The sequence below is a fragment of the Sinimarinibacterium flocculans genome, from assembly GCF_003201205.1.
In the GTDB taxonomy this organism is placed as follows: Bacteria; Pseudomonadota; Gammaproteobacteria; order Nevskiales; family Nevskiaceae; genus Solimonas; species Solimonas flocculans.
Window position 1 is genome coordinate 228607 of record NZ_QICN01000004.1, and the last position, 114984, is coordinate 343590.

At 68.2% G+C, this 114984-nt stretch carries 101 protein-coding genes and 2 tRNA genes (2 of these 103 cut by a window edge); 84 read left to right on the plus strand and 19 right to left on the minus strand.

Translation table 11 applies throughout. The annotated features are described in order from the left end of the window. The 8 genes from ribH to C8D93_RS09805 all read left to right on the plus strand — a co-directional run. On the plus strand, positions 1–54 hold the final stretch of the coding sequence (ribH, locus tag C8D93_RS09770) for a 6,7-dimethyl-8-ribityllumazine synthase (RefSeq protein WP_110264993.1). The gene continues 480 nt to the left of window position 1, outside the view; 54 of the gene's 534 nt are visible here — the last part of the coding sequence; its start codon lies off the left edge, out of view; the stop codon is at positions 52–54. After that, the gene (gene nusB / locus C8D93_RS09775; protein ID WP_110264994.1) at positions 51–533 is read left to right on the plus strand and encodes a transcription antitermination factor NusB; all 483 of its coding nucleotides are present in this window, start codon (positions 51–53) and stop codon (positions 531–533) included. The genes ribH and nusB overlap by 4 nt, the downstream gene beginning before the upstream one ends. Before the next feature lie 14 nt (positions 534–547). Then, on the plus strand, positions 548–1480 hold the full coding sequence (gene thiL, locus C8D93_RS09780) for a thiamine-phosphate kinase (protein ID WP_110264995.1): 933 nt from the start codon (positions 548–550) through the stop codon (positions 1478–1480). After that, the gene (locus C8D93_RS09785; RefSeq protein WP_110264996.1) at positions 1477–2007 is read left to right on the plus strand and encodes a phosphatidylglycerophosphatase A family protein; all 531 of its coding nucleotides are present in this window, start codon (positions 1477–1479) and stop codon (positions 2005–2007) included. The genes thiL and C8D93_RS09785 overlap by 4 nt, the downstream gene beginning before the upstream one ends. Further along, complete coding sequence (locus C8D93_RS09790) at positions 1968–3800, plus strand: acyclic terpene utilization AtuA family protein (protein WP_110264997.1); 1833 nt, start codon at positions 1968–1970, stop codon at positions 3798–3800. Before C8D93_RS09785 ends, C8D93_RS09790 begins: the two co-directional genes overlap by 40 nt. 138 nt (positions 3801–3938) lie before the next feature. Beyond that, the gene (locus C8D93_RS09795) at positions 3939–5600 is read left to right on the plus strand and encodes an electron transfer flavoprotein-ubiquinone oxidoreductase (RefSeq protein ID WP_211307286.1); all 1662 of its coding nucleotides are present in this window, start codon (positions 3939–3941) and stop codon (positions 5598–5600) included. A 47-nt stretch (positions 5601–5647) separates the two neighbouring features. After that, a complete protein-coding gene (locus C8D93_RS09800; protein ID WP_110264999.1) occupies positions 5648–6394 on the plus strand; it encodes an electron transfer flavoprotein subunit beta/FixA family protein in 747 nt (248 codons plus the stop codon). A 24-nt stretch (positions 6395–6418) separates the two neighbouring features. Further along, positions 6419–7354, plus strand: a complete 936-nt coding sequence (locus C8D93_RS09805; RefSeq protein ID WP_110265000.1) for an electron transfer flavoprotein subunit alpha/FixB family protein — start codon at positions 6419–6421, stop codon at positions 7352–7354. A gap of 36 nt (positions 7355–7390) precedes the next feature. On the opposite strand, the gene C8D93_RS09810 is transcribed toward C8D93_RS09805, so the two are convergent. Continuing rightward, positions 7391–9367, minus strand: coding sequence for an alpha/beta hydrolase family protein (locus C8D93_RS09810; RefSeq protein WP_110265001.1), 1977 nt, complete (start codon positions 9365–9367; stop codon positions 7391–7393). 141 nt (positions 9368–9508) lie between these two features. Here C8D93_RS09810 and C8D93_RS09815 point away from each other — a divergent pair, with 141 nt between their 5' ends. Together C8D93_RS09815 and C8D93_RS09820 are read left to right on the plus strand one after the other, a co-directional pair. Then, on the plus strand, positions 9509–9763 hold the full coding sequence (locus C8D93_RS09815) for a GlsB/YeaQ/YmgE family stress response membrane protein (RefSeq protein WP_110265002.1): 255 nt from the start codon (positions 9509–9511) through the stop codon (positions 9761–9763). A gap of 14 nt (positions 9764–9777) precedes the next feature. After that, positions 9778–10320, plus strand: coding sequence for a glutathione peroxidase (locus C8D93_RS09820; protein ID WP_110265003.1), 543 nt, complete (start codon positions 9778–9780; stop codon positions 10318–10320). A gap of 173 nt (positions 10321–10493) precedes the next feature. On the opposite strand, the gene C8D93_RS09825 is transcribed toward C8D93_RS09820, so the two are convergent. Next, positions 10494–11525: an AraC family transcriptional regulator gene (locus C8D93_RS09825; RefSeq protein ID WP_211307287.1), complete on the minus strand. Its 1032-nt coding sequence runs from the start codon at positions 11523–11525 to the stop codon at positions 10494–10496. Positions 11526–11656: 131 nt separating this feature from the next. Here C8D93_RS09825 and C8D93_RS09830 point away from each other — a divergent pair, with 131 nt between their 5' ends. Beyond that, on the plus strand, positions 11657–13156 hold the full coding sequence (locus tag C8D93_RS09830) for a flavin-containing monooxygenase (RefSeq protein WP_110265005.1): 1500 nt from the start codon (positions 11657–11659) through the stop codon (positions 13154–13156). Here the strand turns inward: C8D93_RS09830 and C8D93_RS09835 are convergent. After that, positions 13140–14441 carry a citrate synthase family protein gene (locus C8D93_RS09835; protein ID WP_110265006.1) on the minus strand — a complete coding sequence of 434 codons (1302 nt, stop codon included), beginning with the start codon at positions 14439–14441 and terminating at the stop codon, positions 13140–13142. The genes C8D93_RS09830 and C8D93_RS09835 overlap by 17 nt on opposite strands. Before the next feature lie 136 nt (positions 14442–14577). Between C8D93_RS09835 and prpB the strand changes: the two genes are divergently transcribed. The 10 genes from prpB to prpF all read left to right on the plus strand — a co-directional run bounded on the left by prpB (position 14578) and on the right by prpF (position 28120). After that, a complete protein-coding gene (gene prpB, locus C8D93_RS09840; RefSeq protein WP_110265007.1) occupies positions 14578–15468 on the plus strand; it encodes a methylisocitrate lyase in 891 nt (296 codons plus the stop codon). Between the two features lie 18 nt (positions 15469–15486). After that, positions 15487–16644 carry a bifunctional 2-methylcitrate synthase/citrate synthase gene (gene prpC / locus C8D93_RS09845; RefSeq protein WP_110265008.1) on the plus strand — a complete coding sequence of 386 codons (1158 nt, stop codon included), beginning with the start codon at positions 15487–15489 and terminating at the stop codon, positions 16642–16644. 100 nt (positions 16645–16744) lie between these two features. Beyond that, positions 16745–19354, plus strand: a complete 2610-nt coding sequence (acnD, locus tag C8D93_RS09850; protein ID WP_110265009.1) for a Fe/S-dependent 2-methylisocitrate dehydratase AcnD — start codon at positions 16745–16747, stop codon at positions 19352–19354. 299 nt (positions 19355–19653) lie between these two features. After that, positions 19654–19896 carry a type II toxin-antitoxin system ParD family antitoxin gene (locus C8D93_RS09855; protein ID WP_110265010.1) on the plus strand — a complete coding sequence of 81 codons (243 nt, stop codon included), beginning with the start codon at positions 19654–19656 and terminating at the stop codon, positions 19894–19896. Next, complete coding sequence (locus tag C8D93_RS09860; protein ID WP_110265011.1) at positions 19893–20210, plus strand: type II toxin-antitoxin system RelE/ParE family toxin; 318 nt, start codon at positions 19893–19895, stop codon at positions 20208–20210. The genes C8D93_RS09855 and C8D93_RS09860 overlap by 4 nt, the downstream gene beginning before the upstream one ends. Further along, positions 20207–23287 carry a type I restriction endonuclease subunit R gene (locus C8D93_RS09865; protein ID WP_211307288.1) on the plus strand — a complete coding sequence of 1027 codons (3081 nt, stop codon included), beginning with the start codon at positions 20207–20209 and terminating at the stop codon, positions 23285–23287. Before C8D93_RS09860 ends, C8D93_RS09865 begins: the two co-directional genes overlap by 4 nt. 160 nt (positions 23288–23447) lie before the next feature. Next, positions 23448–25094, plus strand: a complete 1647-nt coding sequence (locus tag C8D93_RS09880) for an HsdM family class I SAM-dependent methyltransferase (RefSeq protein ID WP_110265014.1) — start codon at positions 23448–23450, stop codon at positions 25092–25094. Then, positions 25087–26355 (plus strand): restriction endonuclease subunit S, encoded by a 1269-nt coding sequence (locus C8D93_RS09885; protein WP_110265015.1) that lies wholly within the window; start codon positions 25087–25089, stop codon positions 26353–26355. The genes C8D93_RS09880 and C8D93_RS09885 overlap by 8 nt, the downstream gene beginning before the upstream one ends. Next, positions 26352–26927, plus strand: a complete 576-nt coding sequence (locus tag C8D93_RS09890) for a DUF6933 domain-containing protein (RefSeq protein ID WP_110265016.1) — start codon at positions 26352–26354, stop codon at positions 26925–26927. The genes C8D93_RS09885 and C8D93_RS09890 overlap by 4 nt, the downstream gene beginning before the upstream one ends. A 5-nt stretch (positions 26928–26932) precedes the next feature. Next, a complete protein-coding gene (gene prpF, locus C8D93_RS09895) occupies positions 26933–28120 on the plus strand; it encodes a 2-methylaconitate cis-trans isomerase PrpF (RefSeq protein WP_110265017.1) in 1188 nt (395 codons plus the stop codon). A 10-nt stretch (positions 28121–28130) separates the two neighbouring features. Here prpF and stpA read toward each other — a convergent pair whose 3' ends face one another. Genes stpA through C8D93_RS09915 form a run of 4 tightly spaced genes read right to left on the minus strand, consistent with a single transcriptional unit; the run spans position 28131 to position 31911 of the window. Next, entirely contained in the window at positions 28131–29390 is a 1260-nt protein-coding gene (gene stpA, locus C8D93_RS09900) for a glucosylglycerol 3-phosphatase (RefSeq protein ID WP_110265018.1), read from the minus strand. Positions 29391–29410: 20 nt separating this feature from the next. After that, positions 29411–30217: a fructosamine kinase family protein gene (locus C8D93_RS09905; RefSeq protein WP_110265019.1), complete on the minus strand. Its 807-nt coding sequence runs from the start codon at positions 30215–30217 to the stop codon at positions 29411–29413. Beyond that, positions 30214–30678, minus strand: a complete 465-nt coding sequence (locus C8D93_RS09910; protein WP_110265020.1) for a low molecular weight protein-tyrosine-phosphatase — start codon at positions 30676–30678, stop codon at positions 30214–30216. The genes C8D93_RS09905 and C8D93_RS09910 overlap by 4 nt, the downstream gene beginning before the upstream one ends. A gap of 51 nt (positions 30679–30729) precedes the next feature. After that, positions 30730–31911 (minus strand): lipid-transfer protein, encoded by a 1182-nt coding sequence (locus tag C8D93_RS09915; RefSeq protein WP_110265021.1) that lies wholly within the window; start codon positions 31909–31911, stop codon positions 30730–30732. 128 nt (positions 31912–32039) lie between these two features. On the opposite strand from C8D93_RS09915, the gene C8D93_RS09920 reads away from it, so the two are divergent. The 8 genes from C8D93_RS09920 (at position 32040) to C8D93_RS09955 (ending at position 44686) form a co-directional block, all read left to right on the plus strand. Then, the gene (locus tag C8D93_RS09920; protein WP_110265022.1) at positions 32040–32807 is read left to right on the plus strand and encodes an SDR family NAD(P)-dependent oxidoreductase; all 768 of its coding nucleotides are present in this window, start codon (positions 32040–32042) and stop codon (positions 32805–32807) included. Positions 32808–32918: 111 nt separating this feature from the next. Continuing rightward, positions 32919–33938: an NADP-dependent oxidoreductase gene (locus tag C8D93_RS09925; RefSeq protein ID WP_110265023.1), complete on the plus strand. Its 1020-nt coding sequence runs from the start codon at positions 32919–32921 to the stop codon at positions 33936–33938. 52 nt (positions 33939–33990) lie between these two features. Then, a complete protein-coding gene (locus C8D93_RS09930) occupies positions 33991–36738 on the plus strand; it encodes a winged helix-turn-helix domain-containing protein (RefSeq protein ID WP_110265024.1) in 2748 nt (915 codons plus the stop codon). Between the two features lie 128 nt (positions 36739–36866). Continuing rightward, complete coding sequence (locus tag C8D93_RS09935) at positions 36867–37280, plus strand: acetone carboxylase subunit gamma (protein ID WP_110265025.1); 414 nt, start codon at positions 36867–36869, stop codon at positions 37278–37280. Further along, positions 37277–39406 (plus strand): hydantoinase/oxoprolinase family protein, encoded by a 2130-nt coding sequence (locus C8D93_RS09940; RefSeq protein WP_110265026.1) that lies wholly within the window; start codon positions 37277–37279, stop codon positions 39404–39406. Before C8D93_RS09935 ends, C8D93_RS09940 begins: the two co-directional genes overlap by 4 nt. Positions 39407–39417: 11 nt before the next feature. Beyond that, a complete protein-coding gene (locus C8D93_RS09945; protein ID WP_110265027.1) occupies positions 39418–41691 on the plus strand; it encodes a hydantoinase B/oxoprolinase family protein in 2274 nt (757 codons plus the stop codon). Positions 41692–41704: 13 nt separating this feature from the next. Then, the gene (locus C8D93_RS09950; RefSeq protein WP_110265028.1) at positions 41705–43711 is read left to right on the plus strand and encodes an acetoacetate--CoA ligase; all 2007 of its coding nucleotides are present in this window, start codon (positions 41705–41707) and stop codon (positions 43709–43711) included. Positions 43712–43822: 111 nt separating this feature from the next. Beyond that, complete coding sequence (locus tag C8D93_RS09955; protein ID WP_110265029.1) at positions 43823–44686, plus strand: SDR family oxidoreductase; 864 nt, start codon at positions 43823–43825, stop codon at positions 44684–44686. On the opposite strand, the gene C8D93_RS09960 is transcribed toward C8D93_RS09955, so the two are convergent. Then, on the minus strand, positions 44679–45092 hold the full coding sequence (locus C8D93_RS09960) for a YybH family protein (protein ID WP_110265030.1): 414 nt from the start codon (positions 45090–45092) through the stop codon (positions 44679–44681). The two genes, C8D93_RS09955 and C8D93_RS09960, sit on opposite strands and share 8 nt — an antisense overlap. 83 nt (positions 45093–45175) lie before the next feature. Further along, complete coding sequence (locus C8D93_RS09965) at positions 45176–45844, minus strand: TetR/AcrR family transcriptional regulator (RefSeq protein ID WP_110265031.1); 669 nt, start codon at positions 45842–45844, stop codon at positions 45176–45178. A 120-nt stretch (positions 45845–45964) separates the two neighbouring features. Here C8D93_RS09965 and C8D93_RS09970 point away from each other — a divergent pair, with 120 nt between their 5' ends. From C8D93_RS09970 to C8D93_RS09985, 4 genes are all read left to right on the plus strand, one after another. Then, on the plus strand, positions 45965–47590 hold the full coding sequence (locus C8D93_RS09970) for an acyl-CoA carboxylase subunit beta (RefSeq protein ID WP_110265032.1): 1626 nt from the start codon (positions 45965–45967) through the stop codon (positions 47588–47590). Positions 47591–47598: 8 nt separating this feature from the next. Then, positions 47599–48765, plus strand: coding sequence for an acyl-CoA dehydrogenase family protein (locus C8D93_RS09975; RefSeq protein WP_110265033.1), 1167 nt, complete (start codon positions 47599–47601; stop codon positions 48763–48765). A 4-nt stretch (positions 48766–48769) separates the two neighbouring features. Next, positions 48770–49579 (plus strand): enoyl-CoA hydratase/isomerase family protein, encoded by an 810-nt coding sequence (locus C8D93_RS09980; protein WP_110265034.1) that lies wholly within the window; start codon positions 48770–48772, stop codon positions 49577–49579. 103 nt (positions 49580–49682) lie between these two features. Then, a complete protein-coding gene (locus tag C8D93_RS09985) occupies positions 49683–51683 on the plus strand; it encodes an acetyl/propionyl/methylcrotonyl-CoA carboxylase subunit alpha (protein ID WP_110265035.1) in 2001 nt (666 codons plus the stop codon). Positions 51684–51759: 76 nt separating this feature from the next. On the opposite strand, the gene C8D93_RS09990 is transcribed toward C8D93_RS09985, so the two are convergent. Then, positions 51760–53184: an OmpA family protein gene (locus C8D93_RS09990; RefSeq protein WP_110265036.1), complete on the minus strand. Its 1425-nt coding sequence runs from the start codon at positions 53182–53184 to the stop codon at positions 51760–51762. Between the two features lie 212 nt (positions 53185–53396). Here C8D93_RS09990 and C8D93_RS09995 point away from each other — a divergent pair, with 212 nt between their 5' ends. Further along, a complete protein-coding gene (locus C8D93_RS09995; protein ID WP_146216562.1) occupies positions 53397–54689 on the plus strand; it encodes a hypothetical protein in 1293 nt (430 codons plus the stop codon). A gap of 179 nt (positions 54690–54868) precedes the next feature. Here the strand turns inward: C8D93_RS09995 and C8D93_RS10000 are convergent, their stop codons facing one another. Continuing rightward, positions 54869–56014, minus strand: a complete 1146-nt coding sequence (locus C8D93_RS10000) for an acyl-CoA dehydrogenase family protein (protein WP_110265038.1) — start codon at positions 56012–56014, stop codon at positions 54869–54871. A 93-nt stretch (positions 56015–56107) separates the two neighbouring features. Further along, positions 56108–56962 (minus strand): bifunctional methylenetetrahydrofolate dehydrogenase/methenyltetrahydrofolate cyclohydrolase FolD, encoded by an 855-nt coding sequence (gene folD / locus C8D93_RS10005; RefSeq protein ID WP_110265121.1) that lies wholly within the window; start codon positions 56960–56962, stop codon positions 56108–56110. Between the two features lie 125 nt (positions 56963–57087). On the opposite strand from folD, the gene ccmA reads away from it, so the two are divergent. The 33 genes from ccmA (at position 57088) to C8D93_RS10170 (ending at position 85082) form a co-directional block, all read left to right on the plus strand. Further along, positions 57088–57687 carry a heme ABC exporter ATP-binding protein CcmA gene (gene ccmA, locus C8D93_RS10010; protein WP_110265039.1) on the plus strand — a complete coding sequence of 200 codons (600 nt, stop codon included), beginning with the start codon at positions 57088–57090 and terminating at the stop codon, positions 57685–57687. Continuing rightward, positions 57684–58349: a heme exporter protein CcmB gene (gene ccmB / locus C8D93_RS10015; protein WP_110265040.1), complete on the plus strand. Its 666-nt coding sequence runs from the start codon at positions 57684–57686 to the stop codon at positions 58347–58349. The genes ccmA and ccmB overlap by 4 nt, the downstream gene beginning before the upstream one ends. A gap of 15 nt (positions 58350–58364) precedes the next feature. After that, on the plus strand, positions 58365–59093 hold the full coding sequence (gene ccmC, locus C8D93_RS10020) for a heme ABC transporter permease CcmC (RefSeq protein WP_110265041.1): 729 nt from the start codon (positions 58365–58367) through the stop codon (positions 59091–59093). 69 nt (positions 59094–59162) lie between these two features. Next, positions 59163–59297: a heme exporter protein CcmD gene (ccmD, locus tag C8D93_RS10025; protein ID WP_110265122.1), complete on the plus strand. Its 135-nt coding sequence runs from the start codon at positions 59163–59165 to the stop codon at positions 59295–59297. Further along, positions 59294–59755 (plus strand): cytochrome c maturation protein CcmE, encoded by a 462-nt coding sequence (gene ccmE, locus C8D93_RS10030; protein WP_110265042.1) that lies wholly within the window; start codon positions 59294–59296, stop codon positions 59753–59755. Before ccmD ends, ccmE begins: the two co-directional genes overlap by 4 nt. Further along, positions 59752–61719 (plus strand): heme lyase CcmF/NrfE family subunit, encoded by a 1968-nt coding sequence (locus tag C8D93_RS10035; protein WP_110265043.1) that lies wholly within the window; start codon positions 59752–59754, stop codon positions 61717–61719. Before ccmE ends, C8D93_RS10035 begins: the two co-directional genes overlap by 4 nt. After that, positions 61719–62261 carry a DsbE family thiol:disulfide interchange protein gene (locus C8D93_RS10040; protein ID WP_110265044.1) on the plus strand — a complete coding sequence of 181 codons (543 nt, stop codon included), beginning with the start codon at positions 61719–61721 and terminating at the stop codon, positions 62259–62261. Before C8D93_RS10035 ends, C8D93_RS10040 begins: the two co-directional genes overlap by 1 nt. A gap of 1 nt (position 62262) precedes the next feature. Then, the gene (locus C8D93_RS10045) at positions 62263–62727 is read left to right on the plus strand and encodes a cytochrome c-type biogenesis protein (RefSeq protein ID WP_110265045.1); all 465 of its coding nucleotides are present in this window, start codon (positions 62263–62265) and stop codon (positions 62725–62727) included. A gap of 10 nt (positions 62728–62737) precedes the next feature. Further along, positions 62738–64015 carry a c-type cytochrome biogenesis protein CcmI gene (ccmI, locus tag C8D93_RS10050; RefSeq protein WP_146216563.1) on the plus strand — a complete coding sequence of 426 codons (1278 nt, stop codon included), beginning with the start codon at positions 62738–62740 and terminating at the stop codon, positions 64013–64015. A 43-nt stretch (positions 64016–64058) separates the two neighbouring features. Further along, on the plus strand, positions 64059–64910 hold the full coding sequence (locus C8D93_RS10055) for a MaoC/PaaZ C-terminal domain-containing protein (protein WP_110265047.1): 852 nt from the start codon (positions 64059–64061) through the stop codon (positions 64908–64910). 36 nt (positions 64911–64946) lie between these two features. After that, complete coding sequence (gene galU / locus C8D93_RS10060) at positions 64947–65849, plus strand: UTP--glucose-1-phosphate uridylyltransferase GalU (RefSeq protein WP_110265048.1); 903 nt, start codon at positions 64947–64949, stop codon at positions 65847–65849. Positions 65850–65941: 92 nt separating this feature from the next. Beyond that, entirely contained in the window at positions 65942–68794 is a 2853-nt protein-coding gene (locus tag C8D93_RS10065; RefSeq protein ID WP_110265049.1) for a 2-oxoglutarate dehydrogenase E1 component, read from the plus strand. Between the two features lie 60 nt (positions 68795–68854). Further along, entirely contained in the window at positions 68855–70081 is a 1227-nt protein-coding gene (odhB, locus tag C8D93_RS10070) for a 2-oxoglutarate dehydrogenase complex dihydrolipoyllysine-residue succinyltransferase (RefSeq protein ID WP_110265050.1), read from the plus strand. Positions 70082–70086: 5 nt separating this feature from the next. Next, positions 70087–70725 (plus strand): class I SAM-dependent methyltransferase, encoded by a 639-nt coding sequence (locus C8D93_RS10075; protein WP_110265051.1) that lies wholly within the window; start codon positions 70087–70089, stop codon positions 70723–70725. A 30-nt stretch (positions 70726–70755) separates the two neighbouring features. Beyond that, positions 70756–71778 (plus strand): AraC family transcriptional regulator, encoded by a 1023-nt coding sequence (locus tag C8D93_RS10080; RefSeq protein ID WP_110265052.1) that lies wholly within the window; start codon positions 70756–70758, stop codon positions 71776–71778. Between the two features lie 170 nt (positions 71779–71948). Next, complete coding sequence (locus C8D93_RS10085; protein WP_110265053.1) at positions 71949–72824, plus strand: metal-dependent hydrolase; 876 nt, start codon at positions 71949–71951, stop codon at positions 72822–72824. A 113-nt stretch (positions 72825–72937) separates the two neighbouring features. Then, on the plus strand, positions 72938–74374 hold the full coding sequence (lpdA, locus tag C8D93_RS10090) for a dihydrolipoyl dehydrogenase (protein WP_110265054.1): 1437 nt from the start codon (positions 72938–72940) through the stop codon (positions 74372–74374). Between the two features lie 37 nt (positions 74375–74411). Continuing rightward, positions 74412–74993, plus strand: a complete 582-nt coding sequence (locus C8D93_RS10095; RefSeq protein WP_110265055.1) for a YfaZ family outer membrane protein — start codon at positions 74412–74414, stop codon at positions 74991–74993. A 19-nt stretch (positions 74994–75012) separates the two neighbouring features. Continuing rightward, positions 75013–75732 (plus strand): YebC/PmpR family DNA-binding transcriptional regulator, encoded by a 720-nt coding sequence (locus tag C8D93_RS10100; protein ID WP_110265056.1) that lies wholly within the window; start codon positions 75013–75015, stop codon positions 75730–75732. A 2-nt stretch (positions 75733–75734) separates the two neighbouring features. After that, positions 75735–76253: a crossover junction endodeoxyribonuclease RuvC gene (ruvC, locus tag C8D93_RS10105; RefSeq protein ID WP_110265057.1), complete on the plus strand. Its 519-nt coding sequence runs from the start codon at positions 75735–75737 to the stop codon at positions 76251–76253. Continuing rightward, positions 76250–76843 carry a Holliday junction branch migration protein RuvA gene (gene ruvA, locus C8D93_RS10110; protein WP_110265058.1) on the plus strand — a complete coding sequence of 198 codons (594 nt, stop codon included), beginning with the start codon at positions 76250–76252 and terminating at the stop codon, positions 76841–76843. The genes ruvC and ruvA overlap by 4 nt, the downstream gene beginning before the upstream one ends. A gap of 16 nt (positions 76844–76859) precedes the next feature. Then, positions 76860–77894 carry a Holliday junction branch migration DNA helicase RuvB gene (gene ruvB / locus C8D93_RS10115; RefSeq protein WP_110265059.1) on the plus strand — a complete coding sequence of 345 codons (1035 nt, stop codon included), beginning with the start codon at positions 76860–76862 and terminating at the stop codon, positions 77892–77894. A gap of 17 nt (positions 77895–77911) precedes the next feature. Further along, a complete protein-coding gene (gene ybgC, locus C8D93_RS10120; RefSeq protein WP_110265060.1) occupies positions 77912–78316 on the plus strand; it encodes a tol-pal system-associated acyl-CoA thioesterase in 405 nt (134 codons plus the stop codon). A gap of 193 nt (positions 78317–78509) precedes the next feature. Next, the gene (gene tolQ, locus C8D93_RS10125; RefSeq protein ID WP_110265061.1) at positions 78510–79196 is read left to right on the plus strand and encodes a protein TolQ; all 687 of its coding nucleotides are present in this window, start codon (positions 78510–78512) and stop codon (positions 79194–79196) included. 2 nt (positions 79197–79198) lie between these two features. Continuing rightward, positions 79199–79615: a protein TolR gene (gene tolR / locus C8D93_RS10130; protein ID WP_110265062.1), complete on the plus strand. Its 417-nt coding sequence runs from the start codon at positions 79199–79201 to the stop codon at positions 79613–79615. 6 nt (positions 79616–79621) lie between these two features. Further along, the gene (gene tolA, locus C8D93_RS10135) at positions 79622–80596 is read left to right on the plus strand and encodes a cell envelope integrity protein TolA (RefSeq protein ID WP_110265063.1); all 975 of its coding nucleotides are present in this window, start codon (positions 79622–79624) and stop codon (positions 80594–80596) included. A 72-nt stretch (positions 80597–80668) separates the two neighbouring features. Beyond that, entirely contained in the window at positions 80669–81952 is a 1284-nt protein-coding gene (gene tolB, locus C8D93_RS10140; protein WP_110265064.1) for a Tol-Pal system beta propeller repeat protein TolB, read from the plus strand. 53 nt (positions 81953–82005) lie between these two features. Next, positions 82006–82539 (plus strand): peptidoglycan-associated lipoprotein Pal, encoded by a 534-nt coding sequence (gene pal, locus C8D93_RS10145; RefSeq protein ID WP_110265065.1) that lies wholly within the window; start codon positions 82006–82008, stop codon positions 82537–82539. 40 nt (positions 82540–82579) lie between these two features. Continuing rightward, complete coding sequence (gene ybgF / locus C8D93_RS10150) at positions 82580–83470, plus strand: tol-pal system protein YbgF (protein WP_170123979.1); 891 nt, start codon at positions 82580–82582, stop codon at positions 83468–83470. Beyond that, on the plus strand, positions 83467–84159 hold the full coding sequence (gene queE / locus C8D93_RS10155; protein ID WP_245903876.1) for a 7-carboxy-7-deazaguanine synthase QueE: 693 nt from the start codon (positions 83467–83469) through the stop codon (positions 84157–84159). The genes ybgF and queE overlap by 4 nt, the downstream gene beginning before the upstream one ends. A 17-nt stretch (positions 84160–84176) precedes the next feature. After that, complete coding sequence (gene queC, locus C8D93_RS10160) at positions 84177–84866, plus strand: 7-cyano-7-deazaguanine synthase QueC (protein WP_110265067.1); 690 nt, start codon at positions 84177–84179, stop codon at positions 84864–84866. 47 nt (positions 84867–84913) lie between these two features. Beyond that, positions 84914–84989: transfer RNA gene (locus C8D93_RS10165), tRNA-Lys, on the plus strand. Positions 84990–85005: 16 nt separating this feature from the next. Then, positions 85006–85082, plus strand: a tRNA-Pro gene (locus C8D93_RS10170). A 119-nt stretch (positions 85083–85201) separates the two neighbouring features. Here C8D93_RS10170 and C8D93_RS10175 read toward each other — a convergent pair. Then, positions 85202–85936 (minus strand): TetR/AcrR family transcriptional regulator, encoded by a 735-nt coding sequence (locus C8D93_RS10175; protein WP_110265068.1) that lies wholly within the window; start codon positions 85934–85936, stop codon positions 85202–85204. A 153-nt stretch (positions 85937–86089) separates the two neighbouring features. Here C8D93_RS10175 and C8D93_RS10180 point away from each other — a divergent pair, with 153 nt between their 5' ends. Genes C8D93_RS10180 through C8D93_RS10205 form a run of 6 tightly spaced genes read left to right on the plus strand, consistent with a single transcriptional unit; the run spans position 86090 to position 95341 of the window. Beyond that, a complete protein-coding gene (locus C8D93_RS10180) occupies positions 86090–87463 on the plus strand; it encodes a hypothetical protein (RefSeq protein ID WP_110265069.1) in 1374 nt (457 codons plus the stop codon). A 17-nt stretch (positions 87464–87480) separates the two neighbouring features. Further along, complete coding sequence (locus C8D93_RS10185; RefSeq protein WP_110265070.1) at positions 87481–89325, plus strand: CocE/NonD family hydrolase; 1845 nt, start codon at positions 87481–87483, stop codon at positions 89323–89325. A gap of 38 nt (positions 89326–89363) precedes the next feature. Beyond that, the gene (locus C8D93_RS10190) at positions 89364–91460 is read left to right on the plus strand and encodes a CRTAC1 family protein (RefSeq protein WP_170123980.1); all 2097 of its coding nucleotides are present in this window, start codon (positions 89364–89366) and stop codon (positions 91458–91460) included. Further along, positions 91457–93508 (plus strand): DUF3604 domain-containing protein, encoded by a 2052-nt coding sequence (locus C8D93_RS10195; RefSeq protein WP_110265072.1) that lies wholly within the window; start codon positions 91457–91459, stop codon positions 93506–93508. The genes C8D93_RS10190 and C8D93_RS10195 overlap by 4 nt, the downstream gene beginning before the upstream one ends. Next, positions 93469–94362 (plus strand): peptidylprolyl isomerase, encoded by an 894-nt coding sequence (locus C8D93_RS10200; protein ID WP_211307289.1) that lies wholly within the window; start codon positions 93469–93471, stop codon positions 94360–94362. Before C8D93_RS10195 ends, C8D93_RS10200 begins: the two co-directional genes overlap by 40 nt. Further along, on the plus strand, positions 94343–95341 hold the full coding sequence (locus C8D93_RS10205; protein WP_170123981.1) for a HupE/UreJ family protein: 999 nt from the start codon (positions 94343–94345) through the stop codon (positions 95339–95341). Before C8D93_RS10200 ends, C8D93_RS10205 begins: the two co-directional genes overlap by 20 nt. A gap of 39 nt (positions 95342–95380) precedes the next feature. Here the strand turns inward: C8D93_RS10205 and C8D93_RS10210 are convergent, their stop codons facing one another. Then, entirely contained in the window at positions 95381–97255 is a 1875-nt protein-coding gene (locus C8D93_RS10210) for an ATP-binding cassette domain-containing protein (protein ID WP_110265075.1), read from the minus strand. 127 nt (positions 97256–97382) lie between these two features. Here C8D93_RS10210 and C8D93_RS10215 point away from each other — a divergent pair, with 127 nt between their 5' ends. Further along, complete coding sequence (locus C8D93_RS10215; RefSeq protein WP_110265076.1) at positions 97383–98666, plus strand: adenylate/guanylate cyclase domain-containing protein; 1284 nt, start codon at positions 97383–97385, stop codon at positions 98664–98666. 7 nt (positions 98667–98673) lie between these two features. On the opposite strand, the gene gtfA is transcribed toward C8D93_RS10215, so the two are convergent. The 3 genes from gtfA to C8D93_RS10230 all read right to left on the minus strand — a co-directional run bounded on the left by gtfA (position 98674) and on the right by C8D93_RS10230 (position 101995). Continuing rightward, positions 98674–100116, minus strand: coding sequence for a sucrose phosphorylase (gene gtfA / locus C8D93_RS10220; RefSeq protein ID WP_110265077.1), 1443 nt, complete (start codon positions 100114–100116; stop codon positions 98674–98676). A 62-nt stretch (positions 100117–100178) separates the two neighbouring features. Beyond that, positions 100179–100943 carry an SDR family oxidoreductase gene (locus tag C8D93_RS10225; RefSeq protein WP_110265078.1) on the minus strand — a complete coding sequence of 255 codons (765 nt, stop codon included), beginning with the start codon at positions 100941–100943 and terminating at the stop codon, positions 100179–100181. Positions 100944–101089: 146 nt separating this feature from the next. Beyond that, the gene (locus C8D93_RS10230) at positions 101090–101995 is read right to left on the minus strand and encodes a hypothetical protein (RefSeq protein ID WP_110265079.1); all 906 of its coding nucleotides are present in this window, start codon (positions 101993–101995) and stop codon (positions 101090–101092) included. Positions 101996–102280: 285 nt separating this feature from the next. Between C8D93_RS10230 and C8D93_RS10235 the strand changes: the two genes are divergently transcribed. The 7 genes from C8D93_RS10235 (at position 102281) to C8D93_RS20675 (ending at position 109531) form a co-directional block, all read left to right on the plus strand. Then, positions 102281–103690 carry a 3-oxoacyl-ACP reductase gene (locus C8D93_RS10235; protein ID WP_110265080.1) on the plus strand — a complete coding sequence of 470 codons (1410 nt, stop codon included), beginning with the start codon at positions 102281–102283 and terminating at the stop codon, positions 103688–103690. 92 nt (positions 103691–103782) lie between these two features. Then, a complete protein-coding gene (ribA, locus tag C8D93_RS10240; protein WP_245903877.1) occupies positions 103783–104385 on the plus strand; it encodes a GTP cyclohydrolase II in 603 nt (200 codons plus the stop codon). Next, a complete protein-coding gene (locus tag C8D93_RS10245; protein ID WP_110265081.1) occupies positions 104385–106361 on the plus strand; it encodes an ABC1 kinase family protein in 1977 nt (658 codons plus the stop codon). Before ribA ends, C8D93_RS10245 begins: the two co-directional genes overlap by 1 nt. Positions 106362–106369: 8 nt before the next feature. Continuing rightward, on the plus strand, positions 106370–107386 hold the full coding sequence (locus C8D93_RS10250) for a quinone-dependent dihydroorotate dehydrogenase (RefSeq protein ID WP_110265125.1): 1017 nt from the start codon (positions 106370–106372) through the stop codon (positions 107384–107386). 162 nt (positions 107387–107548) lie between these two features. Further along, positions 107549–108763, plus strand: coding sequence for an OmpA family protein (locus C8D93_RS20940; protein WP_110265082.1), 1215 nt, complete (start codon positions 107549–107551; stop codon positions 108761–108763). Positions 108764–108890: 127 nt separating this feature from the next. Next, positions 108891–109094, plus strand: coding sequence for a DUF1289 domain-containing protein (locus C8D93_RS21355; RefSeq protein ID WP_366515928.1), 204 nt, complete (start codon positions 108891–108893; stop codon positions 109092–109094). Next, the gene (locus C8D93_RS20675) at positions 109091–109531 is read left to right on the plus strand and encodes an acyl-CoA thioesterase (protein ID WP_170123983.1); all 441 of its coding nucleotides are present in this window, start codon (positions 109091–109093) and stop codon (positions 109529–109531) included. Before C8D93_RS21355 ends, C8D93_RS20675 begins: the two co-directional genes overlap by 4 nt. Before the next feature lie 30 nt (positions 109532–109561). On the opposite strand, the gene C8D93_RS10265 is transcribed toward C8D93_RS20675, so the two are convergent. Further along, positions 109562–110053: a DUF7931 domain-containing protein gene (locus C8D93_RS10265; protein WP_110265083.1), complete on the minus strand. Its 492-nt coding sequence runs from the start codon at positions 110051–110053 to the stop codon at positions 109562–109564. A gap of 3 nt (positions 110054–110056) precedes the next feature. Continuing rightward, positions 110057–111424, minus strand: a complete 1368-nt coding sequence (gene purB / locus C8D93_RS10270) for an adenylosuccinate lyase (protein WP_110265084.1) — start codon at positions 111422–111424, stop codon at positions 110057–110059. A 93-nt stretch (positions 111425–111517) separates the two neighbouring features. Here purB and C8D93_RS10275 point away from each other — a divergent pair, with 93 nt between their 5' ends. From C8D93_RS10275 to C8D93_RS10285, 3 genes are all read left to right on the plus strand, one after another. Then, on the plus strand, positions 111518–112936 hold the full coding sequence (locus C8D93_RS10275) for a class II fumarate hydratase (protein ID WP_110265085.1): 1419 nt from the start codon (positions 111518–111520) through the stop codon (positions 112934–112936). A 164-nt stretch (positions 112937–113100) separates the two neighbouring features. Then, on the plus strand, positions 113101–114396 hold the full coding sequence (locus C8D93_RS10280) for a sigma 54-interacting transcriptional regulator (RefSeq protein WP_110265127.1): 1296 nt from the start codon (positions 113101–113103) through the stop codon (positions 114394–114396). An 82-nt stretch (positions 114397–114478) separates the two neighbouring features. Further along, on the plus strand, positions 114479–114984 hold the 5' end (the start) of the coding sequence (locus tag C8D93_RS10285) for a fumarate hydratase (protein ID WP_110265086.1). The gene runs 1027 nt beyond the window's last position; only the first 506 of its 1533 coding nucleotides appear in the window; the start codon lies at positions 114479–114481; its stop codon lies off the right edge, out of view.

Below are 114984 nucleotides of genomic sequence, written 5' to 3' on the forward strand. Positions count from 1 at the left end.
GAGACCGCCGCCGCGACGCTGGAGATGATCCGGCTCGGCCGGAGCCTGCGATGACGAATTTCTCCGGAGCGGGCGCGAACGGCCGCAAGGGCGGCGTCACCGGGGCGGATGCGCCGCACCCAAGCCGTCGCGGCCTCGCGCGTCGCGTGACGGTGCAGGCGCTGTACCAGTGGCTGGTCAACGAGACGCCGCCGACGGCGTTGCTCAAACAGTTCCGCGAGCAGGATGAGGGCCTCGGACGCGCCGATCCGGCGTACTTCGAGGAACTGCTCGACGGCGTCGTGACCCACGCGGCCGAGCTGACCGTCGAGATCGTGCCGCACCTGGATCGCGCGCTGAACCAGCTCGATCCGGTCGAGCACGCGATCCTGCTGCTCGGTACCTACGAGCTGCGCCACAAGCCCGAGGTGCCGTGGCGCGTCGTGGTCAACGAGGCGGTGAATCTCGCCAAGACCTTCGGCGCCGAGGACGGCTACAAGTTCGTCAACGGCGTGCTCGACAAGCTGGCGCGGCAACTGCGGCCCGACGGCTGAGATCAGCTGGCGCGATGGACGAGTTCGCGCTGATCCGCCGCCACTTCGCCGGTCTCACGCCGCAGGGGGACGGCGTAGTGCTCGGTGTCGGCGACGATGCCGCGGTGCTGCAGCCTGCAAGCGGCTGCGAACTCGTCGTCACCAGCGACACCCTGGTCGCGGGCCGGCACTTCCCCGCGGAGACCGCGGCCGGCGACATCGGCTGGAAGTCGCTGGCGGTCAACCTGTCGGATCTCGCCGCGATGGGCGCGCGACCGCGCTGGTTCACGCTGGCGCTGACGCTGCCGGATGCCGACGACGCCTGGCTCGCGGCGTTCGCCGCGGGGCTGCGAACGCTCGCCGACGCGCACGGCGTGGCCCTGGTCGGCGGCGACACGACGCGCGGGCCGCTGTCGATCACGATCACGGCACTGGGCGAGGTGCCCGCCGGTCAGGTTCTGCGCCGCGACGGCGCCCGTCCCGGCGATGCGATCTGCGTGACGGGCACGCTCGGCGACGCGGCGCTGGCCCTGCAGCAGGGTTCTGCCGCCGACGCGACACTGCGGGCGCGGCTCGACCGGCCGGCGCCGCGGATCGATGCCGGGCTGTCGCTGCGCGGCCTCGCTCATGCGGCGCTCGACCTCTCCGACGGCCTGTTCGGCGATCTTCGGCACATCCTCGACGCCAGCCGTGTCGGCGCCGTGCTCGAGGTCGATGCGCTGCCGATGTCGCCCGCGTTTCGTGCCGCCGCCGCGGCATCGTCGCGGCGCGCGCTGCAGCTCACCGGCGGCGACGACTACGAACTGTGCGTCTGCCTGCCGGCCGACGCGGTCGATCGCGCGGCTGCGCGGCTCGACGTGCCGCTGACGCGCGTCGGCCGGATCACGGCCGAGCCGCAGCTGTGTCTGGTCGACGCTGCAGGGCATACCATCACGCCATCGTTCACTGCCTATCGTCACTTCCCATGACCGTCCGCAAGTCCCCGCGTCCGCCGCGCGCCCTGATCCTGAGTACGCCCGAGCACCTGATCGCCTTCGGTTTCGGCACCGGCCTGTCGCCGGTGGCGCCAGGAACGGTCGGCACGCTCGTCGGCGTCCTGCTGTTCCTGCCGCTGTCGCTGCTCGATGCACCGGTCTACGCCGCGGTGCTGGCCGTGCTGTTCGCGTCCGGCTGCTGGATCTGTGGCGAAAGTGCGCGCCTGCTGGGCGTGCACGATCACGGCGGCATCGTCTTCGACGAGATCGTCGGCTATCTGGTCGCGGCGGCGCCGCTGCTGTGCTTCGCACCGCAGCCGCCACTGGTGGTCGCGCTGTCGATGTTTGCCGCTTTCGGGCTGTTCCGGCTGTTCGACATCTGGAAGCCTTGGCCGATCCGCGCGCTCGATCGCAGCGTCCACGGCGGATTCGGCATCATGCTCGACGACCTGCTGGCCGGCGCGGCCGCAGCGCTGCCGCTATGGGGCGCGCTGTACGCCTGGACGGGCCGCCTGGCGTGAGCGCGATTCTGCGCATCGGCTGCGCGTCGGCCTTCTGGGGCGATACCGCGAGCGCCGCGGCCCAGCTCGTCGAGCGCGGCGGAATCGACTTTCTGGTCTTCGACTATCTGGCCGAGATCACGATGTCGATCCTCGCGGCGCGGCGCATGCGCAATGCCGACGAGGGGTATGCGACGGATTTCGTCGAGCACGTGATGGCGCCGCTGCTGCCGCAGCTTTGCGAGAAGAACATCCGCGTCGTCGCCAACGCCGGCGGCGTCAATCCGCTGGCCTGCAAGCGTGCGCTGGAGGCGGTCGCCGAAAAAGCCGGCATCGCACTCAAGGTGGCCGTCGTGCTCGGCGACGACCTGCTGCCGCGCAAGAAGGACTTCGCCGACTGCCGCGAGATCGACAGCGGCGCTTCGATGCCGCCGACACTGGTGTCGATGAACGCCTATCTCGGCGCATTCCCGATCGCGCGTGCGCTCGATGCCGGCGCGGACGTGGTCGTCACCGGCCGCTGCGTCGATTCGGCCGTCGCGCTCGGCCCGATGATCCATGCCTTCGGCTGGCGCCAGACCGACTACGACCGGCTGGCCGCCGGCTCGGTCGCCGGGCACATCATCGAGTGCGGCGCGCAGTGCACCGGCGGCAACTTCACCGACTGGGAGCAGGTGAGGGACGGCTACGCCGACATGGGCTTTCCGATCGTCGAGGTCGAGCCTACCGGCGCGTTCGTCGTCACCAAGCCCGAGGGTACGGGCGGTATGGTGTCGGTGCACACCGTACTGGAGCAGATGCTCTACGAGATCGGCGATCCGCGCGCCTACCTGCTGCCCGATGTCGCTGTCGATTTCACCGATGTGTGCCTCGAACAGGTCGGCGAGCAGCAGGTCCGCGTCACCGGCGCGCGCGGTCAGGCGCCGACGGATACCTACAAGGTCAGCGCGACGTATCCGGCGGGCATGCGCTGCGCGGCGCTGTTCATGATCGGCGGCATCGATGCGGCGAGGAAGGGGCGTGCGTCCGCCAACGGCGTCGTCGACAAGGTGCGGCGCCAGTTGCTGGCCGCGGGGCTCGGCGACTTCAGCGGCGTGGACATCCATTGCATCGGCGCCGAGGAAAGCTACGGTCCGCATGCGCGGCCCGGCGCGCAGGCGACACGCGAAGTGGTCGTCAAGATCGCGGTCCAGCACCCGAACCCGAAGGCACTGAAGCTGTTCGCGCGCGAGATCGCGCAAGCGGCGACCGGCATGGCGCCTGGGTTCACCGGTTATTTCGGCGGCGGCCGGCCGGAACCGCACATGATTCCGAAGCTGTTCTCGACACTGGTCCCCAAGTCGAAGGTGCCGGTCGAGGTAGCGATCGGCGAGACGCGCCTGGCCGTCGACGTGCCGGCCGCCGGCGGATTCGTGCCGCCGCCGGAGCCGGCCGGGGACGCCGCGCCGGCGGTGATCGGGGATCCGGTGACGGTTCCGCTGGTGCGGCTGGCGCTCGCGCGCTCGGGCGACAAGGGCGATCACGCCAACATCGGCGTGATCGCGCGCGATCCGCAGTACATGCCGTACATCCATGCAGCGCTGACGACGGACGCCGTGCGCGGCTGGTTCGCACACGTGCTGGCCGGCGGCGACCAGGGACGGGTACAGCGCTGGATGCTGCCGGGTACGCACAGCCTCAACTTCCTGCTGCATCACGCGCTCGGCGGCGGCGGCGCGGGCTCGCTGCGCACCGACCCGCAGGGCAAGGCGTTTGCGCAGATGTTGCTCGATTTTCCGGTACCGGTTCCCCGCGGTCTGTTGCCCGCGGAGTGAGGCCTGGATGACCGTGACGCCAGCGCCGACTGTTCGGCTGGCGCTGCGAGGCCGGGCGCGGTCGACTACAATTCCGCGCTTGTCACTTGAACTCACGAGTCCGAGCGCCCGCTCGCGGGCCCGCCAGGAAGCAGACGCATGTCCGTAGAACGCGATGTCATGGAATACGACGTGGTCGTCGTCGGTGCCGGTCCCTCCGGCCTGTCGACCGCGTGCCGCCTGAAGCAGCTCGCCGAGGCCGCCGGCAAGGAGCTGAGCGTCTGCGTCGTCGAGAAGGGCTCCGAGGTCGGCGCGCACATCCTCTCCGGCGCCGTGTTCGAGCCGCGGGCGCTCAACGAACTATTCCCGGACTGGAAGGAGCGCGGTGCGCCGCTCAATGTCCCGGTCAGCGGCGACGACATCTATTTCTTCCGCAGCGAGACGGCGGCATTCAAGATGCCGCACCTGTTCGTGCCGAAGACGATGCACAACGACGGCAACTACATCATCTCGCTCGCGAACCTGTGCCGCTGGCTGGGCCAGCAGGCCGAGGGGATGGGCGTCGAGATCTACCCGGGCTTCGCCGCGCAGACCGCGATCATCGAGGACGGCGTGGTCAAGGGCATCACCGTCGGCGACATGGGCGTCAACCGCGAGGGCGAGCACAAGCCGGACTTCACGCCGGGCATGGAGCTGCGCGCGAAGTACACGGTGTTCGCGGAAGGCTGCCGCGGTCACATCGGCAAGCAGCTGATCGCGCAGTACGCGCTGGCCCAGGACGCCGATCCGCAGCACTACGCGATCGGCATCAAGGAAATCTGGACGGTGCCCGAGTCGCAGCACAAGCCGGGCCTGGTCGTGCACGGTGCGGGCTGGCCGCTGGACCTCACCGGCACCAGTGCGCTCGGCGGCTCGTTCCTCTACCACTTCGAGAACAACCAGGTGCTGGTCGGCCTGATCGTCGACCTGTCGTACACCAATCCGCACCTGTCGCCGTTCGACGAATTCCAGCGCTTCAAGCATCACCCGGTCATCAAGCAATACCTCGACGGCGGCACGCGCACGTCCTACGGCGCCCGCGCGATCTGCAAGGGCGGCTTCAACTCGCTGCCCAAGTCGGTGTTCCCGGGCGGCATGCTCGTCGGCTGCGATCTGGGCACGATGAACTTCGCCAAGATCAAGGGCAATCACACGGCGATGAAGTCCGGCATGCTCGCCGCCGAGGCGATCGCCGAGGCGCTGCTCGCCGGCGGCGAGGGCGGTGACACGCTCGACAGCTACCCGGCGAAGTTCAAGGCCAGCTGGCTGTACGACGAGCTCTACCGCTCGCGCAACTTCGGTCCGCTGCTGCACAAGTTCGGCGCGCTGGTCGGCGGTGCGCTCAACTACATCGAGCAGAACTGGTTCGGCGGCAAGTTCCCGTTCACCGTGCACGACCTCAAGCCGGATCACGCGACGCTCAAGCTCGCGTCGGCGTCGTCGAAGATCACGTACCCGAAGCCGGACGGCAAGCTGAGCTTCGACAAGCTCTCGAGCGTGTTCCTGTCGAGCACCAATCACGAGGAAGACCAGCCGGTCCACCTCACGCTCAAGGACGCCGACATCCCGATCGCGAAGAACCTGCCGATGTACGACGAGCCGGCGCAGCGCTACTGCCCGGCCGGCGTCTACGAGGTCGTGGACGAAGGCAGCGGTCCGCGCTTCCAGATCAACGCGCAGAACTGCGTGCACTGCAAGACCTGCGACATCAAGGACCCCGCGCAGAACATCAACTGGGTGGCGCCGGAAGGTGGCGGCGGTCCGAACTACGCCAACATGTAGCCCCCCAGCGGTTTAATTCGACACGACTCCCGTAAAGAGAACAGCAGATGAAAGCACTCGTCAGCGTCAAGCGCGTCGTGGACTACAACGTCCGCATCCAGGTGAAGTCCGACGGCAGCGGTGTGGTCACCGATGGCGTCAAGCACTCGATGAATCCCTTCGACGAAATCGCGATGGAAGAAGCGGTGCGTCTGAAGGAGAAGGGCAAGGTGACGGAGATCGTCGCCGTGACCATCGGCGGCGCGAAGAACGAGGAGACGCTGCGCACCGCGCTGGCCTTCGGTGCCGACCGCGCCATCCACGTCAAGGAAGAGGGCGAGGTGCAGCCGCTCACGGCCGCCAAGGCCTTCGCCGCGGTGCTGAAGAAGGAAGAGGCCAAGCTGTTCCTGGCCGGCAAGCAGGCGATCGACGACGACGCCAACCAGACCGGCCAGATGGTCGCCGCGCTGCTGGACATCGCGCAGGCGACGTTCGCGTCCAAGGTCGAGATCGACGGTGACAAGGCGACGGTGACGCGCGAGATCGACGCCGGCCTGGAAACGCTCGAAGTCGACCTGCCGGCGGTGATCACCACCGACCTGCGCCTCAACGAGCCGCGCTATCTCAAGCTGCCGGACATCATGAAGGCGAAGAAGAAGCCGATCGAGGCGGTGAGCTTCGCCGATCTGGGCGTCACCCCGGCCGCGGGCCTGAAGACCACCAAGACCGTGCCGCCGCCGGCGCGCTCGAAGGGCATCATGGTCAAGACCACCGACGAACTCGTCGAAGCCCTCAAGAGCAAGGGCCTGCTCTAACCGCATATCGAGGACAGACCAGACATGAGCAAGATTCTGATTGTTGCCGAGCATGCCGAGGGCAAGCTCAATGGCGGTGTCGCCAAGACCGTGGCCGCGGCCAAGGGCGTGGGCGGCGAGATCCACGTCGCCGTGTTCGCGGCCGACGCCGCGGCCGTGGCCGAACAGGCGGCCAAGCTCGATGGCGTGACCAAGGTGCTGGCGGTGAACAACGCTGCCAATGCCAATCCGGTGGCCGCGGTGCTGGCGCCGCAGATCGTCGAGGTGGCGTCGGGCGGCTACACGCACGTGTTCGTGCCCGGCACGACCTTCGGCAAGGACCTGGCACCGCGGATCGCCGCCAAGCTCGACGTGCAGCAGGTCAGCGACGTCATGGCGGTGCACGGCCCGAACAGCTTCGATCGTCCGATCTATGCGGGCAACGCGATCACCACCGTCGAGACGCCGGCCGGCACGGTCGTCGCCACGGTGCGGCTGGCCTCGTTCCAGGCCGTGGGCGCCGGCGGTTCGGCGAGTGTCGAGACCGTCAGCGTGGGCGCGGCGGTGCCGACGCACACGCGCTACGTGAAGCTCGAAGCGCAGAAGTCGGAGCGCCCGGACCTGCAGTCGGCGGCCCGCGTGGTCTCCGGCGGTCGCGCGCTCGGCTCGTCCGAGAACTTCAAGGTGATCTTCGACTTCGCCGACAAGATCGGCGCCGGCGTCGGTGCCTCGCGTGCGGCGGTCGACTCGGGCTACGTGCCCAACGACATGCAGGTGGGCCAGACCGGCAAGATCATCGCGCCGGAGCTGTACTTTGCCGTCGGCATCTCGGGTGCGATCCAGCATCTGGCCGGCATCAAGGATGCCCGCACGATCGTCGCGATCAACAAGGACCCGGAAGCGCCGATCTTCGAGGTGGCCGACATCGGCCTCGTCGGCGATCTGTTCCAGGTCGTGCCGGAGCTGACCGGCAAGGTCTGATCGGCACCCGCCCGACGGGATCCCGGGGCGCGGACGTCAGTCCGCGCCCTTTTTCGTGGGCGGCTCGCGCAGATGCCGCTCGAAGAACGCGACGATCGCCGCGAACATGCGTTCGCGGGTGCGCACGTCGAAGATGAAGTGATCCTCGTCGTCGAGGATCTCCAGCGTGACCGGCATGTCGCGATCCCGCAGCGCCGCGTACAGCGCCCGGCTTTCCCGCGGATCGACGGTGCCGTCGCGTCCGCCGTGGAACAGCATCACCGGCAGGCGCAGCGCATCGATGGCGCGGATCGGCGATTGCGCATCGAGCAGTTCGGCGGACTCGCCGACGAAAGCATCGACGAAGCGTGCCTCGTCGGCGCCAGCCTGGCTGCGCACTGTGCGCGCATAGCGGCGCAGGTCGTAGATGCCGGCGATGCCGACCATGCAGCGGTACAGGGCCGGCTCGCGCACCGCGCTGGCCAGTGCCGCATAGCCACCGAAGCTGTGTCCCATCAGGCCGATGCGCGCGGGATCGGCGACGCCGCGTTCGATCAGTGCGCGCACGCCGTCGGTGATGTCGTCGATGACCCGCGTCCCGAGCTGCTGGCGCGCGGCATCGCGAAACGCGCGGCCGAAGCCTGCCGATCCACGGAACTGCGGCTGGAAGACGGCGTAGCCACGGCTGGCGAGCAGCGCAGGCTCGGCCTGCCAGTCCCAGGTGTCGCGGACGTCGAAGGGCCCGCCGTGCGGCATCACCACCAGCGGCAGCGCCGTCCCGTCGGCCGCGCGCGGCGCGGTCAGGTAGCCGCGCAGCGCGGTGCCGTCGCGTGCCTGCCAGTGCACCACGCGGCGGGGCGGCATCGCCTGCGGATCGATCCAGGTGCGACGCGCGAGCAGGAAGCGCAGGCTGTCGGTCGGGCGGTCGTAGAGGAAAAAGCGGCCCGGATCGGTGTCGCTCGATGCCTGGATCACGAAGCGGCTGGCGTCGCGCGAGCGCGAAGTCAGCTCGATCCGGTGGCCGGCGAGTTGTGCGGCGACGCGTCGCAGCAGGGCTTCGTCCGGATCGTCGGTGCCGAGCCAGCGGATCTCGGGGACGCCGGGATCGAACCGCGCCGCAACGGCGTGGCCGGTCGTCGGCGAGACGAGGATGTCGGCAAGGTCGGCCTGCGGGTGGCAGGCGAGACGTTCGCGCGACCGGTCGGCGAGCGACTGCCGCTCCAGGCAGTAGCGGTCGCCGTGCTCCCGCACCCGCAGATAGCCGGTCCCGCCGTCGTCGGAGACCGTCAGCGGATCGAAGTCCGCGAGCGGATCGTCGGAGTCCAGTTCGCGCCAGCGCATCGCCCGTGGATGGTGCAGGAAGGTGCGGAACACGCCCGGCGCGTCGCCGCGTCCCTGCGCATAGCGCACCTGGCCGGCGCGGTCGGCGACGAAGCGCACCGGGCCGCGCAACGGCGCCTGCGCCGCCCAGCGTGTCCGGCCGTTGCGGACGTCGAGGCGTTCGACGAACGCGAACTGCACACCCACCGGTTCGTAGTAGCTGTAGCTCTGGATCAGCGCGAAGTCCGCCGCATCCGGCCAGGCGGCGATCTGCCGCGCGTGGCGCATGCGCCGCGTCGGGTCCGGGTTGTGCTTGGTCTCGGCGCGCGCGCCGCGTACACCGTAGAGGTAGCGGCCGTTGCCGCCGTCGCGGTCGATCGCCATCAGCTCGCCGGTGGGTGCCGGACCATTGCCCCAGCCGCGGCTGCTGGCCAGGCTCACCAGCAGGCGCCGGTCGCTGACCCAGTTGAGTTCGAAGACATGCTCCTCGTCGCCGGGCGACACGCTGAAGGCCAGCCGCATGTCGTCGAGATCGATGACGCCGATACCGCGACTGCGCGCGTCGATGACGCTGACGGCAAGGCTGCGGCCGTCCGGCGAGATCGCGACTTCGCCGAACTCCGCATGCCGCGCGAAATCCATCACCGGCGGGAGCGCCGCCGCGGCGTGATGCGACAACCACAGGCCGAGCAAGGCGAACCCCATCTGCCGCATGCCGATCTCCGGGAGACTGCCGCTGCGATGGTACGTGCGTCTGTCGGGTGCGCAAGCAGGGCCGGATCGCGGACGCCGGGTCGGCTTTGCGCTATGGTCGGCGGGCCGCGCAGACGCGGCGCTCGACGACAAGGAGTGGCGATGGGCATCCTCTCGTGGATCGTGCTGGGCCTGGTGGCCGGCCTGCTGGCCAAGGCGCTGATGCCGGGCAAGGACCCGGGCGGGCTGATCATCACCATCCTGCTGGGCATCGCCGGCGCCTTCGTCGGCGGCTGGCTGGGGACGGAGCTGGGCATCGCCAGCTTCAACGGCTTCACGCTGCAGGGCATCGGTGTCGCGACCGCAGGTGCGGTGGTGCTGCTGGTGCTCTATCGCCTGATCAAGAAGAAAACCTGACGGAGCAAGACGACGTGGCAGACATCCAGGACATCCCGGTCCAGCGCATCGACGGCCAGCCGGCCACCCTCGGCGACTTCAAGGGCAAGGTGCTGCTGGTGGTGAACGTGGCCTCCAAGTGCGGCCTGACGCCGCAGTACGAGGGGCTGGAGGCACTGTATCGGAACAAGCGTGCAGCGGGCCTCGAAGTGCTGGGGTTCCCGGCGAACGATTTCAAAGGGCAGGAGCCGGGCAGCGACGCCGAGATCGCCAGCTTCTGCTCGACGAAGTACGACGTGAGTTTCCCGATGTTCTCGAAGATCGTCGTCACCGGCGCCGACAAGCATCCGCTCTACGCGGCGCTGACGCAGGCGCAGCCGGAGGCGCGCAACAGCGAGGGCATGCGCAAGAACCTGCAGGGCTATGGCATCACGCCGAACCCGGCGCCCGAAGTCTTGTGGAACTTCGAGAAGTTCGTGCTCGCCCGCGACGGCAGCGTCGCCGCGCGCTTCTCGCCGGACACCAAGCCCGACGATCCCGCACTGCTGGCCGTGCTCGACGCGGAGTTGTCGCGCTAGGAGCCTGGACGGCAGGAACCGCGCAGGCGAGGCAACGCCATTTCGAGACAGGTTTCGCGTTGATTCGAGGCCAATAGCAGGGACTATTGGCCGAGAAGCAGCGCGGAAGATGGCCGAAATGGCGAAGTCGCAGCCGCGCGCGTTTCTGCCGCCCAGGCTCCTGGTGGCCGGGTTCAGGGGTGTAGCGGCACCGAAGGGGACGCCGCTGCACGCCGTCGCAGTGCGGACGGCGTGGTGCCGAACCAGCGGCGGCAGCAGCGCGTCAGCGCCGACTGCTCCGACAGGCCGAGCAGGCCGGCGAGCTGGCTGAGCGGGATGCGGGTCTCGCACAGGTTGCGCAGCGCGGTTTCGCGGCGCACCTCCTCGCGCAGCGCGTCGAAGCTGGTGTGTTCCGCGTCCAGCCGTCGCTGCAGGGTGCGCGGGTGCAGCCCCAGCAGCTGCGCGATGCCGGCGCGGCTGTTCTCCGGGGTGCCCAGCGTGCGGCGCAACGCCTGGCGCACGCGCCCCGTGACGGTCTGCCCGGGATCGTTGAAGTTCAAGGCGAGATAGTTCTCGGCGAGCTGTCGCAGCGCCGCGTTCACGTCCTGCAGCCCGGCATCGAAGGTGGCATGGGCAATGTGCAGGCCGCCGTGCGGCTGTGCCGGGAGCACGGGGGCGCCGTAGAAGCGGGCATAGGTCGACAGCGGCGCGATCGGCGCGTGCGGCAGCGCGACGCTGCGCAGCTCGTAGTGCGGTCCCGCGAGCAGCGCGATCATGCGATGCACGTCGCCCAGGCAGACGTCGAAGGTCTGCCGCAGCGACGCGAGGCCGGAAACGGACAGCTCGAAACGCACCTCGACGGCGTCCGGCACCAGGGCGCTGCGGGCGTGCACGGACAGCGCCATACCGGGGCTGTGGACGAACAGGTAGCGCGAGGCGATGTCGATCGCGCCGGCGACTGTCGGAGCGTTCTGCATCGCGATGGCCACCGGGCCGAGCACGGAGATGTCCTGGATCTGCGCCAGGCGCAGGCCGAAGTCCGCGCAGCCGGTCGTGGCCGCACTGGATTCGAGCAGCAGGGCCGCCGAGCGCAGCGGCAGCAGCGCGTCGTCGTCGTCGTCGAGCAGTTCCGCGGCGATGCGATAGCGTCGCAGCATGGCGTCCGCATCGGCGCCGAGCGCATGCATCAGCGTGCGGTAACCGCGCAGGCCACTGGCTCGAACCATCGCCGTCATGTCCCGCAAAGTCCAGACTTTGTCCCGTCGAGTCAAGCCACCCGAACGGGTATTGTCCAGACTGCGGCGATCATCGACCGTAGTCGTGTACGACAGCGGCCATAGTTCGCGAGGAGAAACGCATGACGCAGCATTACGACGTCCTGATCATCGGCGCCGGCCTGTCCGGCATCGGTGCCGCCTGCCATTTGGCACGCGAGTGCCCGACCAAGAAGGTCGGCATTCTCGAGCGTCGCAACGCCATCGGCGGCACCTGGGACCTGTTCCGCTATCCCGGCATCCGCTCCGATACGGACATGTTCTGCTTCGGCTTCGAGTTCCGGCCGTGGCAGCAGCTCAAGGTCATGGGCGACGGTCCGGTGATCCGCCAGTACATCGCCGACACCGCGCGCGAGTACGGCGTCGACAAGAAGATCGAGTTCGGTCTGAAGATGACGCATGCCGAGTGGTCGAGCAGCGAGCAGCGCTGGACCGTGCGCACGCTGCACGAGGCCAGCGGCGAGACCCGGGTGTTCCATACCAGGGTCCTGCTCGGCGCCACCGGCTACTACAACTACGACAAAGGCTATCTGCCGAGCTTCCCGGGCGAGGATCGTTTCAAGGGGCAGCGGATTCATCCGCAGCACTGGCCGGAGGAACTCGACTATCGCGGCAAGAAGGTCGTCGTCATCGGCAGCGGCGCCACCGCAGTGACGCTGGTGCCGTCGATGGCCATCGGCGGTGCGGGTCACGTGACGATGCTGCAGCGCTCGCCGAGCTACATCTTCTCGATCCCCAACTGGGACAAGCTCTCGGAAGTGCTCAAGAAGGTGCTGCCGGCCCGATGGGTGTTCGGGCTGGCACGCAAGCGCAACATCCTGATCCAGCGCGCGCTGTACCTGGCGTCGATGCGCTGGCCGCAGGCGATGCGCAAATTCCTGATCAACGGCGTGAAGAAGCAGCTCGGCGACGGCTACGACATGTCGCACTTCACGCCGCGCTACATGCCGTGGGAGGAGCGCCTGTGCGCCGTCCCCGATGCCGACCTGTTCGCCGAGATCCGCAAGGGTCGTGTCGACGTGGTGACCGACCATATCGAGACCTTCACCGAGACCGGCATCCAGCTCAAGTCCGGCAAGCACCTGGATGCCGACATCATCGTCACCGCCACCGGGCTGCAGGTGCAGCTGTTCGGCGGCGCCGAGGTGAGCGTCGACGGTCATGTCGCACCGCCCAGCAGCGTCATGACCTACAAGGCCGTGCTGCTGCAGAACGTGCCGAACATGGCGTTCATCGTCGGCTACACCAACGCGCCGTGGACGCTGAAGGCGGACATTGCCTGCAAGTACGTCTGCCGCCTGCTGAACCACATGGACCGCAAGGGCTATGCCGTGGTCACGCCGCGGGCACCCGACGACATGGTCGAGGCCGACCAGACGATCCTCGGTTCGCTGAGCTCGGGCTATGTGCGCCGCGCCGCCGACCAGCTGCCGCGTCAGGGCGGCGACCTGCCGTGGCGGGTCCTGCACCACTACGGTCGCGACAAGCGCATGCTGCTCGACGGCCCGATCGAGGACGAGTTCCTCGAGTTCGCACCGGCGCAGGTGTCGGCCGGCGCAGACCCGCTCAAGGCTGCGGCGTGAAGCCTCTGCGGCGGCGGGGACGGCCTGCCGCCGCGTCCGCCGTATCGGGCGGCGTCGGCGGCGCCACGCCGACATAGCTGGCACGCGGCCGGATCAGGGCGCCGCCGGCCTGTTGCTCGAGGGCATGCGCGAGCCAGCCGGCGACGCGGCCGGCGGCGAACAGGATCAGCCCGCCTTCGGTGCCCAGCTCGTAGACGTCCGCGAGCGCGGCCAGCGCGAAGTCGGTACTCGGCGCCTGGCCCGTGGCCTCCTCGGCCGCCGCCAGCAACCGGTGGATGCGGGCGAGCCGGGGCGGGCGAGGGCGCACGGCGTCGAGCCTGTCCAGCAGCAGCCGCGCGCGCGGATCGCCCGACGGGTACAGCGGGTGGCCGAAGGTCGGCAGGCTCTCGCCGCGCTGCAGGCAGGCGATCACGTGTCGCTGCGGCGATTCCGCGCGCAGTGCATCCTGGATGAAGTCGTAGGCACGCGCGGTCGCGCCGCCGTGCGCAGGGCCGAGCAGCGCGGCCAGTCCAGCGGCCACCGCGCCATTGAGGCTCGCGCCGGTCGAAGCGACCACGCGGGCGGCGAAGGCCGAGGCGTTGAGTTCGTGATCCGCGCACAGCACCAGGGCGGTACGGATCAGTTCGGCGAGATCGGCGTCGCCCGGCCGCCAGAGCCGCGTCAGCAGTTCGTGCGCGGGGCGCGGATCGGGCGTGACGCCGGCGAGCAGCGCGGTGGTCTGCCGCAGCAGCCTGGCCGCGCTTTCGCGACGGCGGCGCGGGTCCGGCGACAGGTCGCCGACCGAACCGAGCGCCAGCAGCGGCAATGCGGCGGCGGTGCGCTCCAGCGCACGCAGATCGCCGTCGCGCAGCAGCGCGCGCACCGGCGCCGGCCACGCTGCCGGTGGCGGTACCGCGAACGGATCGTGCTCGCCGCAATCCCAAAGCAGGCGGGCCACGTCTTCGAGTGTCAGTCCTTCGGCGACCAGATCGGCGACGGCGCGGCCGCGGTAGTAGTGGCCTTCGGCGCGGATCAGCGAAACCCGCGTCTCCAGCACGGGAAGACCCCAGGCCAGGCTGTGTGCGGCGCCCTGCGCCGCGCTGTGCCCGGACTCGCGGCGCGCCATCAGGCGTTCGATGTCCTGCGCGCGGTACAGGCGTTTACGCGCTTCGTCGCCCGGTCGCGAGTGGATCTGCCCGCGGCTTACATAGGCGTAGAGGGTGGCCAGGCTGACGCCGAGCCGGCTGGCGGCCTCTCGGGCGCTCACATAGTCGCCGGCGCGGGTGGGGGAGTTCGGAGCATCCATGCCGATATATTGATCCAGGTAATCAAGATTGATCAATAGATCGCGGGGTGACACCATTGCGGCCCATCATGGCGGGTCGGGACCCCATCCAGGCGCCGCCGGGCCCCGAGGCCAAGAACCCAGGAGGTTTCCCAAGATGAGCTCGCTTTCTTCCGCCGGATCCAGGTTTCGCGCAGCCGTCGCCGCCGAGAAGCCGCTGCAGGTCGTCGGCGCGATCACTGCCTATGCCGCGAAGATGGCTGAGGCCGTCGGCTACAAGGCGGTGTATCTGTCCGGAGGTGGCGTCGCCGCCAACTCGCTCGGCATTCCGGACCTGGGTATCAGCACGATGGAAGATGTGCTGACCGATGCCAATCGCATCACCAACGCCTGCTCGCTGCCGCTGATGATCGATATCGATACCGGCTGGGGCGGTGCGTTCAACATCGCGCGCACGATCAAGAGCTGCATCAAGGCCGGCGTCGCGGCAGTGCACATCGAGGATCAGGTCGGCCAGAAGCGCTGCGGCCACCGTCCCGGCAAGGAAGTGGTGTCGAAGGAAGAGATGGTCGATCGCGTCAAAGCCGCCGTCGACGCCAAGACCGATGCACAGTTCGTCATCATGGCGCGCACCGACGCCGCCGCCGTCGAAGGCATCGACTCGGCGATCGAGCGCGGGATCTCCTACGTCGAGGCCGGCGCTGACATGATCTTCCCCGAGGCGATGAACACGCTGGATGACTACCGCAAGTTCAAGGCGGCCGTGAAGGTGCCGATTCTCGCCAACCTCACCGAGTTCGGTTCGACGCCGTTCTTCCATGTGGATGAGCTGCGCGACGCGGGCGTCGACATCGCGCTGTACTGCTGCGGCGCGTATCGTGCGATGAATGCCGCGGCGCTGAATTTCTACGAGACCACGCGTCGCGAAGGTACGCAGAAGAATGTCGTGCCGACGATGCAGTCGCGTGCCGATCTCTACAAGTATCTTGGCTACCACGCCTATGAAGACAAGCTGGACTCGCTGTTTGCCCAGGGCAAGAACAAGTGAACTGAAGGAGAAGATCCTATGAGCGAAACCCCGACCACCCCGACCTTCAAGCCGAAGAAGTCCGTTGCCCTGTCCGGCACCGCCGCCGGTAACACCGCGCTGTGCACCGTGGGTCGCAGCGGCAATGACCTGCACTACCGCGGCTACGACATTCTCGATCTCGCGACGACGAGCGAATTCGAGGAGATCGCGCACCTGCTGGTGCACGGCAAGCTGCCGACCACGGCGGAGCTTGCCGCCTACAAGGCCAAGCTCAAGGCGCTGCGCGGCCTGCCGGCCGCGGTGAAGACCGCGCTGGAACAGTTGCCGCCGTCGGCGCATCCGATGGACGTCATGCGCACGGGTGTCTCGGTGCTCGGCTGCGTCAAGCCGGAGAAGGACGACCACAACCATCCGGGCGCGCGCGACATCGCCGACAAACTGATGGCTTCGCTCGGCTCGATGCTGCTGTACTGGTACCACTACGCCTACAACGGCAACATCATCGACGTCGAGACGGATGACGACTCGATCGGCGGGCACTTCCTGCACCTGCTGCACGGCGAGAAGCCGCGCGAGAGCTGGGTGCGGGCGATGCACACCTCGCTGATCCTCTACGCGGAGCACGAGTTCAACGCCTCCACGTTCACGTCGCGCGTCGTCGCCGGTACCGGCTCGGACATGTACTCGGCGATCTGCGGCGGCATCGGCGCCCTGCGCGGCCCCAAGCACGGCGGCGCCAACGAGGTCGCCTTCGAGATCCAGAAGCGCTACGACAACCCGGACGAGGCGGAAGCCGACATCAAGGCGCGTGTCGAGAAGAAGGAAGTCGTCATCGGCTTCGGCCACCCGGTCTACACCGTCAGCGATCCGCGCAACAAGGTGATCAAGCAGGTGGCCAAGGAGCTGTCGGCCGAGCAGAACAACATGAAGATGTACGACATCGCCGAGCGCCTCGAGACGGTGATGTGGGACATCAAGAAGATGTTCCCGAACCTCGACTGGTTCAGCGCGGTGAGCTACCACATGATGGGCGTGCCGACCGACATGTTCACGCCGCTGTTCGTGATCGCGCGCACCGCCGGCTGGAGCGCGCACGTCATCGAGCAGCGCATCGACGGCAAGATCATCCGTCCGAGTGCGAACTACACCGGTCCGGAGGACCAGAAGTTCGTGCCGATCAAGGATCGCAAGTAAGGCAGTGAGTCGCTTGGAGGAGCCCCGTGCCAGGGCGCGGGGCTCCCAGCGTCACGAAGTGCCCGCCGCAGCGCCGAACACAGCCATCTGAGTCACCGCCATGAACACCGCACACCGCAAGAATCTGCCCGGCACGCCGCTCGACTACTTCGACGCCCGCGAGGCGGTCGAGGCACTGTCTCCCGGCGCCTGGGACCGGCTGCCGTACACGGCCCGCGTGCACGCCGAGAACATCGTGCGCAAGGCCGATCCGGCGAAGATCGACGCCTATCTCGGACAGCTGATCGAGCGCAAGCGCGACCTCGACTTTCCCTGGTTCCCGGCGCGCGTGGTGTGCCACGACATCCTCGGGCAGACCGCGCTGGTCGATCTGGCGGGCCTGCGCGACGCCATCGCCGACAAGGGTGGCGATCCGGCGGCGGTCAATCCGGTGGTGCCGGTGCAGCTCATCGTCGACCATTCGCTGGCGGTCGAGCACGCCGGATTCGAGAAGGATGCCTTCGAGAAGAACCGCGCCGTCGAGGACCGCCGCAATGACGATCGCTTCCATTTCATCAACTGGACCAAGAAGGCGTTCAAGAACGTCGACGTGATCCCGCCGGGCAACGGCATCATGCACCAGATCAACCTGGAGCGGATGAGCCCGGTGATCTACGTGCGCGACGGCGTCGCGTTTCCCGACACCTGCGTCGGCACCGACAGTCATACCCCGCACGTGGACGCGCTCGGCGTGATCGCCGTGGGCGTCGGCGGGCTGGAGGCTGAGAACGTGATGCTCGGCCGCGCCTCGTGGATGCGTCTGCCGGACATCGTCGGCGTCGAGCTGAGCGGCCGTCCGCAGCCGGGGATCACCGCGACCGACGTGGTGCTGGCGCTGACCGAGTTCCTGCGCAAGGAGCGCGTCGTCGGCGCGTACCTGGAGTTCCGCGGCGAGGGGGCGAGCGCGCTGACGCTCGGCGATCGCGCCACCATCTCGAACATGGCGCCCGAGTACGGCGCGACCGCGGCGATGTTCTTCATCGACGAGCAGACGATCGACTACCTCAAGCTCACCGGGCGCGACGATCAGCAGGTCCGTCTGGTCGAGACCTACGCCCGGCACACCGGCCTGTGGGCCGATGCGCTGAAGACCGCCGAGTACGAGCGCGTGCTCCGGTTCGACCTGTCGTCGGTGGTGCGCAATCTCGCCGGGCCGTCGAATCCGCACAAGCGCCTGCCGACGAGCGCGCTGGCCGAGCGCGGTATCGCCGCCGCCTGGGAGCTGCCCGACCTGAACGACTGGCAGGGGCGGATGCCGGATGGCGCGGTGATCATCGCGGCAATCACCTCGTGCACCAACACCTCGAACCCGCGCAACGTCATCGCCGCCGGCCTGCTGGCCAAGAAGGCCAACGCGCTGGGTCTTGTGCGCAAGCCCTGGGTGAAGACCTCGCTGGCCCCCGGTTCCAAGGCGGTTCAGCTGTATCTGGAGGACGCGGGGCTGCTGTCGGAACTCGAGCAGCTCGGCTTCGGCGTCGTCGCCTTCGCCTGCACGACCTGCAACGGCATGTCCGGCGCGCTCGACCCGAAGATCCAGCAGGAAATCATCGACCGCGACCTGTACTCGGTCGCCGTGCTTTCGGGCAACCGCAACTTCGACGGCCGCATCCATCCCTATGCCAAGCAGGCGTTCCTGGCCTCGCCGCCGCTGGTCGTGGCCTACGCGATCGCCGGTTCGATCCGCTTCGACATCGAGAAGGATGCGCTCGGCGTCGATGCCGACGGCAAGCCGGTGACGCTCAAGGACCTGTGGCCGAGCGACGAGGAGATCGACGCGATCGTCCGCGCCAACGTCAAGCCCGAGCATTTCCGCCAGGTCTACGAGCCGATGTTCAACTTCAAGGTCGTCGAGGACCGGACGATCAGCCCGCTGTACGACTGGCGCCCGCAGAGCACCTACATCCGCCGTCCGCCGTACTGGGAAGGCGCGCTCGCCGGCGAACGGACGCTCAAGGGGCTGCGGCCGCTGGCGCTGCTGCCGGACAACATCACCACCGACCACCTGTCGCCGTCGAACGCGATCCTGCTCGACAGCGCGGCTGGCGAGTATCTGCACAAGATGGGCCTGCCGGAAGAGGACTTCAACTCCTATGCGACCCATCGCGGCGACCACCTGACGGCGCAGCGTGCGACCTTCGCCAACCCCAAGCTGGTCAACGAGATGGCCGTCGTCGACGGCAAGGTCAAGCAGGGGTCGCTCGCACGCGTGGAGCCGGACGGCCAGGTGATGCGCATGTGGGAGGCGATCGAAACCTACATGGAGCGCAAGCAGCCGCTGATCATCATCGCCGGCGCCGACTACGGTCAGGGCTCGTCGCGCGATTGGGCCGCCAAGGGCGTGCGCCTGGCCGGCGTCGAGGCGATCGTCGCCGAGGGCTTCGAGCGCATCCATCGCACCAATCTCATCGGCATGGGCGTGCTGCCGCTGGAGTTCAAGCCGGGCACGACGCGGCTCACGCTGCAGCTCGACGGCACCGAGACCTACGATGTGATCGGCGCGCGCCGGCCGCGCGCCGATCTCACCCTGGTCGTCCATCGCCGCAACGGCGACACGGTCGAGGTGCCGGTGACCTGCCGCCTCGACTCGGACGAGGAAGTCTCGATCTACGAGGCCGGCGGCGTGCTGCAGCGCTTCGCCCAGGACTTCCTCGAGTCGTCGAAGGCGGCCTGAGCGGCTGAATCAGGCAGCGCAGCCGCTCGCGCACGGTATTGATCCATGCCGTCAGCCTGCGCGCGCTGGGCTGCGGTGCGGGGGCAGAGAGCGTTCAGGCCGGTATTGCGGACGCGATACCGGCCGAGCGCCGCTGCCCCTGGGTGGGCAGACGTCGCTGATGCGGCTGGCGCAGCTCGCCGAGCCGGGCATTCCGGACGGCGTCTGAGCCTCGATGGAGAGAAGGCCGCGGTCGCTTGCGGCCTGTGGAGCGCGGCAGTACGCTTCATTGGCAATCTTTGCCATAAGGTGTTGCGATCATGGCCACGATGAACATTTCCCTCACCGATGACCTCAAGGCCTTCGTCGACCAGCAGGTGGCCGAGCACGCCTACGCCTCCACCAGCGAGTACCTGCGCGACCTGATCCGCAAGCAGCGCGACATCGAAAAGCTCCGCGGCTTGCTGCTGGAGGGCTTCAACTCCGGCCCAGCCGAGCCGATGGAGCCTGACTTCTTCGACCAGATGCGCCAACGCGCACGGGATCGGGCCGCCAGCAAGTGAAGCCGCTGCGCTGGCATCCGCAGGCTAGACGCGACGTGGACGATGCGGCGGCTTGGTATGCCGGGCAGGGCGGCCTTGCATTGGAACTCGCATTCGCCGACGCACTGGAAGGCGCAATCAAGCAGATCGCGCGGCATCCCGGGACAGGGTCCAGCCGATATGCCGACGTGTTGAAGGCCCACGCGTTGCGCTTCTGGCCCTTGAAGAAGTTTCCGTACCTGATCTTCTACGTCGAACGCGAGCAGTACATCGACATCAGTCGCGTGCTGCACGCACAGCGCGACATTCCGGCATGGATGGCGCCATCCGGATGAGCGCCTTCAACGAAGATTCCCGCGTCAAGATCCCGGCCCTGCTGCACCTGACCCGGCTGGGCTACCACTACCTGTCGCTGAAAGGGGCTGAGTGGGATCGGCGCAACAATATCTTCACCGGGATCTTCGAGTCCGCCATCACCCGCATCAATCCGGGCATCGAGCGCGGCGACGTTCAGCGGCTGCTGGACGACATCCATCTCGACCTGCAGAACGAAGACCTCGGCAAGGCCTTCCACACGCGCCTGACCGCCCGTTCCGGTTTGCGCCTGGTCGACTTCGACATTCTCGACAACAACAGCTTCCACGTCGTTACAGAACTTCCGTTCGAGAGCGGCGAAGACCAGTTCCGGCCCGACATCGTGCTGCTCGTCAACGGCCTGCCGCTGGCGATGATCGAAGTCAAGAAGCGCATGAACGCAGGTGGCATCCTCGAAGAGCGCCGCCGCATGGATCGCCGTCACGCCAATCCGAAGTTCAGGCATTTCTTCAATCTCACCCAGCTCCTCGTCTTTTCCAACAACATGGAATATGACGATGGCGTAGCCGAGCCGGTTCAAGGTGCGTTCTACGCCACATCCACGTACGGAGCCGCGCATTTCAATCACTTTCGCGAAGAGCAAACAGCCGCAGTGGCCGTTGCCGCCGGCCCCCTCGACGAAGCTTTCGAGGATCTCATCCTCCGCGACAACAATCTGGTCAGCATCAAGGGGACGCCGGAGTTCGAGCGCAACAAGCGGCCCGACACCCCCACCCATCGCATCTGCACGTCACTATTCAGCCGCGAGCGGTTGGCCTTTCTGCTGCAGTACGCGTTCGCCTGGCTGGACCATGAGGAGGGCATCGAACGGCATGTCATGCGCTACCCGCAGATGTTCGCCACGCTGGCCATCGCGCGGAGGCTGGACGAGGGCGCGCGCAAGGGGATCGTCTGGCACACACAGGGCAGCGGCAAGACCGCGCTCGCGTACTACAACGTCGCCTTTCTGACCGACTGGTTCCAGCGTCGCGGCCAGGTGGCGCGGTTCTATTTCATCGTGGACCGGCTGGATCTGCTCAAGCAGGCGCGCGACGAGTTTCGCCTGCGCGGCTTGACCGTCAACGTCATCGACAGCCGTGATGCATTCGCACGCGATATCAAGAAAAGCGTCGCAGCCCTCAACGACCGGGGTGTGCCGGAAATCACCGTGGTCAACATCCAGAAGTTCAAGGACGACCCGGAGGTCGCTGCCGCGCAGGACTACAACCTCAACGTCCAGCGCGTGTACTTTCTTGACGAGGTGCACCGCAGTTACAACCCCAGGGGCAGCTTTCTCGCCAACCTGGAGCAATCAGACCGCAACGCCATCAAGATCGGCCTCACCGGCACGCCGCTGATCGGCGAAACCCTGCAGTCGAAGGCATTGTTCGGCGACTACCTGCACAAGTACTACTACAACGCCTCGATCGCCGACGGTTACACCCTGCGCCTGATCCGCGAGGAGATCGCCACGCGCTATCGCATGCAGATGCAGCAGGCACTGGAAAGCGTACGTGTGCAGCAGGGCGACATCGAGAAGAAGGCGCTGTTTGCGCATCCGAAGTTCGTGGCGGCGATGCTCGACTACATCCTGAGCGACTTCGACCAGGCGCGAATCACCCACGGCGACACCAGCATCGGCGGCATGGTCATTAGTGACAGCGCCGAACAGGCGCGCGAGCTGTACCAGCAGTTCCAATTGCGTGCGCAGGCCAGGATCGATCCCGCGACCGATGCCGCCAACGACCCCGAGGCGCGGACGGTGCGGGCGGCCTCTTCCGGCCCGGCCTACGGCAAGGCGCCGCTCACCGCTGCGTTGATCCTGCACGACGAGGGCGACAAGCAATTCCGCGAAGACCAGATCAAGGACTTCAAGCGCGGCCGGGTCGATCTGCTGTTTGTCTACAACATGCTGCTGACCGGCTTTGACGCCCCGCGCCTGAAGAAGCTGTACTTCGGCCGCGTCATCAAGGACCACAACCTGCTGCAGGCCCTGACCCGCGTCAACCGCCGCTACAAGGGCCTCCGCTACGGCTACGTCGTGGACTTCGCCGACATCCAGGCCGAGTTCGACAAGGCCAACAAGAGCTACTACGACGAACTCAGCGCCGAGCTTGGCGACGAGATGCAGCATTACAGCCAACTGTTCAAGACCGCGGACGAAATCCGCAGCGACATCGAAGCCATCAAGGAGGCGCTGTTTGCCTTCTCGCTGGATGATGCCGAACTGTTCTCGCAGCAGGTCGGCGCCATCGAGGACCGGCAGCAGTTGCTGGCCATCGTCAAGGCCCTGGCCAGCGCACGCGAGCTGTACAACCTGATCCGTCTGAGCGGGCAGGACGAACTCAAGGCGCTGCTGGATTTCAACATGCTGCGCAGGCTGCACATCGAGGCGCAGAACGCGCTCGCGGCGCTCAACCTCAAGCAGCAGATCGAACAGGCCCACGACAGCACCAGCCTGCTCAATCAGGCGCTGGAAGACGTGATCTTCCGCTTCGAGAAGATCGGCGAGGCAGAACTCAAGCTCGCCGACGAACTGAAGGACACCCTGCGCCGCACCCGCGAGGCCCTCGGCGGCACGCTGGACCCGGCCGACCCCAAATGGATCGCGCTGAAGCAGGAACTCGAACGCCTGTTCAAGAAGAAAAAGCTCAGCGAAGTCGGCCAGGCAGAAATGCAGGGCAACCTCACCGCGCTGAAGAGCATCGAGGCCCGCGCCCGCCGGCTCAACAATGACAACGCCAACCTCCAGGCCAGGTACGCGGGCGACGCCAAGCTGATGCGTGTGCACAAGCGCCTGCGCGAATCCGGCCAGCTCGGCGGAGACACGCGCCTGCACGCGGCCCTGTCGGGCATCAAGCAGGCGACCGACCAGATCGTGCTCGGCAACCGGCAGTTGCTCGGCAACATGGCCTACTTCGAGCGCCAGCTCATGCCCATCGTGGTCGAGCACTTCAAGGCGGCGCCGCCGCCGCCCGATGCCAACACCTGCAAGCTGATCCAGCAATTGCTGGCCCGTGAGTACCTGAGCGAGTCGCAAGGGACGCTGCCGTTCTGATGACCAAGCCACCAGTACAGAACACAACCGGCAGCGCGAAGAGTCGCGCACGGAGGATCAAGCGCTTGCAGGATGCTCTGAGGGCCGGCGAGCGTTCAGGCCAACCGCGCCCCTTCGATAGCAAGGCCTTTCTCAAGCGTATGCACGACACACTCAAGGCATGAACCCGCCCAGCTACCAGCAGCAGACCCGCGACCTGATCGATGGCCTCAAGGCCGTCTGCGCCCATCATGGTCTGGGGAATGACGGCAACGAATACAAGATCATCGTCCAGACCTTCCTCTACAAGCTGCTGTGCGACAAGTTCGCCTGGGAGATGAAGCGGCTGGAGCCGAAGCTGGCGAACGCCGACGACTGGATCAAGGCCTGGCAGGCTCTGCCCGTCAGCGAACGCGACATGCTGGAACTGCAGCTCGGCCCCGATGTACCGCGCCTCACCGCCGAGCAGCTCATTCCCAGCCTGTTCAACCGGCTCCATGAGCCGGGTTTCGCGAAGCGCTACGACGACACCCTCGTCGCCATCGCGGCGGCCAACCACGAGATCTTCGCGGTGCGCACCGAGGACGGCGAGAAGGTGCCGCTGTTCGACCGCCTGAGCGAATACGTCACCGGCAGCGCCGACAAGCGCGATGCCTTCTGCCGCGCCATCTTCAACAAGCTGGTCGCCTTCAGCTTCGAGCGCCTGTTCGAGCAGAAGTACGACTTCTACGCCGCGTTGTTCGAGTACCTGATCAAGGACTACAACAAGGACAACGGCGGCAAGTACGCCGAGTACTACACGCCGCACGCCGTCGCCACCATCATGGCCGAGATCCTCGTGCCGCAGGACCGGCGCGGCGCGGTGCGTGATGTCACCTGCTACGACCCGGCGAGCGGCTCCGGCACCCTGCTGATGGCGCTGGCCCACGCGATCGGCGAAGACAAGTGCAGCATCTGGGCGCAGGACGTCTCGCAGAAGTCCTCCAGCCTGTTGCGCCTGAACCTCGTGCTCAACAAGCTGGTCCACAGCATCCCGAACGTCGTGCAGGGCAACACCATCCTGCATCCCGTGCACCGGGACAAGGACGCGCCCAGCCGCCTGCGCCGCTTCGACTACATCGTCTCCAATCCGCCGTTCAAGATGGACTTCGCGGAGTTTCGCGACGATCTCGACACCGACGCCAACGCCCCACGCTTCTTCGCCGGCATTCCCAGGGTGCCGAACAAGGCCAAGGACAAGATGGCGATCTATCTCTTGTTCATCCAGCACATCCTGTTTTCGCTCAAGGACAGCGGCAAGGCGGCCGTCGTCGTGCCCACCGGCTTCATCACCGCCGCCAGCGGCATCGAGCGGGCCATCCGCCAGAAGCTGGTGGAGGAAAAATGGATCGCCGGCGTCGTCTCCATGCCGAGCAACATCTTCGCCACCACCGGCACCAACGTCTCGATCCTGTTCATCGACAAGGGCGCACACGACAAGGTGGTGCTGATCGATGCCTCGAACCTCGGCACCAAGGTCAAGGAAGGCAAGAACCAGAAAACCCTGCTCAGTGCGGAGGAAGAGCAGCGCATCATCAAGACCTTCAACGCCCGCGAGGCGGTGGAGGACTTCTCGGTGGTCGTCAGCTACGACGAGATCGCCGCCAGGAACTGCTCGCTGAGTGCGGGACAGTATTTCGATGTGAAGATTGAGTACAGCGATCTGACACCGGAACAGTTCGCTGAAATGCTCGGCGCCTATCGATCGAATCTCGTACAGATGTTCCAGCAGTCACGCGAACTCGAAGCCAAGATCATCGAGGCTGTTGGGGTCTTGAGGCATGAGTGAGATCAAGGCGTGGCGCAGCAGTGCGTTGAAGGGACTTATTCACGTCAAGCATGGGTTTCCGTTCAAGAGCGAATACTTTGCGGATGCCGGAAAGCATGTCGTCCTGACGCCGGGGAACTTTTGGGAGTCGGGCGGCTTCAAGTACCAACCTGGAAAGGAAAAGTTCTACGACGCTCAGTTCCCGGCCGATTATCTGCACAAGCGCGGTGACCTGATTGTCGCCATGACCGAGCAGGCCGAAGGTCTCCTCGGAAGCATGGCCTTCGTGCCTGAAGACGGCCGCTATCTACACAACCAGCGAATCGGCAAGGTTACGGCGACGAGCGGCGACATTGATCTTGGCTTCCTCTACTACGCGTTCAGGACGCAATCCGTCAGGACACAACTCAGCAACACGGCAAGCGGAAGCAAAGTAAGGCACACCTCGCCCGAGCGGATCTATGAGGTATCGCTTCCCTTACCTCCCGTCGAAACTCAGAAGGGAATCGCGGCAGCCCTGTCAGTTCTCGACGCCAAGATCGACCTCAACAACCGCATCAACGCCGAGCTGGAGGCGCTGGCGAAGACGATTTACGACTACTGGTTCGTGCAGTTCGACTTCCCCGACGACAACGGCCGCCCCTACAAGACCAGCGGCGGCCGGATGGTCTGGAACGACACCCTCAAGCGCGAGATTCCGGCCGGGTGGGCGGGTGACAACATTGGTTCAGTGGCGGATGTCTTGGGCGGCGGCACGCCCACCAAGGCGAACAACAGCTATTGGAATGGCGATATTCCGTTCTTCACACCAACCGACGCCACGGGCGACACTTTCCAGCTCGTGACAGAGGAAACGATCACGGAGTCGGGTCTGGCGAACTGCAGCAGTCAGACTTTCGATCGTGGAGTGGTGTTCATCACCGCAAGAGGCTCGGTCGGAAAGGTGGTGATTGCAGGGCGCGCAATGGCAATGAACCAGTCTTGCTACGCGCTTCGGCCGAAGACCCCGGAAAGCTATCCCTATGTGTTCCTGCACGCCAAGAGGCTGGTGCATCACCTGAAGGTCAAGGCGTCCGGCTCCACGTTTAACTCCATCGTCACCAACGACATTGATTGGACACAGCTTGTCAGACCCCCGACCGAGAAGATTCTGGCGTTCTGTGCTGTTACCCGACCGATGTTCGAACGTATCGAGAGAGGTTTGCGGGAAAACCGCGAACTCACCCAGCTCCGCGACTGGCTCCTCCCGCTGCTGATGAATGGTCAGGTGCGGGTGGCATGATCGTCCTGCGCTGCACCGCCAAACTGCTCAGGCGCCTGCGCCAGCCGGCGAAGCTGCCGGAGCCGCCGCCGTCAACCAACCCGCTGGGCGAGTGGTATGCGGACGTGGACTTTCTGGATCGCGAGCCCTTCGTGACACTGCTCAACGCGGCCACCGGTGCGGGGCTGGTGCTGCCGGGGCGGGCCGAGAGCCTTCGCCAGCTGAACCACTACGCCGGTGAGCAATTGTTCAAGCTGTTCATGCACTACGGCTTCGATCTGAACGAGCATCCGCTGGCCGGCGACGAGATCCGGGCCTGGGAAGCGCCACCGGTCTTTGCCAATACGCGCGACCGCAGCCTGCTCGGTTCGCTCAACCGCTTCAAGGATGAGGCCTGGATACACTTTGCCCACCGCAATCGCTCGCTGCCCGAGGCAGCGGCGGGGCAGTGGGAAGGACTCTTTCGTCACCCCTCGTTTGCCCGGCCCGGGCGCCGCTACGGTTACCAGGACTGGCAGAAGCCGCTGGACCTCGTCCGTGCGCGTCTGCTCTCGGCCGATCTTTCCTCCATCACAACCCAGACACGGCACTGACCCCCATGACGCACATTCCCCAGACCAAGATTCCCGCCACCTACATGCGCGGCGGCACCAGCAAGGGTGTGTTCTTCCGGCTCGGCGATCTGCCGGAGCGTTGCCGGCAGCCGGGGCCGGCGCGCGACAAGCTGCTGATGCGCGTGATCGGCAGCCCCGATCCGTATGCCGCGCACATCGACGGCATGGGTGGGGCAACCTCGTCGACCAGCAAGTGCGTGATGCTGTCGAAGAGCACGCAGCCGGATCACGACGTCGACTATCTCTACGGCCAGGTGTCGATCGACAAGGCCTTCGTCGACTGGAGCGGCAACTGCGGCAACCTGTCGACGGCGGCCGGCGCGTTCGCGATCCATGCCGGGCTGATGGACCCGGCGCGCGTGCCGCGCGACGGCATCTGCACGGTGCGAATCTGGCAGGCCAACATCAAGAAGACGATCATCGCCCACGTGCCGGTCACGAACGGACAGGTGCAGGAGACCGGCGACTTCGAACTCGACGGCGTGACCTTCCCGGCCGCCGAGATCGTGCTGGAGTTCCTCGATCCGTCGGACGACGGCGACGAGGGCGGGTCCATGTTCCCGACCGGCGCGCTCGTCGACGATCTCGATGTCCCGGGCATCGGCACGCTCAAGGCGACGATGATCACGGCCGGCATTCCCACCGTGTTCGTCAACGCGGACGAGATCGGCTTCACCGGCACGGAGCTGCGCGAGGCGATCAACACGAAACCGGAGCTGCTGGCCCGATGCGAGGCGATCCGCGTCGCCGGCGCGCTGCGCATGGGGCTGATCAAGACGCCCGAGGAGGCCGCGCAGCGCCAGCACACGCCCAAGATCGCCTTCGTGTCACCGCCGAAGGACTACGTCGCCTCCAGCGGCAAGGCCATCCATGCCGGAGACATCGACCTCAACGTGCGCGCGCTGTCCATGGGCAAGCTGCACCACGCGATGATGGGCACCTGTGCGGTGGCCATCGCCACCGCGGCAGCCGTCCCGGGCACGCTGGTCAATCTCGCCGCCGGCGGCGGCGCGCGCGAGGCGGTGCGCTTCGGACACCCGTCCGGCACGCTGCGTGTCGGCGCGGCGGCCGAGCAGGTCGACGGCCAGTGGATCGTGAAGAAGGCCATCATGTCGCGCTCGGCGCGGGTGCTGATGGAAGGCTGGGTGCGCGTGCCGGGCGACGCGTTCTGAGACGCAGCGGCTAGCGCTGGCCGCGCCGGGCTGCGAGCCGGCAGAAGAAGTCGACGTACTGGCCGTGTCCGAGCGGGAAGATCAGGTTCAGGCGCAGCGGGTCATCGGCATCGCTGATGCCGCTGAGCGCCTGCCACAGGCGTGGGTCTTGCGCGTCGTGGGCCTGTGCGAGCAGGGCGGCGTCGATGCCCGCGCGCCGCACCTCGCCGCCACTGCTGTCGACGTAGCAGACGAGGTTGTCGCGGCCGAAGCGCCGGCCCAGGTTCTGCACCAGCGTGAGGAAGCCGCGGTCGCTGCCGCCGCGCCGGCGAGTGCCGTCGGCATCCTCGACCGAGGTCACCGTGTCGCCGACGCCGATGAGACGCGGCATCAGGGCCTTGTCGAGGCTGCGCTCGGCGAGATCGAGCAAGGCATCGAGCGTGTGCGGCGCCTCGCGCGCATTGAAGCGCTCGCCGAGCGGATGGCTGCCGGTCCTGCGCGCGTAGTAGTGGTTGAGCGCGACGAGCACGCCGACCTCCTTGACGGCGCCACGCAGCATCAGCTGGAAATCGGTCGTGCCGGCGTGTTCGGCATCGGCAGGCTTGATGCGCTCGCGGCCATCCGCCTCGTGGCCGAGATTCGGCGCGTAATGCACGAAGAAGGCGGCGCCGAGGCCCTGCGCCTCCGCCTGCCGCAGCTGCTCGGCCATGAACGCCGCCGCCGCCTGTTGCAGGCGCGCATAGAGCCCGGGCCGATCGGCATATCGGTGATGCAGGGCGTTGAGGTTGAGGGTGGGGGACGCAGGGTTGTCGAGCACGGTCGTCTCGACCAGCCTCTCCAGTTCGTCGGACGGGATGTCGAACGGCGGCGACGCCAGCATCGTGCGCAGGGCCTGCCGGGCGCGTTGCGGAACGCCGGCGAGGAAGGCCAGTTCGGCCTCGCTGACGCCGGGATGCGACACCGCGCCGAAGCGGTCCTGCAACTGGATGCCGCCGGCGCCCAGGCCCGGCAGATAGAGCCCGTGCGAACGCGCCAGCGCAGCGTCGCCCAGTGCGCGCTCGACGATGCCGTTCACGCCGCGGCGACCGATGTGCTCGCCGTTGGTGAGCACCTGGAAATGTCCGTCGAGTTCGCGTGCCGCCTCGATGTAGTGGCGCGCCAGGGTCCGCGTCAGCGGGTCCCGGGCCAGGGGCATGCAGACGCCGTCGAGGTCCTGGATGAGCAGCAGGTCCGGCGTGGCGGCCAGAGCACTCAGTGCGGCGTCGTGGTCGAGCGAGTAGAGCGGGTGCATGCCGTCATGTTAGCCCCGCGTCACACGCCGGCGTCGCGCAACTGGCGCTCGACCAGCGCCCGGTAGCCCTGGCCGAACAGCGTCAGGTGTACCAGCGCCGGCCACAGGCGGTAGATGGGCAGGCGCTCGGCGTGACCGGGCCGCCGCGGACCGTATCCGGCATGAAAGTCGGCATCCGGCCGGTCGAACAGCTGCAGCATGGCCAGATCGACCTCGGCATCTCCGTAGTAGCAGGCAGGATCGATCAGCGCGGCGACGCGATGGCCTGCGCACAGCACGTTGCCGTGCCAGAGATCGCCGTGCAGCAGCGAGGCCGGCGGTGTCGCAGGCAGCCGCGCGTCGAGCGTGCCGGCGAGGCGTTCGATGCGCCGCGCCAGCGCGGAGGGCAGCGACGGCACGAGGGGCAGCAGGCGTCGCTGCGCCCAGAACGTCGGCCAGTGCGCATGAGTACGGTTGTCGATCGGCAGCGGGCCGAAGGCGTAGTCCTGCGCCCAGCCGTAGCCGGGTCCGGTACGGGCGTGCAGGCGTGCGAGGACGCAACCGAGGTCGTGCCAGGCCGGGGCGACCGCTCCGTCCGCATCGACCCAGGACAGCACCAGCACCTGCCCGTCGCAGGCCAGCACCTCCGGTGTCGGGGCGCCGGCCGCACGCAGCGCCTGCAGCATCGCGGCCTCCACCGGCGCGGCGCCGCCGGCCTTGACGACGGCGTGCAGGCCATCGTCGAACACGAGTCGTTGCACCGTCGACAGGTCGCCGCCGGCAAGGGGCTCGGCGCGCTGCAGGCGGCGTCCGAGCAGGTCGGCCGCGTGCCGGGCCGCGTCGGTCATGCACGCAGCGTGTGGACGAGCGCCGCGGCGCCGGCGCTCACGTCCGCCCAGGTCAGGTCGAAACCTTCGGCGTCGCCGTAGTAGGGATCGGCCACCGATTCGCCGGCGCGACCGGCCACGTGATCCAGCAGCAGGCTCAGTTCGGCGCGCGCGTCGGCGGGCCGGAGTCGCCGCAGCAGGCGCAGATTCTCGCCGTCCATGGCCACGACATGGGTGAAGCGATGGAAATCCGCCGCGCAGACCTGGCGCGCGCGGTAGTGCGCGATGTCGATGCCATGACGACGCGCCACCGCCTGCGCGCGACGGTCGGGCGCATGCCCGACATGCCAGTCGCCGGTGCCGGCGGAGTCGATCTCGACCTCCAGGCCCACGCGCGAGGCCTCGGCACGGAACGCCGCTTCCGCCAGCGGCGAGCGGCAGATGTTGCCCAGACAGACGAACAGCACCGCAGGTTCGCGCATGCGGGACTCCGGTGATCCATCGAAACGAGGATCAGAGGATACCGCTCGGCGTCAGCAGCGCTCGTAGAGCGTGACCACGCAGGCGCCGCCGAGGCCGAGGTTGTGCTGCAGCGCGAGACGTGCGCCGTCGACCTGGCGCTCTCCGGCGCTGCCGCGCAGCTGATGGACCAGCTCGGTGCACTGCGCCAGTCCGGTCGCACCCAGCGGATGGCCCTTGGACAGCAGGCCGCCGGACGGGTTGGTGACCACGCGTCCGCCATAGGTGTTGTCGCCGTCGCAGACGAAGCGTTCGGCCTCGCCCTCGGCGCACAGGCCCAGACCTTCGTAGGTGATCAGCTCGTTCTGCGCGAAGCAGTCGTGCAGCTCGACGACGTCCACGTCCTGCGGGCCGATGCCGGCGGCGGTGTAGACCGACTGCGCCGCGCGGCGGGTCATGCCGTAGCCGACCAGTTCACGCATGTCGCGCGACTCAAAGGTCGCGGGGGTGTCGGTGGTCATCGCCTGTGCGCGGATGCGCACGTCGCTGCGCAGGCCGTGGCGGCGCGCGAAGCCTTCGCTGCACAGCACCGCGGCGGCGGCGCCGCAGGTGGGCGGACAGGCCATCAGGCGCGTCATGACACCGGGCCAGATCGCCGGCGAGGCCATGACTTCGTCCTCGTCGACCACCTTGCGGAACAGCGCGAGCGGGTTGTTCGCGGCGTGCCGGCTGGCCTTCGCGCGGATCTTGGCGAAGGTCGACAGCTGCGTGCCGTACTGCTTCATGTGCGCCAGCCCGGCGCCGCCGAAGTAGCGGATCGCCAGCGGAATCTGCGGTTCGCCGACGAGTTCGTCGGCCAGTGCATCGAAGCGCTCGAAGGGGCTGGGCCGGTCATCGAACTGCGTGCCGAGGGCGCCCGGCTTCATCTGCTCGAAGCCCAGCGCGAGCACGCAGTCGGCGGCGCCCGAGGCGATGGCCTGGCGCGCAAGGAACAGCGCGCTGGAACCGGTCGAGCAGTTGTTGTTGACGTTGAGCACCGGCACACCGCTCATGCCGACCTCGTAGAGCGCGCGCTGTCCGCAGGTCGAGTCGCCGTAGACGTAGCCGGCGTAGGCCTGCTCGATCCAGGCATGGTCGACAGCGGCGTCCTCGAGCGCCAGGCGCGCGGCGCTTGCGCCCATCTGCGGGTACGGCGCCGAGGCGCCCGGTTTTGCAAACGGAATCATGCCGACGCCGGCGACGATGACGGGCTGCATGGGGTGCTCCTCGACGCATGCTGGACCCCGACCGTAAGGCGCAGAGGCCGCGGACACACCGCCCATTGAGGTAGGGCGCACTGCAGGCGCGGGTCCCAGACTGCGGCCGCGACCACGAGGAGAACAACATGCCCTTCGACTTTCACGACAAGACCGTGCTGGTCACTGGCGCGGCGTCCGGTATCGGGCTGGCGATCGCGCGGGCGTTTCTCGATGCGGGCGCTCGCGTGCTGGCGACCGACATCGACGAGGTGGCGCTCGCAGCGGTGCCGGTGCCGGAAGCGTCGGATCGGCGCTGGTTCGCCCGGCGGCTCGATGCGGCATCCGCTACGGAGATCGCGGTGTTCATGAAGGCCGTCGAGCAGGAGTTCGGCGCGCTGGACGCACTGATCAACAACGCCGGACTGGCACGGCTCGAGCCGATCGCCGACCTCAGCGAAGCGGCGATCGACCTGCAGTTCGCCGTCCTGCTCAAGGGGCCGATGCTGGCCGCGCGCCACGCCTTGCCGCTGCTCGCGCGCAGCGGCGGCAGCATCGTCAACATCGCGTCGATCGCGGCCATCATCCAGGCCGGCGGCCATGCCTGCTACAGCGCCTGCAAGGCCGGCCTGGTCAAGTTCACCCGCGATCTGGTGAAGGAACAGCCGAACATCCGGAGCAACGTGATTCTGCCGGGCTTCATCGATACGCCGATCCTGCGGGCCTACGGCGAGGGCGAGGCATTGGCGCGGATCAAGCGCGACGTCGCGCAGCGGGTGCCGCTCGGCAGGCTGGGGTCTGCGCAGGACATCGCCGACGCGGCGCTGTTTCTGTGTTCCGACCGCGCCCGCTACGTGTCGGGCGCCGCACTGGTCGTCGACGGCGGCGTGACCTGTACCAGCCTGGAGAACATGTAGGCGGACGCGCGCACCGGGCGTGCCCCTCTTTCGGGTGGGGCGGGGGTGGCCCTGCCACCCTAAGCTCGGGCAAAACGGGGCATTGCCCATCACATCAGCGAGGAGAACCGAATGCCGACCACGGCGCGCCACTGGTATTACAACCAGCCTCCCAAGGGCGACATCGATGCGCAGACGCTGGTCCTGCGGTCGGAGCCGGTGCCGGCGCTCGAGGACGGCGAGTTCCTGATCCGCGCGGTCTACATGTCGCTGGATGCGACCCATCGCCTGTGGATCGGCGAGTGGGACATCTACATGGATCGCATCCCGCTGGGCGAGCGCATGCGCGGCTTTCTCGTCGGCGAAGTCGTCGAATCGCGCCACGCCGGCTACCAGGCGGGCGACCGGGTTGTCGGTCTGGGCACCTGGTCGGAGTATCTCGTCGACGACGGTTCCGCCTTCCAGAAGCTGCCGCCGCTGCCGGGCCTGCCGCTGGCCGATGCCTTCGGCGTGCTCACCGTGGCCGGTCCGACGGCGCTGGTCGGCCTGATGGAGATCGGCAAGCCCAAGCCGGGCGACACCGTGGTCGTCACCGCCGCGGCCGGTGCGGTGGGCATGCTCGTCGGTCAGATCGCCAAGATCCACGGCTGCCGCACGATCGGCGTCGCCGGCGGCCGCGAGAAGTGCGACTGGCTCAAGCGCGAGATGGGCTATGACGAGGTCGTCGACTACAAGAACGAGAACGTCGTCGAGCGGCTGAAGGCGCTGGCGCCCGGCGGCGTCGATGTGCATTTCGAGAACGTCGGCGGCGACGTGCTCGATGCCGGCCTCACGGTGATGAAGGACTTCGGCCGGGTGGTGATCTGCGGACTGATCTCCACCTACAACGCCTCGGGGCCGGTGCCGGGACCGTACATGTTCCGCAATCTGATCATGCGGCGGCTGACGGTGCAGGGCTTCGTGATTCTGGATTATCTGGACCGCTATCCGGAGTTCCAGCAGAAGCTCGCCGGCTGGATGCTCGAAGGCCGGCTCAAGTATCGTCTGCACGTGGTCGACGGCATCGAGAATGCCGTCGATGCGCTCAAGCTGCTGTACAGCGGCGGCAACAACGGCAAGGTGATGGTCCGCATCGGACCGGATCCCGGCTGACGCGAACGACGCAGACGGCGCGCCACGGCAGGCAGCCGAGGAGGTGGCGGACATGCAGGGCAGCCCCAGGCGCCGCAATGCGGCGATCGACTCGGTGGCGGCGGGCATCGCCAACGATCCGCAGTACGGCGGCGCGGAAGGCGCGCTGCGCACGCACGTGCTCCGTCACGAGCCGCTGGAACGGCTCAAGCAGCATCAGCGGGTCCCTCTGGTCATCGTCCGCGGCCCCGCCGGTTTCGGCAAGACCACGCTGCTGCGCCAGTACTCGCAGTTCCGCGCCGACCAGGGCGACCGCATCGCCTGGGCGCGCATGGACGCGCAGGCCACCGACACCACGCAGTTTCTGCGCCTGCTCTGCGATGCGGTCGACGGCTTCGACGAACACCAGCGCCAGCGTCGCGTGCGCAGCGACCCGCGTCCGCCGACCCTGCAGAACCTGGCGCGCACCCTGCAGCGCATCGACGGCGCCGGCCTGGTCGTCGTCGACAACTTCGAGCAGGCCTTCACCGACGGCCTCGAGGGTGTGCTGGCGCAGATCGTGCGGCTGCTGCCGTCCGGGGTGCAGCTGTGCCTGGGCACGCGCGTGCTGCCCGGCGGCCGTCTGGCCGGACTGCAGCTGCGCGAGCAGGTGGTGATCGTCGACGAGGACGAGCTGCGCTTCCGTCCCGCGGAAAGCCACGAGTTCTTCCGCGAGTTCGCCGACCTGTCGCCGCGCGAGATCGACGACATCCACGCCAGTACCGACGGCTGGCCGGCTGCATTGCAGTGCTACCGCCTGTGCCTGCGGCGCGGTCGTCGCCATCGCAGTCTGGCGCGTGCCGGCAAGGGCGTGACCAGCGACCTGATCGACTTTCTGGCGACCGAGGTCTTCGAGCATCTGGCGACGGACCTTCAGGCCGCACTGTTCGATCTGAGCGTGCCGGAGAAGATCAGCAGCTCGCTGGTCGAACATCTCACCGGCGTCGAGGACGGCGAGCAGCTGATCCGCCGCATCGAACGTGCCGGCCTGTTCCTCGCCAATACCGATCTCGAAGGCCGCTGGTACCGCTTCCACAACCTGTTCCGGCGCTTTTTGCTCGCGCGCATGCGCCGCGAGGTGTCGGAAGCCGAGCTGCGACAGCGCCATCGCTGCGTCGCCGACTGGTACGCCGAGCACGGCTACCGCGAGGAGGCGATCCAGCACGCCATCGAGGCCGGCGACCATCCGCGCGCGCTGGACCTGCTGACCGGTGTCATCGATCACCTGCTGGCACAGGAACGCCTCGCGCTGATCGAGCGTTACGTCGACGCGCTGCCCGTCGAGCTGATGCTCGACTGCGAGAACGTTGCCTCGGCGGCAATCATCGCCTACGGCTACCGGCGCGCCTTCGACAAGGCCAACCGGCTGATCGAGGCGCGCGCGCAGCGTCTGGGCGCCAACGGCGACGCCCATGCCCGCGCCGTGCACGACTACGCGCAGCTGTTCGTACTCGCGGCGCAGGACCGCATCCAGGAGCTCGGCGAGCGCGCGCTCGACGCCAGCACGCGACTGGACGAGCGCGACGGCTTCCAGTACGCGGTGACGCTGAACGCGCGGGCGATGCAGCTGTGCGCGCAGTCGGATTTCGAGCAGGCGCGCGGCCTGCTGTTGCGTGCGCGTCCGCTGCACGACCGCGACGGCTTCCTGTTCGGGCAGGCCTATCAGGAGGCCATCTACAGCATGACCCTGAGCGCCGAGGCGCACATCGCCGAGGCGGTGCGGGGCCTGGGGGCGGCACTGCGGCGCACCGAGGAGGAAGCCCATGGTTCGGTGACTGCCGGCTCGGTGCTGGCGATGTACCTGGCCGATGGTTACTACGAACAGAACCGCATTCCGGAAGCCGAAACCCTGCTCAACGAGTACGGGCCGCTGGCGGAGAAGCAGGTCATCGTCGACTCGCTCGGCGTGATGTACCTGGTGCAGGCGCGCATCGCGATGAACCGCGGCGATGCCGCCGCGGCCGAACACGTGCTCGAGCGTGCGCTCTACGCGGGATACCAGCACGGCTTCCAGCGACTGGTCGGCTATGCCCAGGCCGAACGGGTGCGCCTGTCCACGCTCGGCGGCGATCTGGACCTCGCCGAGCGGCGGCTGCGCGAGTTCGATGTCGCGCGCTTCTCCGCGGACGCCGCACTGATGTTCCATGCCGGCGAGACGGAGGCGCATACCGTCACCTGGGCGCGGCTGATGATCCGGCTCGGGCGGCTGTCCGAGGCGCGCACCGAGCTGCAGTGGGCCCTGCGCATCGCGCGCAGCCGCCGGCGCCGGCGCCGCGAGCTCAAGCTGCTGGTCATGCTGGCGCTGGCGCACCAGGCGGAAGGCCACGCAAACCTGGCGCGACGCGCGCTGCTCGATGCACTGGAAATCGGCCTGCCGCGGCAGTTCGTCCGTGCGCTGCTCGACGAGGGGCCACCGGCGCTGGCGCTGCTGCGCGATCTCCGGCGCTGTTTCGACACGCTGCCCGACATCGCACGCCAGGAGGCCGTGCTGGCCGACCTCGATCATCTGCTCGCCGAAGCCGGCGAGCCCGGGCCCAGCCTGCTGCGGCCGGTGGCGCCGCCGCTGGATGCGCAGGGCGGGCTGCTGGAGTCGCTGACCAACAAGGAACGCCGCTTGCTCACCTATGTCGCCATGGGCCTGTCCAACAAGGATCTGGCCGAGCGCCTGTCGGTGTCGACCAATACCGTGAAGTGGCATCTGCGCAACATCTTCGAAAAGCTGCAGATCAACAACCGCATGCAGGCGGTGGCGGTGGCCCGACAGCTCGGGCTGGTCGAGTAGGGGGACCGGCGAAGGGGTCTGCGCGCGGGACGGGGTGCAGATCAATTCTTTCGGGTGGGGTGCCGCGGGTGGCTTTGGCCGAGTCTTCTCCCAGCAATGCGCACGACAGCGCAACGGAGGAGACGCACTTGAAAGTCCTGATCACGGAAAACCTGCGCATCGACCTGGACAGCGAGCAGTGGGAGTGCCGCCACTGCGGCGGCGTGCTGCACCCGGCGCGCGACAACTACAAGCGCGGTCTGCTGGTCTACAACCGCGATCCGCGCGAGATCCACAAGCCGCTGCTCGATCCGTCGAAGTACACGCTCACCTACTCGCCGAACCCCGAGTGGTGCCGGATCCTGGAGTACTACTGCCGGCACTGCGGCGCGATGATCGAGACCGAGTACCTGCCGCCGGGCCACCCGCCGGTGCGCGACATCGAGCTGGACATCGATGCCCTCAAGGCCCAGTGGAAGGACCGCCCGGAGGTTGCCGAGGCCCCCATCGGCAGCGATCCGCCGCGCAAGGTGCACAGCCACGACCACGGAGCGCACCGGTGAAGCGCGTCTCGGTGGATATCGGTGGCACCTTCACCGACTGCTTCGTCGCCTGGGAAAACCGCTACGTCGAGAGCAAGGCGCTGACGACGCATCACAACCTCGCGCTAGGTTTCAACGAGGCGCTGAAGAACGCCTGCGCCGAGCTGCAGCTCGACGAGCGTCAGCTGCTGTCACAGGTCGATTCGGTGCGCTACGCGACGACGCTCGGCACCAACGCGCTGATCGAGCGCAAGGGTCCGCGCCTGGGCCTGCTGACGACGGCGGGCTTCCGCAGCTCGGTGCCGCTGGCGCGCGCCAAGGGTTACGGCGTCGGCCTGCCGCACAAGCAGCAGATGGACGTGCCGAACGCCCAGCGTCCCGATCCCATCGTGCCGATTCCGATGATTCTCGACGTGCGCGAACGCGTCGACTACGACGGTGACGTCGTGCTCGGTCTCGACGAGGACGATCTGCGCGACAAGATGCGCCAGCTCGTCGACAAGGGCGCCGAGGTCATCTGCGTCGTGTTCGCCAACTCGGTCGTCAATCCGGTGCACGAGCTGCGCGTGCGCGAGATCTTCCTCGAGGAGTATCCGGGGCATCTGCTCGGGGCGGTGCCGATCCTGCTGTCGCACCAGGTGGCCGGACGCAAGGGCGAGTACGTGCGCGCGATGTCGACGATCATGGACGGCTTCCTGCACCAGGTGATGTATCACGGCCTCGGCACGCTGGAGCTGAACCTGCGCGGCGCCGGCTACGACAAGCCGATGCTGGTCAACCACAACTCCGGCGGCATGGCGCAGCTCAACTCGACCGATGCCCTGCAGACGGTGCATTCCGGTCCGGTGTCGGGCATCGCCGCGAGCGAGCACCTCGCGCTGCAGGCGGAGCTCGGCAACATCGTCGCCACCGACATGGGCGGCACCAGCTTCGACATCGGCATCGTCGTCGAGGGCGGCGTCAAGCACTACGACTTCAACCCGGTGATCGAGCGCTGGATGGTCAGCGTGCCGATGGTGCACCTGGTGACGCTGGGGGCGGGTGGCGGATCGATCTGCCGCTACGACCGCATGTTCAAGACCATCCAGGTCGGTCCCGAGAGTGCGGGGTCCGATCCCGGACCCGCATGCTACGACCGCGGCGGCATGAACCCGACGGTCACCGACGCCGATCTGCTGCTCGGCTATCTCGACCCGAAGAACTACGCCAACGGCTACATCCCGCTCAATCCGCGTCGCGCCAAGCAGGCCTACGAGGACCTGTGCGACGAGCTGGACATGGAGCTGGTCGAGGTCGCCAAGCTGGTCAAGCAGACGGTCGACACCAACATGGCCAACGGCATCGCCCGCGAACTGCGCACGCGTGGCTACGAGCCGCACAACTTCACGACGCTGGCCTATGGCGGCAACGGCCCGCTGCATGCCTGCGGCATCGCGCGGGCGCTGGGCGTGAAGACGATCCTCGCGCCGCCGTTCGCGTCGGTGTTCTCCGCCTGCGGTGCGGGCAACATGAGCCAGTTGCACATCCACGAGATGAGCACCTGGACGACGCTGTTCGACGCCAACCAGCGCAGGTTCTTCACCGACTATCCGCGCTTCAACCGCATCGTCGAGGAGCTGGAGCGGCGTGGGCGCGAGGACCTGGTCCGCCAGGGCTTCGCCGACGACGAGATCGGCTATCGCCTGGAACTGGACATGCGCTACGGCAACCAGCGCGTCGAGACCGCGGTCGTCACCGACCTGAACCGGGTCAGCTCGCCGGAGGACGTGCTCAAGCTGATCGAGCAGTTCCACACGCGCTACGGCGAGCGCTTCGGCAAGGGCAGCCAGACGCCCGAAGCAGGCGTGCGCATCAACACCATCCGCGTGTGCTCGTTCGTGCAGCACCCGGGCATCACCTTCAAGGGCATCAAGCCGAACGGACATGCGCTGCCGGCGCCGGCGCCAGTCGGCGAGCGCGTGTGCCACTTCGTCGGCCACGACCAGGGCATCACGACGCCGATCTACGACGAGGCCGCGCTGGCGGCCGGCACCACGATCGACGGCCCCGCCATCGTCGTCACCCGCGCGACGACCTACCTGATCGAGCCGGGCTGGCGCTACCAGGCGGCGGCGCAGAACGCGGTGTGGTTCACGCAGATCAATTAGAGGAGAACGACATGGATGACATCCGCCCGAGCGCCGCCCAGCAGGCCTTGATCGACGAATTCCTCGATCAGAACAAGCTGTTCCTCGCCCCCGATCCGGCGATCATGGAGAACCACCGCATCGAGCCGCGGTCGGCGATCGAGGACGAGCTGCTGAACAGCGGCCGCATCGACGCGCACAAGATCAACGAGGTGCGCGGTCTGGTCGTCGCGGCACTCGACGAAAGCCACACGATGATCGAGCAGATGGGTGTGGCCCCCGGTGCGAAGTGGGGCGACATGACCACCGCGATCTTCACCGCGAGCGGCGACCTGTCGATGATCGCGCCGCATGGCGTCGGCGGCTTCGCCGCCGCGGTGTTCTACCCGATCAAGTTCATCAACAAGTACTGGGCGAACGAGCCCACGGTCGGCGTGCGCGACGGCGATGGCTTCATTCACAACGACGCCCGCTACGGCGGCATCCACAACACCGACCAGTCGATGATGATGCCGGTGTTCTGGAAGGGGAAGCTGGTCTGCTGGCTGTCCGCGACCATCCACGAAGGGGAGAACGGCTCCTGCGAGCCGGGCGGCATGCCGGCGGCCGCCGAGAGCAAGTATGACGAAGGCCTGAAGATGCCGCCGTTCCGCGTCGCCGAGAACGGCGAGCTCAAGCGCGACCTGGTGACCTTCCTGCAGAACTCGGTGCGCGATCCCAAGCTGCAGCTCGAGGACATGAAGGTGCGCCTGCACTCGGTGCTGCGCCTGCGCGAGCGCATCCTCAAGGTGCTGGAGGAGCATGGCGAGGAGGCGCTGATCGCCACGCTGCGCCAGCACATCGAGGACGTCGTCGAGGAGGTGAAGCGCCGCATCCGCGAGCTGCCGGACGGCACGACGCGCACGGTCTCCTTCGCCGACTCGACGCTGCGCGAGAACGCGATGCTCAAGCTGAACATGGCGATCACCGTGAAGGGTGACCGCATGATCGTCGACATGCGCGGGTCCTCGCCGGAGCTGCTGAACCGCTCGATCAATGCCTGCCAGGCCTCGTTCAAGACGATGCTGTTCACCGGCTACATGCAGAACATCTGGCCGGACCTGCCGTTCACGATGGCGGTGTTCACGCCGTTCGACTTCATCTTCGACGACAAGTCGCTGATCAACGGCTCCTTCGAGACGCCGCAGGCGATGAGCCTGATCCCGCTGTTCAAGACCATGACCATCGCCTGCATCCCGATGGCCAAGCTCGGCTACAGCCTGCCGCACCGCTATACCGCGACGGTCGCGCCGCAGTACGACCAGCCGGCGACGCTGATCTACGGCGGCCTGACCCAGCACGGCGAGTACGTCGGCAACTTCTGCGCCGACATCAACGGCATGGGGCAGGGCGGACGCGCGCACCGTGACGGCGAGCATTCGGTGTCGCCGCCGTTCGCCGCGCACTGCGACCTCGGCGAGATCGAGCTGCAGGAGGAAGACCTGCCGATGATCCGCCTCGGCGCCTTCACGCTGGCCAAGGATCGCGTCGGCTTCGGCAAGTACCGCAGCGGCCTCGGCTACGAGCAGATCCACACCTACCGCAAGTCCGGCCTGTGGGGTTTCATGACCGGCTGCTCGGGCTCGCTGTTCTCGTCGGCGCAGCCGCTGTTCGGCGGCTATGCCTCGCCGACCTATCCGCTGTGCAAGGTCAAGGGCATCAACATCTTCGAGGTGCTCAAGGACAAGCCGGAGCTGTTCAGCTTCGACATCATCGACATCATGAACACGCAGCCGTTCGAGGGCGCGAGCTACTCGACGCACGACATGGGCATGACCTTCGAGCTGGCCGCGCCTGGCGAGCTGTACATGATGTGCCAGGGCTCCGGCGGCGGTTACGGCGACGTGCTGCAGCGCGATCCGGCGCTGGTGATGAAGGACATCGAGGAAGACCTGATCTCGCACGACACCGCGCGCGAAATCTTCAAGGTGGCCTTCGATCCCCAGACCCTGATGCTGGACGAAGCGGCGACACAGGCCGCGCGCGACGCCGAGCGCAAGGCGCGCCTCGCGCGCGGCGTGCCCTACGACGCGTTCGTGCAGACCTGGACCACCCCGGAGCCGCCGGCGCACCTGCCGTTCATGGGCTGCTGGGACGATCCGGACGAGGTCTACGGCGTGATGATGGGCCAGCGCGTGAAGATGGAAGGCAAGGCCCTGCAGAGTCAGTTCATGCTCAATCCCAAGGACGTGCAGATCGCCGGCCTGCAGGCCGAACTGAAGGCGGCCAAGGACGAGCTGGAGCAGTGCCGGCAGCAGTCGCGCTGAAGGGGCATCGGCGATGACGGTCGAAGGGGAGCTGCTGTGGACGCCGCGGCCCGAGTTCGCCGAGGCGAGCAACGTCGCGCGCTTCCAGCGCTGGCTGCGACGCGAGCGCGGGCTGGATCTCCCTGACTACGACGCGCTGTGGCGCTGGTCGGTGAACGAGATCGAAGCCTTCTGGGGCGCAGTGTGGGACTACTTCGACGTGCAGTCGTCGACGCCGTATCACGCGGTGCTCAGCGAGCGGCGCATGCGCGGCGCGAAGTGGTTCGAAGGCTCGCAGCTCAACTACGCCGAGCACCTGCTGCGCCACGAGGCCGAGGCGCCGGAGCGGATCGCGCTGCATCACCTGTCGGAGCTGCGGCCGCTCGCACGCATGAGCGTGGCCGAGCTGGGAGGGCAGGTGCGGCGGCTGGCGACGGCCTTGCGCGAGCTGGGTATCGGCCCCGGCGACCGTGTGGTCTCGTACCTGCCGAACATCGCCGAAACCGCGGTCGCGATGATGGCGACGATGGCCGTCGGCGCGGTGTGGTCGTCGGCCGCGCCGGAGTTCGGCGTGCAGACCGTGGTCGACCGCTTCGCGCAGATCGAGCCGAAGCTGCTGTTCGCGGCCGACGGCTACCGCTTCGGCGGCAAGGACTTCTCGCGCACGGCCGAGGTCCGGCGCATCGCCGAGGCCTTGCCATCGCTGCAGACCGTCGTCTGGCTGCCGTACCTGGATGCGGGTGCCGCGGCGCCGGTGGCGCAGGCGCGAAGCTGGGCGTCACTGCTCGACCGCCCTGCGGTCGCGCGCGAGGCGTTCCGTTACGAGCGCGTGCCTTACGATCATCCGCTGTGGGTGCTGTTCTCCTCGGGCACGACCGGCCTGCCGAAGGCGATCGTCCACAGCCACGTCGGCGCGCTGCTCGAACACCTCAAGCTCACGCATTTCCACTTCGGGCTCGGTCCCGATTCGGCGATGTTCTTCTACAGCACGACCGGCTGGGTGATGTGGAACCTGGTGCTGTCGTCGCTGCTGACCGGCGGTGCGGCGGTGCTCTACGACGGCAGCCCCGCGCATCCGCAGCCCGACCTGCTGTGGAAGCTCGCGGCGGATACCGGCACGACCTTCTTCGGCGCCAGCCCGACCTTCATCCAGATGATGGAGAAGGCGGGTCTCAGGCCCGGCGAGCGTTTCGACCTGTCGAAGCTCGACGCGATCATGGTCGGCGGCTCGCCGTCGACGCCGGAGACCTTTGCCTGGCTGTACGACTGCGTGAAGCGCGATCTGTGGGTCACCTCGCAGTCGGGCGGCACCGAGATCGCCAGCGGCTTCGTCGGCGCCTCGCCGACGCTGCCGGTCTACGCCGGCGAAATCCAGCGGCGCATGCTGGGCATGGACGTGCATGCCTGGAGCGACGATGGCGAGGAGCTGGTCGACGAGGTCGGCGAGCTTGTCGTCACCCGTCCGTTTCCGTCGGCGCCGCTGTACTTCTGGAACGACACCGATGGTCGCCGCTACCAGGAGGCCTACTTCGACGTGTTCCACGGTCCCGACGGCGAGGACGTCTGGCGGCACGGCGACTTCATCAAGATCAACGCGCGCGGCGGCTGCTACATCTACGGGCGCAGCGACTCGACGCTGAACCGCTACGGCGTGCGCATCGGCACCGCCGAGATCTACCGCGCCGTGGAGCAGATCGAAGGCATCGCCGACAGCCTGATCGTCTGCTGCGAGCAGTCCGGTGGGCGCTTCTACATGCCGCTGTTCGTGCGACTCAAGGACGGGGCGGTGCTCGACGAGACGATGATCCGCGCGATCAACGCGCGCCTGCGCCAGGACTGCAGCCCGCGCCATGTGCCGGACGAGATTCTCGTCGTGCCGCAGATTCCGTACACGCTCACCGGCAAGAAGATGGAGGTGCCGGTGCGCAAGCTGCTGATGGGCTGGCCGCTGGAGAAGGCGGCGAGCCGCGACGCGATGATGAACCCGGCGGCGATCGAGCCCTTCGTCGCGCTCGCCGGGCGTCTCGCCGCAGCGCGGTAAGGGCGGTTTCCGCAACTCGCCGCCGGTGATGGCGGTGCGTGCCTATAATCGGGCGGTCCCTGCGCGACATCGGCGGGATCGTTCCGTAACCATCCTTTCCTGGAGCCCCGCATGCCGTACCGCTCGGCCTTCCGCCCGGACCTATTCGCCGGCCAGACCCTCGTCGTTACCGGTGGCGGCTCCGGCATCGGGCGCTGCACTGCGCACGAGCTGGCGGCCCTCGGCGCCCACGTCGTCATCACCGGCCGCAAGCAGGAGAAGCTGGATGCGGTGCTCGCCGAAATCCGCGAGGACGGCGGCGAGGCGTCGAGCTATGCCTTCGACATCCGCGACGAAGAGGCGGTGAGCGCGAACATCGCGCAGATCGTCAAGGACCGCGGCCGCATCCACGGCCTGGTCAACAACGCCGGCGGCCAGTACCCGATGCCGCTGGCGATGATCAGCAAGAAGGGCTGGGACGCCGTCGTCGCCAACAATCTCACCGGCGGCTTTCTCGTCGCGCGCGAGACCTACAAGCAGTGCATGAAGCAGCACGGCGGCGCGATCGTGAACATGATCGCGGACATGTGGGGCGGCATGCCCGGCATGGGCCACAGCGGCGCCGCGCGCGCCGGCATGCTCAACTTCACCGAGACCGCGGCGATCGAATGGGGCGTGTCCGGCGTGCGCGTGAACGCGGTCGCGCCCGGCTTCGTCGCCTCCAGCGGCATGGATCACTACGACCCGGCATTCGCCAAGGAAGTGATTCCCAAGCTCTCGGGCCTCGCGCCGCTCAAGCGCATGGCCGAGGAGGCCGAGGTCAGCAGCGCCATCGTGTTCCTGCTGTGCGAGGCGGCGGCCTTCGTGACCGGTACCTGCATCAAGATCGACGGTGGCGCGAGCCTGGGCATGGGGCCGTTTCCGCTGCTCGATCACGATCGCTCGAAGCCATACGACGGCTTCCATCGAGCGGTCCGGCCCAAGGCTGTCAACTAGCCTTTGAGGCTCGCGCGGCGGCGATCGCGGACATTAGCGGCGTGCGGTCGAAGTACACCTCGTTGCGGCGGATGCGGCCCTCGGCGTCCAGCTGCACCAGGCAGACGCCGACCACCTCGAGCACGTGCGCGCCGACCGGAATCGACGCCCGCCACTTGTTGAGGAAGCCATCCTCCATCGGGATGCCTTCGATCTGCTTCCAGACCCACGCCGGGTTGTAGGCGAGCAGCTTGCGGAAATAGGCGAGCAGTGCCGGCTTGCCGCGGACACCGTCCGGTGCGCCGGGGTCGAGATAGAACGCATCGTCGGCGTAGAACGCGGCAAGACGCTCAGGATCGTTGCCGGTCCACGCGGGTAGCCAGCGTTCGGCGAAGGACCGCGCCTCGGCGGCAGTCAGGGCTTTCATGGTGGGTAGTCTCCGTCGTCTGGGAGAGGGCGAAATCCGGTGTGCGGGCAAGAAGAAGCGGTGTGACGCTTGCGCCGCCCCCCTCAGCGAACGCGCCGCGTGCGAGCGGGCGCGGGGGCGGGCGTGGATGCTGCCGATGCCGCGCCGCCGGCGCTGACGGCGCGCACGCAGAACTCGCAGATCGCCTGTGTCAGTCGGTCGCGATCCTTGACGCGCTCGGCGCGTGGCGCGATCGGTCCGACCAGGGCTTCGGTATAGGCGCCGACGATGCACGCGGCGCTGGCGTCGAGATCCTGCGGCGGAAACTCGCCGGCCTCGATCCCTTGCCTGAGGATGGTCTTGAACACGTCGCCGAGCCGCTGGCGCACGCGGATGCGCGCGGTGTCGACCTCCGGCTCGGCCGGTTCGGCAATGAATGCGTAGGCGAGTCCCGGCCCGGTGAGCGCACGGCGGGTGAAGCATTCGACGGCCGCGTACAGGCGCTGCCGGGCCGTTCCGCTTCCCTCGGCGATGGCGTTGAGCAGTTCGATCTCGTGGCCGACCGCGGCTTCGAGCACCTCGATGAACAATTCGGCCTTCGAGCGGAAGTAGCGGTAGATCATGCCGGTCGACATACCGGCTTCTGCGGCCACGGCAGCGATCTGCGCCTCGCGGTAGCCGCCGGCCGCGACCAGGCGTCGCGCGGCCGCGAGGATGCGCTCGCGGTTGCTCGCGAGCCGCTCTTCCATCAGCGGGGAACGGCGGTAGGCCATGGCGGGAGTCTGTAATGAAGTGAGCCGATATTCAAGAAATGAATTGAGCTTCACGTATTGCGAGGCCTTGAGTAGGATGGCCGCTCCCTTCCAGAGCGGCCGGCACGCCGGCAACACGACATGCCCATCATCGAATCGAAGGTCGACACCGGCAGCGCGCAGTTCAAGCAGAACCGCGAGGGCATGCTCCGGCAGATCGACGAGTGGCGCGCCATCGAGGCCAAGGGTCGCAAGGAAGAAGAATCCAAGCGCGACCGCTATCACCAGCGCGGCCAGATCCTGCCGCGCGAGCGTGTGCACCTGATGCTCGATCGCGGCTCGCCGTGGCTGGAACTGTCGACGCTCGCCGGCTACAAGATGCACGACGACAAGGACGGTTCGCTGGCCGGCGGCAACAACATCATCGGCATCGGTTACGTCTCCGGCGTGCGCTGCATGGTCTCGGCGTCGAATTCGGCGATCAAGGGCGGCACGATGACGCCGTGGGGCGTGCAGAAGGGCCTGCGCATCCAGGACATCGCGCTGCAGCAGAAGCTGCCGGTGATCTCGATGATCGAGTCGGGTGGCGCCAATCTGCTGTACCAGGCCGAGGTGTTCATCCCGGGCGGCAAGACCTTCGCCAACCAGTGCCGCCTGTCGGCCGCGGGCATCCCGCAGGTCACCGTCGTGCATGGGTCGAGCACGGCCGGCGGCGCCTACATGCCCGGCCTGTCGGACTACGTGGTGATGGTGCGCAAACGCGCCAAGGTGTTCCTCGCCGGGCCGCCGCTGCTCAAGGCCGCCACCGGCGAGATCGCCGACGACGAGGACCTGGGTGGTGCCGAGATGCACTGCCAGGTGGCCGGCACCTCGGAGTTCATCGCCGAGAACGACGCCGACGGCATCCGCATTGCCCGCGAGATCGTCGCCAACCTGAACTGGAACGCGCAGCGACCGAAGCTCGAGCTGCGCAAGGTCGCAGCGCCGCTGTACGACATCGACGAGCTTTGCGGCGTGGTGTCGCCGGACTACCGCAAGCCCTTCGATTGCCGGGAGGTCATCGCGCGCATCGTCGACGGCTCGGAGTTCCTCGAGTTCAAGAACGAGTACGACCAGCAGACCATCTGCGGCCGCGCGGTCCTGCACGGGCACCAGATCGGCATCATCTCGAACAACGGACCGATCACGACCAAGGGCGCGACCAAGGCCGGCCAGTTCATCCAGCTGTGCTGCCAGGCGAACATCCCGATCGTGTACCTGATGAACACGACCGGCTACATGGTCGGCACGGAGTCCGAGCAGGGCGGCATCGTCAAGCACGGCAGCAAGATGATCCAGGCCGTCGCCAACGCCACCGTGCCGCAGCTCACGATCGTCATGGGCGGGTCCTTCGGCGCCGGCAACTACGGCATGTGCGGCCGCGGTTTCGGTCCGCACTTCATCTTCGCGTGGCCGAACTCGCGTACCTCGGTGATGGGCGGCGAGCAGGCGGCCGGCGTGATGGAGATCATCACGCGCGAGAAGTGGTCCAAGTCCGGCAAGCAGATGTCCGAGGCCGACGAGAAGATGCTGGCATCGATCCGCCAGAACATCGTCGACCAGTTCGACCGCGAGTCCCACGCCTTCGCCGCGACCGCGCGCCTGTTCGACGACGGCCTGATCGATCCGCGCGACACCCGCAAGGTGCTCGGCCTGTGCTTGTCGGTGTGCCGCGAGGCGCAGGCGCGCCAGACCTTCCCCAACAGTTTCGGCGTCGCACGCCTGTAGGAGCGACCATGCAGTACACCCACGAACACCAGCAGCTGTTCGACACGACCAAGGCTTTCGTCGACAACGAGATCAATCCGCACGCCGCCGAGTGGGAGAAGGCCGGGCTGTGGCCGGCGCGCGAAGTGCTCAGGAAGATGGGTGCGCTCGGGCTGCTCGGCATCAGCAAGCCGGAAGAGGTCGGCGGCCTGGGGCTCGACTACAGCTACCAGGTCGCGTTCGCAGAAGCGCTCGGCCACTGCAAGGTCGGTGGCCTGCCGATGGCGATCGGCGTGCAGACGGACATGGCGACGCCGGCGCTGGCGCGTTACGGCAACGACTATCTCAAGCAGAACTTCCTGAAGCCGGCCGTCGCCGGCGAGATGGTCGCCTGCATCGGCGTCAGCGAGCCGGGCGCGGGCTCGGATGTCGCCGGCATCAAGACCACGGCCGTGCGCGAAGGCGACGAGTACGTCATCAACGGCCAGAAGATGTGGATCACCAACGGTACCCAGGGCGACTGGGTGTGCCTGCTGGTCAACACCGACGAGTCGAAGGACGGCAGCCGTCACGGCAACAAGTCGCTGATCGTCGTTCCGCTCGACGCCAAGGGCATCGACCGCCGGACCAAGCTCGACAAGCTGGGCCAGCGTTCGAGCGATACCGCGATCATCTTCTTCGACAACGTGCGCGTGCCGGCGCGTCACCTGATCGGCGAACCGGGCAAGGGCTTCGTCTACCAGATGCAGCAGTTCCAGGAGGAGCGCCTGTTCCTGTCGGCGAGCATCCTCGCATCGATGCAGCAGTGCATCGACACGACCGCGGACTACACGCGCCAGCGCGCCGCCTTCGGCCAGACCGTTCTCGACAACCAGTACGTGCAGTTCCGGCTTGCCGAGCTGTCGACGGAAGTCGAGGCCTGCCGGGCACTGGTGTACCGCGCGACCGAGGACCTGATCGCCGGTCGCGACGTCACCCTCACGGCGTCGATGGCCAAGCTGAAGACGGCGCGTGTCGCGCGCGAGGTGGCGGACGGCTGCCTGCAGTTCTGGGGCGGCCAGGGCTACATGTGGGACAACCCGGTCAGCCAGTTCTACCGTGACCTGCGCCTGCACTCGATCGGCGGCGGCGCCGACGAGATCATGCTCGGCATCATCAGCAAGCGCCTGGGTTACGGCGGCAAGCGCAAGGCCTGAGCCGATGGATCTTCCCGAAACGACGACGCTGCTGCTGCGCCGCGAGAGCGGCGTGCTGCACCTGACGCTCAACCGTCCGGACGCGCGCAACGCGCTCAACGCGACCATGGTCGCCGAGCTCAATGCCGTCTTCGACGCGATTGCCGCGGATGCGACGATCCGCGTGGTCGTGCTGCGCGGTGCCGACGGCCACTTCTGCGCCGGCGCCGATCTCAAGGAGATGATGGCCGGCGGCCTGAAGGCGCCGACGGCCGGCGAAGCCGATCCGGTCGAACGCTGGTCGCGCAGCTTCGGCGCCATGCTGCGCAAGGCCGGCAGCCTGCCGGCGGTGCTGATCGCGGTCTGCGAGGGTGCGGTGCTCGGCGGCGGCTTCGGCTTCGCCTGCGTCTCCGACATTGCCCTGGCGCATCGCGAGGCGAAATTCGGCATGCCGGAAACCACGCGCGGCCTGCCGCCGGCACAGATCGCGCCGTTCGTCGTCGAGCGCATCGGCCTGACGCAGGCGCGACGCCTGTGCCTGACCGGTGCGCAGTTCCGCGGCAGCGAGGCGCTGGCGCTCGGACTCGTGCACGCGTGCTTCGATGACGAAGCCGGGCTGCAGGCGCAACTCGCGGACACCCTGCAGCAGGTGCTGCGCTGCGCGCCGCAGGCCAACGCGGTCACCAAGGACATCATCCTCAAGGTCGCGCGCATGGACATGGATGCCGTGCTCGACGATGCGGCGGCGAAGTTCGCGGTCTGCGTGCGCGGCGCGGAGGCCCCGGAGGGCATCGCGGCGTTCATGCAGAAGCGTCAGCCGCGCTGGGCATCATGATCCTTCGTCACTGCGGTCGCGGCGGCGCGCGCACACGTCGAGTCCGCCGGACCTTTCCTTTCTCGTGCCGTGCCAAGACCATTGCGTTAACCGTTCTCAAGCCATGACAAAGACCCGATTCGACAAGGTGCTGGTGGCCAACCGCGGCGAGATCGCGGTGCGCGTGATCCGCGGGGCCAGGCGCCTCGGCTACCGCACGGTTGCGGTCTACAGCGAGGCGGATGCCGATGCGCTGCACGTGCTCGAGGCCGACGAGGCGGTGTGCATCGGCCCGGCGCCGGCAGCGGAATCGTACCTGCGGATCGATCGCATCATCGACGCCGCCCGGACCGCGGGTGCGCAGGCGATTCACCCGGGCTATGGCTTTCTGTCCGAGCGCGAGGCCTTCGCCCAGGCAGTGCAGGATGCGGGACTGGTCTTCGTCGGCCCGGACCCGGCCTCGATCGAGGCGATGGGCAACAAGTCGGCCTCGAAGATCCGCATGATCGCGGCCGGCGTGCCCTGCGTACCGGGCTACCAGGGCGACGACCAGTCGGACGACACGCTGGTGGCCGAGGCCGTGAGGGCCGGCCTGCCGGTGATGATCAAGGCGGCGGCGGGCGGTGGCGGCCGCGGCATGCGCCTCGTGCACGAGGAGGGGGCGCTGCTCGAGAACATCCGCTCCGCGCGCAGCGAGGCTGAGAATGCCTTCGGCTCCGGGCAGCTGCTGGTCGAGAAAGCGGTGATGGACGCGCGGCACGTCGAGATCCAGGTCTTCGGCGATCGTCACGGCAATGTCGTCCATCTCGGCGAACGCGACTGCTCGGTGCAGCGCCGCAACCAGAAGGTCGTCGAGGAAGCGCCGAGCCCGGCCGTGGACGAGGCGCTGCGCGCGAAGATGGGCGCGGCGGCGGTCGCGGCGGCCAAGGCGGTGAACTACGTCGGCGCCGGCACCGTGGAGTTCATGCTGGCGCGCGACGGCGCGTTCTACTTCCTCGAGATGAACACGCGCCTGCAGGTCGAGCATCCGGTGACGGAGCTGGTCTACGACGTCGACCTGGTCGAATGGCAGTTGCGCGTCGCCCAGGGCGAGCCGCTGCCGATGACGCAGGACGAGGTGCTCGCGCGCCGTCGCGGCTGGGCTATCGAGGTCCGGCTGTGCGCGGAAGACCCGCTGCAGAACTACCTGCCGCAGACCGGCACCGTGCTCGGCTGGCGGGCGCCCTCCGGCGCCGGCATCCGCGTCGACAGCTATCTGCAGGAAGCCCAGCGCATCAGCCCGTACTACGACTCGATGCAGGCGAAACTGATCGCCTGGGGCGAGGACCGGGAAACGGCGCGCAGCCGCCTGATCCATGCGCTGGACGAAACGAAGCTGCTCGGCGTGGTCAGCAACAAGGAATACCTGCGTCGCATCGTCGCGCACGCGGCATTCGCCGGCGGCGACTTCTCGACCGGATTCATCGGCCAGCATTTCCCGGCCGAAGCCGTGGCACAGATGCAGCCCGACCTGCGGCATTTCGCCCTGGCCGCCGTGGCGCTGTACATGGACGATGCGTTCGCGCTCGCCGAGGCGCACGGGCTGGCGCCGGAGTTCATCGGCTGGCACAGCTCGCACGAGTCGCCGGCGGACTATCGCCTGAAGTGGCGCGAGCAGACGCGCGACCTCGACGTCCTCGTCCACGACGGGCATGTCTTCACGATCGTGACCGACGGGCAGACCATCGTCGTCGACGTGGTCCGCAATCTCGCGCACGAGTTCCACTACGTCTGCGACGGTGTGCAGGGCAAGGCCCGCACCGCGCGCGACGGCGGATCGATGTGGCTCGATGCCGAAGGTGCGGTCTACTGCTACGAGGATGTCACGCTCGCGCCGGTGGCCGCCGCCGCCGCGGGGTCGGACGGCCGTCTGCTCGCGCATTCGGACGGCAAGGTCGTCGCCGTCCACGTCCAGGTCGGCGATGTCGTCGCCAAGGGGCAGACGCTCGCGGTGCTGGAGGCGATGAAGATGGAGTTCCAGCTCGCGCTGCCGGTGTCCGGCAAGGTCACGGCCGTGAGCGTCGAGGCCGGCCAGCAGGTGAAGAACCGCCAGCTGCTGGTCGAGGTCCAGCCGCAGGACGACTGAAACGTCCGGCGTGTCCGCCCCCTGAGAACGAAGAACCCCGCGCAAGGCGGGGTTCTTCGTTTGCGGCAGCCGCGGGCTACTCGATGACCGTCAGCTCCACGCGACGGTTCTCTTCGCGGCCGTCCTCGGTGTCGTTGCTGGCGATCGGCTGGCTCTCACCGTAGCCGACCGGGCGCATGCGCCGTCCGGTGATGCCGCGGCCTTCGAGGTAGGCCTTGACCGCGACGGCGCGGCGCTCGGACAGGCCGAGGTTGTAGTTGTCGGTGCCGACGGCGTCGGTATGTCCTTCGAGCTCGACGTCGAGGTTGGGGTAGGCCTGCAGCGTCGCCGCGACCTCGTTGAGGATCTCGCGGGCCGCCGGCGTCAGGCGGTCGGAGTCGAACTCGAACTTGACGCCGCGCAGGATGAAGCTGCGATCGATTGCGCAGCCGTTGGCGTCGACCTGTTCGCCCGGGCGCGGCTTGCGGCAGTCGCCTTCGAGCGCGCAGCCGTTCGGCAGCACCTTGGCACCCGGCGGCGAGTTCGGGCACTCGTCGAGGTAATCCGGGATGCCGTCGCCGTCGGAGTCGAGCGGGCAGCCGTCGGGACCGACCGGCAGACCCGGCGGCGAATCGGGGCAGCGGTCGAGGCCGTCGGGCACGCCGTCGCCGTCCGCATCGAGCGGGCAGCCTTCCGCGTTGACCTGCGCGCCGGGCGGCGTGTTCGGGCAGCGGTCGAGGCTGTCGGGCACGCCGTCGCCGTCGCTGTCGAGTTCGCAGCCGTCCTGGCCGACGAGTACGCCCTTGGGCGTGTTCGGGCAGCGGTCGAGGTAGTCGGGCACGCCGTCCTGGTCGAGGTCGGTCGGGCAGCCGTCCGAATAGACGGCCACACCCGGCGGCGTGTCCGGGCACTTGTCGAGCGCGTCCGGCACGCCGTCGCCATCGGCGTCGTAGGGGTCGGCGCCGAACTTGTAGCTGACGCCGAGCCCGGTGGTCCAGATGTAGAAGGTGTCGTCCGGAACGGTGACGTTGTTCTCGGTCTTCTCGCTGATGAAATCGAGGTTGTAGCGCACGTCCAGGCGCGCATCCCAGCGCGGCGCCAGCTTGAACAGGGCACCGCCGCCAACGGCGACGCCGGCACCGTCCAGTCCCACGCCGAGAAAGTCGACGCTGTGCAGGTTGCCGTTGGCAAGCAGGAACGGACGGATATTCGCGGTGTCGCGCGCGAAGTAGCCCAGCAGGTTCACGCCGAGCGCCAGGCGCTCGTACTTGTTCTCCGCTGGCAGGTCACTGACATCGAGCGCGCTGTAGTTCAGATCGAGCTCGAGTCCGAAGAACGGCGAGACGTTCTTGCCGAAGACGAGTCCGCCGAGCGGTCCGGCGTCCAGCCCTTCGGAATCGGCGAAGACGCCACCGATCATCGGCGCGATGTAGAAGCGGTCATCGAACTCCTTGGCGTGAGCGCCGGTGGCCGCGGTACCCATGAGGACTGCTGCGGCGGCGAGCCAGGCATGCTTCGACATCTGACGATCTCCCGATCCCTGAAGAGGCGCCGGCTGCCATTCGCCAGAAGGTGCGATGGCCTGTCCGATGCCGCGATGTGACGGCTGCAAGTGTGGTCCTGAACCGCGCTTTTGCGCAGGCGGATGCATTATGATGATCCGCACGAAGGCCGTAAATAAGCAGGCATACGGCAGACACCTCGACATCAACGGTTAGGCGCGGGAGTCGGCAGATGAAAGCGTTGCGTTCTTGGATACCGGCGGCGTTGGCGGCCGTCCTGGCAGCTTGCGGAGACGGCGGCATCCAGAGCCCGGACTTCACGCCGGTGGTGTCCATCACCAACCTGCGCATCCAGCCGCTGGACCCGCAGCAGGGCACGCAGATTCCTGTCGGCACGACGCTGCCGTTCCAGGCCATCGCCACGTTCGAGCAGACCGTGCCGCCCGGAACCGAGGGCGCACAGAACGGCGTCGTCGTCCGCGACGAGGACGTGACCGGCATCGCGGACTGGCAGTCGCAGAACAGCGGGTTCGCGACCGTGGACAGCGGCATCGTCCGGGGCGTGTCGCCCAGCGGTGGTCAGGTACGGATCACCGCGGCCTACGAAGGGCTCGTGGCGCAGACGTTCGTGACTGTCACCGAAGCCGTGCTCGTCGGGGTCGATCACGTGCGCCCGCGGGCTGCGACGGCCCGCGACCCGGCGGACCGCTACACCGCGGCAGCCGGCAGCGCCGTGCCCTTCGAGATCTTCGGCGAGTTCAGCGACGGCGCGATCCGGCAGCTGGACGAAGGCAGTTTCGACGTGAGCTGGACCAGCAGCGACACGACGGTCGCGGACAATCCGGCCGACGACGAGACCTTCAACACCCTGACCGTCGGCACGACGCAGATCCGCGGCACGGTGACGAACGCGCAGGGCATCGACCCGGCCTTCGCAACGGCGCAACTGGTCGTGGAGCCGCTCAATGCGTTCTGCGAGTCGGAGTTCGTGGCGCCGCCGTCGGTGTTTTCCGACGCCGCGTCGGACCTGTGCCTCGCCTGCGATGTCGAACAGCCCGCGGCGATCTTCGACGCCAACATCGAAACCTTCGGCACGATGAGCATTCCGCTCGGCCTGCTGCTGCAGTCCAGCGTTTCGGTGACGGTGTCGCAGACGCCGACGAACCCGCTCAGCGTCGGTCGCCCGGCGGGCTTTCTCGTCAGCCGCAGCGATTCGCTGCTCAGCGCCGAGCTGCTGTCCGACGTGACCATCGAGACCGTGGCCTGCGATGTCGGCGGTGGCAACTGTGCCGTGCGCGAAACCTTCGGCGTCGGCTCCACGCCGCTGTATCTCGCGCTGCTCGGCCTCATCGGCGGCGAGGACGTGAGCCTGCTGTCGACCGGGCCGCTGGGCGACGCCAGCGCCGACGCCAACGGCCTGCGCCTGACGTTCTCGGGCGGGCTGGTATCCGCCCTGGCGACGCTGAACGTGCATTCGAGCTGCGCAGTGGCGCGCGATGCGGAAGAGGAAGCGCCGGCGCCCTGAGGCGCCGGTCGCTCTGCCGCGTCGGTAACCCATCTGCCTCGCGGCAAGGTCCTTCATGACTTCCGGGGAACCGCCGCCGATGGTCAGGACCTTGGTTTCGCGGTGCGGCGGCGACACGGTGCCGTCAGCCCGCCGGGCAGGCGGGCGAGCGTGGGTGCGGGAGCCGCCGCTCTACCGCGTCAGTAGCCCATCTGTCTCGCGGCGAGGTCTTTCATGATTTCCAGGGAACCGCCGCCGATGGTCAGGACCTTGGTTTCGCGGTAGATGCGCTCGACCTTCGCGCCCTGCAGGTAGCCGGCCCCGCCGAAGATCTGCATCGCCTCGTTGGCGACCCACTCGAGCGTCGTCGTCGCCAGGTTCTTCAGCAGGCAGACTTCGGCCACGGGCATCTGCTTGCGCGCGACCCGCCAGGCGAGGACGTCGAGGTTCGCGCGCACGGCCTCGATGCGCATGCGCATGTCCGCCAGCTTGTGGCGGATCACTTGGCTCCTGATCAGCGGCCGGCCGAAGGTCTCCCGGCTGCGGGCGTAGGCCAGCGATTCGTCGTAGCAGACTTGAGCGAAGGCCAGCGCCTGCGCGGCGAGCATGATCCGCTCCTGGTTGAAGTTCATCATGATTGCCATGAAGCCGGCGTTCTCCGGGCCGATGCGGTTCGCGACCGGGACCCGGCAGTCTTCGAAGTAGAGCGTCGCAGTGTCGGAACACCACCAGCCCATCTTCTGCAGCGGCGAGCGCGTCAGGCCCTTCGTCGTGCCCTCGATCACCAGCAGCGAGATGCCGCCCATGCCGTCGCCGCCAGTGCGCACGGCGGTGGTGATGTAATCGGCACGCAGCCCGGAGGTGATGAAGGTCTTGGAGCCGTTGACGACGTAGTGTTCGCCGTCTCGCACGGCACGCGTCTTCAGGTTGGCGACGTCGGAGCCGCCGCCCGGTTCGGTGATCGCCAGCGCCGCGATCTTGTCGCCGGCCAGCACCGGCGCGACGAACTGCTGCTTCTGCTCGTGGGTGCCGGCATGCACGATCGGCGGCGTGCCGATGCCATGCGACATCAGGCTGGCGATCACCCCACCGCTGCCGGCGCGCGCGAGTTCCTCGGTCAGCACGATCAGATAGTGCAGGTCCGGCACTTCGACGCCGCCGTAGGCTTCGGGAAAGCCGATCTGCAGCAGGCCGGCGTCGGCGGCCTTGCGGTGCAGTTCGCGCGGCAGCGACTGCTCGGCCTCCCAGCGGTCGACATGCGGCGCGATCTCGCGCTCGACGAAACGGCGGACCTGCTGGCGGAACGACTCGTGGTCGGCCGTGAGAAACGGATGAGAGTTGGTCACGGAGATTACCCTGAAGGACGAACGATGCCCGATCGCCTCACGATAAACCGTTGCTGCGCAGGCATCCAGCGCGAAGGCGCGCCGTAACGGCGCTTACCGTCCGCTGTCGTCGGCTGCCTGCAAGGTGTTCTGCATCAGCATCGCGACGGTCATCGGACCGACGCCGCCCGGCACCGGCGTGATGGCGCGCGCACGCTGGCGGGCGGCCTCGAACTCGACGTCGCCGACCAGACGCCCGTCGTCCAGGCGGTTGATGCCGACGTCGATGACGATCGCGCCGGGCTTGATCCAGTCGCCCCTGACCATCGCCGGCCGGCCGACGGCGACGACGAGGATGTCGGCGCGCGCCACTTCGGCGGCGACGTCCGCGGTGAAGCGATGGCAGCAGGCGGCGGTGGCGCCGGCGAGCATCAGTTCCAGCATCATCGGGCGGCCGACGTGATTGCTGGCGCCGACGACGACGGCGGTGCGCCCCTTGAAGGTTTCGCCGGCGCTGCGCAGCAGCTCCATGACGCCGTACGGCGTGCACGGCCGCAGGGCCGGACGGCGTTGTGCGAGCCGGCCGATGTTGTACGGATGGAAGCCGTCGACGTCCTTGTCCGGGCGGATGCGTTCGGTGACCGCGGTGGCGTCGAGATGTGCCGGCAGCGGGAGCTGCACGAGGATGCCGTCGATCAGCGGGTCGGCGTTGAGCGCATCGACCGCGGCGAGCAGCTCGTCCTGACCGACGCCGGCATCGAAATGCATCGGCACCGAGCGGATGCCGACCTTCTCGCAGGTCAGGCGCTTGTTGCGGACGTAGACCTCGGACGCCGGATCGTTGCCGACCAGCACCGTGGCCAGTGCCGGCGCGCGCAGGCCGCGGGACTTGCGGGCCTCGACGCCGGCGCGGACGCGCTCGTGGACGCGGGCGGCAACGGCCTTGCCATCGATCAGTTGGGCGCTCACGGCGTGGGTCGGGTCGGCGTGCGGACGGTCGCGCATTGTAAGGGGGGACGACGCCGTGTCGTGCGTGGTGTCGTGACTGCGATCCCTTAAACTGCGCGCCTCGTGACGCCGCCCAAGCCCAGACCTTGCTGCAAATCGACCGCCTTTCGATAGGTCGCGGCGACCGCGTGCTGTTCGCGGGCCTGAGCGTCGCGTTGCAGCCGGGCGAACTGCTGCACGTGCGCGGCGCCAACGGCTGCGGCAAGACCAGCCTGCTGGAGGCCATCGCCGGACTGCGGCGCTGCGCGCAGGGCGGGATTCGCAGCACGCCCGACGAGCTGGCGCGGCACTGGATCGGGCATCGCAATGCACTGTCCCCGTCGCTGACGCCGCGCGAGAACCTGCAGTTCTGGGCCGGCCTCAACGGCGCCGACACCGGCGCTGCGGACGAGGTGCTGGCGGCCGTGGGCCTGGGCGCCGGCGTGCGCCGGCGCGCGGTGCGCTCGCTGTCGGCAGGACAGAAGCGGCGCAGTGCGCTGGCGCGGTTGCTGCTGCAGCCGCGGCCGCTGTGGCTGCTCGACGAGCCTCTGGACGGGCTCGATGCCGACGGCATCGCGCTGATTGCGGGACTGCTGCGCGATCACCTGCATGGCGGCGGCGGCGTCATCATGACCAGTCACCAGCCGCTGCCCGCCGGGCTGCCGGCGGTGCGCGAGCTGGCACTGGACCGGGCGGGACAGCCATGAGTGCGGTGGCGGCCCTGTTGCGGCGGGAGGCATGGCTCGCCGCACGATCGCGCAGCGACTGGCTGATGCCGCCGTTCTTCCTGGTCGTCGTCGTCACCCTGTTCGGCCTCGGCGCGGAACCGAACGATCCGCGCCTCGCGCGCTTCGCGCCCGCGATCCTGTGGGTGGCGAACCTGCTCGCGGCGCTGCTGACGCTCGAGCGGCTGTTCCGCGCCGACCACGAGGACGGCACGCTCGAGCAGATGGTGCTCTCGCCGCTGCCGCTCTATCTCGTGGCGGCCTGCAAGCTGTTGTCGCACTGGCTGCTCACGGGCCTGCCGCTGGTGCTCCTGTCGGCGCCGCTGGGGGCGATGCTCGGCCTCGATACCGCTGCGGTGGTGGCGCTGGTCGCCGGTCTGGTGCTGGGCACGCCGTGCATCAGTGCGGTCGGCGGCTTCGTCGCCGCGCTCACGGTCGGCTTGCCCCGTGCCGGTCTGCTGCTGCCGGTGCTGGTGTTGCCGCTGATCGTGCCGGTGGTGATCTTCGGTGCTGGTGCCGTCCGCAGCGCGCAGCAGGGTCTGCCGGTGGACGCTCCGTTATACTTTCTCGCCGCGATTCTCGCCGTGTGCGTGACCCTGGTGCCCTGGGTCTGCAGCGCAGCCTTACGCAACGCCGTCGACTGACCCGCGAACGACCCCATGTGGACCTGGTTCCATCGTCTTGCCTCGCCGCCGCATTTCTACCGGCTGGCCGAACGCTGGCTGCCGTGGGTCGGCGTCGCCGCGGCCGGCCTGCTGGCCTGGGGCTGGATCGGCGGGCTGGTGTTCGCGCCGCCGGACTATCAGCAGAAGGACGCCTTTCGCATCATCTACGTCCACGTGCCGACGGCCGCGGCGTCGCTGTCGCTGTACACGATGATGGCGGTGGCCGGTGCGGTGGCCCTGATCTGGCGCATGAAGCTCGCCGAGTGCGTGCTGGTCGCGACGGCGCCGGTCGGCGCCGGCATGACCGTCGTGGCGTTGATCACCGGCATGCTCTGGGGCAAGCCGATGTGGGGCACCTACTGGGTCTGGGATGCGCGGCTGACCTCCGAGCTGGTGCTGCTGTTCCTCTACCTCGGCGTGATCGGTCTGCAACAGGCCTTCGAGGACGCGCGGGCGGCGGCGCGTGCCTGCGCGCTGCTGGCGATCGTCGGCGTGGTCAACGTGCCGATCGTGAAGTACTCGGTGGAATGGTGGAATTCGCTGCATCAGACTTCGACGATTCTCAAGCTGGGCAAGCCGACGATCACCGCCGACATGGCCGTGCCGCTGTACGCGGCGCTCGCCGGCACTTTCCTGTTGTGCGCCTACGCGATCCTGCGCCGCGTGCAGAACGAGCTGCTGTGGCGCGAGCGCCGCACCGGCTGGGTGGCGGAACTGCTGTGATGGACAAGGGTCTTGGCTTGGGTCGCACGCAGCCGGTGGCGTGATCGGATGGACGCGAATTTCTGGCACATGAGCGGGTATGCGGCCTACGTCTGGGGCAGCTTCGGCGTGGCCGCGCTCGTGTTCGTCTGGGCAGGGCTGGCGCCGCGGCGACGCCGGCGCGAACTGCTCGACTCGATCCGCGGGAGCGCGGAGGACGTATGACCAAGCGACAGCAACGCATGGCCGCTATCGGCGCGCTCGTGGTGGGTCTCGGCCTGGCCGCGACACTCGGCTTCACGGCGATCCGCAAGAACATGATGTATTTCTACACGCCGAGCGACGTCGCGGCCCAAGCGCCGTCCGCAGATGCGACGATCCGGCTCGGCGGCCTGGTGGTGGCCGGCAGCGTCCGGCGCGGCGAGGGGCTCAGGGTCGCGTTCACCGTCGCCGACTGCGAATCCGAGGTGCCGGTGCACTACGAGGGCATCCTTCCCGACTTGTTCCGCGAAGGTCAGGGCATCGTCGCCACCGGTCGCGTCGGCACCGATGGCGTGTTCACCGCACAGGAAGTCCTCGCCAAGCACGACGAGGAATACATGCCGCCGGAGCTCGCCGAGAAACTGACGGACGAGAACGGCAAGCACTCCTGCGCCGAATTCAAGAGGGTGGTGCAGTCATGATCCCGGAACTCGGCCACTTCGCGATGCTGGCGGCCTTCGCGGTCGCGGTGATCCAGTTCGTCGTGCCGTTCGCCGGGACCTGGAAGCGCGAACCGCGCTGGATGGCGGTGGGTGCATCGGCGGCGCAGGCGCAATTCGCCCTGATCCTCATCGCCTATGCCTGCCTGACCTGGGCCTTCGTCGAACGCGACTGGTCGGTGGCGTACGTCGCCGCCAACGCGCATTCGCAGCTGCCGCTGATGTATCGCATCAGCGCCGTCTGGGGGGCGCACGAGGGCTCGATGCTGCTGTGGATGCTGATGCTGACCGGTTGGGGCGCCGCGGTGTCGGTGTTCAGCCGCAGCCTGCCGCGCGACGTGCAGGCGCAGGTGCTCGCCGTGCTGGGAGCGCTGTGCATCGGCTTTCTGCTGTTCATGCTGCTGACCTCGAACCCTTTCGAGCGGCACTTCCCGGTGCCGGAAGACGGCCGCGATCTCAATCCGCTGCTGCAGGACCCCGGGCTGGTCGTGCATCCGCCGCTGCTCTACATGGGCTACGTCGGCTTCTCGGTGGCGTTCGCGTTCGCCATCGCCGCGCTCATCGGCGGACGCATGGATGCGGCCTGGGCGCGCTGGACGCGACCGTGGACGACATCGGCCTGGCTGTTCCTGACGCTGGGCATCACGCTCGGTTCGTGGTGGGCGTATCACGAGCTCGGTTGGGGCGGGTGGTGGTTCTGGGACCCGGTCGAGAACGCATCCTTCCTGCCGTGGCTGGTCGGCACGGCGCTGATCCACTCGCTGGCAGTGAGCGAGAAGCGCGGCCTGCTCAAGTCATGGACGGTGCTGCTGGCGATCCTGGCCTTCGCGCTGTCGCTGCTGGGGACCTTCCTGGTGCGCTCCGGCATCCTCGTGTCGGTACATGCCTTCGCCACCGATCCGGCACGCGGCGTCTTCATTCTCGCGTTCCTCGGCATCGTCCTCGGCATCGCGTTCTCGTTATACGCGTGGCGGGCGCACCGCTTCGTCGCCGACGGCGAGTTCGCACTGCTGTCGCGCGAGGGACTGCTGCTGCTGAACAACGTCTTCCTGGTCATCGCCGCCGCCGCGGTGCTGATCGGCACCCTGTATCCGCTGATCGTCGATGCCCTCGGACTCGGCAAGATCTCGGTGGGCCCCCCGTACTTCAATGCCGTGTTCCTGCCGTTGACGGCGCCGCTGGCGGTACTCATCGGACTGGCGTCGGTCATCGGCTGGAAGCGCGCCGGGCGCAGCGAGGTGCTGCGCCGGCTGCGCTGGCCGGCGGTGCTGGCGGTCGTCGGCGGCCTCGCGCTGCCGTGGCTGGTCGAGCAGAAGCTGCTGCTGGTCGCCGCCGCCGGCGGCATGCTCGCGTTGTGGGCGATGCTGATGGCGCTGGAGGAACCGTGGCGGCGCTGGCGTGCCCGCGGTGCCGCCGGGCTGACGCAGATGCCGCGCGGCATCTGGGGCATGACGCTGGCCCATTTCGGCATCGGCCTGTGGGTGCTGGGCGTGACCTTCGTCAGCCTGTACAGCATCGAGCGCGATGTGCGCCTCGGGCCCGGGCAGAGCACGGATCTGGCCGACTACCGCTTCGAGCTGCTGCGCGTCGAGCCGTTCTCCGGGCCGAACTACGACGCCGATCGCGCCGTCGTCGAGATCACGCGGGACGGCCGGCACATCGCCGAGCTGTATCCGGAGAAGCGCCTGTACCGCGCGCAGGGCAGCGTGATGACCGATGCGGCAGTCGAACACAGTCCGCTGCGGGATCTGTATGTCGCGCTGGCCGAACCGCTGGACAACGGCGAGTGGGCGATGCGCGTGTACGTCAAGCCGATGATGCGTCTGGTCTGGCTGGGCGGCGTGCTGATGGCGCTCGGCGGCGTGCTCGCGGCGAGCGACCGCCGCTATCGGCTGGCACGGATGCTGCGGGAGTCCGCGACGGTTCCCGGCGGAGCGACAGCCTGATGCGTTTGCGGTTCCTTCTGCCGGCCGCGGTGCTGGTCGTCCTGATCGTCCTGTTCGCGTTCGGCCTGCAGCACGACCCGCGCGAGGTGCCGTCGCCGCTGATCGGCAAGCCGGCACCGGATTTCGCGCTGCGCGTCGTCGGCGAGGACACGCCGTTCTCCCGCGACGACCTGCTCGGGCGCCCGCTGCTGGTGAACTTCTGGGCGAGCTGGTGCCTGGCCTGCAGGGTCGAGCATCCGCTGCTGATGGAGCTGGCGCGCCAGGGCGTCGAGATCGTCGGCATCGACTACAAGGACACCGACGCCGACGGCCTGCGCTGGCTCGAGCGTCACGGCAACCCGTATCGCCACATCGTCGCCGACGAGCGCGGCAGCGCCGGACTCGACTGGGGGGTCTACGGCGTACCCGAGACCTTCGTGCTCGATGCCAACGGCACCATCGTCCACAAGCACATCGGCCCGATCGACGAGCAAGCCTGGCGCCGGACGATCCAGCCCCTGCTGACGACGGCGCCGGCACGCGCCGCCACGGAGACCCGCTGAAATGCGTCACCCGACCGTGAAGGCCGCCGTCCTGAGCGCCGCACTGCTGGCGGCCGGCGCCCTGGTACCGTTGCATGCGCAGTCCGACGGACTGAGCGCCGCGCAGGCCGAGCGCTACCAGGCGCTGGTGACCGAGCTGCGCTGCCTGGTCTGTCAGAACCAGTCGATCGCCGATTCCAATGCGCCGCTGGCGGCCGATCTGCGCGAGCAGGTGCGCAACCAGATTCTCGCCGGGCGCAGCGACACGCAGATCCATGACTACGTGACCGAGCGCTACGGCGATTTCGTGCTGTACCGTCCGCCGTTCAAGCCGTCGACGTGGCTGCTGTGGTTCGGGCCGTTCCTGTTGCTTGCGGCCGCACTGGCGGTCGCGCTGCGTTTCGCGAAACGGCGGGCGACGCCGCAGACGCCGCCGCCGGTCGACCGCGAGCGCCTGCAGCGCCTGCTCGAAGACACTCGCCAGTGAGGCTGTGACGATGACGTGGATGTGGATGGGTGCGATCGCGCTGCTGGCCGTCGGCCTGGCCCTGTGGCCGTTGTGGGCGGGGCGACCTGCAAGCGGACCCCAGCGGCGCGCGCTCAATGTCGTGGGCTACCGCGGGCGGATGGCGGAGATCGACGCGGAGCTCGCGGCCGGAACGATCACCGAGGAGACCGCCACGGCGCTGCGCGACGAGGCCGGTTCGCGTCTGCTCGTCGACGCCGGGGAGGCCGGCGACAGCGCAGCCGTCGCGTCGCGGCACGGACGGTCCTGGGGCGTGTTCGCGGCGGCGAGCGCGCTGATCGTGCTGGTCAGCGGCATCGGCTACTGGTCCGGTGACAGTCGCGAACAGGCGCACTGGATCGCGCAGGCGCGCAACGACCCGGCGGGCGCCCAGCGGCTGTCGATCGACAGCATGGTCACGCGGCTGGAGAAGCGGCTCGCGGACGACGATCAGGACGCCGAGGGCTGGGCGATGCTCGGACGCTCCTACTTCGTGCTCGGTCGTCACGCCGACGCGGCCGGCGCCTACGAGCGGGCGAACCGTCTGAGTGCGTCGGCGCCGCGCGCGGACTGGCTCGCCGACGAGGCCGAGGCCCGGGTGCTGTTGCAGGGACACGACTTCCGCGGACTGCCGCGCCAGCTCTTCGAACGTGCGCTCGCCGTCGAGCCCGGCAATCCGAAGGCGCTGTGGTACGCGGGCCTGGCCGCGGCGCAGGCCGGCGAGTTCGCGCTGGCCGTCGAGCGCTGGCAGGTGCTGCGGCGCGGCGAGCTGCCCGACGACTTTCGCGCCGTGCTCGACGAGCGCCTGCGCGAACTGGCCGAGCTGGCGGGGCAGCCGGCGCCGGAGCCGGCGGCGGAGGTCGCCGCGTCGGAGCCGGCGCCGCAGCAGGCCATGTCACAGGAAGCCGCGACGCCGGACGCAGCGCCGCAACTGCTGCTCGACGTCTCGCTGGCACCGGAATTCGCCGACGCCGTCGGCGCCGGCGACGTGCTGTTCGTGATCGCCCGGCGCCCGGGCGTGCCGGGGCCGCCGCTGGCAGTGCGGCGTCTGGCCGCCGGCATGCTGCCGGTGCAGATCCGGCTCGACGACAGCCACGCGATGGCGCCCGGCATGACCCTGTCGCTGGCCGACGAGTGGGAGGTCGTGGCCCGCGTCAGCCGCAGCGGGACACCGCAGGCGCAGCCGGGGGATTTCGAGGGCCGCCTGCGCATCGGCAGGTCCGCCGCCGGCCAGCCGATCGCCTTGCGCATCGACCGTCGACTGCCCTGAGTCTGCGCCGACGTCCACCTTTCGAACGATCAGGATTGCGAAGATGACCGAAGTACTGCCGCGGATTCCCGACGCCGGCCGCCTCTACCTGAAGGCTGCGGGCACGCTGACCAAGAAGCCCAGGGGCGAGCCGGCACTGCCGCCGCTGGAGGTGCGTGTCGAGGATGTCGGCGTCGACGCCGGGCATCTGGCCGACTACGCCGCCATCTGCGGCTTCGACGAGATCGAACACCTGCCGATCACCTTTCCGCACGTGATGGCCGGTGCGCTGCATCTGCACCTGCTGACGCAGAAGCGCTTTCCGTTCCCGCTGCTGGGGCTCGTGCACATCCGCAACGACATCCGCCAGCACAGGCCGCTGACGGCCGACACGCGTTTTTCGCTCGGCGCACGCATCGGCGAGGCGAGGGCGGTGCGGCAGGGCATCGAGTTCGACGTGATGACCGAGGCGACCGCCGACGGCGAGACGGTGTGGAGCGAGACCAGCACCATGCTGCACCGCCGTCCGGCGCCGAAGACGGCGGCAGGGCCGCGGCCGCAGGCGCCGGCGACGCCGCTGGCGGAGTACCGCAGCTTCGCCGCACCGGACGACATCGGCCGCCGCTATGCGAAGGTCGGTCGCGACTACAACCCGATCCATCTTGCGCCGTGGACGGCGAAGCTGTTCGGCTTCAAGCGCCACATCGCGCACGGCATGTGGTCCGCGGCGCGCTGCGCCGCCGCGCTCGAGCGCGAGCTGGGACGGCCGCCGGAGGCGCTATCGGTGCAGTTCAGGCAGCCGCTGTTCCTGCCGGGCAAGGTCGCCCTCAAGTTGCTGCGCGGCGACGGCGGTATCGACTTCTCGCTGTTGTCCGCACGCTCGGACAAGACGCATCTGACAGGGGTGCTGCGTTAGACTACGCGCCCGCTGAAGAACGAAAAGGAACGCCTCATGCGCATCCGCAAAGCGGTATTTCCGGTGGCCGGTCTGGGAACGCGGTTTCTGCCCGCGACCAAGGCCAGCGCCAAGGAGATGCTGCCGATCGTCGACAAGCCGCTGATCCAGTACGCCGTGCAGGAGGCGATCAGCGCCGGCGCCCAGGAACTGATCTTCATCACCGGCCGTTCGAAGAACTCCATCATGGATCACTTCGACAAGGCCTACGAACTCGAAGCCGAGCTCGAAGGGCGCGGCAAGGAAAAGCTGCTGGCGGCCGTGCAGGATATCGTGCCGCCGGGCGTCACCTGCATCTTCATCCGCCAGGCCGAAGCACTGGGGCTGGGACATGCCGTGCTCTGCGCCTGGCCGGCAGTGGGCGACGAGGACTTCTACGTGATCCTCGCCGACGACCTGATCGACGGCCGGCTGCAGCCGGCGCTGGCGCAGATGCATCGCGTCTACCAGCAGTACGGCACCAGCGTGCTCGCGGTGCAGCGTGTGCCGCAGGAAGACGTGCGCAGCTACGGCATCGTCGACACCCAGCCCGTCGGCCCCGGGCTGTCGGAGATCCGGCGGATGGTGGAGAAGCCCAAGCCGGAGGAAGCGCCGAGCAACCTCGCCGTTGTCGGCCGCTACATCCTGACGCCGCGCATCTTCAAGCTGCTGGAGCGCACGCAGCGCGGCGCCGGCGGCGAAATCCAGCTCACCGATGCGATCAGCGCGATGCTGCAGGAGCAGACCGTGCTGGCCTACGAGTTCGAGGGCACGCGCTATGACTGCGGCTCCAAGCTCGGCTACCTGCGCGCGAACGTCGAGTACGCGCTGCAGCACCCGGAGCTGGCGGACGAGTTCCGCGCCTACCTGACGGCGCTCACGGCGGACCTCAAGGCGCCGCCGAAGAAGGCCAAGGCCTGACGGACGATGCGCCGAGCCATGGTGGAGCGACACAGCGGTTGTTTCGATCGTCGGCGCCATGGATCGCGTCGGCTGGGACAGGACGCAGCCTGATGACCACGAGCAAGTACAAGAGCTTTCTCGAATCCTCCTCGATCCAGGGCGCCAACGCGCCCTACATCGAAGCCTTCTACGAGCAGTTCCTCGACGATCCCGAGTCGGTGGACCCGGCCTGGCGGGCCTACTTCCGCTCGGTGCAGGATCAGAACGCGCCGCGCGAGACCGCGCACAGCGACGTCGTCGCGCGCTTCGAGCGTCTGGCGCGGGAACCGCGCCGGGTGGTCGCGGCCGAGGCCGGCTTCGACGCGCGCGCCGCGGAGAAGCAGGCCGGCGTGCTGCGCCTGATCAACTACTACCGGGTGCGCGGCCACCAGGCGGCGCGCCTCGATCCGCTGGGGCTGGCCCCGATCGCCCGCGTGCCGGATCTCGATCCGGCCTTCCATGGCCTCGGCCCCGAGGACATGGATACGGTGTTCAACACCGGTTCGCTCGCTGCAGGACAGGATCGTCTGCCGCTCAAGGACATCATCCGCCTGCTGCGCAGCGTGTACACCGACACGATTGGCGCGGAGTACATGTATCTCACCGAGACCGACGAGAAGCGCTGGATCCAGCGCCGGCTCGAAGGTGTCGCCTTCCAGCCGAAGCTCTCGGCGGACCGCAAGCTCGAGGTGGTGCGCCAGCTGGTCGCCGCCGAGGGACTCGAGCGCTACCTGCACAAGAAGTACGTCGGCCAGAAGCGCTTCTCGCTGGAAGGCGGCGACGCGCTGATTCCGGCGCTCGACGAGGTGCTGCAGGGCTGCGCGGCGCGCGATGTCGACGAGATCGTCATCGGCATGGCTCACCGCGGACGCCTCAACGTCCTGGTGAACATCCTCGGCAAGTCGCCCAAGGAGCTGTTCGCCGAGTTCGAGGGCAAGTACAGCGCCGAGGACCTGAAGAAGGCCGGCGACGTGAAGTACCACATGGGCTTCTCGACCGACGTCGAAGTCAGCGGCAAGCGCCTGCATCTGGTGCTGGCGTTCAATCCCTCGCACCTGGAGATCGTCAATCCGGTGGTCGAGGGATCGGTCAAGGCACGGCAGGTGCTGCGCGACGATCACCGCGGCGAGAAGATCGTGCCGGTGCTGATCCACGGCGACGCGGCGTTCGCTGGCCAGGGTGTGGTCATGGAGACGCTGCAGCTCTCCGAGGCGGCGGGCTACAGCACCGGCGGCACGGTGCACATGATCGTCAACAACCAGATCGGCTTCACGACGCCGAATCCGATCGAGGCCGAGGCCGGCCGCGAGGCGCGCACTTCGCGCTACTGCACTGACCTCGCCAAGATGCTCGAGGCGCCGGTGTTCCACGTCAACGGCGACGATCCGGAGGCCGTGGTCTTCGTCACGCGGCTGGCGATGGATTTCCGCAACGAGTTCCACAAGGACGTCATCGTCGACATCTGCTGCTACCGCCGCTGGGGGCACAACGAGGCCGACGAGCCATCGGTGACCTCGCCGCTGATGTACGAGGCGATCAAGCGGCAGCCGTCCACGCTGACGCTCTACACGCGCAAGCTCGAAGAGGAGGGCGTGCTGCCGGGTGGTGAGGCGGAAAGCCTGTCGCAGCAGTACCGCGACGGTCTCGACCAGGGCGAGAACATCACGCGCACGACGCTGGGTCTGGTCGGCAACAAGCACACCGTCGACTGGCGCAAGTACACACAGGGCGAGTGGGACAGCGTCGTCGACACGACGATCACCGCCGAGGCCGTGCGCAAGCTCAGCAGCCGGCTGCTGGCCGTGCCCGAGGGCTTCACGCTGCATCCGCGCGTGCAGAAGATCTACGACGACCGCACCCGGATGGCGGCCGGCGAGCAGCCCATGGACTGGGGCTTTGCCGAGACCATGGCCTACGCCGCGCTGATCGGCGACGGCTTCTCGGTGCGCCTGTCGGGGCAGGACTCGCGCCGCGGCACCTTCTTCCATCGCCACGCCACGGTCCACGACCACAAGACCGGCGCACGGCATACGCCGCTCGAGGCCATGGGGCGCGAGCGCGCCCGCTTCACCGTCAACGACACCCTGCTCTCCGAGGTCGGCGTGCTCGGCTTCGAGTACGGCTACTCGACGACCGACCCCGAGACGCTGGTGATCTGGGAGGCCCAGTTCGGCGATTTCGCCAACGGCGCCCAGGTGCTGTTCGACCAGTTCATCTCGTCCGGCCAGGCCAAGTGGGGGCGGCTGTGCGGCCTGACCATGTTCCTGCCGCATGGCTACGAAGGGCAGGGGCCGGAGCATTCCTCGGCGCGTCTGGAGCGTTACCTGCAGCTGTGCGCGGAGAACAACCAGCAGGTCTGCGTGCCGTCGACGCCGGCGCAGATGTTCCACATGCTGCGGCGGCAGATGAAGCGCGCCAAGCGCCTGCCGCTGGTGGTGCTGACGCCCAAGTCGCTGCTGCGCCACCCGCTGTCCGTCTCGGACGTCAGCGAACTCAGCGCGGGAGGTTTCCAGCCGGTGATTCCGGAGATCGATCCGATCGATCCGCAGCAGGTCACCCGCATCGTGTTCTGCGCCGGCAAGGTGTACTTCGATCTTTACCAGGCGCGGCAGAAGGACGGGCTCGGCAACGTGGCGCTGGTGCGCATCGAGCAGCTCTACCCGTTCCCGCGCGAGGGCTACGAGGCCGCGCTCGACGCGTATCCGAACGCCAAGGAGATCGTCTGGTGTCAGGAGGAGCCCGAGAACCAGGGCGCCTGGTACCAGATCAAGCACCGCCTGCACGCCTATCTGCGGCCACAGCATCAGATGCTGTACGCCACGCGCAAGGGTTCGGCGACCACGGCCGTCGGCTACCTCAAGGTGCACCAGATGCAGCAGGAGGCCGTCGTGCAGGCCGGCCTCACCGGCGGTACGCGGACCTGACCGGTCCTGATCCCATCCCCGCGACACCACATCGAATAGCGAGAACAAGTCGGAGCACGCATGGCCATTGAAATCAAGGTTCCCAACCTGCCGGAGTCGGTCTCGTCGGCCACCGTGGCGACCTGGCATGTCCAGCAGGGGGATGCCGTCGCGCGCGAACAGAACCTGCTGGATCTCGAGACCGACAAGGTCATGCTGGAAGTCCCTGCGGTCGAAGGCGGCGTGCTCAAGGAAATTCGCGTGCAGGCCGGTGCGACGGTGCAGGCCGGCGATGTGCTGGGCGTGATCGAGGCCGGCGCCGCGGCGCCGGAAAAGAAGGCCGAGGCTGCAGCGCCGGCCAAGGCCGAGGCCCCGGCAAAAGCCGCGCCGACTGCCGCCGCCGACAACGAGTCGCAAAGCCCGGCCGTGCGCAAGCTGCTGTCCGAACTCGGGCTCGCAGCCGCCGATATCCCGGCCAGCGGCCGTGGCGGACGGCTGACGGTCGAGGACGTCAGGACCTACGCCGAGCAGCAGAAGTCGAAGCCGGCGGCACAGCCCTCCGCGCCCAAGGCCACAGCCCCCGCGCCGGCGCGTCTGGCGCCGGGCGCGCGCGAGGAGCAGCGCGTGCCGATGACGCGGATCCGCGCACGCATCGCCGAGCGTCTGCTCGACGCCAAGAACAACACGGCCATGCTGACGACCTTCAACGAGGTCGATCTCAAGGCCGTCTCGGAACTGCGGGCGCGCTACAAGGACAGCTTCGAGAAGGCGCACGGCGCCAAGCTCGGCTTCATGTCGTTCTTCGTGCGCGCCGCCATCGAGGCACTGAAGAAGTATCCGGTGCTCAATGCCTCGGTCGACGGCAACGACATCGTCTACCACGGTTACTACGACATCGGCATCGCCGTCTCCAGCGAGCGTGGCCTGGTCGTGCCGATCATGCGCGACGCCGACATGCTGTCGATGGCCGAAATCGAGAAGACCATCGGCGACTTCGGCAGCCGCGCCAAGGCCAACAAGCTGACGATGGAAGACCTGACCGGGGGCACGTTCTCGATCACCAACGGCGGCGTGTTCGGTTCGATGCTGTCGACGCCGATCCTCAACCCGCCGCAGTCGGCGATTCTGGGCATGCACGGCATCACCGAGCGGCCGGTCGTCGTCGACGGGCAGATCGTGATCCGGCCGATGATGTACCTCGCGCTGTCCTACGATCACCGCATCATCGACGGCAAGGAGGCCGTGCTCGGCCTGCGTACGATCAAGGAATGCCTCGAGGATCCGGCCAAGATCCTGCTGCAGCTCTGAAGCCGATGTCCGCCTGCCCGCTGTGCGCGGGCAGGCGGACCGAGCCGTTCGCCGCCGTCGACGGCCGCGACTACTGGCGCTGCGCGACGTGTGCGCTGCGCTTTCTCGATCCGCGCCAGCGCCCGGACGCGATCAGCGAGCGGCGCGAGTACGGGCTGCACCGCAACGATCCGGACGATCCGGGTTACCGTCGTTTCCTCGACCGGCTGCTGCAGCCGCTGCTGGCGCGACTCTCGCCGCGATCGCAAGGCCTCGACTACGGCTGCGGCCCGGGGCCGGCGCTCGCATCGATGCTGCGCGAGGCCGGGCATGACGTTGCCCTGTACGACCCGTTCTTCCACGCCGACCCAAAGGCGCTGACCGGCGACTACGATTTCGTCACCTGCACCGAGGTCGTCGAGCACTTCCACGAGCCGGCGGGCGAATTCGCGCGCCTCGATACGCTGCTGCGGCCCGGCGGCTGGCTCGCGGTGATGACCTGCTTCCAGACCGAAGACGCGCGCTTCGCCGGCTGGCATTACCGGCGCGATCCGACGCACGTGGCGTTCTATCGCGCCGAGACCTTCGGCTGGATCGCGCGGCACCACGGCTGGCAGTGCGAGATTCCGATGAAGGACGTCGTGCTGCTGCGCAAGGCGCGCTGACCTGCGCAGCGCTACGGCATACTGCGGCGCATGCCCGCGCCGCTGCATACCGATCCCATTCCGTTCATCACCTTGCCCAACTGGGTCAAGGCGGCAACGGTCTGCGGCTTCAACATCGAGCCGATCTTTGCGCGGCTCGGCATCCAGACCGACCTGCTGCATCTCGAGGAGGCGACGATCTCGGTGCCGGCGCTGGGCCAGGCGATGGAGGCCTGCGTCGCGGCGTCGCGCACGCAGCACTTTCCGTTCGTGCTCGGCGAGACCTTCGCCTTCGACTACCTGCCGGACATCGGCACCTTCCTGGCGACCGCGCCGACGCTGCGCGACGCGACGCGGGTGTTCGACTGGGTGCGCGAGCTGATCAACCCGATGATCGACATCCGCATCGAGGAGTCGGGCGACCGCGCTGCATTGACGCTGGCCGGGCAGGGCGCGGTCACCGGGCAGGACCGCTACTTCATCGAGTCGCTGTTCGCAGCGATCGTGAAGTTCGGCCGCATGCTCGCCGCCGATGTCGAGTCGCAGGCCAGCCTGCAGTTCCGTTACGCGCCGCCGGACTACGCCGCCGCCTACGAGGCGTACTTCCGCATTCCGGTGCGATTCGCGCAGCCGCGCAACGCGCTGGAGATTCCGCGCGAGCGCCTGGACGCGCCACTCGAAGGCAGCTTCGCGAAGCTGCACGCGCAGGCGCAGGTCCGCGTCGAGCAACGGCTCGCCGAGCTGCCACGGCGCACCGGCCTGATCGCGATGCTCGAAGCCGTCTTCGAGGAGCGGCCGGCGCTGCTCGGCGATGGCATCGAAACGGTCGCCGACCACCTGGGACTGCACCCGCGGACGCTGCAACGGCGTCTGCGCGACGAGAACGAAACCTATGCGGGGGTCGTCGACCGCGTGCGCTACCGGCTGGCGCTGCGCGCCCTGCAGGATCCGCAGACCGACCTGGAGTCGCTGAGCGAACGGCTCGGCTTTTCTGACCGGCGCAGCTTCACGCGCGCCTTCACGCGATGGTCCGGGGTCACGCCCAGCAGCTTCCGGCAGCGGCGGGAGATGTAGGGCGATATGCAGCCCCCCGCCGGCGTAAGGGGCGCCCGGCAGCGTTGTGAGTCTTGCCCTCGGCAGAGCCTCAGGCGTGTCGCGTAAAGTTCCCTCGCGTCGCCGACGGTCATAGCCTCGTCTTTGCCGTCGGACTTACAGTGGGATCAAGCACTTTCACGGAGTTGCGCATGGACGGCAGCAGGCAGGGCATCACGCCGCGGCAGGGGCCGGATTTCGGTCTCGACGGCGACATCCCGAAGTACTGGTTCGGCGGCGATCCGTTCAAGACGCGCTTCTTCGACGCGATGTCGCTGCTGTTCCCGGAGGGCGAGAAGTTCTTCATCGCCTGCGTGCGCGACTACCGCGACCGCATCGACGATCCCGATCTGCAGGCCCAGGTCAAGGACTTCATGTATCAGGAAGGCCAGCACGGCATGGTGCATACGAAGTTCAACAACCGCCTGAAGGCGCAGGGCATTGCCGTCGACGAGGTGCTGCGACGCCAAAACGAGATCATGTTCGGCTTCTTCCGCAAGCGGTTCTCCGCGGCCTACACCCTCGGACAGACCGCCGCGGCAGAGCACATGACCGCGCTGATGGCGCACGGCTTCTTCGGCACCGACATGTTCGCCGACGCCGATCCGCGCATCCGTGCGATGTATGCCTGGCACGCGGTCGAGGAGATCGAGCACAAGGCCGTGGCCTACGACGTCTACGAGAAGGTGGCCAAGGGCGGCTACTGGACGCGCGTGCTGAGCATGCTGCAGGTGTCGCTGACCTTCCCGCTGCACGTGTTCATGATCATGAGCCACATGTTCAAGGTCGACGGCGTGAAGAACCGCTTCCGTCTCTGGGTTCGCGGCCTGTGGTGGCTGTACGGGCCGGGCGGACTGTACCCGCGCCTGCTGCCGCACTTCCTGACCTACTTCAAGCCGGGCTTCCATCCGTGGAAGCACGGCGACATGGACATCTACCGCCAGTGGGTACGGGCCTACGAGGCACGCGGCGGCGATGCGGTCGCAGCCTCCGACGAAGTGATGGCGCGCACACTGGCCGCGGCCTGAGGCCAGGCGGCCTGCTCTCCCGGACGTTCGTGGCGGCCCCTAGCCGGGGCCGCTAGAATGCCGTGCGCCATTTTGCCGCGGCGCAGGTGCGCGCGGCACTGCCAAGGAGAGTCATGAGCAACGAGTACGATGTGGTCGTGGTCGGTGGCGGTCCCGCCGGTTATCCCTGCGCCATCCGCGCCGCCCAGCTGGGCTTCAAGACCGCCTGCATCGACGCGTGGCTCAACCGCGACAACACGCCGGCCTTCGGCGGCACCTGCCTGAATGCGGGCTGCATCCCGTCCAAGGCGCTGCTCGAGTCCTCGGAGCTCTATCACCGCATGCAGCACGAGGCGGCCGCGCACGGCATCGGCGCCGGCAAGCTGGCGCTCGACATCGCCAAGATGCAGGCGCGCAAGGATGCGGTTTCCAAGCAGCTCACCGGCGGCATCAAGCAGTTGTTCGCCGCGAACAAGGTCACCGGCCTGCAGGGATACGGCAAGCTGCTCGGCAACGGCCAGGTCGAGTTCACCTCGCACGACGGCAAGACCGAGACGCTCAAGGCCAAGCACATCGTCATCGCCACCGGCTCGGAGCCGGTGAATCTCAAGATCGCGCCGTTCGACGGCGAGCGCATCGTCGACTCCTGGGGGGCGCTGGATTTCACCGAAGTGCCGAAGACCCTCGGCGTGATCGGCGCCGGCGTCATCGGCGTCGAACTGGGCAGCGTCTGGAACCGCCTGGGCGCAAAGACGGTGATTCTCGAGGCGCTGCCGACCTTCCTGCCGATGGTCGACCAGCAGATCGCCAAGGAGTCGCTGCGTCATTTCACCAAGCAGGGTCTCGACATCCGCCTCGGCGCCAAGGTGCTGTCGGCCAAGGCCGGCAAGAAGAACGTCACCGTCGAATACGAGATCGGCGGCGAGAAGAAGACCGAGACCTTCGACAAGCTGATCGTCGCCGTCGGCCGCCGGCCGTACACCAAGGACCTGGGCGCGGATGTCGCCGGCGTCGCGCTCGACGAGCGCGGCTTCGTCAAGGTCGACGCGCACTACAAGACCAGCGCGCCGGGCGTCTACGCGGTCGGTGATGTCATCGGCGGCGCGATGCTCGCGCACAAGGGCATCGAGGAAGGTGTTGCGCTGGCCGAGCAGCTCGCCGGCCATCACACGCAGGTGAACTACAACGCTGTGCCGAGCGTGATCTACACGATGCCGGAAGTCGCCTGGGTCGGCCTGTCCGAGGAACAGGCGAAGGAGAAGGGGCACGAGGTCAAGATCGGCACCGGGCCGTTCGCGGCCAATGGCCGCGCCAAGGCGATGGAGCAGGCCGCAGGCTCGATCAAGATCATCGCCGACGCCAAGTCCGATCGCATCCTCGGCGTGCACATGGTCGGGCCCTACGTTTCGGAGCTGCTGGCCGAGGCGGTGCTGGCGCTGGAGTTCGCGGCGACCTGCGAGGACATCGCGCTGACGATGCACGGCCATCCGACGCTGTCCGAGAACTTCCACGAGGCGGTGCTGCTGGTCGACGGTCGCGCCGTGCACGCGGTCAACAAAGTCAAGAAATAGTGGTTCCACGACAACGCGAAGCAGGGGGAAGAGACGAATGAAGAAGGTCTACGCGTGGCTGGGCGCCGCGATGCTGTGCGCCGTGGCCGGTAGCGCGCACGCGGAGCGGTTCGACCTGTCGATCGGCGACGACAGCTACCGGATCGCGCTGAACGGTCCGCTGTCGCGGGTGTTCTCGCAGACGACGGGGCAGTACGACATCGGCGCCGTGGTGCGCCCGGAGCGCGACGACGACCTGCTCGTCGCCCACGTCGGCGCCCTGGTGACCGGCGACGCCGGCGCCCGCAGCTTCGACTCGGCGGCCGGCCTGGGCCTGCGCGCCGTGTACATCGGGCGTGACGACAACCCGGGTGGCTCCATCGCGCCCGGCGGCCAGTTCGAAGCACGCTTCCCGGGCTACGAGCGCATCGGCTTCTCGGTCTATGGCTACTACGGGCCGGAAGTGCTGACCTTCGGCGACTTCGAGGAGTACTACGAGGTCGGCACCGGCGTCGACTACCAGGTGCTGCGCGATGCCTCGCTGTACGTCGGTTATCGCAACATCAACGTGAAAGTCGAGGACGGCCCGCGCATCACGGCCGACAACGGCCTGCACGTCGGCATGCGCCTGAGTTTCTGATCGCGGGGTTCGCACATCCATGGGTCGAGGTCCGAGTATCGCCGCGCGCAAGGGCGCCGAAGACGCCCGTCGCGGCAAGCTGTTCACCAAGTTCATCCGCGAGATCACCGTCGCCGCGCGCACCGGCGGCGGTGACCCGCGCAGCAATGCGCGTCTGCGCCTGGTGCTGGACAAGGCCTTCGCCGCCAACATGCCGAAGGACACGGCCGAACGCGCGATCAAGCGCGGCACCGGCGAGCTCGGCGACGCGCAGTACGAAGAGATCCGCTACGAGGGCTACGGCCCGGGCGGTGTCGCGATCATGGTCGACTGCATGACCGACAACCCGACGCGCACCGTTGCCGACGTGCGCCATGCCTTCAGCAAGAACGGCGGCAACCTCGGCAACAGCGGCTCGGTCGCCTACCTGTTTGCCGAGATCGGCCAGATCTTCCTGCAGCAGGATGCGTCGAAAGAAGAGCAGATTCTCGAGGCCGCGCTGGAAGCCGGCGCCGACGATGTCATCAGCGACGACGGCTACACCGAAGTCCTGGCCTCGCCGGACGCCTTCGAGGCCGTCAAGAACGCGCTGACCGCCAAGGGCTTCGAACTGCTGCAGGCCGACGTGACCATGCGGCCGGCAACGATGGTGCACGTGACCGGCGAGCAGGCCGAGTCCGTCGCGCGCATCGTCGAGATGCTCGAAGACCTGGACGACGTGCAGAAGGTGTACTCCAACGCCGATCTGGACGCCGCCTGAGGGTGACGCGCATCCTCGGCATCGATCCGGGCTCGCGCTACACGGGCTACGGCGTGATCGACACCGAGCGTGGCCGCAGCCGCCTGGTGACCTGCGGTCGCATCGTCGCCGGCACCGGCGCGATGCCCGATCGCCTGGTGACCATCGACCGTGAGCTGGCTGGCATCGTCCGCGACTACGTGCCCGAGGAAACCGCGTTCGAGGAAGTGTTCGTCGACCGCAACGTCCGCAGCGCGCTGGTCCTCGGCCAGGCCCGTGGCGTCGCGCTGTGCGTGGCGGCGCGCATCGGCCTGCCGATCGCCGAGTACGCGCCCGCACAGGTGAAGATGGCGCTGACTGGCAGCGGGCGCGCCGACAAGGAGCAGGTGCAGCACATGGTCAAGCTGTTGCTCAAGCTGCAGGGACGACTGGTGGCCGACGCGGCGGACGCGCTGGCGGTCGCGCTGACGCATGCGCAGGTTCGTGGCATGCGGCAGCGCACCGGACTCGCGCTGACCGGAAGCTGGAAGAAGAGCGGATGATCGGTCGACTGCACGGCAAGCTGCTGCTCAAGCAGCCGCCCTGGCTGCTGGTCGATGCCGGTGGCGTGGGCTACGAGGTCGAGGCGCCGATGTCGACCTTTTACAGGCTGCCCGCCGTTGGCGAGCCCGTGACGCTGCACACGCACCTGACGGTGCGCGAGGACGCGCACCTGCTGTTCGGCTTCGCCAGCCTCACCGAGAAGACCCTGTTCAGGGAGCTGATCCGCGTGTCCGGCGTCGGGCCGAAGCTGGCACTCGCGGTGCTGTCCGGTGTCGGTGTCGACGAGTTCTGGGTGACCGTGCGTGCCGGCGACGCCGCGCGGCTGGCGAAGCTCCCGGGCATCGGCCGCAAGACCGCCGAGCGCCTGATCGTCGAGATGCGCGACCGCGCCGCCTCGGCCGACGCGCCGCCGACGGTCCAGGCCGCAGTCGGCAGCGTCGACGCCTCGCCGCTGCAGGAGGCGCGGCATGCGCTGGCGGCGCTGGGCTACAAGCCTGCCGAAGTTCAGCGCTTCACCGAGGCCGTGTATAAGGACGACATGAGTACCGAGCAGATCATCCAGGAAGCCCTGAAGCGGGCGGTGCGCTGAAGCCGCGGTGGATGCGATGAGCGACCAGGACCGCCTCGTCTCCGCGGGTGCGAGCGCCGACGAGGACCGCATCGAACGCGCGATCCGGCCGCAGCGTCTGGCGGACTACGTCGGCCAGCCCGCCGTGCGCGAACAGATGGGCATCGCCATCGAGGCCGCGAGCCGCCGCGGCGAGGCTCTGGACCATGTGCTGATCTTCGGGCCGCCGGGCCTGGGCAAGACCACGCTGGCGCACATCCTGGCGGCGGAGATGGGCGTCAATCTGCGCCAGACCTCGGGGCCCGTGCTCGAGCGTCCCGGTGACCTGGCGGCACTGCTGACCAACCTCGAGCCGCGCGACCTGCTGTTCGTCGACGAGATCCATCGCCTGAGCCCGATCGTCGAGGAAGTGCTGTACCCGGCGATGGAGGACTACCAGCTCGACATCGTCATCGGCGAAGGACCGGCGGCACGCTCGATCCGCATCGATCTGCCGCCGTTTACGCTGGTCGGTGCCACGACGCGCGCCGGCGCACTGACCAGCCCGCTGCGCGACCGCTTCGGTCTGGTGCAGCGTCTGGAGTTCTATTCGGTGCCGGACCTGACGCAGATCGTCCTGCGCAGCGCCGGCATTCTCAAGGCCCAGATCGACGACGGCGGTGCGGGGGAGATCGCGCGTCGTTCGCGCGGCACGCCGCGTATCGCCAACCGCCTGCTGCGCCGTGCGCGGGACTACGCGGAGGTGCGCGCCGACGGCGTCATCACCGCCGACACCGCCGGCGAGGCGATGCGCCTGCTCAGCGTCGACACCAACGGCTTCGACCTGATGGACCGGCGCCTGCTGCTGACGCTGATCGAGCGCTTCGACGGCGGCCCGGCCGGGCTCGACAACCTAGCTGCGGCCATCGGCGAGGCGCGCGACACGATCGAGGACGTGATCGAGCCTTACCTGATCCAGCAGGGCTATCTGATGCGCACGCCGCGCGGCCGCGTCGCCGGCAAGGCAGCCTACGAGCACTACGGCCTGAAGACGCCCGAGCGGCTGGCCACGCCGGACCTGTTCGCGCCGTGAGCGACCCCGCGTTCCGGATGCCGCTGCGGGTTTACTACGAGGACACGGACGCCAGCGGCGTCGCCTATCACGCCAACTACCTGCGCTGGTGCGAGCGTGCCCGCACCGAGTGGCTGCGGGCGCTGGGTTTCGAGCAGGCGCGCGTGCACGATCAGCTCGGCGTGGTCTTCACCGTCGCCAGTCTCGAAGTCGGCTACCGGCGCCCGGCCCGCCTCGACGACGAACTGCAGATCGAGGTCCGGGTGCCGCGGGTCGGGCAGGCCAGCCTGCTGTTCGAGCAGCGCGTGCTGCGCGCCGCCGATAGCACGTTGCTGGCGACGCTGCGGGCCAAGGTCGGCTGCGTCGGCGCGGACGATTTCCGCCCGACGGCGGTGCCGGCCGCCCTGCGCGAGGCCATGCAGCGCTGGGCGCAGACCGCGTAGGCGAGGTCCGACACCGGCCGCCCGGATGTTCGGTCGTCGCCGGCGCAGGTCCGCTCGGCGCAACGCTGCCAGCAATACAGGGCGCTGTGATAATGTTCCGCGCCCGTGAAACCTGTACGCGCAGGTACGGGTCTATCCGCTTTCTCCTCCGGTTCCCCGGGGTCGGCCGCACGACCCACCAACATCCGAGCCCATGAACGCCGACATGTCCTTCACCCACCTGATCCTGCAGGCAAGCCTGCTGGCGCAGCTGGTTCTCCTGGCCCTGGTCCTCGCCTCGATCTTCTCGTGGGCCGTGATCCTCAAGAAGCGCAAGCTGCTCGCCGAGGCCAACCTGGAGGCGGACCAGTTCGAGGACCGGTTCTGGAGTGGCGGCAATCTCTCGGACCTGTACGAGCAGCAGCGCCGTGCGACCAACAACCGCGGCCTGGCGGCGATCTTCGTCGCCGGCTACGAGGAATACACGCGCCAGCAGACCGGCGGGCACGCCGATAACGACGACGTCATCGCCGCCGTGCAGCGGCAGATGCGCGTCACCCAGGTCCGCGAAGTCGAGGCCCTGGAGGAAGGCGTCGCGCTGCTGGCGACGATCGGTTCGACCAGCCCCTACGTCGGCCTGTTCGGTACGGTCTGGGGCATCATGAACGCGTTCATCGCCATCGGAAACCAGAATCAGGCCTCGCTGGCGACGGTCGCGCCCGGCATCGCCGAAGCCCTGATCGCAACGGCCATGGGCCTGTTCGCCGCCATTCCGGCGGTCATCGCCTACAACTTCTTCACCCGTGGCGTCGAGAAGATGGAAAGCCGCTTCCACACCTTCGCCGAGGAAATGATCGGCATCGTCGATCGCGGTCTTCGCCACGGTGCCGCGAAGAGCTGATCATGGCCAAGCGCAAGCTGTCTTCCGACATCAACGTCGTGCCGTACATCGACGTGATGCTGGTGCTGCTGATCATCTTCATGGTCACGGCGCCGCTGCTGGTGCAGGGCATCCAGGTGGACCTGCCCGAGGCCGACGCCGAGTCGATGACCTCGCAGCAGGACGAGATCTACATGTCCGTCGACCGCGACGGCCAGCTGTTCCTCACCATCGGTGAGAACCAGGCCGAGCCGCTGAGCGACGAGCAGCTGATCGAGAAGGTCGGTGCCCTGGTCCGGGCCAAGCCCGAGCAGCTGATCTACGTCGAGGGCGACAGCGCGGCCGACTACGGGCACGTGGCTCGCGGCATGGCGCTGCTGCAGCGGGCCGGTGCGCGCAAGATCGGCTTCGTCACCAAGCCAGAAGAGGCGGCGAAGTAAACCCCAATGGTCGTCGAGCGTCGCTATCTGGTGATAGCAGCTGTCGGGCACGTGCTGCTGCTCGCCCTGCTGTCCGCCAGCGCCCTGTTCCATCGCCGGATCGAGGCGCCGCCGGTGATCGAGGTGGCGCTGATCGAGGATCCCCGCATCCAGCGCAAGGCCGAGGTCGAGCGCGAGCTGGAGACGCAGCGTCAGCGCGAGCTCGAGGAGCAGCAGCGCCAGCGCGAGCAGGAGCAGAAGGCCGCTGCCGAACAGCAGCGCCAGGAGCAGCAGCGGCGGGTCGAGGAACAGCGCAAGGCCGAGGCCGAAGCCAGGGAGCGGCAGAAGCAGGAAGAGACGCGGCGCAAGCTCGAAGAGGAGCAGCGCAAGAAGCGCGAGGAACTCGAACTCAAGGCCGATGCCGAACGCAAGCGGCGCGAGGAAGAGCAGCGCAAGATCGACGAGGAGAAGCGCCGACAGGACGAGATCCGGCGCCAGCAGGAAGAAGAAAAGCGGCGCCAGGAAGAAGAACGCAAGCGGCGCGAGGAGGAGCAGAAGCGCCTGCTCGAGGAAGAGCGCCAGCGCCAGCTCGCCGAGGCCGCGGCCGAGGCCGAGCGCATCCGCAAGCAGCGCGAGGCCGAGGAGAAGCGCCGGCGCGACGAGTTGGCGCGGATCATGGCCGAGGAAGAGGCGGCGCGCGCGGCCGCGGAGCGCCAGGCGGCACAGGCCCCCTGGGGGGCGATGATCGCCGAGAAGATCCGTCGCAACTGGACGCGTCCGCCGGGCTCCACCGACGATTTCACTTGCGTCGTCGAGATCGAGCAGATCCCCGGCGGCGAGGTGGTCAGCGCGCGGATCGTGCGCAGCTGCGGCAATGCGACGCTGGACCGCTCGGTGGAGAACGCCGTGCGCAAGGCCAGCCCGCTGCCACCGCCGCCGGATGCCTCCCTCTTCGAGCGGCGCATCCGGTCCGTCTTCTGCCCGCGACGGGATGGGTGCTAAGGTCCGCGAGCCGTTTTTCGGGGTCTTGAATTCAGCAGGGCTTCATTCACTTCACGTAGAACTCCCGGTCTTATGAAATCCCTACGATGGATTGCTGCGGTACTTCTCGCCGTCTCGGGCGTTGCCCGGGCCGAGCTCGAGATCACGGTGCAGGGTGGCGTCGAGCAGGCGCTGCCGATCGCGATCGTGCCGTTCACGCAGATTCCGGACGTCAAGCTCGACGTCGCCCAGGTCGTCGAGGACGACCTCAGGCGCAGCGGCCGCTTCAAGCCGCTGGATCGCCGTGACATGCTGCAGAAGCCGAGCGCCCCGGCGCAGGTCGACACTTCGGTCTGGCGGGCTCAGGGCATCGACAACGTCGTCATGGGACAGGTGTCGAAGACCGAGCAGGGGTACTTCGCGCGCTTCTTCCTGGTCGACAGCATTGGCGGCCAGCAGGTGCTCGGCTATGACATCCCGGCGCGCAGCGTCGACCAGATGCGCTATGTCGCGCACCAGATCGCCGACCTGATCTACGAGAAGCTGCTCGGCATCCCGGGCTACTTCAACACCAAGATCGCCTACGTGTCCGCCGAGGGCATCGGCTACCAGCGCAACTTCGAGCTGATCGTCGCCGACGCCGACGGCTGGAATCCGCGCGTCGTGGCCACCTCGCGCGAGCCGCTGCTGTCTCCGGCGTGGTCGCCGGACCGCAAGCAGCTGGCCTATGTCGGCTTCGAGCGCGGGCGCTCGGCCATCTACCTGCACACGCTCGCCACCGGCGACGTCAAACGGCTGGTGTCCGAACGTGGCATCAACGGCTCGCCGACGTTCTCGCCGGACGGGCGCTTCCTGGCGATGACGCTGTCGTTCGAGAACAACCCGGACATCTATGTCGTCGACCTGAAGACCGGCAACCGCAGGCGGCTGACCGATCACTACGGTATCGACACCGAGCCGGCATGGTCGCCGGACGGCAGCAAGCTGGCCTTCACCTCGGATCGTGGCGGCCAGCCGCAGATCTACGAGATCTCGGTCAACGGCGGCGACCCGCGACGGGTGACCTTCGAAGGACGCCAGAACCTGCGGGCCAGCTACTCGCCGGACGGCCGGTCGATGGCGCTGGTCAACAACACCGACGGTCGCTACCGCATCGGCCTGCTCGACCTCGGGTCGGGCGAGATGCGCGTACTCAGCAACGGCCCGCTCGACGAGAGTCCGAGCTTCGCGCCCGGCGGCGCCGTCGTGATCTATGCAACACAGGGCCGCAAGGGCGCCGAACTGGCGACGGTGTCCGTCGAAGGCAGCGTGCGCCAGAGCCTGCGGCAGTCCGGCGGCGACGTCCGCGAGCCGGCGTGGTCGCCGCTGATCCGCTGATCGGCGGCCCGGTCGTTCCCATCTGACAACGGTTTATCGAAGGAGTGAGGGTCATGAATAGCAAGATCTGGCTGCCTGCGGTGCTGGGCCTGGCGCTGGTGCTGCAGGCCTGCGGCTCGAACAAGGATCGGACGTCCTCGGACGGCACCTACGGTTCGACGACACAGACCAGCGAGCCGTACACGGATCGTATCGCGCCGCAGCCGGCGCCACTGGACGACAGCGGCTTCGATACGGCGGCTGCCGCCGAACGCGCCCTGTCGACGAACGTCATCTACTTCGACTTCGACGACACCGCGATTCGCGCCGAGTACCGCGGCGTCGTCGACGCCTACGCGCGTTTCCTCAAGGACAACCCGTCGGCGCGGCTGCGTCTCGAAGGGCACGCCGACGAGCGCGGTACGCGCGAGTACAATCTGGGCCTCGGCGAGCGCCGTGCGCTCGCCGTCGAATCCGCATTGCTGGCCCAGGGCGTGAGCCGCGAGCAGCTGTCGATTCTCAGCTATGGCGAGGAACGCCCCGAGGATCTGGGGCACAGCGAGAGCGCCTGGTCGAAGAATCGTCGCGTGCAGCTCGTCAGGCAGTAAAGTAGGGGCCTGACACACGGCGACTTTGAAGAGGATGCGTATGAACTGGCTGCGACTTACCGGCATCGTCTGCCTCACTGCGGGGATCAGTGCCTGCGCGAGCAGCGACTTCGGCGGACCGATCTCCGGCGGCGACCGGGACAACCTGTCGCCGGCGGAACGCAGGCTGCAGGCGGTCGAGTCGCGCGTCGCCGAGCTGTCGCGGCGGCTCGATGCCGTCAACCTGACCGGCATGGACCAGGAGAACCTGCGTCTGCGCGACGACCTGCGTTCACTGCGCGGCGAGCTGGAACGGCTGCGCTACGACGTCGACCAGATCCAGAAGCGCGCCCGCGACCAGTACATGGATCTCGACCGCCGCCTGCAGCGCCTCGAAGGCGGTGCCCCGGCCACCGTGGGCGGAACCGGCGGTTTTGCGCCGCTGCCGTCGACCGGCGCCCGCGTCGAAGCCAGCGGTACGGTGACGACGCCGGCTGCGGGAGCCGTCACGCCGCCGGCCGCGGCGGGAGGCGAGCGCGTAGCCGCCCCGGTGACGATTTCCTCGGGCTCGGGGGCTTCGCCGGAGGAAGAAGGCGCCTACCTGACCGCGTTCGACGCGCTCAAGAACGGCAAGTACGACGATGCGATCCGCGGTTTTCGCAGCCTGCTCGAGAAGTGGCCGCGCGGGCGCTACGCCGACAATGCGCTGTACTGGAGCGGTGAGGCCTACTACGTGAAGCGCGACTACCGTTCGGCGCTCGGTGCCTTCCAGGCCGTGCTGCAGCGCTTTCCGGACAGCCCCAAGGGTCCGGACGCGATGCTCAAGGTCGGGCTGTCGCAAATCGAGCTGAACCAGCAGGCCGAAGGCCGCGCGACGCTGCAGAGGCTGGTCGACACCTATCCGCAATCCAGCGCCGCACGGCTGGCGCAGCAGCGACTGGCGCCGGGTTGAAGCCGGCGGCGGATCAGGCCCGGAGCAGCGCGGAGAATCCCGACGGCGAAACGCGGCTGAAGATCACCGAGATCTTCTGCTCGTTGCAGGGAGAGAGCTCGTCGGTCGGCTGGCCCACGAGCTTCGTGCGGCTGACCGGCTGCCCGCTGCGCTGCCAGTACTGCGACACCGCCTATGCCTTCCACGGCGGGCAGTGGATGACGGTGGCCGCGATCGTCGACACGGTTCGCGCGCATGCCACCCGCCACGTCTGCGTCACCGGCGGCGAGCCGCTGGCACAGAAGGGCTGCCTGCCGCTGCTGAGCGCGCTGTGCGACGCCGACTGGCGCGTCTCGCTGGAGACGAGCGGTGCGCTCGATATCGGGAGCGTCGATGCGCGCGTGGTCCGCGTCGTCGACATCAAGACCCCCGGCTCCGGCGAGGTGCAGCGCAACCGTTGGGACAACCTGCCGCTGTTGCGCGATCACGACGAGGTCAAGTTCGTGATCTGCAACCGGGACGACTACGATTGGGCCTGCGGCGTCGTGCGCGAGCACGCGCTCGACCGGCGCGCCACCGTGCTGTTCTCGCCCAGCCAGTCCGAGCTGCCGGCGGCTGAACTGGCGGACTGGCTGCTCGCCGATCGCCTGCCGGTGCGCTTCCAGATGCAGCTGCACAAGGTGCTGTGGGGTAACGTGCCGGGCCGCTGAACACGACGGGACGAAGCATGGGATCCGAAGCGCGCAAGGCAGTGGTGCTGTTCTCCGGGGGGCTGGACTCGGCGACGGTGCTGGCGCTCGCGCGCGAGCAGGGCTTCGCTCTCCATGCGCTGAGCGTCGCCTACGGCCAGCGTCACGATGCGGAGCTGGCCGCCGCGCGCCGGATCGCAGAACGCGCTGGCGTGGTCGAGCATCGGTTGATCCAGGTGAATCTCGACGCGTTCGGCGGCTCGGCACTGACCGACCGGCGCATCGACGTGCCAGAAACGCCGAGCGAGGGTGTGCCGGTGACCTACGTTCCGGCCCGCAACACCCTGTTCCTGTCGCTGGCGCTCGGTTGGGCCGAAGTGATCGGTGCGCGCGACCTCTTCGTCGGCGTCAACGCCGTCGACTATTCCGGGTACCCGGACTGTCGTCCGGCATTCATCGAGGCTTTCGAGCGGCTTGCCCGCGTCGCAACCAAGGCCGGCGCCGAAGGGCAGTCCTTCGTCGTGCATGCACCGCTGATCAAGATGAGCAAGGCCGACATCGTCCGCACCGGCACCCGCCTGGGTGTCGACTACGCGCAGACGGTATCGTGCTATCAGGCCGATGCCGAAGGCCGTGCCTGCGGACGCTGCGATGCCTGTCGACTGCGCCGGGAGGGATTCGCCGCGGCAGGCCTCGCCGATCCGACACGCTACGTCGGCCAGCGGTAGGAGATGGGGGGCGATTTGGGTATCATTCGCGACCCTGTGATGCGACCGGGTCGTTAGCTCAGCCGGTAGAGCAGCTGGCTTTTAACCAGTTGGTCGTTGGTTCGAACCCAACACGACCCACCAGCATCGGCAGTCCGGTCGGGGTGTAGCTCAGCTTGGTAGAGCACCTGCTTTGGGAGCAGGGGGTCGCAGGTTCGAATCCTGTCGCCCCGACCACCTCACCGTCCGTGCATCGATTGAGGACGACGCGCCCTGTGCGGCAGCGACGTGCCCGCCTGCCGTAACGAACGGCAAACCCCTGTCGACGTCGTGGGCCGCGCCGCCCCGTGCGGCGGCTACGTCCTCTTCCGTTTCCCCGCCCGTGCCTTCGCCGGCTTCGCCGCTGATGTGCAGGGCCCCGCGAGACCGGCGGCGATGTAGTCGTAGAAGTAGCGCAACATGTCCAGCGGCCGCTCCTTGTACAGCCGGTCGACGCTGCTCATCGGCTCCTGGCCGAGCAGGGTGATGTCGGCCAGGCCGTGAATCACGTTGGCCGCCGCCATGTAGAGCTGGAAGTCCAGCGCCTCGGCGGACTTGTGCGGGAGCGCGCGTTCGAGGAAGGGCAGCAGACGCAGGAAATAGGGGCGCACCTTCTCGAGCATCAGCTTCTGCGCATCGGCGCCGGATTCCCAGGTCAGGCGTGACAGGAAGCGCAGGGCGCGCTCGCCTTCGTCGGATGTCTGGTGCAGGTGGACGTAGGGTGAGAGTCCGATCCGCACGATCTCGTCCACCGACGGCCTGCGCTCGCGGGCGACGGCATCGAGCTCGGCGATCGCTTCGGTCTGCAGCGGGCCCAGCATCTCGTTGACGTGGTCCAGTACCGCACGCACGAGCCCGAGCCGGTTGCTGAAGTGATAGTGGATCGCCGACTGGTTGGCGGCGCCGGCGGACGCCGTGATCCGCCGCAGGGATACCGCGCCGACCCCTTCCATCGCGAACAGCCGGAACGCAGCGACGACCAACGCCTTGCGGGTGGCGTCGTCGCCGGTCGCAGCGGCGATCGGAGCGGAGATCGTCTGGAGCTTTGCCATGCTCGGGCAGTCGTGCGGATGACGCGGCAGTGTAGCCGCAGCCCGTGGCAGCGACAATGCACTTGCATTAATGTGGGTGCATTACTACACTCCATCGCATCGAGACGGGGCAACAGACAGCGGCGAAACAGCCGCAGGTGCGAGGAGCCGAGGATGAGAATCGTGCGGGCGGGACTGCTGGCGCTGTGTCTGGCCGGCTGCGGTGGCAACGGCGAGCCGGAGGCGGATGTCGCGCCGCCGCAGGCCGAGGCTTTCGTGCGCGATTGCAGCTGGCTGTCGCACGAGGATCCGGAGCTGATGAACGTCTTCTTCCCGGATACCCAGGCGCACTACTGGCTCGGCGTGTTTGCGATCCCTCCGGGCGGCGAGCTGCTGCTCGAGGGCGAGTTCCCGCACGCCCGCTACATGTCGTTCAATCTCTACGATCCGACGCTGGCGCCGTTCGAGGGCATGAACGATGTGTCCATCGTGCCGGATGCCGGGTCGGTCAATCCCTTCGTGCCCGGGGCGGCGCGTGATGGGGACGCCCGGCGCTATACCCTGCGCGTCGTCGCCGAGGCGGCGCCGGAAGATCCGGCGCAGCGCGCACCCAACACGCTCTATGCCGGCATCGAGGGCATCCCGGTGCCTGGCGGCGTGATCATGTATCGCATCTACGTGCCGGACGAAGGTGCTTCGCTTGCCGGCAACGTCGATCTGCCGGACTTCCGCTACTTCCTGCCGGGCGGCAGCGAACTGCCGGTGCCCGACGCCTGCGCCTTTCTCGAGCAGACCCGGCTGGGCTCCGGGCTCAACGCGCAGCTCGCGTCGATGAACCTCTCGGTCGCGCCGATTCCGCTGTCGCCGACCGATCCGCTCGACTGGAAGCGCTTCCACAATCCGTTGCTGACCGTCGTCGAAAGGACCGGTCCGGTCATCGGCGATCTGCCGATCTACGACACGCTGCGCGGACTCGCGCTGGACAGCGGTCTGCAAGGCGGTTTCATGAGCAACCGCGACAATGCCTACATCGCGGCGGCGATCAACAACAGCGCGGGCGAACTGCTGGTCTTCGGCGCGCAGGCACCGACGACACCGCGCACCTACGAAGGTGCGCCGGTGATGGCAGCGGCGCAGCTGCGCTACCTGTCGATCTGCACGGTCGACTTCCCGACGCAGCGCTACTGGGATTGTCTTTACGACGAGCAGCTGCAGCGCGACGGGCAGGACCGTTACCTGGTCGTCATCAGCCACGCCGACGAGCGGCCTGCGAACGCCAGGCCCGAGTGCGGTGTGACCTGGCTCAACTGGGGTCCGCTGTCCGCCGCGGCCGTCATCCTGCGCAACATGCTGCCGGCGCCGGGCTTCCTGCAGGCGGTGCAGCAGATCGAGGCGCTCGATACCGAGCGCGAGGTGATGCAGGACTACTACCCGTACGGCACCTACACCGATCGCGTGGCCTTCGAGGCGTTGAGCATCGATCCGCAGGGCGGGGCAGACGCCTGCCGGGTGGACGCCAGCGCCCTGTTGCAGCGCGCCCGCGGCTGAGCGTTCCCGGAGTCCACATGTTGCGAATCCTTCCTTGCGGACGGGCGTTGCTGCCCGCGATCTGGTGCTGCCTGATGAGCGCCTGCGGCAGCAGCGCAGACGGCGGCGCCGAGCCGGCGCCGGTGTGGCCACAGTACGAGCGTCCGGCGTCGTTCGACGGCATTGCCAAGGTCGGCGGTCTGAAGATCGTTCTGCGCGACGGCATCAAGCTGTCGGCGAGCGTGCTGTTGCCTGCCGATGCGGACGGAGAGGCGGCGCAGGGGCCGTTCCCAGTGATCCTGACACAAACCGGCTACAACAAGAGCGTGCCGCTGCTGCGCACGTCCAACGAGTATTTCGTGCGTCGCGGCTATGCGCATGTCAGCGTCGACGTCCGTGGAACGGGCCTGTCGGAGGGCGAGTGGGAAGCCTTCAGCGAAACCGAGCAGGCGGACTACCGGGAAGTGCTCGACTGGGTGGCCGGCCAGCCCTGGAGCGACGGCCGCATCGGCACCTGGGGCGCGTCGTTCGCCGCGATCACGCAGTTGTTCACCGCGGCGCACCGGCATCCGGCCCACAAGGCGGTGTTCGCGATCGTGCCGATGGGCGACGCCTACCGCGACATCGTCTTCACCGGCGGCCAGATCAACGCCGGTTTCATTCCGCTGTGGATGGGCCTGGTGACAGCGCTGGGCCTGATTCCGGCCGAACCCGACCCGGCAGCGCTGCAGGTGTTGCCGCAGCATCTGCTCAGCGCGCTGACGAACTTCCAGGTGCCGGTCATCACCCGCTCCTTGCTCGGACTGGGCGATCAGAACCACGACGGACCGTTCTGGCGCACACGCTCGCCGCTGGAGGTCGCCGACCGCATCCGCACGCCGACCTTCGTCGTCGGCGGTCTCAACGACATCTTCCAGCGCGGCGAGCCGCTGCTCTACGAGGCCATCCGGCGCAACACCGAGGCGCGGTTGCTGATCGGACCGTGGATGCATGTCGCCGGATCGTCGGGCGAAGGGCTGCCGGCGGACGGCGTGCCCGATCTCGATCACATCGCGCTGATGTGGTTCGACCGCCATCTGCTCGGCATCGACAGTGACGCGGATGCGATTCCCGAGGTCACGCAGTACGTCTACGGGGCCGATCGCTATGTGACCAGCGGCGGCTGGCCGCATCCCGATGCGCGGGCACAGCGCTGGTATCTGGGTGACGGCGGTCTGCTGACGCGCGAGATGCCGCGGGCGGACGGGGGCGCGGTCACGGTGCTACAGCAACCCCTGAACGGGCTGTGCTCGACCAGCACCGCGCAATGGACGGCCGGCGTCATCGGCGCCGTGCCGCTGCCGTGCCAGAGGGACAACCGCTACAACGAGTTGCTCGAAGCCACCTACACGACGGCGCCGATGGTGCAGGACATGTACATCGACGGACCGATCCAGGCCGATCTGTGGATCTCGACGACGGCAGGCGACGCCGGCGTGCTGGTGCGCGTGACCGATGTGTCGCCCGACGGGGTCTCGCGCGAGATCACCAACGGCATTCTCACGGCGTCGCTGCGCGCGGTCGATGAAACGCGCTCGCGCTATCTCGACGGCGAGATGATCCAGCCGTGGCATCCGTTCACCGCCGACTCGCGACTCGAGGTCGGCCGCGGCAACCCGGTGCGCGTCCCGGTCGAGGTGTTTCCGACCAGCCTGCTGATCCGCGCCGGACACCGGCTGCGCATCACCGTCGGTGCCAGCGACTTCCCTCACGGTCTGCCGCCGCTGCCGGACCTCGTCGACCAGGCCGTCGGCCTGCTGACGATCCACAGCGATGCAGAGCGACCGTCGAGCGTCGTGCTGCCGGTCGTGCCTGCATCGGACATCGCTGCGCCGTCGCGCTGATGGCCGGCCCAACAGAACCATCGACGAGGAGGCACGCCATGCAGGCCAGGCGTTCGATTGCTGCGGTCTTCGCGGCTGCGTGGGCGGTATTCGCCGGTGGTTGCGGCAGTAGCAGCACACCCGGCTCGGCCGTTCCCGATCCGGTGCCGACAGCCTGCGATCCGCCGGCACTCAAGGCGGCAAGTCCGGGTGACGCGCAGGCGGATGCCGCCGGGCTCGGGCAGATGTTCGAGCAGATCGAGCTGGCGGGTCTGACGGACGTCGTCGTCGAGGCTGGCACCGGCGGACTGGCCACGGCCGATCTGAACGGCGACGGCCTGCCGGATCTGTTTGCCGTCAGCGAGGAGGGCCTGTTCCCGGATGCGCTGCGCCTGTACATCAACCAGGGATGCTGGCAGTTCGTCCGCGAGACCGTAACGCTGATCAATCCGGGCGGGCTGCCCGAAGGCAATCACGCCATTCCGGTGTTCGCGGATTTCGATGGTGACGGGCTGCTGGACTTCTATCTCACCGGCGATCCGGCCACGCTCGGCACCGAGCCCCATCCGAACATGCTGTTTCTCGCCCGCGGCGACTACCGCACCTTCGAAGAGGTGGGGCGCCGCATGGGCGTGGCCAGCGAGACGGCCTACAGCCGCCAGTCCTCCGTTGCGGACATCGACGGCGATGGCTGGCTCGACATCGCCGTGGCCGCAGACCAGATCGGCGATCGCACGTTCCGTCCGGGCGTGCCCTGGCAGCGGCTGTTCCTGTATCGGCCGGCTTCCGGGTCTTCGCGCTTCGAGGATGGCCACTTCGAGGACATCGGTGGCACGCCGACGATCCCCGGCTTCGGCGGCGAGCCGACCAGCGATCCCGGGCACGATCGCGCCTCGCCGAGCATCCTGCTGCGCGACATCGACGAGGACGGCGACATCGACCTGGTGCAGAGCTACCACGTCGACATGCTGTTCTCGCAGTGGTTTCACCCGCAGGCGACCGGCGAGAACCATCACGGCGTATTCGTGTGGAAGAACCGGCGGGCGCAGATCGGCGCGCTGCACTTCGAACAGGAGCTGCCCGGAACCGGCGGCCTGGCCGAGGAAGGCTGGTCGCGCTACAGCGTCGTGCAACAGCAGTACGTGCCGGTGCAGCACGCCATCGGCCTGCCGTACCTGAGCGCGGCCGATGTCGACAACGACGACGATCTCGATCTGCTCGCCGTCGGACCGACCGACACCGGCTGGCATGTGCACACCGACCAGATCGCCGCGAAGTTCTGGCGCAACGAAGGCAACGCGGGCTTTCGCAGTGCGCTCGACGAGATCGGCCTCGGCGCGCTCGACTGGGGTTATGGCGAGTGGTTCGCGTTCATGGAGGCCGAACCGCCGCCGCTCGTCGACACCGCACAGGCGGTCGTCTGCGCCACGTCCAACCAGAAACCGAAGTGTCTGGCGCAGAGCCCGGCGGAACACAGCTTCTACCATGCCGATTCGGTCTGGGCGGACTTCGACAACGACGGCTGGATCGACCTGCTCGCCGTCGACCGGCGCGAGAACCAGACCGGTTACGGCAAGCTGCGGAACATGCTGTTCATGAATCGCGGCGACGGCCGTTTCGAGCTCAAGGCCACCGGCTTTTCCGGCATCGACGAGAACAGCATCGCCGCCGAGGCAGCCGATCTCAACGGCGACGGACTGCTCGATCTCTACCTGATGAAGGACGTCACCAACTCGTCGCCGTTCTCCCGCGACGACGGGCGGATCACGCCGCACAGCGAGTTCACCGACAGCGTCTTCTGGAACACGGGCGTGCTGGGCGGCCGCGACAACCACTGGGTCATCGTGCGTCTTTCCGGCCTGCCGCATGGCCGGCTCGTCGGGGCAAAGCTGCGTCTGCGCGATGCGCAGGGGCGTCTGCTCGGGCGGCGCGACCTGTTTCCCGTGACCTCGTACAAGACTTCGGTGCACCTCGAGGCGCATTTCGGTCTGGGCCGGACGACCTCGCCCCGGCTCGAGATCGAGTTGCCGGACGGCGGCATCGTCCAGGCGGGGGCGCTGACCATCGACGCCGTCGTCGAGGTCGACGTCGCCACCGGGAGCGTCTCAGTCGTGCGCAGGGCCACCGGCCAGCGTGCGGCGGAGGACGCGTCATGACGAGCGTCGCTATCCGTGTGTTCGCCGTGGCGTTGTCGTCGGTGCTGCTGGCGGCCTGCAGCAGCTCCGAGTTGCCGCAGATCGCGCCGCCGGTGGCGCCGGGCGAGTGCGGCGACCACACGCCGTACCGCAACGCGTACTTCGGCGACCTGCACGTGCACACCGCGTACTCGTTCGATGCCTACCTGTTCGGCAATCACGTGAACGATCCGCAGATCGCCTACGACTTCGCCAAGGGCGAGCGCATCCGGCTCAACGACAGCGCCAGGGGAGAGCGCTACGTCCAGCTTCAGCATCCGCTGGATTTCGCCGCGGTGACCGATCACAGCGAGTACGTCGGCGAGGTGCGCATGTGCACCGATCCCGAGCAGAGTCCGCTCGCCTATCACGATCCGCTGTGTCTGCAGTTCCGTACCGCGCAGCCCGGCGACAGTGTCGGCTTCCTGGTCTGGGGGCTGCGGCTGACGCGGCCGTATTACGGCCGGCACCTGTTCTGCGTCTACGGCGACTGCCCCGCTGCCGCGCAGAGCGTCTGGGAGCAGACCGTCCGCGTCACCAACGCCGAGAACGCGCCCTGTCGTTTCACCGCATTCAACGGGTACGAGTACAGCCCCTCGTCCGACGGCAGCCGCATGCACCGCAACATCATCTTCCGTGGCAACGAGGTGCCGCAGGCGCCGGTCAGCTATTTCGATGCGCCGGAGCCGATCGAGCTGTTCCGCCGGCTCAATGACGTCTGCAGGCCGGAGGACGGCTGCGAGTATCTGTCGATTCCGCACAACTCCAACCTGTCGCACGGGCGGCTGCTGTGGGCCGATCCCGAGCGCTTCTCCGATCCGCAGTACGTGGCGGATCTGCGCGAGATCTCGCGGCTCAATCCGGTGCTCGAGATGATGCAGATCAAGGGGGCCAGCGAGTGCAAGCTGGGCCTGGGCGGCAGTACCGACGAGGAGTGCGAGTTCGAGCAGGTGCGGGCCAAGCCGCTGTGCTGTGACGCTGCCAACGGCATCACCGAGCACTGTGTCGATCCGCTGCCATCGGTGCCGTTCCGTGGAGAACCGAACTGCCACGAGGTCTGCCCGGGCGACCGGCCGCGCGCGTTCCAGAACGAGCCCGACAACTCGCAGGGATGTCTGGCCAGCCACGACTTTCTTCGCGGCGCATTCCTCAAGGGCATGGCTGCGCAGAAGACCCTCGGCTTCAATCCGAATCGCTATGCGCTGATCGGCTCGACCGACAATCACAACGCCGCCTCGGGCGACACCGAAGAAGCCGGCGGGCCGGGTGCGGTACTCGGCTGGGAGGGCGCGCACGGCGGCCAGGACGACGACCCGGAAGAGCGCTTCGACGTGCTCACGAATATCGGCCGCATCACCAACCCCGGCGGACTCGCCGGCATCTGGGCCGAGCAGAACACGCGTGAATCACTGTACGCCGCGCTGATGCGGGGTGAGGTGTTCGCCACCAGCGGCACGCGTCTGCGGCTGCGGCTGTTCGCCGGCGACTATCCGTCCGGACTCTGCAACGAGCCGGACGAGCGCCTCAAGCGCATCGCCTACGAACAGGGGGTGCCGATGGGCGGCGACATTCCGCTGACGGCGGCCGGCATACCGCGCTTCCTGGTCCAGGTTCTCGCCGACCGGCACCCGCTGCAACGCACGCAGATCGTCAAGCTGTGGGTCGATGCGCAAGGGCAGGGGCACGAACGGATCTTCGAACTCGGCCGCTATGCCGAGCCTGCGGCGGTCGACGAGCAGTGCGGGGTGCGGTTCTCGGTCCCGCCGGAGTCGCGCATGTCCGCCTGCCATGAGTGGCAGGACCCGGATTTCGATCCCGCGCAGGCCGCGAGCTACTACGCGCGCGTGTTCGAGGATCGCAGCTGCCGCTGGACCGGGCACCTGTGCGCCGCATTGCAGCGGTCCGGCGAGTTGCACTGCGCCGACCAGCCGCAGCACCCCTGCTGCACCAGCGGCGAGGACGCGGTGATCAAGGTCCAGCAGGAGCGCGCGTGGTCATCGCCACTCTGGTACGCGCCGGGGTCGCCATGAGCACGCCCGATCGCGGCCCGACGGCGTGGGTCAAGCTCCGAGCGGGGCCGGAACTGCTGATGATTGCGCTCGGAGTGCTCGCCTTCGCGGTGGACGCGCTGCGCGTGCAGTCGTCGCTGCCACCGGTGCCGGGCGAAGACCGGCGCATCGAAGTGCCGGCTGCGGAAGCCCCGCGACAGACACCGCTGGCCCTTGCCGACGATGCCGTCGGCCAGCGGGGCGGCGAAGCGGAGACCGCGCGCTGGATCCGCGCGGAGGTGTTGTATCGCGAAGCGCTGCGCCTGGGCCTCGACGAAGGCGATGTCATCGTGCGGCGTCGTCTCGTGCAGAAGATGGAGTACCTGCTCGAGGGCATGAGTGCCGTTCCCGAGTTCTCGCCGGCGGAAGTCGAGCGCTACTTCCACACGCACGCGGAGCGCTATCGGCAGACGCAGGCCTACACATTCACGCACCGCTTCTTCAGCAGCGAGCGCGGGATCGATGCAGCCACCGCGCGTGCGCGCGAGGCGTTGTCGCAGTTGCGCGACGGCACGGCACTCGCGGAGACACTCGGTGACCCGTATACGGACGGCAACCGCCACGGGCAGATGCCGGCAGCGCGCGTGTTGCAGCGCTTCGGCGACGCGTTCCTGCAGGGTCTGGATCGCGCGCCGGCGGGCGAGTGGTCGGGACCGCTGCGCTCGCGGCACGGCGTCCATCTGGTGCGTCGCGAGCGGACGCATCCGTCGCGACTGCCGTCGCTCGATGAGGTCCGTGCAACCGTCGTGCGTGATCTGGTCGATGAACTGCGTCGCCGCCAGGTCGAGCAGCGCTACGGAGAGATCGAGGCGCGATATGAGATCGCGCGGCGCTGACAAGTGGCGAGCGCTGACGCTGGCCTTGCTGCTGGCAGGGTCGGGCGCGGCCGTCGCACACGAGTTTCGCATCGCCTATGTCGAGGTGCGCGAGGACGACGCCGATCGCTACCACGTGTCCTGGCGCGCGCCGTTGCCGTTGTCGGCGCCGCCGCCGGTGACGCTCGTCGCGCACCCGGACTGCCGGCTGGACGCCCGACGGCAGCTGACGCTGGAACGGCTCCAGGTGCGCGACTACCAGCTCGATTGCCGCGCCGCGCAAGCGTCCGGCTGGATCGCCCTGCGCGGACTGGAACGGGTACCGGACGACGCCCTGGTCACGATCGTCCGCGGCGACGGCAGCGAACGGTCGGTGCATCTGCGGGGCACCCGACAACGCGTCGATCTGGCGGCGCCGGCGGCGGCGAGTCCGGCCGCTGGCAGCCTGTTCGCCGAAGGGGTCACGCACGTGCTGGGCGGATACGACCACCTGCTCTACATCGCACTGCTGTTCCTGTTCCTGCGGCGCGACTGGCGTCAGCTGCTGGTGGGCGTCACCGTGTTCACCGGCGCGCACAGCCTGACGCTGGGTCTGGCGGCCGTCGGCTGGCTGCGGGTCCCGGTGCGGCCGGTTGAGGCCGTGATCGCGCTCACGATCGCCTACTTCGCCGTCTCGCTGCTGCGGGGGCGCAAGCCGCAGGGGACGGCGTGGCGCTGGCAGGCGGTGATTGCGCTGTGCGGCCTGGTCCACGGCCTCGGCTTCGCGAACAGCCTTGCCGGCCTCGGCCTATCGCGTGAGACGATGCTGTGGGGACTGTTCACGTTCAACCTGGGCATCGAGGCCGCGCAGCTCGCCTGTGTCGGGCTGGCCGGCGGGCTCGTGCTGGCATGCCGCCGCCTGAAGCTGTCGCGGGATCTCGGGCACGCCGCCGAGCACGGTGCAGCCCTGTGCGCGGGCGCGGTGGGCGTGTACTGGTATCTGCTGCGGCTGCTCGCCTGAACCGATGGCTCGGCAGTCCCCGCCGCCGGGTTCACGCCGCTAGCGCAGCGCCTCGAGCGATTCCCAGCGCGCATAGGCCATCGCCAGCTCGCGTTCGATTTCCAGCAGCCGCGCTTCCACCTGTGCGATCGCCGCGCGCTCGCCGGCGTAGAAGTCCGGTGCGTTCATCCGGGCGGCGAGTGCGGCTTGTTCGTCCTCGAGCTTCTCGATCCGCCGTGGCAGGGCGTCGAGTTCACGGCGCTGGCGGGCGTCGAGTGCCGGACGCGCGGCCGGTGGCGTTGCCGCCGGCGTCGGCGAGGGTCGTAATGGCGGGGAGGGCGCGACCGGCGCGGGTGCCGGGCGCTGGCGCAGCCAGTCGGCATGGCCGCCGACGTAGTCGCCGACGGTACCGCCGCCTTCGAAGACCAGGCTGCGGGTGACGACGTTGTCGAGGAATTCGCGGTCGTGGCTCACCAGCAGGACCGTCCCCTGGTACTGGATGAGCTGCTCCTCGAGCAGGTCCAGCGTTTCCATATCGAGGTCGTTGGTCGGCTCGTCGAGCACCAGCAGGTTCGACGGCTTGCTGAAGAGCTGCGCCAGCATCAGTCGCGCGCGCTCGCCGCCCGACAGCACCCGCACCGGCACACGCGCCCGGTCCGGGGTGAACAGGAAGTCCTGCAGGTAGCTGATCACGTGACGGCGGTTGCCGTCGATCTCGACGAACTCGCGACCGTCGCCGACGGCATCGATCGCGGTCATCTCCTCGTCGTGCAGCGCGGCACGCAGCTGGTCGAAGTAGGCGACCTCGAGCTTGCTGCCCAGGCGCACGCTGCCGCTGTCCGGCGTGAGCTGCCCGAGCAGGATGCCGAGCAGGGTCGTCTTGCCGGCGCCGTTGGGGCCGATGATGCCGATCTTGTCGCCGCGCAGGATGGTCGTCGACAGCCTGCGGATCAGTTCGCGCCCATCGAAGCCGTGACTGACCGCATCGAGTTGCGCGACCAGCCGCCCGGAGCGCTCGGCTTCCTGCACAGCGAGCCGGACGTCGCCTTCGCGGTTGCGGCGCTGGCTGAACTGCTCGCGCATCTGCAGCAGGGCCTTGACGCGCCCGGCGCTGCGCGTACGGCGCGCCTCGACGCCCTTGCGGATCCAGGCTTCCTCCTGTGCGAGCTTCTTGTCGAACAGGGCCTGCTCGCGCGCCTCGGCGTGCAGGGCTTCGGCCTTGCCACGCAGATACGCTTCCCAGCCGCCGACCCAGTTACTGAGCCGGCCGCGGTCGAGGTCGCAGATGCGCGACGCCAGACGGCGCACGAAGGCGCGATCGTGGCTGACGAAGATCAGTGCGCCGGAAAAATCGAGCAACAGGTCTTCGAGCGCGGCGATGCTGGGGATGTCGAGATGATTGGTCGGCTCGTCGAGCAGCAGCACGTCCGGCGACGACACCAGCGCGCGTCCGAGCAGCACGCGGCGCTTCTGCCCGCCGGACAGCGCGGCGAAGGCCGTATCTGCCGGCAGATCGAGTCGCGTCACCACGGCCTGTACCTGGGATTCGACGTTCCAGGCGTCGTGCGCCTCGATGCGCGCCTGCACCGCGGCCAGGCGCGACAGGTCCGGCTGCGCCGCGTGCGCGATCTGGTGATACTCGGCCATCAGGGCACCGATCTCGCCGAGACCATCGGCGACGACGTCGTAGACGCTGCCGGCCTGGGCGGCCGGCACGTCCTGCTGCAGGCGCGCCAGCTTGATGCCCTGGGCCCGGATCAGTTCGCCGCTGTCGAGGTTCTGTTCGCCGGCGAGCACGCGCATCAGCGTCGACTTGCCGGCGCCGTTGCGGCCGACCAGGCAGACCCGTTCGCCGGCGACCAGCGTGAACTCGGCCGCGTCGAGCAGGACGGTGTTGGCGATGCGCAGGTGTGCGTTCTTGAGGCCGAGCAGCATGGCGCGCGACGAGGCAGGGCGATGAAAGGGCGCCAAGTGTAGCCGCGGTCGTGCCGGGATCGCCCCGACGCGCGGAATGTCAGGCTGCCGCTAAAGTACCGCGCACCGAGGCCGGTAGCGGAGCCCCGTGAACAACGGATACGAAGTCGTCGCGATCATCGCTCTGGGTATGGGCCTGGTGTTCTGGGTCACCGACCGCGCCAGCCCGACGAGCCGCACGCTCGCGTTCTTTCTCGGCCTGCTCGGTGTGTCGGTATTCGGCAACGCGCAGGTGGTCGACCACTGGCTTGAGACGCCGTTGCCGGCCTGGGTGCGCCTGATCGGCCTGCTCGACGCCGCGGTGTTCATCGCCGGCTGCCAGTGGGGCCTGCGCGTGTCGCAGACCGTCAGCGACGTGCCGGACGAGGATCGTCAGGACCGCCTGATCCGCATCGCGCAGGCGCTGAGCCTGCTGTACGCGCTGATGGTGGCCGCGGCGCCGGAGCTGCGTTACCACGAGCTGGCGCTGGCGCTGCGGGAACAGCGCCTGCCGTCACCGGCATTCGCCCTGTTCGTGATGCCGGCGCTTGCGGCCGGCGCGCTGGTGCTGTTCGCGGGCGTGCTGCTGCTGCGTCGCCGCCCGGATCAGGCCGAACAGGTGCGCATCTTCGCCGCACTGGCGGCGATGCCGGTGCTGACGGTGGCCCTGGTGCTGCCGGCGCGGATCGCACCGCTGGCGCTTGCGGTCGGCGAGGTGATCTTCCTGTACGGCGCCCTGCGCTACTACATGATTCTCGGCGCGCGCGGCATGTTCATGTCGCAGTTCCTGTCACCGCAGGTCGCCGCGCTGGTGCGCGAGCGCGGGCTGCGTCACGCGATGGCGCGCAAGCGTGTCGACGTCACCGTGGTCTGCTGCGACATCCGCCGCTTCACCGCCTACGCGCAGGCGCATTCGCCGGAGCAGGTCATGCGTCTGCTGCGCGCCTACTACGCCGCCGTGGCCGCGGCCGCGCAGGACTTCGGCGGCACGGTCAAGGACATGGCCGGCGACGGTGCGCTGATCCTGATCGGTGCGCCGGTGCCGTACCCGGACCGCAGCGCGCGGGCGATCGGCCTGGCGCGACGGCTGCAGGCGCGCGTGCGGCCCGTGCTCAAGCGCTATTCGCCGGACCTCGGTCTGGGCGTGGGGGTGGCCGGCGGCAGCGTCGCCGTCGGCATCGTCGGCGAGGGCGGCCGGTACGAGTACATGGCCGTCGGGCCCGCGGTGAACCTCGCGTCACGCCTCTGCGACAAGGCGCTCGATGGCGAGATCCACATCGACGAAACGACGCTGCAGGCCAGCGGCGAGTCGCTGCCGGCGCGCCGACGCCGTCGCTACGTGCGCGGCATCGGCGTACTGGTGACGACCTACGTGCTGGAGAGCGGCGACTGAGCCGGCGTCAGCACTTCATCCGCAGCGTGCGCTGCGTGCGGGCCTCGACATAGCTGATCGTCGATTTCTTGAAGATCAGGTCGACGAACAGCTCGCAGTAGTGTTCGCCCAGGCGCCAGCTCATGCACACGCTCTTGGCGTTGGAGTAGACCAGCGCGAAGCGGCCGTTGAACGCCGGGTACTGCGAACGGAACTCCATCAGCCGCGTCAGACGGCGCACGACCGACTGCTTCACCGCCGCGTCGACCTCCTCGAGGCTGTAGCGATGCCGGTTGATGTCGCGCAGCTCGCCGGTCGACTCCATCAGTTCGTGGTCGTTGGTGCCGGCGAGCCAGCCGACGTAGTAGACCTGCGGAATGCCGGGTGCGAAGAACTGGATGGCGCGCGCGGCGATGTAGGCGTCGTCGTTCTGTTTGAGCGCGTCGTAGTACGTGCAGGTGAGCTGGTAGATCGCGCCGACACTGTGCACGTTCGCGGCCGAGCGCCGCATGATCGGATCGGCGGAACGCTGCGAGACGTTGTCGACCACCGCCTGGATCATGTCCTGCGGCACGATCCCCTCGACGTCTGGGATGCAGATGCCGTCGTGCGTGTCGAGTACCGTGATCTGGTTGCGCGGACACATGCGCAGCCACTGCTTGAGATAGCGGCTGTCGGCGTCGAGCAGCGCATGCAGCAGCAGCATCGGCAGCGCGAAACCGTACGGCCGCATGCCGTGCAGCCCGATCGCGTACTGGTAGCTCGGGTGGTCGTGGACCTCCGGCAGCACTTCGGCGCCGTGCTCGGCGGCCGCGTCGCGGATCCAGCGCAGGATCTCGTAGACGTCCGGTTCGACCAGAAAGCAGCTGGTTCCGAGCTTCTTGGTGGTGTAGCCGAAGGCGTCGAGCCGGAACAGCTTGGTGCCGCGCGCCGTCAGGAAGCGGATGTAGTCCTCCATCAGCGCGTAGGTGCGTTCGGAGTTGTAGTTGAGGTCGATCTGGTGCTCGGTGAACGTGCACCAGACGCGCTCGCTGGTGCCGTCGGCGAAGCTGATCTCGCGGAACGGCTCCTTCTCCTTGCGGATGTGGATCTTGGCCAGGTCGTCGGGCGTGATCTCGCCGAGCTGGTCGACGTGCACGAACAGATCCGCGTGCTCGGAGCGATAGCCGTTCTGCAGGAAGTCCTGGAACTCCGGCGAGGCGTCGGAAATGTGGTTGATCATCAGGTCGAGGCACAGGTCGTAGTTCGACGAGATGCGCTCGATGTCGTCCCAGGCACCGTAGACCGGGTCGACTTCCTTGTGCGTCAGCGGCGAGAAGCCGCTGTCGGCATTGGACGGATAGACCGGCAGGATGTGCACGCCGCCGATCGCGCGCGACAGGTGCTGGTCGATGACGGTGCCGAGGTCGGCGAGATTCCGGCCGAGACGGTCGGGATAGGCGATGAGCTGGACCTGGTTGCGCAAGGGCAAGGGGATTCTCCTGCAGGTGGCCGTGGGAGCCGGCGTGCGTCATCGCGCGCCGGCCTGCATCGTCAGGACAGGTAGCCGCCGTCGACGGTGAGCGTCGTACCCGTCACATAGCTGGCCGCATCGGAGACCAGGAACAGGATGGCGGGGGCGATCTCCTCGGGCTGCGCGACCCGCCCGAGCGGGATCTGCGGCAGGAACATGTCCAGCATCTGCTTGTTCTGCGTCAGCGCCGACGCGAACTTGGTTTCGGTGAGGCCGGGCAGCACGGCGTTCACGCGCACCTTCCACGGCGCACATTCCTTGGCGAAGGACTTGGTCATGTTGATGACCGCACCCTTGGTGATCGAATAGATGCCCTGGTACCACCCCGGTTTCACGCCGTTGATGCTGGCGATGTTGACGATGGCGCCACCGCCATTCCTCTTCATCAGCTTGGACGCCAGCGCCGACAGTTCGAAGTAGCCGCGCACGTTGACCTGGAGGGTCTTGTCGACCATGCCCATGTCGGTGTCGGAGATCTGGCCGAAGTAGGGATTGGTGGCGGCGTTGTTGACGAGGATGTCGAGCCGCCCGAAGCGCGCGTCGATGTCCGCGACGAGGCGCCGGATGTCCTCGCTGCTGCCGGCGTGGGCCGGCATCACCACGGCCTGACCGCCGTCGGCCTCGATCTGCGCGCGCACCTTCTCGAGATCCTCCGCCTTGCGCGACGACAGCACGACCGTGGCGCCCTGGCCCGCGAGCAGGCGGGCGGTGGCCGCACCGATGCCGCGCGAAGAGCCGGTCACCAGGGCAACGCGGTCATTCAGGTCGAAAAGGCGAGTGGGCATGCGCGGTTTCTCCGTTGTGGTTCTGGGCAGTCCTGCGGCTATGGAAACCGAGTTTGCCTGCGGAACTCAAGCGGCGACGCCCGGCAGATAACAAAAGGCCGCCATCGGCAGTACCGACGGCGGCCCGGTGATCCTTCGAGGCCGGCTTACTGCACGCGCACCGGCCCCTGCAGTGGGTTGCCAACGGTACGGCCATCGCGATCGGCGAGTCCGCCACCGACGGTGACGGTATAGGTCCCGGTCCGGGCGACCGGGAACAGCAGCATCCGCCGATTGCTGGTGCCGACTTCCCAGCGTCCCTCGACCGCCTTGCCGGCGGCGTCGCGTACGCGCAGATGCTGCTGCGCGGAGGAGGCATCGGCGAAGGCGCCATTGAACATCAGCACGATCGCCCGCGTGTACGCGGCTGAGCCGGCGTAGACCACCGACAGGCGGCCGTCGGCTTCCGGTCCCCACCACTGCGTCAGGCGCGCCGCGGCCGGGGCGCTCGCGGTCGCCCTGGGCGTTGCCGCCGGTGTCGGTCTGGGCGTCGCGGCCGGCGTCGGTGCGGCCGTCGGTGCCGCGGTGGACGTTGGCGTCGGGGCAGGCGGCTTCGGCGTGGGTGCCGGGGTGGTCACCGGCGCCGCGGCCTGCGCATCGGCCGGCGCGGTCTCGGTGTCGGCCGGCGCCGCGTCCTCCGCTGGGGGTGCGTCCTCGAAGCCGGCGTCCGCGTCCTCGGCGTCCTCTGCGGTGTCGTCGGTCGGTGCCTCGTCGGCGAGGCCGTATTCGCCGTCGGCCGTGCCGTCGACGGCGTCGGGCAGCGGGTCCGTCATGCCATCGGCGGTGTCCGGCGTGGCGGCGGGCTCGCGCTCGGCGACGGCGGGCGCGTCGTCCGCCATGGCCGTCTGTGCCGCGTCGGTCTGCAGACTGCTGCCGAAGACGGCCTCAGGCGGAACCAGACGCAGGTCGACATCGCCGTTCTTGGACGGCGGGTAGAGCGTTTCGAGCGTGAAGTACGTTCCTGCGGCGACGGCGATCGCCACTGCGGTCATCGTCCAGCCTTTCGCAGCCATGGATGGTCCCAATCCTCCGGAAATTGTTGTCTGTGTCTGGGTGCCTGCAAACCCCGGCGGCACCGCGATATCGGGCCGCGGCCGGGCTCCCCGTGCCAGGCGCCGCAGTCAGCCGCGCAAACGACGCGCGGCGGGCAGACTATCAGCCACAGTCCGGTGCGCGTCAATGGCAGCGGCGGCGCCCGGGTTCGCAGTGCGCGCCGCGTCGATCCTCTTGCTGCGCTGCGATAATGGCGTCATTGCGTCTCCGCTTCCCACCCCATTTTTTGACTCCGTGGACATCCGATGAACGACCGTTATCTCGACTTCACCCATTCGCCGTTCGGCAAGACCCTGGCCTCGATGCTGGGCCTGCCGACACCGCCGCGCCTGAACCGCGCCGATGCGGCGTGGGCGGCGCAGGGCCTCGCCGGCGCCCATGTGCTCGTCGGTGGCGACAGTGCGGCGCAGCTTTCGCAGCCGCTGCTGGCGGCGCTGACCGCGAGCGGGACGCAGCTGCGCATCGTGCCCGAGCATGCCGGCCTGCCGCCGCTGAAGGCCGCCGCGGCGACGCTCAAGCTGGCGCTGGCGGGCAATCCGGGCCCCGCTTCCGGGGAAGCGCCGAATCGCGCGATCGTGTTCGATGCCAGCGGCCTGTCGTCGCCGGCGCAGATGCGCGAGCTGTACGACTTCCTGCAGCCGCTGGTGCGCGGCCTCGTGTCGAACGGCCGCATCGTGCTGCTGTCGCGCGCCCCCGATGCCGCCGACAGTGTCGGCGCGAAGACCATGGCCACGGCGCTGCGCGGCTTCATGCGGGCACTGGCCAAGGAAGTCGGCAAGAACGGCAGCACCTGCAACCTGCTCGAGATCGCCGCCGGTGCCGATTCGGCGATCGAGTCGCCGCTGCACTTCTTCCTCAGCCCGCATTCGGCCTACGTCTCCGGCCAGAGTCTGCGCATCACGGCGGCCCGGGGCCAGCCGGTGGCGCTGGCCGGCAGCCTGGCCGGTCGCAGCGCGCTGGTGACCGGCGCGGCGCGCGGCATCGGCGCGGCGATCGCCGAGGTGCTGGCGCGCGAGGGCGCGCAGATCATCGGCGTGGACCATCCCTCGCAGGAGGGCGCGCTCGGCGAGACGATGGCGCGGATCGGCGGTCGCGGTCTCGCCCTGGACGTGACGGCCGCCGATGCGGCGCAGCGCATTGCGGCGGAAGCCGGCGGGCTCGACGTGGTCGTGCATAACGCCGGCGTGACCCGCGACAAGATGCTGCGCAACATGAGCGCACAGCACTGGGACATGGTCCTGAACATCAACCTCGCCGCGATCCTCGACATCAACGAGGGCCTGCTCAAGCGCGGGCTGAACGAGGGCGCGCGCGTGGTCTGCATCTCGTCGATCGGCGGCATCGGCGGCAATGCGGGCCAGACCAACTACGCTTCGACCAAGGCGGGCGTGATCGGGTACGTCGATGCGATGGCCCCCGCCTTCGCCAAGCGGGGCGGCGCGATCAATGCGGTAGCACCGGGCTTCATCGAGACGCAGATGACCGCGGCGATGCCGATGGGGCCGCGCGAGATCGGCCGGCGCATCAACTCGCTGTCGCAGGGCGGCCTGCCGCAGGACATCGCCGAGGCCGTGGCCTTCTTCTCGTCGCCGGCCGCCGCCGGCGTGAACGGCCAGACGCTGCGGGTCTGCGGCCAGAACTGGTTCGGCGCCTGAACCGCGCGGCCTCACTATTTGCGTGCGGGGACCGGTAAACTCCGGTCCCCGCACGCCGCCGTGCGGTCCACAGGCCAAGCCAAGAGAACGCAGTGTCCACCCCCGATCCCGACCTGGAGCTGATCGCCGAGTCGCGGCTGCCTACCCGGCATGCCGAGTTCCGCATTGGCGTCTATCGCAGCGTCGACGGCAAGGAACACGTCGTACTTTCCCTGGGGGATCTCGACGGCGATCCGCCGCTGGTACGGGTGCACTCGGAGTGCCTGACTGGTGACGCGCTGTTCTCGCAGCGCTGCGACTGCGGCGCGCAGCTCGAGTCGGCCTTGCAGCAGATCGCTGCCGAGGGTCGCGGTGCCGTGCTGTACCTGCGGCAAGAGGGGCGGGGCATCGGCCTGGGCAACAAGATCCGCGCCTACGCGCTGCAGGATCGCGGTGCCGATACCGTCGAGGCCAACCACCAGCTCGGCTTTCCGGCCGACGCACGCGAGTACGGGCTCGCGGTTCAGCTGCTTCACCAGCTCGGCCTGTGCCGCATCCGCCTGATGACCAACAACCCGCGCAAGCTCGATGCACTGCGCGCCGACGGCATCGACGTGATCGAGCGGGTCGCGGTCGAGAGCGGACGCAACCCGCATAACGAAAAATATCTCGCGGCCAAGGCGGCCAAGCTCGGGCACTGGCTGACGCTGCCCTGATGGCGAGCAAGGCCGAATCGCCGCCGCCCGGCCTGCTGCGCGAACTCGGCGCCCTGACGACATCGACGTACCGGCTGTCGCAGGGTTTCGTGCCGCTGCTGCGGCTACTGGCGTCGGATGCGGACGTCACCCGCGACGACCTCGCGCAGGCGGTCGACCAGGCCTTCGCCGGGCTGTACCGGCATCCGCTGCTGCGCCAGACCGAGCGGCTGACCGGCTATCTGCGGGCGCGCCGGCTGATTCCCAACGAGCAGTCGACCGAAGATCTGATCCGCTTCATGGTCGACCAGGCCGTCGCCCGCTCGCCGGTGCAGGTGCCCGAACAGATCGTCGACGAGTTCTGGCAGTTCTTCGAGGAGCTGTTCTCGTCGCCGGAGCTCAAGGGGCTGGGCGAACTGAGCCTGGACATGGTGCGGCTGGTGATCCGCACCTACGAACCGTTGCTGGTCGAGATCGTCAACATCCTCAAAGCCGGTCGGCGCTTCAACGCCTGGCAGCTGCAGGAGATCCTGCGTCGCGCGGCACTGATCCGCGGTGACGTGCTCATCGTGCGGCGGCAGATCCGCGCGCTGCGCTACATCAAGCCGTTCTTCCAGACCGATCCGCGGGATTTCAAGGCGCAGGCGCAGATCGTCGCGCGCATGGTGCGCGAGTTCGGGCCGTTCTTCGTCAAGATGGCCCAGGTCGCCGCGGCGAACGCCGATTTCCTCCCCGAGGAGATCGCGCGGGAGCTCGCGGTGTTCCATGAAGACGTGCCGCCGATGAGCGAGGACGAGGTGATCCAGGCCTTCGTCGAATCGCATGGCAAGCCGCCGCACAAGCTCTACCTGGATTTCGACCCGGCGCGACCGGTGAAGTCCGGCTCCATCGGGTCGGTGTACTTCGCCAAGAAACCGTTCGCCGAGGACGGCCGCGAAGTGCTGCGACCGGTGGTGATCAAGGTCGGCCGGCAGAACATCGACCGCGAATTCGCGATCGGCAAGCTGGTGCTGGGCCTGGCCATCATGTCCTCGCAGTACTGGGCGCCGCATTCGAAGCTCACGCCCTTCCTGCGGGCGATGCAGGAGCAGGTGGACGAGTTTGTCGCCGGGTTCATGGCCGAACTCGACTTCGATGCCGAGGCTGCCAACCACCTGCGCTTCGAGCAGCGCAGCCTGCGTTCGACGATGTGGCGGGTGCCGCAGATCTACGGACACTCGCGCCGGATCATCGAGATGGAGTACCTCTCCGATGCGGCGAGCCTGACGCGCGCACTGGCGTCGATGCCGTCAGCGGAGCGGCGGCGCTTCCAGCGTCAGGTGTCGGAGCGCCTGCTGTACACGCTGCTGCACCATGTCTTCGTGCATCACGAGATTCATGGCGACCTGCATCCCGGCAACATCATGGTCGACCGCACCGGCACGCTGTACCTGATCGACTGGGGCAACGTCGTCGGGCTCGACGGCAAGTGGGGGGCGGTCTGGGACTACCTCGCCGCAGCGGTGACCGCGGATACCGATCTGCTCGCCGATGCGCTGATCCGCGTCAGCACGCAGCCCGAGGCGACCGCGGCGCGCCGGCCGCAGATCAAGGCAGCGCTCGACGAGACGCTGCGCAAGAAGGGCGTGACGCCGCTGACGCGGCGCAACTTCGTGACCGAGCTGCGTCGCGGCGGCTTCGACGGCCTGCACGCGCGCGGCCAGACCGTGTTGCACCTGATGTCGAACACCCAGCAGACCGGCCTGGTGATCCAGCGCGATTACCTGCATCTGTCGCGCGCCCTGTTCGCCGCGGCCGGCAGCTTCGGCTCGCTGTACGAGAACGATCCCAAGCAGCGTCTGGCAGCCGACCTGCTGCGCAGCCTGGTGCGCCTGCCGGTCACGCTGACGCAGGACCGGCTGCATGACGAGCTCGGCCTGCTGCGCGGTCGCATGGCCCGCGTGCTGCCGCTGCCCAGGGGCTGGCGGGCACGGATCGCTGCGCTGCCGTCCGCCTGATGATTCCGATGCTCTACCGGACTGCCCGCAACCTGCTGTTCTGCCTCGATGCGGAGCAGGCTCACGAACTCACGCTCGACCTGTTCAGGCGTGCACCGCTGCTGGCGACCGCACCGTTTCGTGGTCGCGTGCCGTCGGCGCCGGTCGACCTGCTGGGGCTGCGCTTTCCGAATCGCGTGGGCCTGGCGGCCGGCCTCGACAAGAACGGCGAGTGCCTGCGGGCCTGGCAGGCCCTGGGATTCGGGTTCGTGGAGATCGGCACGGTGACGCCGCGGCCGCAGCCGGGCAATCCGCGGCCGCGCATGTTCCGCCTGCCGGAGCACGAGGCACTGATCAACCGTCTGGGCTTCAACAACAAGGGCGTCGATCACCTGCTGCGCTGCGTGGCCGAGTCGGACTACGACGGTGTGCTCGGCATCAACATCGGCAAGAACTTCGACACGCCGATCGAACGTGCCGACGAGGACTATCTGAGCTGCCTGCGCAAGGTGTACGCGGCCGCGTCCTACGTCACGGTGAACATCTCGTCGCCGAACACGCGCAACCTGCGCGAGCTTCAGCAGGCCGAACGCCTGCGCGGGCTGCTGTCGGCGCTCGGCGCCGAGCGCGCCCGGCTGGCGCAGGAGCACGGGCGGCATTGTCCCATCCTGGTCAAGATCGCACCGGACGTGAGCGCCGCGGAACTCGACGGCATCGCCACGGCGGCGCGCGAATGCGGCATCGACGGCCTGATCGCGACGAACACCACGATCGAACGACCGGGCCTCGACGGTGTGCCGCTGGCGTCGGAAACAGGCGGCCTGTCGGGTGCCCCGCTGCGACCGCTCGCCGACGAGACCTTGCAGCAGCTGCGCCGCCGGGTCGGCGCCGATTTCCCGCTGGTCGGTGTCGGCGGCATCCTCGGTGCGGCGGACGCCCGCCGCAAGCGCGAGGCCGGGGCGGATCTCGTGCAGATCTACACCGGGTTCATCTATCGTGGGCCGGGACTGATCGCGGACTGTGCCCGGGCGCTGGCGGATCGCTGAGACAGGGGCCTGCAGATCCGTGCGGCGAATGCTGACACGGCGACCTCGGGCAGGGCGGCGCCAGCCTGTGCAAAGCCTTCGCAGCGCGGTTGCTGCTGTCACGTTGAATCCAGTACATTCGCGGCGCTGATAACTTACTAAGACTGCCCAGGGGACGAGACAATGCGCAAGATGCTGATTCCGGCAGCGGCGGGGCTGCTGTGGTCCGGCGTTTCATCGGCTGTGACCGTCGATGGCTACGACATTCCGTACATCGGCGCCGGCTACACCCACGAGTTCGGCGACAGCGCCCGTGACTCGGACGATGGCCAGGGCTTCGAGGTCCGCCTCGGCTGGCCGCTGAGCCACTACGGCTATCCCAACCTTTCGATCGAAGGCAACTACCACTCGCTGCGCCGCGACCGCGACATCGACGGTCGTCCGGACTACCAGCGGGGCCTGATGTTCGACGTCGTCTACGACTTCGGCCTGTTCGGCTGGGGCAGTGACGCGTCGGTGGGTCCGCGCTTCAAGCCCTTCGCGCTCGCCGGCCTCGGCCTCGTGCAGGAAGACGTGCGCGGTGACGAGCACGAGCACTTCGGCGTGAATGTCGGCGGCGGCCTGCTGATGCCGCTGAACTGGCACGGCCTGGCGGCACGCCTCGATGCGCGTGTGCTTGCTCAGGACAACGACGAGTCGGCCGACGGCGAGGACATGCTGATCGACTATCGCGTGAGCCTCGGCCTGCAGCTGCCGTTGACCTTCATCTTCGTGGCGCCCGACCGCGCAGCGCCGCCGCCGGTCGACGAGTGCGAGCTGGCCGTCGTCGATCCGGTCACGGGGCGCAGCGACTGCGGGCTGGACTCCGATCGTGACGGTGTGCTCGACGGTCTCGACGAGTGCCCGGCGACGCCGGCCGGTTCGACGGTCGACGCGCGCGGCTGCACGCTGGACCTCGGCAGCGACGCCGACAATGACGGCGTGCCCAACGACGCCGACCGTTGCCCGGACACGCCGGCCGGCGCGCAGGTCGATGCCATCGGCTGCGTCATCGCACAAACGATGGTGCTGCGCGGTGTCAACTTCGAGAACGACTCGGCCGTGCTCGCCGACGAGTCGCGCGACATCCTCGACGGCGTGGCCGAGTCGCTCAAGAGCCAGCCGAACGTCCGCGTCGAGATCGGCGGTCACACCGACAGCATCGGCAATGACACCTACAACGACTCGCTGTCGCAGCAGCGTGCGGAATCGGTGCGCCAGTACCTGATTTCGCGCGGTGTCGAGGCCGGCCGCATGGAAGCGATGGGTTACGGCGAGTTCAAGCCGATCGCGTCGAACGAGACGGCCGAAGGGCGTGCCGAGAACCGTCGCGTCGAGTTCAAGCTCATCGTCGAGTAGTTCGCGGCAACAGGCTGTCGCAGGAACGCGGCCATCGGTAAGATGGCCGCGTTTTTTCGTACCGCGCCCTCTCTTGTCGAAGTCGCCGAGTTCCGCTGCCGAAGACGTGCCGTCACCCTGCGTGCAGGTGTGCGAGCTCGATGCTGACGGGATCTGCACCGGCTGCCTGCGCAGCATCGGCGAGATCGCGGCCTGGGGCGGCGCGCCGGCCGCCCGCCGGCGCGAGATCCTGCAGGCCGTCGCCAGGCGGCGGATGCGGCAGGACCATCCCCCGGACCGACAGGGCGAGCACGGCGCAGACCCTCCGACCGACCACGGGGCAAGGACTTGAGCAAGACCGTTTCGCCGCAGGATTTCGCCTTCGTCTTCCGGCTGCCCACACGCTGGTCCGATCTCGACATGCTCGGCCACGTCAACAACAGCCGCTTCTTCTCGTTCGACGAGAGCGCCCGGCTGGAGTACTTCGGCGAGCTGATGCGCGACGACCCCACGTTCTGGAAGCAGCGGGGCTTCATCCTGGCGCGCATCGAGTGCGACTTTCTGGCGCAGCTGCACCATCCGGCGCAGGTCGACGTGGGCTTTCGCATCGCCCGTATCGGTCGCAGCAGCATGGACACGTTGGCCGGCATGTTCGTCGACGCCAAGCCGGTGGCGACCAGTCGCGGCGTACTCGTGTGGTACGACTACGAGCAGCAGAAGCCGCAGCCGGTGCCGGACGACGTGCGCGCCCTGATCCGCGAGCGCGAGCGCATCGCCCCCGAGGAGTGAGCAGGGCGGGGCGCTTGCGGCGCCAGGCGCCTAGATCTTCAGCTCGCTGAACTCGCGAGCCGGCACGCCGCGTTCCCAGAGTTCGTCGAAGGTCTTCAGGTGCGGGCGCGCCTCGAGCGGCGCGTCCGCCAGATAGCGTGCTTCGAGCTGATCCGGCGTCTCGCGGTGCAGCAGGCTGCGTCCGTCGCCGATCGCCAGCTCCTCGATCACCCCACGGTCCTCGTCGTCGAGCTGGCGAAAGCCGATGCGGCTGGGCATGCGGCGACCGAGTTCGACGAACCGGTGTGCGCTGCGCATGGCCAGCGCCGGCTGGTTCACCAGCACGCGCACGCGGGCGCGCTCGTGTGCGAGGCAGAAGGCCTTGACCCGTTCGACCAGGGGTTCGGCGCCGTACACCGCGGCATCGAACGCGTGACTCAGGATCACCAGTTCCATGCGTGCCGAGGCCGCCATCTGCTCGAGAATCGCCGCGTAGGCCTGGCGGCCGGCGATCAGGCTTGCCGATGGCGGTTCCCGGTCCATGATTCAGGCCTTCTTGGCCTGCTGCACGGCGTTGCCGATGTAGCTGCCGGGGGTCATCCGCAACAGCCGCTGCTTCTCCGGCTCAGGCAGGTCGAGCTCCGAGACGAAGGCGCGGATCGCGTCGCGTCCGATTTTCTGCCCGCGTGTCAGGCGCTTGAGCTGCTCGTACGGCTCGGGCAGGCCATAGCGGCGCATCACCGTCTGGATGGCCTCGCCGAGCACCTCCCAGTTCTGGTCGAGATCCTGCCCCATGCGCCAGGCGTCGGCCTCGAGCTTGCCGATGCCCTTTGCAATCGACTGGTAGGCGATCAGGGCGTGCGCGGCGCCCACGCCGAGATTGCGCAGGACCGTCGAGTCGGTCAGGTCGCGTTGCCAGCGGGAGATCGGCAGCTTCTCGGCCAGATGCTGCAGGACCGCGTTCGCCAGTCCGAGATTGCCTTCGCCGTTCTCGAAGTCGATGGGGTTGACCTTGTGCGGCATCGTCGAGCTGCCGACCTCGCCGTCGACGGTCCTCTGTCGGAAGTAACCGACAGAGATATAGGCCCAGATGTCGCGGCAGAAGTCGATGAGGATGGTGTTGATGCGCGACAGCGCGTGGAAGTACTCCGCGATGTAGTCGTGCGGCTCGATCTGCGTGGTCGCGGGCGATTCATCGATGCCGAGGCCGGCAAGGACCTCGTGCGCCACGGCCGGCCAGTCCACGTCCGGATAGGCGGCCAGATGCGCATTCCAGTTGCCGACCGCGCCGTTCATCTTGCCGAGGATCGACACCTGCGCGAACTGCTCGCGCTGGCGCCGCAGCCGCTGTGCGAACACCGCCATCTCCTTGCCGAGCGTCGTCGGCGAGGCCGGCTGGCCGTGCGTGCGCGACAGCATCGGCTGCTCGGCGTACGCCTGGGCGAGGCCGCGGATCGACTTGATCAGCTGGTCGATCGCCGGCAGCAGCACCTGTGCGCGTGCGTCCTTGAGCATCAGCGCATGGGCGAGGTTGTTGATGTCCTCGGAGGTGCAGGCGAAGTGTATGAACTCCTTGATGCCGCTCAGGTCCGGGTGCGAGCTGATGCGCTCCTTGAGGTAGTACTCGACCGCCTTGACGTCGTGGTTGGTCGTGTCCTCGATCGCCTTCACGCGCTGGGCCTCCTCCAGCGTGAAGTTGTCGGCGATGCGATCGAGCTTCTCGCGCGCCGCAGCCGACAGGGCGACGACCTCGGCGATCGCCGGCTGGGCGGCCAGCGTCTCCAGCCAGCGGATCTCCGAGAGGACGCGATACCGCATCAGGCCGTACTCGCTGAAGATCCCGCGCAACTTCACGGTTTTCTCGGCGTAGCGGCCGTCGACGGGGGAGATGGCGGACAGCGAAGTCAGATTCATGAAGGAGGCGCCGTTAGGGAACATGGGCGCGCAGCGCGCGGCCCTCAGGCGCCGTATTGTATCGGACGAGCCCCTCTTGCCCGGAGAAACGCCATGTCCAGAGCCGCGCGGCCACGCCGGCCCGCCTACCGCACCGAGCACGACACGCTGGGGCCGTTACAGGTGCCCGCCGATGCCCTGTGGGGTGCGCAGACGCAGCGGGCGATCGAGAACTTTCCGGTGTCCGGACGTGCCATGCCGCGGGGCTTCATCCGCGCCCTCGGGCTGATCAAGGCCGCTGCGGCGGATGCCAATGCCGCGCTCGGGCTGCTCGAGCGCGATACCGCGGAGGCGATCGTCGTCGCCGCGATCGAGGTCGCCGACGGCGCGCACGACGCGCAGTTCCCGGTCGACGTGTTCCAGACCGGTTCCGGCACCTCGAGCAACATGAACGCCAACGAGGTGATCGCGCATCTGGCGGCCCGCGTGCTGGGGCGCGCCGTTCATCCCAACGATCACGTCAACTGCAGCCAGTCGTCGAACGACGTCGTGCCCAGTGCGATCCACCTGTCGGCCGCACTGGCGATCCACGAGTCGCTGCTGCCGTCCCTGCGCCATCTCGCGTCGACCATCGAGCGCAAGTCGCGTGGATTGCGGCGGGCGACCAAGACCGGCCGCACGCACCTGATGGACGCCATGCCGCTGCGTTTCGAACAGGAGCTGTCGGGCTGGGCTCAGCAGATCCGCCACGCCGTGGCGCGCATCGAATCGGTGCAGCCGCGCCTGCAGCGGCTCGCGCTCGGCGGCACGGCAGTGGGGACCGGCATCAACGCGCATCCGCGATTCGCCGCCCGCAGTTGCGCGGCACTGTCGCGGCGCATGCGCCTGCGGCTGGCGCCCGCCGAGAACTACTTCGAGGCGCTGGCCAGCCAGGACACTGCCGCCGAACTGTCCGGACAGCTCAAGGTGGCCGCCTGCGCGCTGATGAAGATCGCCAACGACCTGCGCTGGATGAACTCCGGACCGCTGGCCGGGCTGGGGGAGATCGAGTTGCCGGCGCTGCAGCCGGGGTCCTCGATCATGCCTGGAAAGGTCAATCCGGTGATTCCCGAGTCGGCCTGCATGGCGGCGGCCGCCGTGATCGGCAACGACGCCGCCATCACCGTCGCCGCCCAATCGGGCAATTTCCAGCTCAACGTCATGCTGCCGCTGGTCGCCGACCGCCTGCTCGACAGCCTGCAGCTGCTGACGAGCAGCGCGCGCCTGCTGGCCGATCGTGCCATCGCCGGGTTCAAGGTCCGCAGCGCGCGCATCGGCGAGGCGCTGGCGCGCAATCCGGTGCTGATCACCGCGGCCAACCCGGTCATCGGCTACGAGCGCGGCGCCGCCATCGCCAAGCAGGCCTACGCCGAGGGGCGGCCGGTGCTCGATGTCGCGGTCGAAGTGACCGGTCTGCCCCGCGCGGAACTGGCGCGCCTGCTCGATCCGGCGGCGCTCACGCAGGGCGGATTGCCGGGTCGGGCAAAAACCTGACAGCCGCTGCCCGACACCGTTGATCGGCGTCCGCCTACGGCCCGTCGGTTGCTTCGTTCGTATGCTCGAAGCTGTTCTAACTTGCGGTGAAGCCCGTGAACGGAAAGCCACCGATGTTCGAATTCAGCTGGCGCAACGCCCGCCGCAGATCGCCGGAAGAGGCCATGGCGGGGACCGCCCCGCAGCCGTCGCCGTTCCTCGCGGTCTATGCGCCGACCGAATGGGGTCTGCGCGATCCCGCCTGGCAGGACATGCTGCAACGCGTGCTGCCGCCCGGGCGCCAGGTCGCGATGCGTGCGGTCGAGGCGTCGCAGCCGGACGATCCGGTCGTCGCGCTCGACGCCGAATTCGCACTCGGCCTGTTCGTGGAGCCGGCGGCGCTCGACCACCTGGCCGACCGCGTGCTGGCCGCCCGCGAGGCCGGCCGCAGCGCGACGCTGATCGTCGCCGTGCAGGGGCGGCAGCTCGCCGGACTCGGCCGCTGGTTGCAAGCCCGTGCCGGCAAGGGGCGGCTGGTCGGGCTGCGCCTGATCCTGGCGCGTGACACCGAGGACTTGCTGCGCCAGTTGCCGGAGCGCATGCGCCACGGCGTCGAGGACAACCTGATCCGTATGCCGGTGTCGACCGAGATCGAGGACTCGCCGCACAAGAACTTCTTCGTTTTCAGCCCGGAACTGCAGTCGCTGGTCGGCCGCATCCGCGCCTTTGCGCGCAACGGCATCGCCCGGGCCTACCTGCTCGGCGGGCCGGGAAGCGGCAAGACCTCGCTGGCGTACTTCTACTACCTGGTGCGCAACAAGGGCCGGTTCGTGTCGGTGAACCTCGCGGCCGAGAACACCGGTGACAAGGCGGCGGTGAAATCGCTGCTGTGCGGTCACGTCATGGGCGCCTTCCCGGGCGCCGGCTCGCGCCTGGGCGCGTTCACGCATGCGCGCGACGGGGTGTGTTTCATCGACGAGGCCCACGGCGTCACCGGCTCGGTCATGGAAGTGCTCATGGAGGCGCTCGACAACGGTCAGTACATGCCGTTCGGCGCCTCGGCCAAGCAGCCGCTCGATTGCGCGCTGCTGTTCGCCACCAATCGCACCTGGGCCTCGCTGCAGGCCTCGGTGAACATCGACGAGTTCACGCGCCTGGGCGCGGCCGTGCTGGAAGTGCCGGAGCTGCAGAAGCGCGAGGAAGACCTGATCGCCGTGATCGCCACGACGCTGGCGCGCCTCGGCGGCAGCTGCACCACCTGGACGGCGCCCGAAGGCATCGACGATGCCGCCTGGCGGCGCATCCGCGAGTGCCGCTGGCACGGCAACGTGCGCGCGCTGGTGCGCGTGATCGAGGCCGCCTTCGTCGAGACTGCTGCCGACGGCGCTTCGCCGTTGATCCCGGCGACGGCCATCGACGACGGCATTGCCCTGTGGGAGCCGGCGCAGCACCACAGCCACCGCCTGTACGCCGCCGCATAGGGCCGTCCCGGCGGACGCCGCGAACAAAACGGGGTAGCATTCGGCCCCGTCCTTTTTCGCCCCAGCCGCCGCCGTCGAGCCCATGACCGTGATCCGCCAGGACGACTTCGTTTCGTCCATCGCCGACGCTTTCCAGTACATCAGCTACTACCATCCGCTCGACTACATCCAGGCGCTCGGCGAGGCCTGGGAGCGCGAGGAGAACCCGGCGGCGAAGGACGCGATCGCGCAGATCCTGACCAACTCGCGGATGAGCGCGGAAGGTCACCGGCCTATCTGCCAGGACACGGGCATCGCCACGGTGTTCCTGAAGATCGGCATGAACGTGCGCTGGGACGCGACGCTGTCGCTCAGCGAGATGGTCAACGAAGGCGTGCGCCGCGCCTACAACCACCCGGACAACAAGCTGCGCGCGTCGGTGCTCGCCGACCCGGCCGGCAAGCGCGCGAACACCAAGGACAATACGCCCGCGGTGATCCATACCGAGATCGTTGCCGGCGATCACGTCGAGGTGATCTGTGCCGCCAAGGGTGGCGGTTCAGAGGCCAAGGCCAAGATGGCGATGCTCAACCCGTCGGACTCGATCGT

Excerpts from the sequence above, each read along its gene's own strand:
- nusB (WP_110264994.1), top strand. The coding sequence starts at position 51 with ATGACGAATTTCTCCGGAGCGGGCGCGAACGGCCGCAAGGGCGGCGTC.
- thiL (WP_110264995.1), top strand. The coding sequence starts at position 548 with ATGGACGAGTTCGCGCTGATCCGCCGCCACTTCGCCGGTCTCACGCCG.
- C8D93_RS09785 (WP_110264996.1), top strand. The coding sequence starts at position 1,477 with ATGACCGTCCGCAAGTCCCCGCGTCCGCCGCGCGCCCTGATCCTGAGT.
- C8D93_RS09790 (WP_110264997.1), top strand. The coding sequence starts at position 1,968 with ATGGGGCGCGCTGTACGCCTGGACGGGCCGCCTGGCGTGAGCGCGATT.
- C8D93_RS09795 (WP_211307286.1), top strand. The coding sequence starts at position 3,939 with ATGTCCGTAGAACGCGATGTCATGGAATACGACGTGGTCGTCGTCGGT.
- C8D93_RS09800 (WP_110264999.1), top strand. The coding sequence starts at position 5,648 with ATGAAAGCACTCGTCAGCGTCAAGCGCGTCGTGGACTACAACGTCCGC.
- C8D93_RS09805 (WP_110265000.1), top strand. The coding sequence starts at position 6,419 with ATGAGCAAGATTCTGATTGTTGCCGAGCATGCCGAGGGCAAGCTCAAT.
- C8D93_RS09810 (WP_110265001.1), bottom strand. The coding sequence starts at position 9,367 with ATGCGGCAGATGGGGTTCGCCTTGCTCGGCCTGTGGTTGTCGCATCAC.
- C8D93_RS09815 (WP_110265002.1), top strand. The coding sequence starts at position 9,509 with ATGGGCATCCTCTCGTGGATCGTGCTGGGCCTGGTGGCCGGCCTGCTG.
- C8D93_RS09825 (WP_211307287.1), bottom strand. The coding sequence starts at position 11,525 with ATGGTTCGAGCCAGTGGCCTGCGCGGTTACCGCACGCTGATGCATGCG.
- C8D93_RS09830 (WP_110265005.1), top strand. The coding sequence starts at position 11,657 with ATGACGCAGCATTACGACGTCCTGATCATCGGCGCCGGCCTGTCCGGC.
- C8D93_RS09835 (WP_110265006.1), bottom strand. The coding sequence starts at position 14,441 with ATGGATGCTCCGAACTCCCCCACCCGCGCCGGCGACTATGTGAGCGCC.
- prpB (WP_110265007.1), top strand. The coding sequence starts at position 14,578 with ATGAGCTCGCTTTCTTCCGCCGGATCCAGGTTTCGCGCAGCCGTCGCC.
- prpC (WP_110265008.1), top strand. The coding sequence starts at position 15,487 with ATGAGCGAAACCCCGACCACCCCGACCTTCAAGCCGAAGAAGTCCGTT.
- acnD (WP_110265009.1), top strand. The coding sequence starts at position 16,745 with ATGAACACCGCACACCGCAAGAATCTGCCCGGCACGCCGCTCGACTAC.
- C8D93_RS09855 (WP_110265010.1), top strand. The coding sequence starts at position 19,654 with ATGGCCACGATGAACATTTCCCTCACCGATGACCTCAAGGCCTTCGTC.
- C8D93_RS09865 (WP_211307288.1), top strand. The coding sequence starts at position 20,207 with ATGAGCGCCTTCAACGAAGATTCCCGCGTCAAGATCCCGGCCCTGCTG.
- C8D93_RS09880 (WP_110265014.1), top strand. The coding sequence starts at position 23,448 with ATGAACCCGCCCAGCTACCAGCAGCAGACCCGCGACCTGATCGATGGC.
- C8D93_RS09885 (WP_110265015.1), top strand. The coding sequence starts at position 25,087 with ATGAGTGAGATCAAGGCGTGGCGCAGCAGTGCGTTGAAGGGACTTATT.
- C8D93_RS09890 (WP_110265016.1), top strand. The coding sequence starts at position 26,352 with ATGATCGTCCTGCGCTGCACCGCCAAACTGCTCAGGCGCCTGCGCCAG.
- prpF (WP_110265017.1), top strand. The coding sequence starts at position 26,933 with ATGACGCACATTCCCCAGACCAAGATTCCCGCCACCTACATGCGCGGC.
- stpA (WP_110265018.1), bottom strand. The coding sequence starts at position 29,390 with ATGCACCCGCTCTACTCGCTCGACCACGACGCCGCACTGAGTGCTCTG.
- C8D93_RS09905 (WP_110265019.1), bottom strand. The coding sequence starts at position 30,217 with ATGACCGACGCGGCCCGGCACGCGGCCGACCTGCTCGGACGCCGCCTG.
- C8D93_RS09910 (WP_110265020.1), bottom strand. The coding sequence starts at position 30,678 with ATGCGCGAACCTGCGGTGCTGTTCGTCTGTCTGGGCAACATCTGCCGC.
- C8D93_RS09915 (WP_110265021.1), bottom strand. The coding sequence starts at position 31,911 with ATGCAGCCCGTCATCGTCGCCGGCGTCGGCATGATTCCGTTTGCAAAA.
- C8D93_RS09920 (WP_110265022.1), top strand. The coding sequence starts at position 32,040 with ATGCCCTTCGACTTTCACGACAAGACCGTGCTGGTCACTGGCGCGGCG.
- C8D93_RS09925 (WP_110265023.1), top strand. The coding sequence starts at position 32,919 with ATGCCGACCACGGCGCGCCACTGGTATTACAACCAGCCTCCCAAGGGC.
- C8D93_RS09930 (WP_110265024.1), top strand. The coding sequence starts at position 33,991 with ATGCAGGGCAGCCCCAGGCGCCGCAATGCGGCGATCGACTCGGTGGCG.
- C8D93_RS09945 (WP_110265027.1), top strand. The coding sequence starts at position 39,418 with ATGGATGACATCCGCCCGAGCGCCGCCCAGCAGGCCTTGATCGACGAA.
- C8D93_RS09950 (WP_110265028.1), top strand. The coding sequence starts at position 41,705 with ATGACGGTCGAAGGGGAGCTGCTGTGGACGCCGCGGCCCGAGTTCGCC.
- C8D93_RS09955 (WP_110265029.1), top strand. The coding sequence starts at position 43,823 with ATGCCGTACCGCTCGGCCTTCCGCCCGGACCTATTCGCCGGCCAGACC.
- C8D93_RS09960 (WP_110265030.1), bottom strand. The coding sequence starts at position 45,092 with ATGAAAGCCCTGACTGCCGCCGAGGCGCGGTCCTTCGCCGAACGCTGG.
- C8D93_RS09965 (WP_110265031.1), bottom strand. The coding sequence starts at position 45,844 with ATGGCCTACCGCCGTTCCCCGCTGATGGAAGAGCGGCTCGCGAGCAAC.
- C8D93_RS09970 (WP_110265032.1), top strand. The coding sequence starts at position 45,965 with ATGCCCATCATCGAATCGAAGGTCGACACCGGCAGCGCGCAGTTCAAG.
- C8D93_RS09975 (WP_110265033.1), top strand. The coding sequence starts at position 47,599 with ATGCAGTACACCCACGAACACCAGCAGCTGTTCGACACGACCAAGGCT.
- C8D93_RS09980 (WP_110265034.1), top strand. The coding sequence starts at position 48,770 with ATGGATCTTCCCGAAACGACGACGCTGCTGCTGCGCCGCGAGAGCGGC.
- C8D93_RS09985 (WP_110265035.1), top strand. The coding sequence starts at position 49,683 with ATGACAAAGACCCGATTCGACAAGGTGCTGGTGGCCAACCGCGGCGAG.
- C8D93_RS09990 (WP_110265036.1), bottom strand. The coding sequence starts at position 53,184 with ATGTCGAAGCATGCCTGGCTCGCCGCCGCAGCAGTCCTCATGGGTACC.
- C8D93_RS09995 (WP_146216562.1), top strand. The coding sequence starts at position 53,397 with ATGAAAGCGTTGCGTTCTTGGATACCGGCGGCGTTGGCGGCCGTCCTG.
- ccmB (WP_110265040.1), top strand. The coding sequence starts at position 57,684 with ATGAGTGCGGTGGCGGCCCTGTTGCGGCGGGAGGCATGGCTCGCCGCA.
- ccmC (WP_110265041.1), top strand. The coding sequence starts at position 58,365 with ATGTGGACCTGGTTCCATCGTCTTGCCTCGCCGCCGCATTTCTACCGG.
- ccmD (WP_110265122.1), top strand. The coding sequence starts at position 59,163 with ATGAGCGGGTATGCGGCCTACGTCTGGGGCAGCTTCGGCGTGGCCGCG.
- ccmE (WP_110265042.1), top strand. The coding sequence starts at position 59,294 with ATGACCAAGCGACAGCAACGCATGGCCGCTATCGGCGCGCTCGTGGTG.
- C8D93_RS10035 (WP_110265043.1), top strand. The coding sequence starts at position 59,752 with ATGATCCCGGAACTCGGCCACTTCGCGATGCTGGCGGCCTTCGCGGTC.
- C8D93_RS10040 (WP_110265044.1), top strand. The coding sequence starts at position 61,719 with ATGCGTTTGCGGTTCCTTCTGCCGGCCGCGGTGCTGGTCGTCCTGATC.
- C8D93_RS10045 (WP_110265045.1), top strand. The coding sequence starts at position 62,263 with ATGCGTCACCCGACCGTGAAGGCCGCCGTCCTGAGCGCCGCACTGCTG.
- ccmI (WP_146216563.1), top strand. The coding sequence starts at position 62,738 with ATGACGTGGATGTGGATGGGTGCGATCGCGCTGCTGGCCGTCGGCCTG.
- C8D93_RS10055 (WP_110265047.1), top strand. The coding sequence starts at position 64,059 with ATGACCGAAGTACTGCCGCGGATTCCCGACGCCGGCCGCCTCTACCTG.
- galU (WP_110265048.1), top strand. The coding sequence starts at position 64,947 with ATGCGCATCCGCAAAGCGGTATTTCCGGTGGCCGGTCTGGGAACGCGG.
- C8D93_RS10065 (WP_110265049.1), top strand. The coding sequence starts at position 65,942 with ATGACCACGAGCAAGTACAAGAGCTTTCTCGAATCCTCCTCGATCCAG.
- odhB (WP_110265050.1), top strand. The coding sequence starts at position 68,855 with ATGGCCATTGAAATCAAGGTTCCCAACCTGCCGGAGTCGGTCTCGTCG.
- C8D93_RS10075 (WP_110265051.1), top strand. The coding sequence starts at position 70,087 with ATGTCCGCCTGCCCGCTGTGCGCGGGCAGGCGGACCGAGCCGTTCGCC.
- C8D93_RS10080 (WP_110265052.1), top strand. The coding sequence starts at position 70,756 with ATGCCCGCGCCGCTGCATACCGATCCCATTCCGTTCATCACCTTGCCC.
- C8D93_RS10085 (WP_110265053.1), top strand. The coding sequence starts at position 71,949 with ATGGACGGCAGCAGGCAGGGCATCACGCCGCGGCAGGGGCCGGATTTC.
- lpdA (WP_110265054.1), top strand. The coding sequence starts at position 72,938 with ATGAGCAACGAGTACGATGTGGTCGTGGTCGGTGGCGGTCCCGCCGGT.
- C8D93_RS10095 (WP_110265055.1), top strand. The coding sequence starts at position 74,412 with ATGAAGAAGGTCTACGCGTGGCTGGGCGCCGCGATGCTGTGCGCCGTG.
- C8D93_RS10100 (WP_110265056.1), top strand. The coding sequence starts at position 75,013 with ATGGGTCGAGGTCCGAGTATCGCCGCGCGCAAGGGCGCCGAAGACGCC.
- ruvA (WP_110265058.1), top strand. The coding sequence starts at position 76,250 with ATGATCGGTCGACTGCACGGCAAGCTGCTGCTCAAGCAGCCGCCCTGG.
- ruvB (WP_110265059.1), top strand. The coding sequence starts at position 76,860 with ATGAGCGACCAGGACCGCCTCGTCTCCGCGGGTGCGAGCGCCGACGAG.
- ybgC (WP_110265060.1), top strand. The coding sequence starts at position 77,912 with ATGCCGCTGCGGGTTTACTACGAGGACACGGACGCCAGCGGCGTCGCC.
- tolQ (WP_110265061.1), top strand. The coding sequence starts at position 78,510 with ATGAACGCCGACATGTCCTTCACCCACCTGATCCTGCAGGCAAGCCTG.
- tolR (WP_110265062.1), top strand. The coding sequence starts at position 79,199 with ATGGCCAAGCGCAAGCTGTCTTCCGACATCAACGTCGTGCCGTACATC.
- tolA (WP_110265063.1), top strand. The coding sequence starts at position 79,622 with ATGGTCGTCGAGCGTCGCTATCTGGTGATAGCAGCTGTCGGGCACGTG.
- tolB (WP_110265064.1), top strand. The coding sequence starts at position 80,669 with ATGAAATCCCTACGATGGATTGCTGCGGTACTTCTCGCCGTCTCGGGC.
- pal (WP_110265065.1), top strand. The coding sequence starts at position 82,006 with ATGAATAGCAAGATCTGGCTGCCTGCGGTGCTGGGCCTGGCGCTGGTG.
- ybgF (WP_170123979.1), top strand. The coding sequence starts at position 82,580 with ATGAACTGGCTGCGACTTACCGGCATCGTCTGCCTCACTGCGGGGATC.
- queC (WP_110265067.1), top strand. The coding sequence starts at position 84,177 with ATGGGATCCGAAGCGCGCAAGGCAGTGGTGCTGTTCTCCGGGGGGCTG.
- C8D93_RS10175 (WP_110265068.1), bottom strand. The coding sequence starts at position 85,936 with ATGGCAAAGCTCCAGACGATCTCCGCTCCGATCGCCGCTGCGACCGGC.
- C8D93_RS10180 (WP_110265069.1), top strand. The coding sequence starts at position 86,090 with ATGAGAATCGTGCGGGCGGGACTGCTGGCGCTGTGTCTGGCCGGCTGC.
- C8D93_RS10185 (WP_110265070.1), top strand. The coding sequence starts at position 87,481 with ATGTTGCGAATCCTTCCTTGCGGACGGGCGTTGCTGCCCGCGATCTGG.
- C8D93_RS10190 (WP_170123980.1), top strand. The coding sequence starts at position 89,364 with ATGCAGGCCAGGCGTTCGATTGCTGCGGTCTTCGCGGCTGCGTGGGCG.
- C8D93_RS10195 (WP_110265072.1), top strand. The coding sequence starts at position 91,457 with ATGACGAGCGTCGCTATCCGTGTGTTCGCCGTGGCGTTGTCGTCGGTG.
- C8D93_RS10205 (WP_170123981.1), top strand. The coding sequence starts at position 94,343 with ATGAGATCGCGCGGCGCTGACAAGTGGCGAGCGCTGACGCTGGCCTTG.
- C8D93_RS10210 (WP_110265075.1), bottom strand. The coding sequence starts at position 97,255 with ATGCTGCTCGGCCTCAAGAACGCACACCTGCGCATCGCCAACACCGTC.
- C8D93_RS10225 (WP_110265078.1), bottom strand. The coding sequence starts at position 100,943 with ATGCCCACTCGCCTTTTCGACCTGAATGACCGCGTTGCCCTGGTGACC.
- C8D93_RS10230 (WP_110265079.1), bottom strand. The coding sequence starts at position 101,995 with ATGGCTGCGAAAGGCTGGACGATGACCGCAGTGGCGATCGCCGTCGCC.
- C8D93_RS10235 (WP_110265080.1), top strand. The coding sequence starts at position 102,281 with ATGAACGACCGTTATCTCGACTTCACCCATTCGCCGTTCGGCAAGACC.
- C8D93_RS10245 (WP_110265081.1), top strand. The coding sequence starts at position 104,385 with ATGGCGAGCAAGGCCGAATCGCCGCCGCCCGGCCTGCTGCGCGAACTC.
- C8D93_RS10250 (WP_110265125.1), top strand. The coding sequence starts at position 106,370 with ATGCTCTACCGGACTGCCCGCAACCTGCTGTTCTGCCTCGATGCGGAG.
- C8D93_RS20940 (WP_110265082.1), top strand. The coding sequence starts at position 107,549 with ATGCGCAAGATGCTGATTCCGGCAGCGGCGGGGCTGCTGTGGTCCGGC.
- C8D93_RS10265 (WP_110265083.1), bottom strand. The coding sequence starts at position 110,053 with ATGGACCGGGAACCGCCATCGGCAAGCCTGATCGCCGGCCGCCAGGCC.
- purB (WP_110265084.1), bottom strand. The coding sequence starts at position 111,424 with ATGAATCTGACTTCGCTGTCCGCCATCTCCCCCGTCGACGGCCGCTAC.
- C8D93_RS10275 (WP_110265085.1), top strand. The coding sequence starts at position 111,518 with ATGTCCAGAGCCGCGCGGCCACGCCGGCCCGCCTACCGCACCGAGCAC.
- C8D93_RS10280 (WP_110265127.1), top strand. The coding sequence starts at position 113,101 with ATGGCGGGGACCGCCCCGCAGCCGTCGCCGTTCCTCGCGGTCTATGCG.